This window comes from Microbacterium sp. SORGH_AS_0969, assembly GCF_030818255.1.
Classification (GTDB): domain Bacteria; phylum Actinomycetota; class Actinomycetes; order Actinomycetales; family Microbacteriaceae; genus Microbacterium.
Window position 1 is genome coordinate 1 of the sequence record NZ_JAUTAG010000001.1, and the last position, 115,057, is coordinate 115,057.

Here is a 115,057-nt window from a genome sequence, read left to right on the forward strand (position 1 = left end):
TGAAGGCCCGACAGCCGCGCGGGCGACAACTGCTTGGTGACCTCTTCGCGAGACATGAGCCCCGCCTCGACGACGAGGTCGGCGACGTTGCGGTGCGTGAGCAGGGCCGTCTTCGCGAGCGCCGCAGCCGCCGCGTAGCCGATGAACGGCGTGAGGGCGGTGACGACGCCGACCGAGGAACCGACCATCGCACCCAAGCGCTCGCGGTTCGCCGTGATTCCGTCGACGCAGTTGACGCGGAGCGTCCACATCGCCTGGCGCATCCACGTGATCGACTGGTAGATCGAGTGCGCGATGACCGGCTCGAAGGCGTTGAGCTGCAGCTGGCCACCCTCGACCGCCATCGTCACGGTCATGTCGGCGCCGACCACAGAGAACGCGACCTGATTGACGACCTCGGGGATGACGGGGTTCACCTTGCCGGGCATGATGCTCGAACCCGCCTGGCGCGGCGGGAGGTTGATCTCGCCCAGGCCCGCCTGCGGACCGCTCGAGAGCAGGCGCAGGTCGTTGCAGATCTTCGAGAGCTTGATCGCGTTGCGCTTCAGCGACGACGAGAACGACATGAAAGCGCCCGTGTCGCTCGTCGACTCGACGAGGTCGGTCGCGGTCTCGAGATCGAGGCCCGTGATCTCGCGCAGGTGCCGGAGAACGGCCTTGCCGTAGCCGGCGTGGGCGGTGATGCCCGTGCCGATGGCTGTGGCCCCCATGTTGATCTCGTAGAGCAGGTAGGCGTTCTCGGTCAGGCGGCTGTAGTCCTCGCCGAGCGTCGTGGCGAAGCCGTGGAACTCCTGCCCCAGCGTCATGGGCACGGCATCCTGCAGCTGCGTGCGGCCGACCTTGAGGACGTCGTGGAACTCGTCGGCCTTGGTGAGGAACGACTGACGCAGCAGCGCCAGCTCTTCGAGAAGGCTCTTCAGCGTGAGGGCGAGCCCGATCTTGATCGCGGTCGGGTAAACGTCGTTCGTCGACTGACTGCGGTTGGTGTCGTCGATCGGCGAGAGGAACGCGTAATCGCCCTTCTCGCGCCCCGCCATCTCGAGCGCGATGTTGGTGATGACCTCGTTCGCGTTCATATTGGTCGAGGTGCCGGCGCCGCCCTGGATGACGCCCACCGCGAACTCGTCGTGGAACTCGCCGTCGATCACTCGCTGTGCGGCGCGGTCGATGAGGTCGGCCTTCGCCGGGTCGAGCACGCCGATCTCGCGGTTGGCGCGGGCCGAGGCCTGCTTGACCATGGCGAGGGCGCGGACCAGGTCGGGGTACACCGAGATCGGCCGCTTGGCGATCGGGAAGTTCTCCAGCGCGCGGGCGGTGTGGATGCCCCAATACGCGTCGAGGGGGATCTCGAGCGTTCCCAGGGAGTCGGTCTCGGTGCGGGTACGCGTCTTTGCGTCCAGAGTCATGTGTCGTCCTTGTGGGGTCACGTGAAAGGGGATGCCACGAGCCTAACCACCGGAATCACGAGCACCCCTGGACGCGACGGCCTGTCGGCATCCTCGGACCGTCCGCGGTGTCGGTTGCGGGCGCTGCGCTCGGACATGGCGGGCGAAGCGGTCGGCTCGGTGGGCAGCGGCGGCCGGGCGCGGCGCTCGGCATCGGCGGGCGCGGCGGCGGTGTGGCGGCCGGCACGGCGCGGAACCGTGACCGGCACCGCCCTCAGCGCTTGCGCGAGAAGGCCTCGAGCCGCCCCTCGGGGGTGAGGGCAGCCATCTCCTCGACCCACGCGGGCGTGAAGTAGCCCGAGGTGTCGGCGTCGACCACCGGGACGACGGCGTGGGTGATCGTGTCGTCCCAGACGTGCACGAGGTGGAAGGACTGGCCGGCATCCATGCCGTTGACCTCGTCGGCCGGGCGGGCGAGATCCATCGTGTAGCAGGACGCGGCCGCGACACTCACGGGCACGCCCGCGAACGTTCCCGACGTCGAGTAGTGCAGGTGCCCGGCGAGGATCGTACGGACGTCGCTGCCCGCGATCGCCGCCGCGAGTCGGGGTTGGTCGCGGAGCTCCAGGATGTCGAAGAAGGGGATGTGCGTCGGGAGCGGCGGGTGGTGCAGGGCGAGGATCGTGCCGAGGGGTGCGGGGGTCGCGAGTTCGCCGCGCAACCACTCCAGCTGCTCGGCGTCGAGGTCGCCGTGGTGCCAGCCCGGCACGGTCGAGTCCAGCGCGATGATACGGAGTCCGTCGAGGTCCCACACGCCGGTCACGGGCTCGAGCGACGGCTCTCCGTCGAGGAGACCGGCGCGCAGCGCGGGGCGTTCATCGTGGTTTCCCGCGACCCAGACGACCGGCGCTCCGAGGCGCTCGGCCCACGGCTCGACCGCCGCGCGCAGCGCCCGGTACGCCTCCGGCTCGCCGAGGTCGGCGAGATCACCCGTGAACACGACGGCGTCGGGACGGACGCCGGTGGCCTCGGCGGCATCCAGGGTCCGGCGCAGGTTCGCGGCGGTGTCGTACCGCTCGCCGAGCAGGCGATCGCCGCCCAGCAGATGGGTGTCGCTGAGGTGGAGGATCACACGCCGCGCGGGCGCGTGCTGACCGAACTGCACGGATGCCATGGGCTCAGCCTAGAAGAGGCCTCCGACACGCGATCCGCGAGCGCACCGTCAGTGGTTGAAGAGGATCAGCAGCAGGGCGCCGAGGACGGCCGCGGCGCACACCCCGAAACACAGGTACGCACCGACGAGAGCAATGCGCTTCTGCCCGTCGCTAAGCGGATTGCGCGCCGCCGCCTTGGCCGCCGCCTTCTCGGCGCGGCGCCGCTGCTTGTCGGTGAGCACGGTGATGGCATCCGTGAACTCGACCGGCGCGACCAGGGGCGGGCGCCCGCCGCGCACGAGCAGGCGCAGCCCGAGGGCGTAGAAGGTCACCACGATCGAGGCGCCGATGATGGCGGCGACGAAGACGTGGAGGAAGGCTTCCCAGTCGATGGTCACGCGTCGTCCTTCCCGGAGCGCTCGAGACGGCGTTGGCGACGCGTCGGGCCGGGCTTGCGCGGCACCTTGACGGCGGCTCCCGAGTCGGCGACCTCGCTCATCGCGTTGGCCGAGGTGACCGAGTCGCGGCGCGAGCGGAGGAAGAGGCCGAGGATGATCGCGACGGCGATCACCGCGTCGACCGCGACACCCCAGCCGCCCAGCCACACCACGATGAGCGCGGCCGCGGCGCCCACCGCACCCGCGGCGGGGAGCGTCAGGACCCAGCCGATCATGATGCGGCCGACGGTGTTCCAGCGCACCGTCGATCCGCGGCGCCCGAGGCCGGAGCCGATGACCGAGCCGGACGCGACCTGCGTGGTCGAGAGGGCGAAGCCGAGGGCGCTGGATGCCAGGATGGTCGCCGCCGTCGACGTCTCGGCCGAGAAGCCCTGGGCCGGCTTGACGTCGGTGAGCCCCTTGCCGAGGGTGCGGATGATGCGCCAACCGCCCATGTAGGTGCCGAGGGCGATCGTGATGGCGCACGCGAACACGACCCAGATGTGCGGATCCGGATCGGATGCCGACTGCCACCCGACCGTGATGAGGGCGAGGGTGATGACGCCCATCGTCTTCTGCGCGTCGTTGGTGCCGTGCGCCAGCGCCACGAGCGACGAGGTGAAGATCTGCCCCCAGCGGAAGCCGTCGCGGCCGTCGGCCTTCGTGTCGTACCGGCGGGTGACGCCGTACGCGATCTTGGTGACCGTGAACGCGATGATGCCGGCCGTGAGCGGCGCGATGAGGGCGGGGAGGATGACCTTGCTGAGCACGACGCCCGTGTCGATGGCCGAGACGCCGACGCCCACGAGGGTCGCGCCGATGAGACCGCCGAACAGCGCGTGCGAGGAGCTGGAGGGAAGCCCCAGCAGCCACGTCAGCATGTTCCAGGTGATCGCGCCGATCAGGCCCGCGAAGATGATCGGCGGGAAGATCTCGGGCGAGAGCTGATCCTCGCGGATCATGCCTCCCGAGATGGTCTTCGCCACCTCGGTCGACAGGAAAGCGCCGACCAGGTTCAGACAGGCCGCGAGGAGGACGGCGACCTTCGGTTTCAGCGCACCGGTGGCGATGGGCGTGGCCATCGCGTTCGCGGTGTCGTGGAATCCGTTGGTGAAATCGAAGAACAGTGCCAGGCCGATGACCAGCACGATGACGAGGGCTGCGCTCTCCACCGTTCGCTTTCCGTGAGGAGGAAGAAGGGATGCCGACGGGATCGGCGCGACGAACGAAGAGTTCACCTGGAGTTCGACACCCGTTCACCGAGGTCGCGTGGAAATCATGTCACCGGCGACCACGACGGTCAAACCGGGCGGCCCGAGGCCGCGGCATCCGCAGGTTCTTCCCGGCTGGGGAACGCCCAGGCGGAGTGTCGGTGCGGCCGACTACCGTAAAGGGGTGACCGATATCGACGTTTCGTCCGTTCCGCCCGTCGCCGCCCGTCGTCCCGTCCCCCGCTCGCACCATGGTGACACGTTCGACGATCCCTACGAATGGCTGCGCGCGAAGGACGACGCCGAGGTCGTGGCGCACCTCGAGGCCGAGAACGCCTACACCGACGCGCGCACCGCGCACCTGGCATCCCTCCGCGACGAGATCTTCGGCGAGATCAAGGGACGCACGCTCGAGACCGACCTGTCCGTCCCCGTTCGTCGCGGCGACTGGTGGTACTACGGACGCACGGTGGCCGGTGCCCAGTACGGCATCCAGTGCCGCGCTCCCCTGACCGCGCCCGACGACTGGACCCCGCCGCAGCTCTCGCCCGACGAACCCGTCGCCGGCGAGCAGGTCCTCTTCGACGGCAACGTCGAGGCCGAGGGCACCGACTTCTTCTCGCTCGGCAGCTTCGAGATCTCGAACGACGGCACGCGCATGCTCTACGGCATCGACGTCGCCGGCGACGAACGGTACACCGTGCGTGTGCGCGACCTGATCACGGGCGAGACGCTCCCCGACGAGATCCCCGGCACGTTCTCGGGGGCGACGTTCTCCCCCGATGGACGCTTCATCGTCTACACCACCGTCGACGACGCGTGGCGTCCCGACACCGTCTGGCTGCACGAGATCGGCACGGCGGTGGATGCCGACGTGCAGCTGTTCCACGAACCCGACGAGCGGTACTGGGTCGGCGCCGACTTCACGCGCAGCGACCGGTATCTCGTCATCGGCGTCGGATCGTCGATCACCTCGGAGGATCGCCTGATCGATGCTGACGACCTGCGCGGCGAAGCCCGCGTCGTCTGGCCGCGGCGCGAGGGCGTCGAGTACTCGGTCGACCACGCGGTCGTCGACGGCGAAGACGTGCTGTACATCCTCCACAACGACGGAGCTCTCGATTTCGAGCTGGTCCGGGTCTCGGCATCCGATCCCGAGGGACCGCGCGAGGTCGTGATCCCGCATCGCGTGGGCCAGCGCCTGCTCGGTGTCGACACCTTCCGCGACTGGGGTGTCGTCGCCTACCGGCGCGACGGTCTCGCCCGCCTCGGCCTGCTCTCGTACGCCGACGGAGCGGTCGACGAGATCGCGTTCGATGAGCCTCTCTACAGCGTCGGGACCGGCGGCAACCCCGAGTGGGCACCGCCCGTCCTGCGCCTGGGCTACGGCTCGTTCGTGACCCCCGGCACCGTGTACGACTACGTCATCGCGACCGGCGAGCTGCTCCTGCGCAAGCGACAGCCTGTCCTCGGCGGCTTCGACCCCGCCGACTACGGGCAGGCCCGCGTCTGGGCACCCGCCGACGACGGCACGCGAGTGCCCGTGTCGCTCGTGTGGAAGCGCTCGTTCGGCGAGCCCGGCTCGACACCGCGACCGGTGCACCTCTACGGGTACGGCTCGTACGAGCACTCCATCGAGCCCGGATTCTCGGTGCCGCGCCTGTCACTGCTGGACCGTGGCGTGATCTTCGCGGTGGCGCACGTGCGCGGCGGCGGAGAGATGGGGCGCCAGTGGTACGAGGACGGCAAGCTCCTCGCCAAGCGCAACACGTTCACCGACTTCGTCGCCGCGGGGCGCCATCTGGTGTCCGAGGGCTACACGACCCCCGATCGCATCGTCGCCGAGGGCGGCAGCGCCGGCGGCCTGCTCATGGGCGCCGTGGCGAACCTCGCGCCGGAGCTGTTCGCCGGCATCCTCGCCGACGTGCCGTTCGTGGACGCGCTGACCACGATCCTCGACCCGTCGCTCCCCCTCACCGTCATCGAGTGGGACGAGTGGGGCGACCCGCTGCACGACGCCGACGTGTACGCGTACATGAAGTCGTACTCGCCGTACGAGAACGTGCGCGAGGGCGTGGAGTACCCGCGCATCCTCGCGGTCACATCGCTCAACGACACGCGCGTGCTGTACGTCGAGCCCGCGAAGTGGGTCCAGCGCCTGCGCGAGGTCGGCGCCGACGCCCTGCTGAAGTGCGAGATGGTCGCCGGCCACGGCGGCGTCAGCGGCCGCTACAACGCGTGGCGCGAGCGCTCGTTCGAGCTGGCCTGGCTGCTGGACGTGCTGGGGCTGGCCGAGTAAGCGGGGCGACCGCTGCGACCGCGTCCGGCGGCTGCATGTCCCACTTTGTGCAGATCTGGAGCCTCCTTCCCGCACAAAATGGGACATGGTTTTGACAGTGCGCTCAGCGTGTCCCCATTTGTGCAGATACGGAGCCTCCTTTCTGCACAAAGTGGGACATGAGCCGTCGGAACCGCTGTTCCTCCCCCGCGCGGCGATAGAAGAGGTCATCCACGGATAACGCGATCGGGTGAGCAGCGGCACGCGCAACACCGCCATGCTCGGCGGATGGTCGACGAACCTCGCATCTTCTCCGTTCGGGATGCCGTGGCCTCGGGCCGCTCCCGCTTCGCGCTGCGTCACGTCGGTGTCAGGGCGCCGTACAGTGGCGTCCGCTCATCCGCTGCACCGCCCGCAGTGGACGACCTCGAGGCACGCGCGGCGGAGTACGTCCCTCTGCTCCGGAGCGGGCAGTTCTTCAGCCACGAGACGGCGCTGGGGCTGCTTGGCGTGCCGCTTCCGCCTTTCCCTTTCGTCCCCGGCATCCACGTGTCGGCTCATCGTCCAGTTCGCGAGCCCCGCGTGAACGGCATCCTCGGACACCGTCTGCAGGCACGGGATGCCGCGACGCTCCTGACGCGGCGTGGCTGGCCGGTCGAGCATCCCGTGCGTGCGTGGCGGCAATGCGGGACGCTGTGGAGAATCGACGACCTCGTCGCAGCCGCGGATTTCCTCCTCACGGACGCCGTGCCACGAATCGAGGCGGACGAACTCGCCGCGGAGATCGCGCGCATGGGCGACACGCGGAAGCTCCTCCTCACGCGGGCCCTCAGCCTCAGTCGCTTCGGTCCGCGCTCCGCCTCTGAGACACGGCTACGGTTGCTGCTGATCCGTCACTCTCTCCCGGAACCCGAGATCTCCGTGGTTCTCCGTGATGCGAGCGGGACCTTCGTCGCCGAGCTCGATCTCGCGTATCCCTCGTGGAGGGTGGCCGTCGAGTACGACGGGCGCGTCCATGCCGAGGACATGCGCCAGTTCGCTCGGGACGCCGACCGCTGGGATGCCATTCGGGAGTGCGGTTGGGAGCACGTCCGCATCCTGTTCCACCACACGCGAGGAGATGGCGCAGTGGCGGTCCGAAAGGTGCGCGAGGCGCTCCGGCGTGCGGGCTGGCAGCCCTGACGCGAATCGTGTCCCACTTTGTGCAGAAAGTCGCGCCGGAACCGGCACAAAGTGGGACATGCCCGGCGCGAGGAAGGCATCGGCACTCCCCAGGCGAGGGCGATGTCCCACTTTGTGCAGAAATCTGCTGCCGGATCAGCACAAAGTGGGACACGCGCAGGCAGTGATGTCGCAAGAGCGGCGGGGCCGGACGTGCCAACGGCGACGCCCCGCCCCGCGCCAAGCGGGACGGGGCATCGAAGCGAAAGGCTCAGCCGAACAGCGCCGCGGCCTCTTCGTATCGGTACAGAGGAACGCTGTTGAGCTCACCCAGCGCGTCGGCGAACGGCACGCGAACGATGTCGGTGCCGCGCATCGCGACCATCTGGCCCCAAGCGCCCTCGTGCAGGGCGTCGGCGGCGTGCAGGCCGAGACGCGTCGCGAGCACGCGGTCGAACGCCGAGGGCGAGCCGCCGCGCTGAATGTGTCCGAGGACCGTCGCGCGGGTCTCGATTCCGGTGAGACGCTCGATCTCGGGGGCGAGCAGCTCGCCGATGCCGCCGAGGCGGGGGCGGTTGAAGGCGTCGAGGCCCTTGTCGCTGAAGGCCTCGTCCATACCCTTGAGCTTGAAGCCCTCCGACACGACGACGAGGGGCGCGCGGCCGCGATCGTGCGCGCGGGTGACCTGCTCGACGATCTCTTCGATCGACATCGGAACCTCGGGGATGCAGATCACGTGGGCGCCCGCCGCGATACCGGCGTGCAGCGCGATCCAGCCGACGTGACGCCCCATGACCTCGGCCACCATGCACCGCTGGTGCGAGTCACCGGTGGTGCGGAGGCGGTCCATGGCATCCGTCGCGATGTTCACGGCCGTGTCGAAGCCGAACGAATAGTCGGTGGCGCGAAGGTCGTTGTCGATCGTCTTGGGAACACCCAGCACGTTGATGCCGTCCTTCGACAGACGGTCGGCCGCGGCGAGGGTCCCCTCGCCACCGATGGCCAGGATGCCGTCGAGCCGGTGCCCGTACATCGTCTTGGAGATGTTCTCGGCACCGCCGCGCACGCCCTCGTAGGGGTTCGTACGGCTGGTGCCGAGGATCGTGCCGCCGACCTTCGACAGACCCTTCACCTCGTGGCGGGTCAGCGGGAAGAAGTCGCCGTCGACCACGCCTCGCCATCCGTCACGGATGCCGACGAACTCGATGTCGTAGTTGGTCGTGCCCTTCAGCACGACGCCACGGATGACCGCGTTGAGACCGGGGCAGTCGCCGCCGCTGGTCAGGATGCCGATCTTCATGGGCAGAGTCCTCTGGTGCTGTGGTTCGGGTGGAGGGAGGCGCCATTGCCGTCTTCGACCCTATCGCCGCGGGCGGGAACGGTGCCACACGGCGACCCGGATGCCGACACCCCGGCCCGACCGCCCTGTTCGAGCCGGCACGCGGCCACCGTCACGCGCGGTTCCAGCTGTCACCGTCGCGAACCCACTCCTGCTCGGGTGCCGACTGTTCGACTGGTGAGAACCAGAAGGTCTCGTCGGGTCCCCACCCGGCCACGGTGCTCGCACCGAGGTCGCCGAGGCCGACGACCCGACCGGCCGTGGCGAGGTACCCGCTCACGCTCAGGTGCACCCCCGCGGCTTCACCGGCGACGGCCGCCCAGTCGGGCTGCACCCACATGCCTTCGCGCCCCGTCGTCCACCCCCACACATTGCGTCGGCTCGCGGTGACCGGGAACGGATGCCGCCGACACAGCGCCGCCCACGCTTCGGGGCCGTCGATCTCGATGACCTCGCCGTCCGGTGCGGCGAGAGGTCGAACGCGTGCGGAGGTCCACCCCCAGGAGTCTTCGACGAGCGTGAGGCCGACCGGCCCCGCCGTGCCGCGCACACGCGTGGAGCGCGGAAGGGCGAACGCGGGGGTCGACCACCACGAGCCGGAGAGACGGACGTCGTCAATCTGTCGGGCGAAGGACACCTCTTCTTCGACCTGCTCGCTTCGCCACCGGGCCGAGAGCTCTTCGGGGGCCTCCATCGACGCGGGAGAGTTCTCCCAGCGCACCATCGCCTGCGTGTCCCGCTCGACCCCGCTCCCCCACCACGAGGTTCCGGGAGCTCCGGCGACCGCCGCGGCGACACGCTCGAGCACGGGCCGCAGGTCCTCGGTCGCGGCCAGGACGTCCTCACCGGAGGGCGGCTGCCAGTACGCGGCGTGGTCCACAGCGAGAGACAGGGCCGTGAAGAGGAGCGCGTCGGTGAGCTCGGGGATCGCGACCCGTGCCAGCGCGGCGGCGGCCTCGGCGGGCGACACCTCGGGTTCGGTGAACGACGAGGCGTCTCCGGCGATCGCGACGACCGTCCCCGGATTCTCGTCGAGGGCCTGCGCGGCCCACGACACGGCCCAGGCCGCATCGCGTGCCTCCGGCCCGTCGGGGGCGAGCCGCAAGACTTCTAGACACAGCCGGCGTCCGCGTGGTCCCGCGAGCAGGGTGTCGGCGGTGAGGGTCATCTGCCGACCTTAGCGAGGGCGTCGGACATCGAACGGACTCGCGCCCGAGCGCAGCGGGGCAATGGCGGCGCGATGGCGGCCACGCCGAATGCGCGGATGCCCCGGGGCCGAAGCCCCGGGGCGTCCGTCGAAGCGGGCTCAGGCCGCGCCGAGCGCCTGACGCAGCAGGTGCATGAGGGCCGAGAGCTGCACCGAGTCGCTGGAGCCGGGCTCGATCGCCTGGCCGTCGAGGGCGCGCGCCGCGAGCCCCTCCTTCGAATCGATGAGCTCGGCGATCTTCGTGTCGATCGTGTGCGCGGCGATGATGCGCCACGCGGTGACGGGCTCCTCCTGGCCGATGCGGTGCACGCGGTCGATCGCCTGCGTCTGCTCGGCGGCGGTCCACGACAGCTCCGCGAGCACGACGTTCGAGGCGGCCTGCATGTTCAGGCCGACGCCCGCGGCGGTCAGCGAGCACACCGCGATCCCGACGTCGGGATCGCTGTTGAACGCGTCGATCGCAGCCTGGCGCGCGGTCGAGGTCTGCTCGCCCCGCACCGACACCGCCTTCAGCCCGGATGCCTTGAAGTGGGCCTCCGCGGCATCCATCACGTCGATGTGCTTGGCGAAGAACACGACCTTGCCGACCGAGCGCTGCAGCTGCACGGCGTAGTCGGCCGCGAGGTGCGCCTTGGCCTGACCGATGCGGCGGACCATCGTGAACACGTTCTCGCTGCCCGAGCCGGCGGCCTTGCTCTCTTCGAGCTCGCCGTGCGCCACGAGACGGACGATGTCGTCGTCGATCTCGCCGGGGGCGAGGCCGCGGTCGCCACGCGCCTCGAGGATACGGCGGTACTTCGCCGCGAGGCGGGCGCCGAGTTCGCGCTCGGCCTGCCGGATCGAACGGCCGTACTCGTCGTCGAGCTCGACGGGGAGGTCGGCGACGAGCTTGTCGGGCAGATCGGCGGCGACGTCCTTCTTCTTGCGCCGCACGATTCCCATCGAGATGACGGCCTCGCGCGCCTCGGGGTAGAACGCCTTGTCGGCGGGGGTCAGGCCCGTGGCATCCAGTTTCTCCATCAGCTCGGGACCGGGCTTCTCGCCGTTGGTCCACCCGAGGAAGCGCCAGATCGCGTCGAAGTCCTCGACGTCGTTGATCAGCGGGGTGCCGGTGAGGGCCAGCATGAGCGGGTCGCGGGTCTGCTGACGGACACGGGATGCCAGAGCCAGCACGTTCTGCGAACGCTGCGACGTGAGGTTCTTGATGAAGTGCGCCTCGTCGACGACGACGCCCTTGAGACCGATCGACGAGAGCCACGACAGGTGCCGGTCGAGGATCTCGTAGTTGACGATGAAGACATCGGCGAAGGCGTCGATGTCGGCACCGCCGCCCGAGATCACCGTGGCGCGGCGCTGCGGCGTCCAGCGCTGCACCTCGCGGGCCCAGTTCATCTTGACGACGTTCGGCACCACGACCAGCAGCGGGTACGCGTCGGCGACCGAGGCCGCGAGCACCGACTCGGCGGTCTTGCCGAGGCCCGGCTCGTCGGCGAGCAGGAAGGAACGGTGCCCCAGGCGCACGGCCTCGAGGAAGCGCGACTGGTGCGGCATGACCTCGAGCCCGCGGGGAGAGACGCGATCGAACTCGGGGACGGGCGGGAGGTCCATACTGGCGGCCGACCCACCGGCGCCCGTCTCGAACGCCTTGTAGAGCGGGCCCATGAGCTCCCACCCGTCGAGGCGGCGGCGCGGGGCGTCACCGGTCGAGCGCGGGGTGAGGTCGGGCGCGAGGAAGGGGTTCGCCATCTGCCGCGCCTCGATGGACGGCGGGATGACCTGCTTCTCGGCGAGGGCCGCGGGCACGACGGGCGCCACCTGGGGAGCGGTGTCGGTGATGATCAGCTCGTCGGGCGGCAGCTCTGCGCCGGACTCGAGCAGCCAATCCCGGCGCATGCGTCGAGCGACGGGCGAGGTGGCCGCATCGACTTCGAGCAACTGGATGAGCGAGGTGTCGCGCGCGGCGGTCTTCGCGAGGATCGTCGCGACCCCGTCGAGGCGCTTGAGCAGCTCGGCGCGCGCGGCGTCGGTGATCTCGGTGTCGGCCTTCACGCGCGCGCGTTCCTCGCGGACGAGGAAGGCGATCACCTGGAACTTCACCCGGTTGGTCGGGCCGAGCTTGCCCCGTTGGGCCTTGGCCTCGACCTCGCGCACCTTGCGCGCCAGGATCGGGATGACGGGGGCTTCGTCGTCGCGTCGCGAGGACGTGGTCTTCCTGCGCCGCTGGCTCGAGCCTCGGGACGCGGTTGCCGTGGTCGGCATGCTCCTCCTGAGCGTGTCGTCCGGACACCTGTCCGGGACGTTCCGGCGCGAGGCCGGCGGATCGGTGACCCCGGAGAATGTCGCTCGGCACGCCGCCTGAGCGGCGGTACCGGCGACCCGCGACGCGTCTACACCGGAACGGCTCGCGAGACAGCGGGTGACGGGGTCGCCATCATTCTAGCGCGCGCAGAGCCGAAGCGCGTGAGCTGAGCCGGTCGCGACGTGGTTCGGGGCGCGTTCTGCCGTTCGGGGCGCGAAATACCCCGCCCCAAATGCCGGAACGCGCCCCAAACCGGACAGCAGACCCGCCGCGACCCCCGCTCAGGACGCGCGACGTAGGCGCAGGCTGTTCAGCACGACGAACACGCTCGAGAACGCCATCGCCGCCCCCGCGATCATCGGGTTCAGCAGCCCCAGGGCGGCCAGCGGCAGCGCCGCGACGTTGTACGCGAACGCCCAGAACAGGTTGCCGCGGATGATCCGCATCGTGCGCCGGCTCAACGCCACCGCGGTGACGATGCCGCGCGGATCGTCGCGCATCAGCGCGATGTCGCTCGCGTGGAGCGCGGCATCCGTTCCCCCGCCCATGGCGATCCCGAGATCCGCGGATGCCAGGGCGGCGGCGTCGTTGACCCCGTCACCGACCATGGCGACGGTGCGCCCCTCGGCCCGCAGAGCCGCGATCTCGTCGACCTTCCCCTCGGGGAGGACCCCCGCGCGGACCCTCTCGATGCCGAGTTCCGCCGCGACGGACTGCGCGATGCGCGCGTTGTCACCCGTCAGCAGAACGGGTTCGAGACCCATCTCCCGCAGACGGGCGACCGCCTCCGCGCTCTGAGAACGGACGGTGTCGGCGATCTCGATCACGGCGCGGGCCTGGAGGGCGCCGTCGGCTTCCGCCCACCCCACGACCACGACCGTGCCGCGCTCCTCGGCGGCGTCGACCGCCGTCTCCAGCTCGGGGGTCAGCAACCCTCCACGTTCGACGATCCAGGCGGGACGCCCCGCGAACACGCGGACTCCGTCCACTGTGCCGATCACCCCGCGTCCGGCGATCGCCTCGAGATCGGTCGCGGTCCGCCCCTCCCCCGCGGCGGCGACGATCGCCGCGGCCACCGGGTGCTCCGAGCCGCGTTCGACGGCGGCTGCGCGAGCGATCGCGTCCGTGGCATCCTCCCCCTCCGCGGGGACGACGTTCGCGACGCTCATGCGGCCGCTCGTCAGGGTACCGGTCTTGTCGAGCACGATCGTGTCGATGCGCTCGGCGGACTCGAGGGCTTCGGGTCCGGTGACGAGGACACCCAGCTGCGCTCCCCGCCCGGTGCCGACGAGGATCGCGATGGGCGTGGCGAGACCCAGCGCGCACGGGCAGGCGATGATGAGCACGGCCACCGCAGCGGTGAAGCCGGCGGCGAGCGGTTGCCCCGCGAGGATCCACGCGACGAGAGTCAGCACGGCGAGCACGATGACGACCGGCACGAAGATGCCCGAGATGCGGTCGGCCAGCCGCTGCACGCGACTCTTTCCAAGCTGCGCGTCCTCGACGAGTCGCGCGATGCGGGCGAGCCGCGTCTCTTCGCCGACCCCGGTCGCCCGGACGGTGAGTCGGCCACCGGCGGTGATCGTCCCGCCGGTCACCGTGGATCCCGCGGCCGCCTCGACCGGCAGGGACTCACCGGTGAGCATGCTCTCGTCGACCGAGGCCCGCCCGTCGACGACCACACCGTCGGTGGCGATCACGGCACCCGGACGCACGACGAACACGTCGCCCACGCTGAGCTCGTCCACCGGGATGCGGCGGCCGTCCGCGAGTTCGGCCTCGCGCGCGCCGAGGTCGAGGAGCGCGCGCAGCGCCGCGCCCGCCCGCCGGGTCGAGCGCTGCTCGATGAAGCGACCGAGCAGCAGGAGCACCGTCACCGCCGCGGCGACCTCGAAGTAGACGACCGCGCTGGCGTCGTGCACGGGCCCGAAGAGCATGACCTCGTGACGGATGCCGATCCGCCCGGCGTTTCCGAAGACGAGCGCCCAGACGCTCCACAGGTAGGCCGCGAAGGTCCCGAGCGTGATGAGGGTGTCCATCGTCGCGGCACCGTGGCGAGCGTTCCGCAGGGTCGCGCGGTGGAACGGCCACCCGCCCCACAGCACCACGGGCGTGGTCAACGCGAGCGAGACCCACTGCCAGCCGGGGAACTGCCACGCCGGCACCATGCCCAGCGCGACCACCGGGATAGCCATCGCCGCCGACGCGAGCAGACGCGTCCGCAGCGGTGTGGACCCGGGCGCGTCGGAGGTGTCGTGGACGTGGCCCCCGTGATCGGAGCCGTGGTCGTGGGCGCCGTGGTCGTGCGCGCCGTGGTCGTGGACGGGACCAGCGCCGTCGGCGCCGTGGGCATCGTGCGGGAGCGCACCGGTGCCGTGGTCGGGTGCATCGAGGCTCTGCGCCGTCACGGCGTCGATCTCTCCGCCGGGCGCGGGCACCGGAACGGATGCCACGGGCTCGCCGGTCGCTCGGGAGGCGGCCCGCGTCCGCACGGTGGCGTCGTACCCCGCGGCACGCACGGCCTCGACGAGCGCCGTGGTGTCGAGCCCGGCCGGGTACTGCACCCGCGCCGTCTCCGTCGCGAGATTGACCGCCGCTCGCACTCCCTCGACGCGTCCGAGACGCTTCTCGACCCGCGCAACGCAGCTCGCACAGGTCATGCCCTCGATGTCGAGCACCGCCTCCGCGACATCGGCGCCCGACGTCGCGGCATCCCTCGATCCGTCCATGGTTCCTCCCGGGGTTCTCCCCCACAGAACAGGATACCCCCTGGGGGTATTCCAGGATCGGGACGAAAATCGGACGCTCCCGCGGGGCACGACCCTACGCTGGACGGATGAGCGACACGATGACGAAGCAGCAACGGGTCGTGCTGACGATCGCGGTGCTCGCGTCGTTCGTGTCGTTCCTCGACGGCACCGTCGTCAATGTCGCCCTGCCCGCTATCGCTCGCGACCTCGGCGGTGGGCTGAGCACCCAGCAATGGGTCGTGGACGCGTACCTCGTGACCCTCGGCGCGTTCATCCTGGTCGCGGGCTCGCTGAGCGACGTCCTGGGACGGGTGGTCGTCCTGCGGATCGGCCTGATCGGATTCGGGATCACCTCCGTCGCGATCGCAGCCGCACCGACCGCCGAGTTCCTCATCGTCGCGCGCGCCCTGCAGGGGGTCGCCGGCGCTCTCCTCGTGCCGAGCTCTCTCGCGCTGATCACCTCGACGTTCCGCGGCACCGCGCAGGCCCGGGCGATCGGCATCTGGACCGGTGCCACCACGATCGCGATGCTCGCAGGTCCGCTCGTGGGGGGCCTCTTCGTCGACACGCTGTCGTGGCGATTGGTGTTCCTCGTGAACGTGCTGCCGATCGCGGTCACGCTGTGGTTGCTGCTTCGCCTCGGTCACGCCGACCACCGGCGCCCGGACGCACGCGTCGACATCCTCGGCGCGGTGCTCTGCGCCGCCGGCCTGGGCGGGATCGTCTTCGCGCTCATCGAGCAGCCCGACCTCGGGTGGTCCTCCCCCGTGATCTGGATGCCGGGCGCCCTCGGCATCCTGTCGTTCTCCGGGTTCCTCGTGCGCCAGCGCTTCGCTCGGCAACCGATGATGCCGCTGGGCCTGTTCCGCTCCCGCAACTTCTGGGCCGGTAATCTCGCCACCGTCTTCGTCTACGCCGCGCTCTCGCTCAACGGCTTCGTCGTCAGCGTCTACCTGCAGCAGGGAGCGGGGCTGCCCGCGACGCTCGCCGGTCTCGCATCCCTCCCGAGCACGGTGCTGATGATCCTGCTGAGCTCGCGGATGGGCGCCCTCGCCGGGAAGTACGGCCCGCGTCTCTTCATGACGTTCGGGCCGCTCGTGATGGCGGCGGGAGCGCTCTTGCTGCTGAACGTGCGCACGGACTTCGACTACTGGACGCAGGTGCTTCCGGGCATCGTCCTGTTCGGTCTCGGTCTCACCGCGACCGTGTCACCGCTCACCGCCGCGGTCCTCGGCGCGATCGAGACCGAGCGCTCCGGTATCGCCTCCGCGGTGAACAACGCCGTGTCGCGCGTCGCGGGACTGCTCGCGATCGCCGCGGTCTCGGCCGTCGTCAGCGGCTCGCTCGACCTCGACGGATTCCACCGGGCCGCGGTGTTCACCGCCGTGCTGATGCTGCTCGGGGCCGCGGCGTCGTTTCTCGGCATCCGGAATCACCTGTCGCGTCGCGACTGACGCCCGCGCGGCCCGTCAGGGCGCGTCGCGTCAGCGCAGAATCGCCCGCGTGCGCTCCACGTCGTCGGCCATCTGCACGAGCAGGGCGTCGATGCCGTCGAATGCGACCATCCCGCGCACGCGCTCCACGAAACGCACCTCGACGTGATGGCCGTAGAGGTCGAGGCCGGTCTCGTCGAGGACGTACGCCTCGACCTGGCGCGCGTGCACGTCATCGAAGGTGGGATTGGTGCCGACGCTGATCGCGGCGGGATAGCTGATGCGGCGTCCCCCCTCGACGTCGACGAGCCACCCGGCGTAGACGCCGTCCGCGGGGACGAATCCCTCGAGGTCAGGTGAGAGGTTCGCCGTGGGGTAGCCGAGTTCGCGTCCCCGCTTGAGCCCGTGCACGACCTCGCCCCAGACGGAGGGGGCGCGGCCGAGCAAGCGCGCGGCCGTGGTGACGTCGCCAGCCGAGAGAGCCTCGCGTATCCACGTCGACGACACGCGCCGGTCGGCGTGCACCGCACGGACATCGTCGACCACGTCGACACGGAAGCCGTGCTCCGCTCCCATACGGGTCAGAAGGTCCGGGTCGCCCGCACCCCCCGCGCCGAAGCGGAAGTCCCGGCCGACGAGCACCGTCCGCGCCTGCAGCGCGTCGACGATCACGCGGCGCGCGAACTCTTCAGCCGGGATCGCCGCGAGGGCTTCGTCGAAGGTCAGCAAGAGTGTGGCATCCACTCCGGCCCGGTCGAGTAGGTCGAGCTTCTGGTGCGGGCCGATCACATCCGGCGGGCAGCGGTCGGGCCGAAGCACGCTGAGCGGATTGCGGTCGAACGTCACCGCGACGACCTTCGCGCCGTCGGAGGCGTCGACACGGGCGCGATCGATCACCGCGCGGTGACCGGTGTGCACGCCGTCGAACTTGCCGATCGCGACGACCGACGGTCCGAAATCCGCGGGGACCTCGGCCGCGTCGCGGAAGACGATCACGACGCCGCCCGGCGATGGCGTATGAGCCACCAGAGCCCGAGGAAGGGCAGGACGAGCGGGATGAAGAGGTAACCGTAGCCGTAGACCGACCAGACGGTCGGATGCTGGAACAGAGCGGGGTCGACGAGGCTCAGCGTCCCCACGACGAGCACGCCGACGAGTTCGAAGCCGATCGCGATCCACGCCACGCGGTACCACGCCGGCCGCGCCGAAAAGACGAGCGCGAGGGTCGCGAGGATGTACACGACGGCCGCGAGCGCCGACAGCGAGTACGCCAGCGGGGCGTCGTCGAACTCGCGCGCGATCTGCACGAAAGAACGGCCGGTGGCGGCGAGCGCCATGATGCCGTAGACGACGACGAGGACACGGCCGATGCCGGTCATCCCCCGGGTGCGGGTGGGAGTGGTGGATGCCATGACTCGACGATTCTAGTTGGCCCGCGCGGTCCGCGCCCGGCGGGGCCTCGACGACGCATGTCGAACCTCACGAACGATGGCTTCGACGAGCTCGGCCACCTTCGCCCCAGGTCCCTGAGCCTGTCGGGCCCCAGGTCCCTGAGCCTGTCGAGCCCCAGGTCCCTGAGCCTGTCGAAGGGACCGATACCGGCATGCCGCCTCGGGCCGCGGCATCCGGAGTCCTCAGGCCACCTGCACCGTCCAGATCACGTGCATGCGCCAGACCATCACGGCGACCGCCAGGGCGGCGACCCCCATGATCACGGTGCTCCACCGGCTGCGTTCGATGAGCGCCCACGCGGCGCCCGCAACCGGCACGAGGGCGGCCGAGACGAGGTACGTCCAGAACTCGAGCAGGCTGCCGGAGGGTGGGTTCCCCGCGAACGGCGCGATGATCGCGACCACGATCTGCACGATGAGCAGCAGTTCGATGAGAGCGAGCGAGCCGACGGTGACGTCTCCCGGGCGGCGCCCGATGAGCCCCGCGACGATCGCGACGATCCCGGCGAGGACGGCGATGCCCACCTGCGCGAGCGTGAACCACAGGATCATCGGGCGACCTCCTCGGGCATGTTCATGACGCTCTTCAGCTGTGCGCCCCGCTTCTCGACGATGCCGACGAGCTGCCCGTCGGGGTCGATCGCGGCGGCCACAGGGCCGGTGAGGCGCCCGCCTCCGTCGATGCGCTTACCGTGACGCAGGTCGCGGGCCTCGTCTTCGCCGACGGCGATCGCGCCCACGACGACCGAGGCGGCCGTCGCCGGATTCACGAGCCGCTCCTCGGCGATGTCGTCGACGGATGCCGCGGCGGCCACGTCGAACGCGCCGATGCGCGTGCGGCGCAACCTGGTCAAGTGTCCGCCCACGCCGAGGGAGCGGCCGAGATCGCGGGCGAGAGCGCGGATGTAGGTGCCGCTCGTGCAGTCGACGACGACGTCGAGCTCGATGGTTGCCTCTCCCCGGCGAGTGGCACGGACGTCGAACCGCGACACCGTCACGCGACGTGCCTTCAGCTCGACCTCCTCGCCCGCGCGAGCGAGGTCGTAGGCACGGCGCCCCGCCACCTTGATCGCCGACACGGTGCTCGGCACCTGCTCGATCTCGCCGGTGAGGTCGGCGATGCCCGCGGCGATCGCGTCGTCGGTGACGGCCGTGGCATCCGTCCGCGACGTCTCGACCCCGTCGGCGTCGTCACTGTCGGTCGAAACGCCCAGCAGGATCGTCGCCTCGTACGTCTTGTCAGCGCCGACGATGTAGGTCAGCAGCCGGGTCGCGCCCTCGACACCGAGCACGAGCAGCCCCGTCGCCATGGGGTCGAGGGTGCCGGCGTGCCCGATCTTGCGGGTCCCGAGCGCGCGTCGGGCGCGCGACACGACGTCATGGCTGGTGATGCCCCCGGGCTTGTCGACCAGGAGGATGCCGGGTCGCACCATCAGCAGAAGTCCCCGAAAACCTGCACGGGGTGCGCCGGGTCGGAGTTCTCGACGATCGCCGAGGCGGCCGCCTTGGGCCGCGCGGTCGCGAGGTAGCGCTTCTCGGCGTCGGGGAGCTCGGGGCGCGGCGAGCCGATCGGCGGATTGCTCTCGAGCCAGACCGAGTAGTTCCACAGTCCCCGGCGCTCGGGCGCGTGGAGGAAACGTCCGTCGACCACGAGGACGGCGTCGCCCTCGCCCGCGCGGAAGGGCGCGACGACTCTCTCGCGGACGTCGGGCTCGGAGTCCCCGACGCTCGCGCGCTGGACGGGTGTGCCGTCTTCGCCGAGCACCGCGGCGAACCCGTCGGCGAAAGCCCGCGTCCGGTCGGCATCCAGTCCGTCGACGGCCACCACGACGCGACCCGCGCGGGCGTTCTGCCGCATCAGGTCGCGCAGGCTCCGCTGCAGAGTCTGGACGGGATTCTCGGGCGACGACATGCTCCCAGCCTACTTTCGGCCACCGACACCGGTCCGCCCGACCGCCGGGATCACACACATAAACGCGATCCACGCACAGAAACGCGCTGTCCCCGTGTTTCTGTGCGCGGATGCCGTTTATGCGTACCGGGCGAGGCCCATGCGCGCCCGTAGGCTGGACGGATGCCAGGACTCGCCGCCCCGCTCATCGCGTGGTACCGCGACGCGGCGCGCGACCTCCCCTGGCGCCGCGAAGGGTTCGGCGCGTGGGGCACCCTCGTCAGCGAGTTCATGCTGCAGCAGACACCGGTGAATCGCGTCATCCCGCACCTTGAGGCGTGGCTCGAACGGTGGCCCACGCCGTCCGATCTCGCCGCTTCCCCGCCCGCGGAAGCGGTGACCCGGTGGGCGAATCTCGGCTACCCCCGGCGGGCGCTGTGGCTGCACCGCGCGGCCGTCGAGATCCGCGACCGCCACGACGGCGTCGTCCCGCGGGACGTCGACGCCCTCCTCGCGCTGACCGGCATCGGCGACTACACCGCGCGCGCTGTCGCGGTCTTCGCGTACGGCGATCGGCATCCGGTCGTCGACACCAACACCCGGCGCGTGCTCGCCCGCGCCGTCGAAGGTCGCGCGCAACCGGGCCCGCCGCACCGGCGCGATCTCGAACGAATGGATGCCGAACTCCCCGCCGACATCGCGGAAGCGGCGGTCGTGAACGCCGCCGCGATGGAGCTCGGGGCGATCGTCTGCACGGCCCGATCGCCGAAGTGCGATGTCTGCCCGCTGGCCGCGCAGTGCGCGTGGCGCGCGGCCGGCTACCCCGCGTCCGAGGACCGCCGCCGTAAGCAGGCCACCTACGAGGGCAGCGACCGGCAGGCGCGCGGAGCGGTGCTCAAGACCCTGCGGGAGGCGGCGCCGACTCCCGTGCCGCTGTTCGCGGTGCTGCCCGACTGGCCGGACGCGACCCAACGCGACCGCGCGATCGACTCGCTGATCTCGGACGGTCTCGTCGAGGCCGAGGACGACCTGCTCCATCTGCCGCGCTGACGTCCCGCCGCTCCCCGCCCGGCGTCCGGCCGCAGCCGCGGGGGCGGGGCCGCAGCCGCGCTGTACCGTCGCGCGGAGTCCGTCGCCGACACGCCGTGACCGGGCCCTGCCCCGCGGCGTGTCGTCCCCCGACTCCGCCTGACGGCCCGGCCCGGCCCGGCCCGGCGACTCAGGATGCCGTCGACGAGATCCCCGCGGTCGCCCGCCCACGGTCGGGGCCGAGCTCGGCCGCCAGGCGCGCGGGACGGAACTGCCCGAGCACCACCAGCACGGCGATGACGACCGCGAAGACACCCCACATGACCATGCCGAGGGGCGACATCACCATCAACGGGGGCGTGGGCGCGCCCGCGGCGAGGAAGAGCGCGACCATTCCCGCCGAGGCGTTGAAGGCCCCGTGCGCGAACACCGCCGGCCACACCGAGGCGGTGCGCAGACGCGTCCACCCGAGCAGGATCCCGAACAACACGCAGCCGACGATCATCAGCAGCACGCCCAGCGCGTTCGGCTCGGCGAAGTTGTAGCCGAGCAGAATCAGCGGCGCGTGCCACAGTCCCCAGAACGCGCCCGAGATGAGAAGCGCGGGCCAGGTTCCGAGCGGGCGCAGGGCGGGCAGCAGCCAGCCGCGCCAGCCGAGTTCTTCGCCGAAGGCCAGCGGGGCATTGAACAGCGCCCCGAGCGGGATGGTCGCCAGCTGCACCACGACGAGAACGCCCATGGGCGGGAGGGGCGTCCCGGCGGGGACGGCAGCCTGGAGGGTTTGCGCGAACCCCGAGAACCCCACGAGATCGAGACGCAGGATGCCGGTCACCGACATCACGAAGAGCCCGAGCGCCACGAGGACGGGAGCGGCGACGATGACCGCGACGCACGTCCAGATCGTCCGTGCGGCGGGACGCAGCGGCCACATCCCGAGTTCGCGCAGGACGACGCGCGCGCCTCGCCGTCCGCGCGTGCGCCGCTGCACGAGAAGAGCCGCACCGGTCGCGAGCGCCGGGGTGAACATCATCCCCGCCGCGACCAGCCCGAAGAAGGGATCGTGAAGCCCCTCACCTCCCAGCCACAGGGGAAGAGCGATCAGCCAGGACAGAACCAGCGAGGTCACCGCGAACACGGCGATCGCCGGCCAATCGGGTCGAGTCTGCACGTGCATACCTCGACCGTAGGACGGGGGTTCGTCCGGCGCCTCCCCCCTGAGGAGGAGGTCGCCCCCGGACGAACGACGACGGCCGGATGCCATCCCCTCGGGATGTGGCATCCGGCCGTCGTCTCAGCGGGTTCAGGCGCGGTCGCCGCGCTCCTCCTCGCCCTGCTCGTCGTCCTCGTCTTCGTCGAGGTCGCCGTGCTCGCGCGGCTTCACGTACGGATCGGCTTCACCGGCATAGCTGGCGGAAGCCGCGAGACCCGCGACGGACTCGTCACGCTCACGCGCCTCGCGCAGCAGCGCCGAGATGTGGTCGGCGTTCTCGGGGATCGCGTCGAGGATGAACTCGAGCGTCGGGGTGAGTCGCGTGTTGAGGTTCTTCCCCACCTCGCTGCGGAGCATGCCGGTCGCCGACTTCAGCGCCGCCGCGGTGTCGTTGCGGTGCGCCTCGTCGCCCATGACGGTGTAGAACACCGACGCATGCTGGAGGTCGCCCGTGACGCGCACGTCGGTGATCGTCACGAATCCGAGGCGCGGGTCGCGCAGCCCCTTCTCGAGGCGCTCCGCGAGCACCACGCGGATGCGGTCGGCCACACGGGCCTGTCGTTCCCCTGCCACAGCCTTCTCCTTCTTTTCATACCGCCGCGAGTACGAGTGCCCCCGTGGCTCATCGCCGGGCGGGAGTCCCGTCACGGGCAGCCGCACCAGCGTAGGCCGGAGGGGGTGTGCATCTCCACGAGCATCGGGGTAGGGGCCCCGCTCTGCTCGGGGAGATGCACACCCCCGCAGGCCGAAGCGGGAGCCGCGCACAGTGGCGCGACTCCCGCACGACGATCAGCCTCGCGGCTTCTCGACGAGTTCCGTCGTCTCGATCTCGTCGCCGATCTGGATGTCGTTGAACTTGCCCAGACCGATACCGGCCTCGAAGTCCGTACGCACCTCGGTGACGTCGTCCTTGAAGCGACGCAGCGACTCGATCTGCAGGCCGTCGGCCAGCACGACACCGTCGCGGATGACGCGAGCCTTGGCGTTGCGCGTGATCGTTCCCGACCGCACGATGACACCGGCGATGTTGCCGAACTTCGAGGAGCGGAACACCTCGCGGATCTCGGCGACACCCGACTGCACCTCTTCGAACTCCGGCTTGAGCAGGCCCTTGAGCGACTGCTCGACGTCGTCGATCGCGTTGTAGATGACCGAGTAGAACCGCACGTCGACACCCTCGCGGGCGGCACGCTCACGGGCCTTCGTGTCGGGACGGACGTTGAAGCCGATCACGATCGCGTTGTCGATCGTGGCCAGGTTGATGTCCGACTCGGTGATCGCACCCACACCGCGGTGGATGATGCGCAGCTGAACGCTGTCGTCGACCTCGATTTTGAGCAGCGACTCTTCGAGGGCCTCGACGGCACCCGACACGTCACCCTTGATGATGAGGTTGAGCGACTCGACCTTGCCCTCTTCGAGAGCACGGGTGAAGTCCTCGAGCGAGATGCGCTTGCGGGCCTTGGCCAGCTGGGCGTTGCGCTCGGCGGCTTCGCGCTTCTCGGCGATCTGGCGCGCGGTCCGGTCTTCTTCGGTGACGATGAAGACGTCGCCGGCGCGGGGAACCGAGTTGAGACCCTGCACCTGCACGGGACGCGACGGGTAGGCCTCTTCGACCGCTTCGCCGTTCTCGTCCATCATCGCGCGGACACGGCCGTACGCCGTTCCGGCGACGATCGCGTCGCCGACGCGCAGCGTTCCGGACTGGATGAGCACCGTGGCAACCGAACCGCGGCCCTTGTCGAGCTTCGCTTCGATCGCGACACCACGAGCGGCCTTATTCGGGTTGGCCGTGAGGTCGAGGCCGGCGTCGGCGGTCAGGAGCACGGCGTCCAGGAGCTCCTGGATGTTCGTGCCCTGGCGAGCCGAGACGTCGACGAACATGACGTCGCCGCCGTACTCCTCGGCGACCAGACCGTACTCGGTGAGCTGCTGGCGCACCTTGGCCGGGTTGGCGTCGGGCTTGTCGACCTTGTTCACCGCGACCACGATCGGCACGTTCGCCGCCTGGGCGTGGTTCAGCGCCTCGACCGTCTGGGGCATGATGCCGTCGTCGGCCGCGACCACGAGGATCGCGATGTCGGTCACCTGCGCACCACGGGCACGCATGGCGGTAAATGCCTCGTGACCCGGGGTGTCGATGAAGGTGATCGCGCGCTCGATGCCCTCGTGCTCGGTCCAGATCTGGTACGCACCGATGTGCTGCGTGATGCCGCCGGCCTCGCCCGCGACCACGTTGGTCTGGCGGATGGCGTCGAGCAGTCGCGTCTTACCGTGGTCGACGTGGCCCATGACGGTGACCACGGGAGGACGGATCTCGAGGTCGTCCTCGCTCTCGGCCTCCAGCTCGGCGTCGAGGTCGAGACCGAAGCCCTCGAGGAGTTCTTTGTCTTCGTCCTCGGGCGAGACCATCTGGATCTTGTAGCCGAGCTCGGCGCCGAGAACCTCGAAGGTCGCCTCGTCGAGCGACTCGGTCGCGGTGGCCATCTCGCCCAGGTTGAACAGAATGGTCACGAGCGTGCCGGGCTGCACGGTGTAGCCGCGCAGCGCCTCGAGCTTGTCCGCGAAGTCTGCGATGGACGCACCGCGACGCAGGCGGATGATCTCGCCGTTACCCTTCGAGACGTTGACGCCGCCGACGACCGGCGCCGACCGCATCTCGAATTCCTGCCGCTTCGCCCGACGCGACTTACGCTGCTTGGACTTGCCGCCGCCCTTGCCGAAGGCACCCGCGGTGCCACCGCCGGGACCACGGCCACGGCCACCGCCGCCACCGGGACGACCGGCGAAACCGCCGCCGCCGGGAGCACCGCCACCGGGGCGCTGGAAACCGCCGCCGGCACCGCCGGGACGACCGGGACCGCCGGGACGCTGCTGGAACGGAGCGCCGGGACGACCGCCGCCACCGGGACGACCGGCGCCACCGGGACGCGGGGCGCCGGGACGCGGAGCACCGGGACGCGGCGCCTGCGGACGCGGGATGTTGCCGGGGGTCGGACGCTGGCCCATGCCCTGCGCCGAGGCGAAGGGGTTGTTGCCCGGACGGGGGCCGGCGGGACGCTGGCCCATTCCCTGCGAGGAGGCGAAGGGGTTGTTGCCGGGGCGCGGGGCACCGCCGCCCGGGCGCGGAGCCTGGGGGGTGTTGCCGGCGGGACCGGGCTTCGGCGCGGTGGAGCCGGGGCTCGGCGGCGAGGACGGCGTCTTCGCTGCGGGAGCCGCGGTCTTCTCGGCCGGAGCCGAAGGCGCGGGAGTGGATGCCGCGGGAGCGGCCGCTGCGGGAGCGGCCGGGGCGGCGGGCTTCGCGGGTCCGGGCGTCGGGCCCGAGGGACGCGCGCCGGGGGTCGCCGCGGGACGCGCGGGACCGGGGCGGGCACCGGAGCCGGGGCGCGCCGCGGGCGCGGCGGGCTTGGCGTCCGAGGAACCGGAAGAGCCCTCGGCCGCCAGGGCGGCGCGGAGCTTACGAGCCACGGGGGGCTCGATGGTGGATGAGGGGCTCTTGACGAACTCGCCGAGCTCCTTCAGCTTCGCAAGCGCGACCTTGCTGTCGACGCCGAGCTCGGAAGCGATCTCGTGCACGCGTGGTTTTGCCACAATTCTCCTGTCTGAGGGCCTACCCCGGACAGGGCAGACCGTTAGTTGCGGACGGGTCTCATTTCGAGCCGTTCACTTCGTGTCCATAGCCGTTCAGCCTTTTCGCTGGAGGGTTGATTCGAAGGTCTGCGTGTCAAGCGGGCCTGACACACGCAATGCTCGTACGAAGGCGCGACGCGCGAGAGCTTTTCCCACGCAGGCGTCCGTCTCGTGCACCCACGCTCCCCGCCCGGGCAGGACCGCTCTCTCGTCTCTGACGAGGACCGACCCGTCCGCGACCACACGCAGAAGCGAAGATCGGGGGGCGCGTGCGCGGCATCCGACGCACGTTCGTACAGGTTCCATCGTACACCTCGCCGTCGCGCAGCGACGGCGGCTCAGTTGTCTTCGAGGATGCTGTCGGGCTGGATGTCGATCTTGGCGCCGGTGAGCTTGGCGGCGAGGCGCGCGTTCTGCCCTTCCTTGCCGATCGCCAGCGACAGCTGGTAGTCGGGGACGAGAGCGCGCACGGCCTTGGTCGACGCGTCGAGGACGAACGACGAGGTGACCTTGGCCGGCGACAGCGCGTTCGCGACGAAGCGGGGCAGTTCGGCGTCGTAGTCGATGATGTCGATCTTCTCGCCCGCGAGCTCTTCGGTGACCGCGCGCACGCGGCGTCCGAGCTCGCCGATGCAGGCACCCTTGGCGTTGACCGTCGGGTCGTTCGCCTTGACGGCGATCTTCGAGCGGTGACCGGCCTCGCGGGCCAGCGACACGATCTCGACCAGGCCTGCGGCGATCTCGGGCACCTCGAGGGCGAAGAGCTTGCGGACGAGCCCGGGGTGGGTGCGCGACACGGTGATCTGCGGACCCTTGTTTCCCTTGGCGACCGAGGTCACGTAGACGCGCAGGCGCGAGCCGTGCGCGTAGGTCTCGCCGGGAACCTGCTCCTCGGGCGGGAGGATCGCCTCGACCGTGCCGAGGTCGACGTGCACCATGCGGGGGTTGGGACCCTGCTGGACGACACCCGCGACGATGTCGCCCTCTTTGCCACGGAACTCGCCCAGAACGGCGTCGTCGGCGATGTCGCGCAGACGCTGGCTGATGACCTGCTTCGCGGCGAAAGCGGCGATGCGGCCGAAGTCGTCGGGAGCCTGCTCCTCTTCGCCGATGACGGCGCCCTCTTCGTCGGTGACGGGCGTGAAGATGCCCACGTGACCGGTCTTGCGGTCGAGCGAGGCGCGTGCGCCGGCGGGGATCTCGCCGCTGGGCGAGATGTGCTTGGCGTAGGCGGTGAGGATCGCCTGCTCGATGATGCGCGCGAGTTCGTCGAAGGGGATCTCCTTCTCGCGTTCGATCGTCTTCAGAAGTGCGAGATCGATGTCCACAAGGCCCTCCGTTGTTCAGCTTTCGTCGGCGCGACCGGCGCCGACAACCCTCCTACGATACCCGGGATGCCATGCACCTCGCGAGCGCATCGGACCTACGGATGCCATCGCACAGGTGTTTCGGAGGCGACTCCCTTGCCCGGCGGACGCATATGGGATCACAATGGTATCGTTTTCCCATGGAGCTCACGATCGACAGCGGGGGACGCATCGTCCTCCCGAAGGCGCTTCGGGATGTGTACGGACTCCTTCCCGGCACGGTGGTCGATGTGTCGGCATACGGCAGTGGCCTGCAGATCACCCCCGGAGGCCGCACCGCGCACCTCGAGCGCGACGACGATGGCCGGCTCGTTTCACGCGGCAACACCCCGGTGACCGACGAGGTTGTGTCGGCGCTGCTCGACAGCGGCCGTCGATGAGGCCGTCGGATCGGTCGACATCCCCGATCGCCGTCGACACGAGCGTCGCGGTCCCCCTCCTCGTCCGCTCGCACGAAAACCATGAGCGCGTGCGCGCGTGGGCGCGCGGTCGAGAGCTTCGCCTGAGCGGCCACGCCGCGATCGAGACGTACTCCGTCCTCACGCGCCTGCCGGGCGACGCCCGTGTCGACGGAGCCGACGCCATCACCGTCATGGATGACAATTTCGGCGATCCGCTCACGCTCTCCCCCGGCGAGGCGGCGTCAGCCCACCGCGATCTCTCCGGCTGCGGCATCGCCGGCGGAGCAACGTATGACGGTCTCGTCGCTCTCGCCGCACGTGTGCACACGATCCCCCTTGCAACGCGCGACGCCCGCGCGCGCGGCACCTACGAAGCGGTGGGCGTAACAGTCGAGCTCGTCGTCTGACCCCCGGGGCCGCGGCATCCGGAACCCTTCAGCTGACCGGCGTCGCGTGCCAGATGCGGTCGAGGTAGTCGCGCATCGCGCGGTCGGACGAGAAGTATCCGCTGCGCGCGACGTTGAGGATCGCGGAGCGCACCCAGCCGTCCTGATCGGCGTAGGCCGCGTCGACCCGGTCCTGCGCGTCGAGGTACGAGCGGAAGTCCGCGAGCGCCATGAACCGGTCGTCGTAGAGGAGGTTGGACACGAGCGGCTCGAATACCGAGCGGTCTCCGTCCGAGAACGCCCCCGACGCGATCAGGTCGATCGCACGGCGCAGCTCGTCGTCTTCCTGGTAAAAGTCGGCGGGACGATACCCCTCGGCCCACAGCGCCTCGACCTCGGGCTCGCTCATGCCGAAGAGGAAGAAGTTGTCGTCGCCCACGAGCTGGCGGATCTCGACGTTCGCACCGTCGTCGGTGCCGATGGTGAGCGCGCCGTTGAGGGCGAGCTTCATGTTGCCGGTGCCGGACGCCTCTTTGCCGGCGAGCGAGATCTGCTCCGACAGGTCGGCGGCCGGGATGATGCTCTCGGCGAGGGTGACGTTGTAGTTCGCCGGGTAGAGCACCTTCAGCTTGCCCTGCACGCGCTCGTCGGCGCTCACGACGTCGCCGACGGCGTTGATGAGGTGGATGATGCGCTTGGCCATGCCGTAGCCCGGAGCCGCCTTGGCACCGAAGAGGAAGGTGCGCGGCTGCACGGCATCCACATCCAGGCGACCCGAGACGATGCCCTCGTAGGTGCTGACGATGTGCAGCACCTTGAGCGTCTGGCGCTTGTACTCGTGCAGGCGCTTGATCATGACGTCGAGCAGGTGACCGTCGTCGAGCGGAGCTTCGCCGCGCGCCTCGAGCACACGGCTCAGGCGCCGCTTGTTCGACGCCTTCACGGCCGCGAAGCGCTCGCGGAAGTCGGCGTCGTCGGCGAGGGCCTCCAGACCCCGCAGGCGCTCGAGGTCGACGGTCCAGCCGGCGCCGAGCGCCTCGGTGATGAGCGCCGACAGCTCGGGGTTCGCAAGACGCAGGAAGCGGCGGGGAGTGACGCCGTTGGTGACGTTGGTGAACTTGTCGGGCCACATCGCGGCGAAGTCCTTCAGGACGTTGTCGCGCAGGAGCTGCGAGTGCAGCTCGGCGACGCCGTTGACCTTCGAGCCCGCGACCGTGGCGAGGTACGCCATGCGCACCGAGCGCGAGGGGTGCTCGCCGATGATCGACATGTTGCGGATGAGCATCTCGTCGTCGCCGAAGCGCTCGCGCACCTCGAGCAGGAACTCGTCGTTGATGCGGTAGATGATCTCGAGGTGCCGGGGCAGCAGGCGGCCGAGCAGGTCGACCGGCCAGACCTCCAGCGCCTCGGGCAGCAGCGTGTGGCAGGTGTAGGCGAAACACTTCTGGGTGATGGCCCACGCGGCATCCCACTCGAGCTTCTTCTCGTCGACGAGCACGCGCATCAGCTCGGGCACACCGATCACGGGGTGCGTGTCGTTGAGCTGGAAGATCACGCGCTCGGGGAGCTTCTCGAGGTCGAAGTCGGCGGGGAGCACGTTCTCGATGAAGTCGGCGATGGATGCCGCGACGAAGAAGTACTGCTGCTGCAGACGCAGCTCCTTCCCCTGGGGCGTGGAGTCCTCGGGGTAGAGCACCTTGGAGATGTTCTCGGCGAAGGTCTGCGCGCGCACGGACTCGACGTAGTCGCCCGAGTTGAAGGTATGGAGGTCGAAGGCGTTCGTGGCGACCGCGCGCCACAGGCGCAGGGTGTTCACGCGGCCGTTGTGGTACCCGGGGACCATCATGTTGTACGGCACGGCGAGCACGTTCCACTCGGGAACCCAGCGGCTGCGCGTGACCCCCTCGTCGTCGTAGGTCTCGGTGTGGCCGGCGAACGAGATGGTCTGCGCGGCCTCGGGGTGGGCGAAATCCCACGGCGAGCCCATGCGCGTCCACGCGTCGGGCTGCTCGATCTGCTGGCCGTCCGCGAAGCTCTGCCGGAAGATGCCGTACTCGTACCGGATCCCGTACCCGATGGTGGGAACGCTCATGGTCGCGAGCGAGTCGATGAAGCAGGCAGCCAGGCGGCCCAGTCCGCCGTTGCCCAGACCCGGCTCGATCTCGACGGCGCGCACGGCGTCGATGTCGATACCGCACTGCGCGAGAGCCTCGGTGGCGATGTCGGTCAGACGGGCGGCCAGGAGGTTGTTGTCGAGCTGACGCCCGAGCAGATACTCCGCCGACAGGTAGCAGACGGTCTTCGCCTGCTGCGTCTTCTGCTTCGCCCGGTCGTCGAACCAGCGCGCCATCAGGTAGTCGCGCACCGTGTAGGCGAGAGCGAGGTACTGGTCGTTCACGTCGGAGGTCGACAGCGTCACGCCCTGGTCGAAATTCAGATTCTGGAGGAACTGCTTCGTGAAGCCGTCGACGGACGCCGCGGGGGCGACGACGGGCGCGATGGCGAGCGGGTGGGTCGGGCGGAGCTCTGACGTGTTCTCGGGCACCCCTCGACCGTAATCAGTCGCGCGCTGCCCTGCCAAGACGGCAATGGCTCTGACACATGATCTTCACCCGGACGCCGTATTGCGCGCCCCGGGTCAACGCAGGCCGCACCCGTCGACGACCTGCGGCTTGCGTTCGATGAGGTTCTTGGTCCAGTCGTAGAGCACGGGCAGGAAGCGCGACTTCGGCTGGATCGGACGCAGGTGGCCATAGCCCGCGTAGCTCGCCCATCTCACGGGCTGTCCCTCGGCGCAGAGCTTCTCGATGTACTCGCGCTGGAGTCTCGGCGCGATGACCTCATCGTCCGCTCCCCACGCCACGAGCATCGGCGTGCCCAGCGGCTCGGTCATGGCGTTCTCCTCGAGGCGCCGACCCAGAGCGCCGTCGGTGAGATCGGCGTTGTAGAGCGGCCGGTCCTCCGAGACGCCCAGGGCCGTGAGGACGGACACGACCACACCCGGTTCGGTGGGGCACCGCTGCGTCATCTCGAGCACGATCGAGCGCGAGCCCTCGGCGATGTAGTCGTCGAGGTGGACGTCGGCGTAGGTCTCGGAGTACGGCACCAGCACCCACGACGTGATGACCGAGAGCATCGCGTTCGGCGGACCCGAGAGCAGTTCGCGCGCGAGGGCGGGCGGGTCGGCGACCGGTGCGACGACCGCGGTTCCGAGCACGTCGATGCCGGGGGCGTAGTCGTCGGCGATCGCGGTGGTCCACAGAGCCGCGTGCCCGCCCTGGGAGTGCCCCCAGACCACGGTGTCGGGCGAGAGGGTCAGGTCGCTGCGGAGTTCGGCCGTGGCCAGCACCGCGTCGAGCGACGAGCGGGCCTCACCCTTGCCGATGAGGTACGGATAGGCGCCGGGGGCGCCCTGTCCCGAGAAGTCCGACGCGACGACGACCCATCCGGCCTTCAATGCCTGCTCGAGTGCGGGGATCGCCCAGCGGGTGGCCGTCGAGTCGCGCAGGCTCGGCGCGCAGCCCTGAGCGACCCCGGTCGTGCCGTGATTCCAGATGATCACGGGGCGCGGTCCCAGCGGAGGATCCTTGGGGGTGATGACCATGGCGCTCGCCACGGCGGGGCGGCTCACGGCATCCCGTGTCGTGTAGAGGATCCGCGTGACGTCGCCGTTCTGCGGGGCGCGCCAGGGCGAGGCGGCGGAACGGATCAACCGTCCGTGGCCGCTCGGCACCTCGGCGGGCGGGTTGTAGAACGCGTCGACCACGGGGGCACCGTCGTGCAGCCAGTCGTTGAGCCACCACCCTCCGGCGGCGGTCGCCACGAGGACGAGCGAGAGCGCGTAGCGGCCGACGGCGGTCCAGCGGGCGCGGCGCCGACGGCGACGGACGGCCTGGTCGGCGTCGAACGGCGTCGCTCGCGGACGACGACGGATGCCGGCCACCCCGCGCCCGAAGACCCCGACTCCGAACACGATGGTGCGCACACCGAACACGACGGCCAGCACCAGCACGGTGACATCCGGCCAGGTGAACGACAGCACTCCGAAAGCGATCTGCGCGATGCCCCACGCGAGCGACAGCACCCGAGCGCTGACCGCGCCGCCCGTGACGGCCCGGCCGACCGAGGCCAGCCCACCGATCACCAGGAGAACGGCGAGGACTGACGGCAACAGTTCGAGGCTGCGCCCCAACCACACCAGGACGGCGACGCCCGCCACGATCCAGGCCACGGCGACGGCCCGCGCCCACCACCTCGTCGACCGGCCGAACAGTTCGAACACGCCCATGACCACGGCGCTCGCGCCGACGTACACCCCGAGCAGCACGATCGAGGTGAGGGGTCGCGAGACGATGAGCGCGCCGAGCAGCACCACCACGGCACCGACGACGAGCAGGACACGCGGCGGCGCGTTGCGCGTGAGCGCGGGAAGGGCGTTCCACCGACGCACGAACGGTCGGCGGGAAGCGGGCATCAGGCCATGATAAACAGCGCCTCGGACGCCACGCGCAACCGGCTGTCTTTCCAGACGCGGAGCGCATACGGTTCCGGGATGCCGTCCTCCGCCCGCTCCGCCGCTCGCGAGGCCGAGGCAAACCCCGCGTTGCGCGTCGCCGCTCGGGCGGGCTACGTGGCCAACGGCATCCTGCACCTGCTCGTGGGCGGCCTCGTTCTCGCCGTGGGCTTCGGTGCGGCCGAAGACACGGACCAGACCGGTGCCTTTCGTGCGGTGGCTGCCCTGCCGCTGGGCGCCGTCGCGCTCTGGGGTCTCGCGGCGGGACTGGTCTCGCTGGGCGGGTGGCACCTGCTGCAGGCGATCGCGCCGCGCGGGCTGTCCGGGCGCAAACGTATCGCGCGCATCGCGGCCGAGGCACCGCAGGGCATCGTCTTCGTCGTGATCGGCGTGATCTCGGCGGCGGTCGCACTCGGTGCCCGACCGCACGCGGAACAGACCACGGAAGACCTCAGCCAGAGCGTGCTCACGCTCCCGATCGGCGGGTTCGTGCTGGGAACGGCGGGGCTGATCGTCGCGGGAGTCGGTGTCGGCTTCGTGTGGATGGGCGTGCGACGCTCCTTCCACGACAAGGTCCGCATCCCCGAGGGCGCGGCGGGACACGCGCTGAGCGCCCTCGGCGCCGTGGGATTCGTGGCGAAGGGCATCGCCCTCGGCGTGGTCGGCGTGCTGGTCACGATCGCGGCCATCCGCGTCGAACCCGACACGGCCGGAGGGCTGGACGGAGCCGTGTCGGCGCTCATGGCCCTGCCCGCGGGGCCTCTGCTCGCGGCCCTCGTGGGCCTCGGCTTCCTCGCCTACGGCGTCTTCACCGTCTTCCGCGCGCGCTACGCGCGCCTCGACGTCTGACCGGCCTCAGTCCAGCGACGGATCGCGGCCCGTGCGCTCACCGGTGTCGAGAGCGGCGATCGCGGCGTGGTCGTCGGCATCGAGGGTGAAGTCGAAGACGTCGCCGTTCTCGCGGATCCGCTCCAGCGCCACCGACTTCGGGAAGACCACGAGTCCGCGATCGAGGTGCCAGCGCACGACGACCTGCGCGGGGGTCTTGCCGTAGCGCGCGGCGATCCGCGCGAGGGCGGGTTCACCGAGCAGACCACCCCGGGCGAGCGGGGCCCATGACTCGGTGACGATCCCGTTCGCGGCATCCCAGTCGACGAGCTCGTTCTGCGGGAAGCGGGGGTGCAGCTCGATCTGGTTGACGGCCGGGAGGACGCCGGTCTCGTCGCGCAGGCGCTCGAGGTGCGGGATTGCGAAGTTGCTCACGCCGATCGAGGTCGCCCGCCCCTCCTGCTGCAGGCGGATGAGAGCGCGCCAGGTGTCGACGTAGCGGCCGGCGCTGGGGATCGGCCAGTGGATGAGGTACAGGTCGACACGGTCGAGGCCGAGGCGTCGCGCACTCGCGTCGAAGGCGCGCAGCGTCTCGTCGAAGCCCTGGTCGTCGTTCCACACCTTCGTCGTCACGAAGACGTCGTCCCGGTCGAGACCCGACGCGCGCAGTCCCTCCCCCACCTCGGTCTCGTTGCCGTACAGGGCGGCCGTATCGATATGGCGGTAGCCGGCGGCGAGCGCGCCCTCGACGAGGCCGGCGGTGAGATCCGCGGGCACCTTGTACGTGCCGATACCGAGCTGAGGGATCGTGGAGCCGTCGCGGAGCGACAGGCGAGGGGCCGAGATCATGGCATCTACGCTACCGATGCCGAGCACCGCGGGGACGACGAAACGGCACCCCTCCCGGCGGATGCGGGACGGATGCCGTCTCGGTGAACGTCAGCGCGTGAACGTCGGCGCGTGAACGTCAGCGCGTGAGCGCCGCCAGGGCATCGGCGACCGGAAGGGTCTCGCGCTCGCCCGTGCGGCGGTCCCACAGCTCGACCTGACCCTCGGCGGCGCCGCGGCCCACGATGAGGATGCGCGGGATGCCGACGAGCTCGGCGTCGCCGAACTTCACGCCGGGCGAGACCTTGGGGCGGTCGTCGTAGAGGACGTCGAGGCCGGCGGACTCGAGCTGGTCGGAGACGGATGCCGCGAGCTCGAACGCCGCGGCATCGCGCCCGGTGGCCACGACGTGCACGTCGAACGGCGCGACCGACGCCGGCCAGATGAGGCCCTTCTCGTCGTTGTTGAGCTCGGCGATGATCGCGAGGATGCGGGTGACGCCGATGCCGTACGAACCCATCGTGACGGTCGCGAGCTTGCCGTTCTCGTCGAGCACCTTCAGGCCCAGGGCCTCGGCGTACTTGCGACCGAGCTGGAAGACGTGGCCGATCTCCATGCCGCGTGCGAGTTCCACGGGGCCCGAGCCGTCGGGGGCCGGGTCGCCCGCGCGCACGGTCGAGATCTCGACGAAACCGTCGCCGACGAAGTCGCGGCCGGCGACGAGCGAGTGCACGTGCTTCTGGTCGATGTTCGCACCCGTGATCCACGCGGTGCCGTCGACCACGCGGGGGTCGAGCACGTAGCGGATGTTCGTCGCCGACTTCTCGCCCAGCACGGGACCGGTGGGCGACCAGGGGCCGATGTAGCCCTTGACCAGCAGCGGGTTCTTCGCGAAGTCGGCCTCGGTCGCGGCCTCGACCTCGGCGGGAGCGAAGGCGACCTCGACGCGCTTGTCGTCGACGTCGCGGTCGCCGGGGAGGCCCACGACGACCAGCTCTCGCGTGCCGTCGAGGTGCGTGAGGGCGAGGACGACGTTCTTCAGCGTGTGCGCGGCGGTCCACTCGGTGGCCTCGGCGGTGGCCGGGCCGGCGATGCCGGGGGCCGGGGCGTCGAGGTGCGCGTTCGCGTGATCGACGAGGGTCGCGATCGTCGGGGTGTTCGGCGAGTCGAAGACGACCGGCGCGGGCTGCCCCTCGACGGCGAGCGGTTCCGGGGCGACGGTGGTGAACGCCTCGACGTTGGCCGCGTATCCGCCGGCCGAGCGCACGAACGTGTCCTCGCCGATGGGGGTCGGGTGCAGGAACTCCTCCGACTTCGAGCCGCCCATCGCGCCGGCGTCGGCGGCGACGATGACGTACTCGAGGCCCAGGCGCTGGAAGATGCGCTCGTAGGCATCGCGCTGCGCCTGGTACGAGGCATCCAATCCGGCATCCGTCGCGTCGAACGAGTACGCGTCCTTCATCGTGAACTCGCGGCCGCGCAGGAGGCCGGCGCGGGGGCGCGCCTCGTCGCGGTACTTGTCCTGGATCTGGTAGATCGTCAGGGGGAGGTCCTTGTACGACGAGTACAGGTCCTTCACCAGGAGCGTGAACATCTCCTCGTGGGTGGGCGCGAGCAGGTAGTCGGCGCCCTTGCGGTCCTGCAGGCGGAACAGCGCGTCGCCGTACTCTTCCCAGCGTCCGGTGACCTCGTAGGGCTCGCGGGGCAGCAACGCCGGGAAGTGCACCTCGAAGGCACCGGCGTTGGCCATCTCTTCCCGCACGACGGTCTCGATCTTCGCCTTGACTCTCAGACCGAGAGGCAGCCACGCGAAGATGCCCGGGGCGTTACGACGGATGTAGCCGGCGCGCACGAGCAGGCGGTGGCTCGTGACCTCGGCATCCGAGGGGTCTTCGCGAAGCGTGCGGAGGAAGTAGCTGGAGAGACGGGTGACCACGATCATCGAGTCTAGAGCGCCCCGTCTCACCGAGGTGCGGCGAGCACCACCGCTGCCGCCGCGCGCCGCTGGGCACCCGTCATGCCCCGGCCACGAGCTTCACCCTCGTGCGAGCACCTTGTATCCGCCCCGCCTGCCCCTATGGTGAGGGCGTGCAACCCCGTTGGATCGCCCTCATCGCCAGCGGCGTCGCCCTTGTTCTCGGCCTGTTCTTCTGGGGGACGACCGGCATCGTCGTCTGGTCCATCAACCAGGCGCAGAACACCACGGCAGGACTCACGCAGCACGACGCTCCCCCGCCGGACACCGACGACGACTTCGCCATCGCCGAGGTCTACGAGGTGGCTGCCGACGGCACGCTCTCGCCCGAGCCGACGCCCGACGCCGCCGCGGTCTGGGCGGAGATCGAGCGCGTGTTCACACCGCGGGTCGCCGCGACCCGGATCAGTCAGTTCAAGGTCGGCGACGACGCCTCCAGCGACACGATGGCCTGGGTCTCACGCGAAGACGTCCCCGAGTACTGGACGTTCGCGGCGAACCTCGCCTACGCGGGCGACGACGAGTCCTGGCTCGCGACCCTCGTGCACGAGTACGCCCACGTGCTGAGCCTCGGGCCCGAATCGGTCGACTCCTTCGCCGAGACGTGCGACACGATGTGGACCGGTCAAGGGTGCCTCCTGCCCGAGACGGCGCTTTCCGCCTTCTCCGACCGGTTCTGGAGCGCCTATGCCGACGCACCCGCGGCCGACAACGACGACGCCGACGTCGCCGATGAGTTCTACGCCGCCCACGAGGACGACTTCGTCGACGCCTACGCCGCCACCAACGTCACGGAGGACTTCGCCGAGAGCTTCATGACGTACGTGATGGAGGACGAACCGGCCGGCGGTGGAGTCGTGTCCGACAAGCTCCGCTTCTTCCGCGAGTACCCGCCCTACATGCTCGTCCGTGAACGGCTGCGAGCCGAGTTCGACTTGGGCTGACCGCCGCCGTCACCCCCGCGAGACACCGAGGGCTCGCGCACAGGCGCCGTCGCTCGAGCCGGGGTCAGCAGCGCGACGTAGCCTGGACCGATGACCACCGTCCTCCTCACCGGATTCGAGCCGTTCGCAGGCGACACCAGCAACCCGTCCGGTGATGCCGTCCGGATGGTCGAGAAGCGCTGGACAGGCGACGAACGGCTGGTCGTCGAGGTCTTGCCGGTCGCGTTCGAAGAGTCGGCGGCTCGGCTCCGGCACCTCATCGACGAGCATCATCCCGATGTCGTGATCGCCACGGGCCTCGCGGGGGGACGCGCGCAGGTCACCCCCGAGCGCGTGGCGATCAACCTCGCCGACGCCCGCATTCCCGACAACGACGGTGCGCAGCCGGTCGACCCTCCCCGTGGTCGAGGGCGGTCCGACCGCCTACTTCGCGACCCTGCCCGTCAAGGCGATCGCGGCGGCGCTGAGCGACGCCGGCATTCCGGCCGCGGTGTCGCACTCGGCGGGGACCTTCGTGTGCAACCACGTGATGTTCACCGCCCTGGATGCCGCCGAACCCCACGTGCGCGCCGGCTTCGTACACGTGCCCTCTGCGCGCGAGAGCGCCCCCGAGGGCGTGGCATCCCTGCCTTTCGACGACATCGTGCGCGCCGTCGAGCTCACCGTGCGCACCGCCCTCGACGTGCGCGACGACCTCGCCTCCCCGGCCGGCACCCTGCACTGACGGCGGGGGCTCAGGCCGCGCGCCGCCCGAGGTGCAGGACCGTCCGCACGATCAGCCCCGCCACCAGCGCCCAGAAGGCCGCGCTGACGCCCGCGATGGCGATTCCGGATGCCGCGATGAGGAACGTCACGACCGCCGGGGTCCGCTCGCCCGGATCGTCGATCGCCTGCTGCACGGCGGAGCCGAAGGCCGCGAAGAGCGCCACGCCCGCGACGGCCGGGATGACCCCCGCGGGGGCGAGCAGCACGATTGCGGCGAACGCGGCCGACAGCGCGCCGAGCACGAGGTAGGTGCTCCCGGCCGAGACTCCCGCCACCCAGCGTCGCTTCGGATCGGGGTGCGCGTCGGGGCCTGCGGCGATAGCCGCGCTGATCGCGCCCAGGTTGATCGCGTGTCCCCCCGCGGTGGCCGCCAGCATCGAGCCCGCACCGGTCACGAGCATCGCCGGACGCCACGGGATCGTGTAGCCGAGGCTGCGCATGACCGCGACCCCGGGCACGTTCTGCGACGCCATCGTCACCACGAAAAGTGGCAGGGCGACCCCGACGACAGAGCCCACCGTGAGCGTCGGGGCGGTGAAGGCGAACTGCGGCACGAGGGTCGCGGCATCCAGGTCCGCTCCGGTGCGCGCCAACGAGACGGCGACCACGACGATCGCCGCGACGAACGCGAGAGGCACCGCCCAGCGCGGGAGCAGACGGGATGCCACGAGCCACACGATGAGCACGGGCGCCACGCCCCACGGGTCGGCGACGAGACCGAGGAACGGCTGGATGCAGAGGGGGAACAGGACGCCCGCGAGCATCGCCTGCGCGATCGACGGCGGAATGCGCGCGATCAGCGCCCCCAGCGGCGGGAAGAGGGCGGTGCACAGGATCAGCGCACCCGAGACGAGGAAGCCGCCGACGACCGCGGGCCACCCGCCCTCGACGGCACCGGTAGCCGCGAGCAGCGCGACACCGGGGGTCGACCAGGCGATCGTGATCGGCATCCGGTAGCGCCAGGCGAGGAGGATGCACCCGACCCCGACCATGAGCGTGACGGCGAGCAGTCCGCTCGCCGCCTGCTCGGGCGTGGCCCCGACGGAGCGAAGACCCGTGAGCACCACGGCGAACGTGCTGGTGAAGCCGACCAGGGCGGTCACCACACCAGCGATGAGGGGACGGGCGAGGGAGGCGTGCGAAGTCTCGATCATGAGACTCCCGACGCTAGCGGAACGGCAGTGGTCCACTCGCGCTCGCGCGGACCACGCGATGCCTCGATCAGGCCGTGATGACCTGCGCCGTGCCGGGAGCCGCGTCGGGACCCATCTCGTCGGCGAGGCGGTTGGCCTCTTCGATGAGCGTGCGGACGATCTCGGCCTCGGGCACGGTTTTGATGACCTCGCCCTTGACGAAGATCTGGCCCTTGCCGTTGCCCGACGCGACACCGAGGTCCGCGTCGCGCGCCTCACCGGGGCCGTTGACGACGCAGCCCATGACGGCCACGCGCAGCGGCACCGTCATGTCCTTCAGGCCTTCGGTGACGTCGTCGGCGAGCGTGTAGACGTCGACCTGCGCACGACCGCACGAGGGGCACGACACGATCTCGAGCTTGCGTTCGCGCAGGTTGAGCGACTGCAGGATCTGGTGGCCGACCTTGACCTCTTCGGCCGGGGGTGCCGACAGCGAGACGCGGATGGTGTCGCCGATGCCCTCGGAGAGCAGGATGCCGAAGGCCGTCGCGCTCTTGATCGTGCCCTGGAACGCCGGTCCCGCCTCGGTCACGCCGAGGTGAAGCGGCCAGTCGCCCCGTTCGGCGAGCAGGCGGTAGGCCTTGACCATGACGATCGGGTCGTTGTGCTTGACCGAGATCTTGAAGTCGTGGAAGTCGTGCTCCTCGAACAGCGACGCCTCCCAGACGGCGCTCTCCACAAGCGCCTCGGGCGTGGCTTTGCCGTACTTCTCGAGCAGGCGGCGGTCGAGCGATCCGGCGTTCACGCCGATGCGCAGCGACACACCCGCAGCCTTCGCGGCGGCGGCGATCGCGCCGACCTGATCGTCGAACTTGCGGATGTTGCCGGGGTTCACGCGCACCGCACCGCAGCCGGCGTCGATCGCCTGGAAGACGTACTTCGGCTGGAAGTGGATGTCGGCGATGACCGGGATCTGGCTCTTCTTCGCGATGATGTGCAGCACATCCGCGTCGTCCTGCGACGGAACGGCCACGCGCACGATCTCGCAGCCGGATGCCGTGAGTTCGGCGATCTGCTGGAGAGTGGCGTTGATGTTCGTCGTGGGGGTCGTCGTCATCGACTGGACGCTCACGGGGGCGTCGCCGCCGACGAGCACCTTGCCGACCTTGATCTGACGGGTCTTGCGACGAGGCGCGAGGACCTCCGGCACGCGGGGCATCCCGATGTTCACTGCAGGCACGCGACCAGCCTACGCCGCCACACCTCCTCGGGGGCTGAGGGCGCTCTGTGATAGGTTCGGCGCCATGCGCGCGTATACCGGCTGGTGGCCCACCGTCTAGGCGGTGAGCACGCGTGCGACAGACCGCCCTCCCTCGGGATCGGGGCGGTCTTCGTGTTTTCCGGCGGCCGTTCCGGACCCTCGATCACAGACGGAAGTACTTCGATGACCGGGCCCGACCCCTCTTCCCTGATCCACGACCTCCTCAGCGGCACCGCCCCGTTCGCCCTGATCGCGCGCGACGGCGCGACCGTCGAGGTCCTCACCGGTGACGTCGTCGACGTCGATCTGCTGGGCGACATCCCCCTGACGGATGCCACCGGCACCGCGCGCGAAGTCCTCGCCCTCGTGCCGTTCCGGCAGGTGCGCGAGCGCGGGTTCGTCTGCCATGACGACGGGGCGCCGCTGCGGTGCCTCGTCGTGGACGAGCGCGTCTCGCTCGATCGCGCCGAGACCGTGGCATCCCTCCCCTCCTCCCCCGTCCCGCTCGCGGACGCGGGCTTCGACATCGCCGACGAGGAGTACGCCGACATCGTGCGGCGGGTGATCGCCGACGAGATCGGCCGGGGCGAGGGGGCGAACTTCGTCATCCGTCGTGACTTCGTCGCCGGGGTCGACGTCGATCCGCGCGTCGCGGCGCTGACGTGGTTCCGCGCGCTGCTCGAACACGAGATGGGCGCGTACTGGACCTTCGCGGTGGTCACCGAGGGGCACATCGCGGTCGGCGCGAGCCCCGAGGCGCACGTGAGCGCCAAGGCGGGCATCGTGACGATGAACCCCATCTCGGGCACCTTCCGTCACCCCGCGGGCGGTGCGACGGCCGAGACCCTTGCCGAGTTCCTCCGCTCGACCAAAGAGACCGAGGAGCTCTTCATGGTCGTCGACGAGGAGCTGAAGATGATGAGCGCCGTGTGCAGCGACGGCGGACGCATCACCGGCCCGCACCTCAAGGTGATGTCGCGCCTGACGCACACCGAGTACATGCTCCGCGGGCGCAGCGACCTCGACCCGCGCGACATCCTGCGCGAGACGATGTTCGCGCCCACGGTGACCGGCTCCCCCATGCAGAACGCCTGTACGGTCATCGCCCGGCACGAGACGACGCCCCGCGGCTACTACTCGGGCGTGGCCGCGTTGTTCACCCCGACCGGAGCCACCGAGGGCCCGACGCATGATCTCGACGCGCCGATCCTCATCCGCACGGCCTACCTCGTCGACGGTCGCCTGCGCGTCCCCGTGGGTGCCACGCTGGTGCGTCACTCCGATCCGTACGGCGAGGTCGGCGAGACCCACGGCAAGGCCGCAGGTGTCCTCGGGGCGATCGGGGCGATCCCCCGCGACAGCGCGCCGGCTGCTCCCCCGTCCGCCGATCCCGACGCCCCGACGGCCCCGCTCCTCCCACTCGCCGAGGATCCCGCGATCGCCGAGCTGCTGGCATCCCGAAACGACCGTCTCGCGCCGTTCTGGATGAACCCGCAGGATCCCGACGGCTCGGGTCCGTTCGCGGGACGCACGGCTCTCGTCGTGGATGCCGAGGACCGCTTCACCACGATGCTCGCGCACCAGCTGCGCCACCTCGGGCTCGACACCCGGATCGTGCACTGGTCCGAGGTGACCGACGCCGAGCTCGACGCGGCCGACCTCGTCGTCTCGGGCCCGGGCCCGGGTGACCCGCGCGACGACAGCCCGCGGATGGCGGCGATGCGCCACGTCGTCGGCCGCCGACGCGCGGCCGGTGCGCCGCTGCTCGCGGTGTGCCTGAGCCACCAGATCCTCGCCGACTCGCTCGGGATCGACCTGCGGCCCCTGGCCCGGCCGCACCAGGGCCTGCAGAAGACCGTCGACGTGTTCGGCGAGCCCGCCTCGATCGGCTTCTACAACACCTTCACCGCCCGCGCGCCGGAAGCGACTCCCGAGGAGGTCGAGATCGCCGCGGATGCCGAGACGGGCGACGTCTACGCCCTGCGGGGCCCCGGATACGCGAGCGTGCAGGGGCACCTCGAGTCGATCCTGTCGCGCGACGGCATGCGCACGCTGGAGCGGTTGATCGCTCACGTCCTCTGACGTTCCGGTCCCTTCGACAGGCTCAGGGACCACCCGGGCAGGGGTGCCTGAGCCCGTCGACGCCCCTCGACCCGCGCGGCCCAGGTGGCTGAGCCCGTCGAAGCCACCGGGACCACGCGACGCTAGAGCAGCTTCACCGGATTGAAGATGTCGGCGAGGAACAGCACGCTGCCCACGCCCACCAGCAGGATGACGACGACGAAGGTCACGGGCACCAGGCGCGTGGCATCCACGGGCTTGGCAATCCGCCCGCGGGCGCGCGCGACGAGCTTCTTCAGCCCGTCCCAGAGCGCCACGACGACATGCCCGCCGTCCAGGGGCAGCAGCGGGATCAAGTTGAACGCGAACAGGGCGATGTTCAGTCCGCCGAGGAGCAGGACGATCTGCTGCACGCGTTCGAGGATCGGAGCGTTCACCGCGGCGATCTCGCCCGCCATCCGGCCGGCGCCGATGACGCTCATCGGGCTGTCGGCGTCTCGCGGCTGACCAGTGATCGTGTCGACGGCGACGTCGTAGACACGCACCGGCAGCTGCGACATGATCGTCGCGACCTGTCCGATGTACTGACCCGTCGCCTCGACTCCGGTCCAGATCGGCTGCGGCTCGAACGCGATCTGCGGGCTGAGGCCGGCGAACCCGATCGTCTCGTACTCGGGGGCGCCAGAGGTATCGGTCACCGGCTGGCCCTGCGCGTTCGTCACCGCCCGGTCGGTCGGCTGCGGGGTGAACTGTACGGTCTGCTCCGCGCCGTCTCTCTCGATGACCATCGACAGGGGCTTGCCGGGAGACGCCTGGATGATCGCCGCCGCCTCGTTGAAGGTCGAGACGGGGGTGCCGTCGATCGAGATCATCGTGTCGCCCGGCTGCATCCCCGCCGCCTTGGCGGGCGCGACCGGGTCGGACGGCTCGCAGTCCTGCCGCTGCTGGCTCGCGGGAATGACGCACTCCGAGACCGACACGACGGTCGTCGTCCCCTGTTGGATGCCGATGCCGCTCAGCGCGATCGTGAACAGCACGACCGCGAGGACGAGGTTCATCGCCGGCCCGCCGAGCATGATGATGATGCGCTTCCACACGGGCAGCCGGTAGAAGGCGCGATCGTCGCCCCCGATGAGCGTCTCGGCGTTGGCATCCCGGGCGTCCTGCACCATCGTGGCGAAGAACCGCGACCGCCGTTTCGACGGCTCCTCACCCTCGGGAGCGGGCGGATACATGCCTGCCATCGAGATGAAGCCGCCGAGGGGCAGAGCCTTGAACCCGTACTCGGTCTCGCCGATCCGGCGCGACCACAGCGTCGGCCCGAAGCCGATCATGTACTGCCCGACCCGGACGCCGAAGATCTTCGCCGGCAGAAGGTGACCCATCTCGTGCAGCGCGATCGAAACGGCCAGTCCCACCACGAGCACGAGGACGCCGATGAGGAACGCGATGACAATCACCCGCCGACGATACCGCCGCGCTCCTTTGAAGCGCCCGTGCGGCGGCGATGCCCTGTCTGTGCGAGACCGGATGAGACAATGGACGGGATGCCGACCGACGCTGCCCCGAACCTCCCGCCCGTGCTCCGGCCCGAGCGTCCGCCCCAGCGCGACCTCGCCGAGCTCGCCCGCCGATTCGGCGTCCGCACCGTCGGGGAGGTCGAGGGGACGACCCTCACGGGCATCACGCTCGCGACCGCCGATCTGCGCGCGGGCGAGGCCTTCGTCGCGATCCGCGGCGTGAACCGGCACGGGGCGGAGTTCGCCGCGACCGCCGCCGAGCGCGGAGCCGTCGCCGTGATCACCGACGCCGACGGCGCTGACATCGCGGCATCCACGGGTCTTCCGACCGTCGTCGTCGACGATCCGCGTGCGCTGCTGGGCGACCTGTCCGCGTGGGTGTACGGCACCGGCCCTGACGACGCACTCCCGCAGCTGTTGGCCACGACCGGCACCAACGGCAAGACGAGCGTCTCGCACCTGCTCGAGGGGATCCTCGGTCAGCTCGGCGTCGTCACGGGCCTGTCGTCGACGGCGGAGCGCCACATCGCGGGCGAGGTGATCGTCTCGCGGCTCACTACCCCCGAGGCATCCGAGTTCCACGCCCTTCTCGCCCTCATGCGCGAACGCGGCGTCGAGGCGGTCGCCGTCGAGGTGAGCGCGCAGGCGCTCACGGCGGCACCGCGTCGACGGACTCGTGTTCGACGTCGCGGGTTTCACCAACCTCACGCACGACCACCTCGACGACTACGCCGACATGCGCGAGTACTTCGAGGCGAAGCTGCCGCTCTTCCGGGCCGACCGCGCGCGCCGCGGCGTCGTCTGCCTGGATTCCCCCGCCGGTGCCGAGATCGCCGCGCGCGCCGAGATCCCCGTCGTCACGATCGTCACCCCGGCCATCGCCTCGGATCCCGCCGCCGACGCCGACTGGACGGTCGACATCGTCGACGAGCGGCAGGAGGGCACCGAGTTCACCCTCCGCGCCCGTGACGGTCGGACGCTCACCACCGTCGTTCCGGTGATCGGTCGGCACATGGCCGCCAACGCCGGCCTGGCGATCGTGATGCTGCTCGAGACCGGCTACGCGTGGGAACGCCTCGTCGACGCCCTCGACGGCGGCCGCATCGATGCCTCACTCCCGGGGCGCACGCAGCTCGTCTCCGGCCCCGAGGGCCCGGCGGTCTACGTCGACTTCGGTCACTCCCCCGACGCGTTCGAGAAGACCCTTGCGGCGGTCCGCCGGGTGACCCCCGGCAAGGTCGTCATGCTCTTCGGCGCCGACGGCGACCGCGACGCCACCAAGCGCCACGACATGGGGCGCACGGCTGTGCTCGGCAGCGACATCCTCGTCGTCACCGACCACCACCCCCGGCACGAGAATCCGGATGCCATCCGCGAGGTCCTGATCGAGGGTGCGCGCCGCGCGCGGCCTGACGCCGAGATCCTCGAGTTCACCCCGCCTGAGCGCGCGATCCTCGAGGCCGTGAGGCTCGTGGGCGAGGGCGACGCGATCCTGTGGGCCGGCCCCGGACACCAGGACTACCGGGACATCCGTGGGGTCCGCACGCCCTACTCGGCGCGCGAGCTCTCCCGGCGCGCGCTGCGCGCCGCCGGGTGGGCGGTGCCAGAGCCGCAGTGGCCCGTGCCCTACCCGACGGACCGCACGCCGTCGTCCGACCCCGGGCGCCCGGTCGACTTCCCCGCCTGAGACGGCAGCGCCGCGTCACGCCTCAGCCACCCGTCGCGAGGTGGCTGAGCCCGTCGAAGCCACCGGAACCCACGTCCGCCCGGTCCCTCCGACAGGCTCAGGGTCCCCCGCACGCGGCTCGAGGCGGTCAGCGCGCCGCGATCACGGCATCCGCCGTCCGACGAGCCCAGACCTCGGCGTCGGCAAGCGATTCGCGCGTGAGCGTCGCGGGTGCCTCGTGACGGTCGACGACCTCTTCGATGATCTCGAGGATGCCGAGGAAGCTCAGACGCCCCTCGTGGAACGCATCGACGGCCTGCTCGTTCGCGGCGTTGAAGACGGCGGGGTAGGTCGCCCCGGCCTGACCGACCTTCTTGGCGAGCGCCACCGACCCGAAGGCCTCCTCGTCGAGTGGCTCGAAAGTCCACTGGCTCGCGGTCGTCCAGTCGAGCGGCGCCCCGACGCCGGCCACGCGGCGCGGCCAGTCGAGGCCGAGGGAGATCGGCAGACGCATGTCGGGCGGCGAGGCCTGCGCGATCGTCGATCCGTCGACGAACTCGACCATCGAGTGCACGATCGACTGCGGATGGACGGTGACATCGATGCGGTCGTACGGCACGTCGAAGAGCAGATGCGCCTCGATGACCTCGAGCCCCTTGTTGACCAGCGTCGCCGAGTTGGTCGTCACGACGCGTCCCATGTCCCACGTGGGGTGCGCGAGCGCCTCGGCGGGCGTGACGCCCCGCAACTGCTCGCGCGAACGACCGCGGAAAGGGCCTCCGGATGCCGTGAGCACCAGCCGGCGCACCTCGTGCGCCTCTCCGGATCGCAGCGCCTGCGCGATCGCCGAGTGCTCGGAGTCGACCGGCACGATCTGGCCCGGGGCGGCGAGCGCGGTGACGAGGTCGCCGCCGACGATCAGCGACTCCTTGTTCGCCAGGGCGAGGGTGCGCCCCGCTTCGAGAGCGGCGATGGTGGGACCGAGTCCCACCGAGCCCGTGATGCCGTTGACGACCACGTCGGCTTCGACGTCGCGGATGAGCTGCTCCGCCTCGATCGCGCCGAGGGCGACGTGCTCAACACCGAACGCCTGCGCCTGCGCCTCGACCCCCGCGCGATCGGAACCGGCGGCGAGGCCGACGACCTCGAAGCGGTCCGCGTTCGCGCGGATGACGTCGAGCGCCTGCGTGCCGATCGAACCGGTGGAACCGAGGAGGAGGACGCGGCGCATCCCGCCAGCCTACTGAGCGGCGGGAGTCGCGTGCTGGACGCCGAGGATGTCGACGACGAAGACGAGGGTCGAGTTGGCCGGGATGGAGCCCTTGGCCTGGTCGCCGTAGCCGTCGGCGGGAGGAATCACGGCGACGACCTGCGAGCCGACCGTCTGCCCCTCGAGCGCCTGCTTGAAGCCCGGAACGACGTCGGTCGTCGCGAACTGCGTCGGCGCGCCCTTGTCCCAGCTCGAATCGAACACGGTGCCGCCGTCGTAGAGGACGCCGGTGTACTGAACGATCACGGTGTCGCCGGGGTTCACGACGTCGCCCGTTCCCTGACGGAGGTTCTCGATGCGGGTTTCGGTGGGCGCCGGCGTGGTCGGCACGGTGATCGTGGGTGCACCGTTGTCGGCGAAGGTCACGGTCGGCATGCCCTCGACGGGTGCCACCTCGGTGCCCTCGGCACGCGTGGGCAGCTCGGAGATCGAGTCGGCGACGAGGATGTAGGCCGGCGAGCCCTCGCCGAGCGTTCCCGCGGGGAATGTCGAGACGGTGCGCGAGCCGATCGGCACGCACGACACCGCGGCACCGAAGATCTGCTGGGCGTTGACGATCATGTCCATGCCCGAGGGATCGCTCTTGAGCGAGTCGAGCGCGACCTCGCCGGTGGACGCGTCGATCACGGTGTAGTTCGCCTTGACGAGATCGCCGGCCTTCACCTCGTCGCCGGTGCCCTCGATGAGAGTGCTGCGCTGGATCGCGCTCGGCGCGAATCCGTCGGGCCGGGTCACCGTGACCTCGCCCTTGAAGTCGCCGGACACCTCGAGGCCCGCGGGAACGTCGCCCGTGAACGGCGTCTGGCACTGTCCGGCGTCGGGGCTCGCACTGGCGTCCGGCGTCTGGCTGTCATCGGACGAACCGGCGCACCCGGCCAGAAGCAGCACCGCGACGGCGGCGACGGACAGGGAAGCGATCGGGCGGAAGCGCACGGAGAACCTCTCGAGAGAAGACAGGGAACCCCCATCCTCGCGCATCCGTCTTAGGCGCGGCTGGGAGTCCCCATGCGCGACCCGGCATGCGGCGGCGAGTAATCTCGACGGGTGAGTTCCGACGTGCCCGCCGAGACCCCCGCCGCCGTGCCGCAGCAGATGGGTGCGACGTACGTCCTCGGGCGTTCGCTCATCGCCCCCCTCGCCCGCGCCGTGTACCGCCCGCGCGTCGAAGGACGCGAGAACGTCCCGCGCACGGGCCCCGTCATCTTTGCGAGCAACCACCTGTCGTTCATCGACTCCATCGCGATCCCCGTCGCGGCTCCTCGCCCCGTTCACTTCATGGCGAAGTCGGCGTACTTCGAGAAATGGGCCTCGCGGCAGTTCTTCACCGCGATCGGCGCGATCCCCGTCGAACGCGGCGCCGGGCAGAAAGCCCTCGACGCCCTCGAGCAGCAGCGCGCGCTGCTCGAGGACGGTCGCGCGGTCGCGCTCTACCCCGAGGGCACGCGTTCCCTCGACGGCCGCCTCTACAAGGGACGCACCGGAGTCGCCTTCCTGGCCCTGCAGACGGGCGCTCCGGTCGTCCCGGTCGGCCTCATCGGCACAGACAAGGTCATGCCGGTCGGCGCGAAGATCCCGACGACGAAAGAGCGCATCACGGTCCGTTTCGGCGAGTCCATCGACCTCTCCCCCCACGGGCCCGCCACCTCGGGCCGGGCGCGTCGCGGCGCGACCGACGAGATCATGGCCGCGATCCACGCCCTCAGCGAGCAGGAGCTCGCGAACGCGTACAACGAGGCCCCCGCGCAGAACCCCCTCGAGCGCATCAAGCAGGTGCTCCCGCACGAGCGCCTCTGACGCTCTCCTCCTCGACTTGCTGCTTGACGCGGCGACGCGGGGCGAGCAGGGTCGGGAGTGACGGCCCCGAACCGTCACCGCCACGACGAGGAGGCACCGTGAAGAAGTTCGTCAACGACCCGGCCGACGTGCTGGCCGAGGCCCTGCGCGGCATCGAAGCCGCTTACCCCGAGCTCCGCGTCGACGCGGAGAATCGCGTGATCCTGCGGGCGGAGCCGATCCGCGCCGGCAAGGTCGCCCTCGTCTCGGGTGGAGGCTCGGGCCACGAGCCACTGCACGGAGGCTTCGTCGGACGCGGAATGCTCGACGCGGCGGCGGCGGGCGAGGTCTTCACCTCCCCCACGCCGGATCAGGTGCTCGCAGCGACGCAGGCCGTCGATGCGGGTGCGGGTGTGCTGCACATTGTGAAGAACTACACCGGCGACGTCTTGAACTTCGAGATGGCGGCCGAGCTGGCGGCGGCCGAGGGTGTGCAGGTCGAGGCGGTCGTCGTGGCTGACGACGTCGCGGTCCAGGACTCGACGTGGACCGCGGGCCGCCGTGGCACCGGCACCACGGTCATCCTCGAGAAGATCGTCGGCGCCCTGGCCGAAGAGGGAGCCGACCTCGCCACCGTCGCCGAGCTCGCGCGCCGCGTGTCCGCGGCCGGCCGCTCGATGGGAGTGGCGCTGACCAGCTGCACGGTCCCCGCTGCGGGCCGACCCACCTTCGAGCTGCCCGACGACGAGATGGAGGTCGGGGTCGGCATCCACGGCGAACCCGGTCGGTCGCGCGTGAAGCTGGCATCCGCTCACGAGATCGCGAAGCTCATGGTCGACCCGATCGTCCACGACTTCGGCGACCCGGTCGGGCCGGCCATCGTGCTGCTGTCCGGGCTCGGCGGAACGCCGCTGATCGAGCAATACCTGCTCTACGGCGAGATCGCTCCCCTGCTGGCCGACGCGGGCGTCGTCGTGCAGCGCGTGCTCATCGGCGACTACATCACCAGCCTCGACATGGCGGGAGCGTCGCTCACGGTGGTGAAGGCCGACGATGAGATGCTGCGCCTGTGGGACGCGCCGGTCGTGACCCCGGGACTGCGGTGGGGCGCATGAGCGGCGCCGTCTCGATCGACGATCTCGTCGCCTGGATCCATGCGTTCCGCGACGCCGTCCAGCAGCACAAGGACGAGCTCACGCGCCTGGACTCCGAGATCGGTGACGCCGATCACGGTTCGAACATGGCGCGGGGGCTCGACGCCGTGGTGGCCAAGCTCGACCCCGCACCGGCGACGCCTGCCGAGCTCTTCAAGACCGTCGGGATGACGCTCGTGTCGTCGGTGGGCGGCGCGAGCGGCCCGCTCTACGGCACGTTCTTCCTGCGGATGGGTCCCGCCCTGACGTCGGACGATGCGGATGCCACGGCCCTGGGCGCCGCCCTCCGCGCCGGCGTCGACGGAGTCGTGGCTCGCGGCAAAGCGGAACTCGGCGACAAGACGATGATCGACGCCCTGGCTCCCGCGCTCGACGCGTGGGACACGGCCGTCGCCGACGGCGCCGACCCTGCCGGAGCCGCGCGCGCGGCAGCCGAGGCCGGCGCCCGCGGCCGCGACTCCACCGAGCCGCTCGTCGCGCGCAAGGGCCGCGCGAGCTATCTCGGCGAGCGCAGCGCCGGGCACCTCGACCCGGGCGCCACGTCGGCGACGCTCCTGCTCGAAGCCCTGCGGGACACGCTGGCGGACGCCGCATGATCGGCCTCGTCGTCGTCTCGCACTCGCGCGCCCTGGCCGACGCCGCGATCGAACTGGCCCTGCAGATGGGTGGGGAGAATCCGCCCACGGTGCGCGTCGCAGCGGGCGGGCCCGACGGCGACCTCGGGACGGATGCCGTGGCCATCGCTTCCGCGATCGACGAGGCCGACGGCGGCGACGGGGTGCTCGTTCTGATGGATCTCGGCTCCGCGATCCTCAGTGCCGAGACGGCGTTGGAGTTCGTCGCCGAACCGGATCGTGTCCGCCTCAGCGCGGCACCCTTCGTCGAGGGTCTCGTGGCGGCGGTCGTGACGGCCGCGGGCGGAGCAGGACTCGACGCGGTCGCGACGGAATGCGCGACGGCGGGCGACGCGAAGCGCCGACAGCTGGGGGCGGACACGGACAGCGCCGGTGCGGGTGCGGCATCCGAAACCGCGAAGGCCGCGGAAGGCGCGGCTTTCGAGGCGATGATCACGAACCCGTCGGGCCTCCACGCTCGGCCGGCCGCGACCTTCGTCAAGACCGCGTCGCGGTACGACGCCGACGTGCGTCTCATCGATCTCGACACGGGTTCGGAAGAGATCTCGGCGCGCAGCCTGTTGGCGCTGATGGCGCTGGGCGTGCGTCAGGGATCACGCGTCCGCGTCAGCGCGACCGGCCCCGAGGCGCGAGAGGCCCTGGACGACCTCCGGGCTCTGATCGAGGACGGCTTCGGCGAGCGCTGAGTCTCAGCGCGTGAGGCTCAGCGCGTGACGCTCAGCAGGCGACGGGCGAGGGCCTCTTCGACGACGAGTTCGGTGACGAGTCCCGCCGCGAGGGCGCCGCGCAGGGCGTCGAGCTTCGACAGACTCGACACCACGCAGAACCGCCGCGGGATGCGCCGGACGGTGTCGAGGTCGGGGCCACTCGAGCGGGCGTTCAGCTCGGGGATGTCGCTGGACCCATCGACGCGGTAGAACACCGTCGCGCAGTCGCCGACCACGCCCTCGCGCTCGATCACCGCCCGATCACGCTCGTCGAAGTAGTCGCTGCTGTAGACGTGCGAGGGCACGTCGGCCTGCGGCGAACCCAGGCCGAACACGAAGAGCCCGACGCGGTCCTGGATCTCGAGGACGGAACGCACCGAGCGCTCCCGCCACATCGCACGCTTCGTCTGGGGATCGTCGAAGAGCGCGGGAACCGGGAATTGGTGCACCGACGACGACCAGGCGGTCCCGAACCGCGACAGGATCTCTCCCGCGTACGGGATGCCGCTGGTGCGGACGTTGGCGGCACCGTTCATCTGCACGATGTGGGTGTCGTGCACGTCCTTGGCGGGGACGTGGCGGGCGATCGCCGAGAGCGTCGACCCCCACGCGATCCCCACCGTCATCGAGGACTCGACCCGCTCGGTGAGGATGCGCGCGGCGGTCAGGGCCGTGCGTTCGAGGCGATCGGCCTCCGTCGTGCGTGCGGGCGTGGGCACCACGTGCGCGGCGATGCCGAAGCGGTCGGCGATGCGCTGCGCCATCTGCCCGCGGGCGTCGTCGGGCGGGCTGATCGAGATCGTCACCAGCCCGACGTCGCGGGCGTGCTGCAGCAGGCGCGACACCGAGGAGCGCGAGACGCGCATCTCATGGGCGATGGCGTCCATCGTCAGATCTTGCATGTAATACAGCTGCGCGGCGCGGAGAGCATCCCGGCTGCGGGCTTCTGCCTGGGTCACCATGGGCCCTCCCGTCCGCCCCCATTGTGCACGTTTTTTCAAGGGGCTTGCAACAACGTGCAGACGGGCGCATTCTGTCGGCGTACCAACTACGAAAGGTCGCAGTCGACATGTCGTCCCCCGCAACTTCGCTCCGCGCCGACGTTCAGGCGCTTCGTGACGCCGAAGACATCGACGTCCTCATCATCGGCGGGGGCATCAACGGCCTCGCCACTCTCCGTGACCTCTCCCTGCAGGGTGTGAGCGTCGCCCTCGTCGAGCGCGGCGACTTCGTCTCGGGCGCCTCGTCGGCCTCCAGCCACATGGTGCACGGCGGGATCCGCTACCTCGAGAACGGCGAGTTCCGTCTCGTCAAGGAAGCGGTGACCGAGCGCAACGATCTGCTCAAGACCGCGCCGCACTACGTGAAGCCCCTCGAGACAACGATCCCGATCTACAAGACGTTCTCCGGCATCCTGTCGGCGCCGTTCCGCCTCCTCGTGACCCACGGTCGCGGCAAGCCCAATGAGCGCGGCGCCCTGCTGATCAAGGTCGGCCTGATCATGTACGACACCTTCTCGCGAGACGGTGGCTCGGTTCCCCGCCACACCTTCCTCGGGAAGAAGAAGTCGCTGCAGGCTCTGCCCAAGCTCAACCCCGACCTCGCCTACACCGCGACGTACTTCGACGCGTCGATGCACGACCCCGAGCGCATCGCGCTCGACGTGCTCCACGACGGCATCGTCGCCGGAGCCGGCCGCACGCAGGCCGTCAACTACGTCTCCGCCATCGGCGCAGACGCGAACGGCGTGCGCGTCCGCGACGAGGTCTCGGGCGAGGAGTTCTCGGTCAAGGCCAAGGTCATCCTGAACACGGCCGGCCCCTGGACCGACCTCGCGAACGCCGCCATGGGGCTCAAGACCCAGTTCATGGGCGGCACCAAGGGCTCGCACATCGTCCTCGACAACCCCGAGTTGCTCGCCGCTACGGGTGGACGCGAAATCTTCTTCGAGCACTCCGACGGCCGCATCGTGCTGATCTACCCGCTCAAGGACCGCGTCCTCGTCGGCACGACCGACATCGACGCCGACCCGTCGAAGCCCGTGGTGTGCACCGACGACGAGATCGACTACTTCTTCGACCTCGTCGGGCACGTCTTCCCGAGCATCGCGGTGGACCGCTCGCAGATCGTCTACACCTTCTCCGGCATCCGTCCCCTCCCGCGTCACGACGACACCGCTCCCGGTTTCGTTTCGCGTGACTACCGCATCGTCGAGGACGAGATCGCGGGCGTTCCCGCGATGAGCCTGGTCGGCGGCAAGTGGACCACGTTCCGCGCGCTGGCCGAGCACCTCAGCATGAAGACGCTGCAGAAGCTGCGTCGTCCGCACCGCGTGAGCACGCAGGGACTGCCGATCGGCGGCGGCGCGGGCTTCCCGGCGACCCCCGAGGCGCGCCGTCGGTGGGTAGCCGCACGCACGAATGCTCACTCCCGCGAGCTCGTCGAAGCCCTCCTCACGCGCTACGGCACCCGTGCCGACCTGCTTCTCGAAGCGCTCCCGGCCGAGCCCACTCCGATCGAGCACGCCCCCGGCTACTACGTCGAGGAACTCGAGTGGATCGCCCGCAACGAGCAGGTCGTGCACCTGATCGACGTGCTCCTGCGCCGGACGCACCTCGCGTTCGTCGGCGGAATGACCGAGCGCACGCTGGTCGAGGTCGCCGAGGCGGTCGCCGGTCCCCTCGGCTGGGACACCGACCGTGTCCACGACGAGGTGGAGCGCACCCGCGAGATTCTCCTCACCGCGCACCGCGTCGATCTGGCCGGGGCCGGAGTCGCCGCAATCTGAGAGAACGTGCGGGCGCGTCACCTGTTGCGCGCCCGCACGGCGGTCTTAGGTTCGGATCACCGAGCCGCAACGACGCCCGAGCCGAAGGTGGACGGGCGACAACAGAAAGGTCGATGACGACATGCAAGAAGTCAATCTGGGGCTGTACTTCCTCTCGGAGGTGGTCGGCACCGCGATGCTCATCCTGCTGGGCTGCGGCGTGGTCGCCAACGTCGCCCTGGCCAAGACCAAGGGCAACGCCGGTGGCACCCTGATGGTGAACTGGGGATGGGGACTCGCGGTCTTCGCCGGTGTCATCGTGTCCGCCTACTCGGGTGCCCAGCTGAACCCCGCCGTGTCGCTCGGCCTGCTGGTCGCCGGCAAGATCTCCTTCGTCCAGTTCCTCGTCGCGGTCGCCGCGCAGATGGTCGGTGCGATCATCGGTGCCGTGCTGGCGTGGGCCTCGTACAAGCAGCACTTCGACGACGAACCCGACCCGGCGAACAAGCTCGGCGTCTTCTCCACCGGCCCCGCCATCCGCTCGTACGGCTTCAACTTCCTCACCGAGGTCATCGCGACCTTCGTCCTGGTCTTCGTGATCTTCGGGTTCGCCGACTACGGCGTCGCCGACATCGGCGTCCCCGGTGGCATCGGTGGCCTCGCCGCCGTCCCCGTGGCCCTGCTGGTGGTCGGTATCGGCGCCTCGCTCGGTGGCCCGACCGGCTACGCGATCAACCCGGCCCGTGACCTCGGCCCGCGTATCGCCCACGCGATCCTCCCCATCAGGGGGAAGGGCTCCAGCGACTGGAGCTACGCCTGGGTTCCGGTTGCCGGTCCCCTCGTCGGCGGTCTGCTCGCGGGTCTGCTCGCGCCCGTGCTGCTCCACCTCGGCAAGTAACACCTCAGGGGGACGGTGCGAACCACCCGGCCTGCGCCGCCCCCGCGCTCCGCTTCACCACTTCCTCACCTCTACTAGACAAAGGAGTCCATCCATGGCCGACTACGTCCTCGCCATCGACCAGGGCACGACCTCGACGCGCGCGATGATCTTCGACAAGTCCGGGGGCGTCGTCGCCGTCGGACAGAAGGAGCACGAGCAGATCTTCCCGCGCGCGGGGTGGGTCGAGCACGACCCGCTCGAGATCTGGCGCAACACCCAGGAGGTGATCGGCCTGGCCCTCAGCCGCGCCGACATCACCCGTCACGACATCGCCGCCGTCGGCATCACGAACCAGCGCGAGACCGCCGTCGTGTGGGACAAGAACACCGGCAAGCCCGTCTACAACGCCATCGTCTGGCAGGACACGCGCACGCAGTCGATCGTCGACCGCCTCGCCGACGGCGACACCGAACGCTACAAGAGCATCGTCGGTCTGCCCCTGGCCACCTACTTCTCGGGGACGAAGATCGTCTGGATCCTCGAGAACGTCGAGGGAGCACGCGAGAAGGCGGAGGCCGGCGACCTGATCTTCGGCACCACCGACACGTGGGTGCTGTGGAACCTCACCGGCGGCATCGACGGCGGCGTGCACGCCACCGACGTCACCAACGCCAGCCGCACGCTGTTCATGGACCTCGAGACGCTCGAATGGCGCGACGACATCCTGGCCGACTTCGGCGTTCCGCGCTCGATGATGCCCGAGATCCGCTCGTCGTCCGAGGTGTACGGCACCGTCGAGTCGTCGTCGCTCCTGCGCGAGACCCCCGTCGCCGGCATCCTGGGCGACCAGCAGGCCGCGACCTTCGGCCAGGCCGCTTTCAACCCGGGTGAGAGCAAGAACACCTACGGCACGGGCAACTTCCTGATCTTCCAGACCGGCGAGGAGATCGTCCACTCGAAGAACGGCCTGCTGACCACCCTCGGCTACAAGCTCGGCGACCAGCCCGCGCGCTACGCGCTCGAGGGATCGATCGCCGTCACCGGTTCGCTCATCCAGTGGCTGCGCGACCAGCTCGGCATCATCTCCTCCGCCCCCGAGGTCGAGGCGCTGGCGAGCTCCGTCGACGACAACGGCGGCGTGTACTTCGTGCCCGCGTTCTCGGGCCTGTTCGCGCCGTACTGGCGTCCCGATGCCCGCGGCGCGATCGTCGGCATGACCCGCTACGTCAACAAGGGCCACATCGCCCGTGCCGCCCTGGAGGCCACCGCCTTCCAGACGCGCGAGGTGCTCGACGCGGTCAACGCCGACTCGGGCGTCGACCTCACCGAGCTCAAGGTCGACGGCGGCATGACCGCCAACGACGCGCTCATGCAGTTCCAGGCCGACATCCTCGGCGTACCCGTGGTGCGCCCCGTCGTCGCCGAGACCACCGCGCTCGGTGCGGCTTACGCCGCCGGGCTGGCGGTGGGCTTCTGGGACAACCTCGACGACCTGCGCGCCAACTGGCAGGAGGACAAGCGCTGGGAGCCCGACATGGACTCCGACGAGCGCGACCGCGAGCTGCGTCTGTGGAAGAAGGCCGTCACCAAGTCGATGGACTGGGTCGACGACGACGTGCGCTGAGCGCCCCCGTCAGAACGGAACCCCGTCGGCCTCGCGCCGGCGGGGTTCCGTCGTTTCGTCGAGATCTCGGGGTCCGGATGCCGAGGCGTCCGAGCCTCGGCATCCACCGGCGCCGCGCTGTGCCCGAAGCCTGGGATCAACCCGAGTCGAGGAGCGTCCGATATCCCGACGGTCTCAGTGGCCGGTCCTGGACCGAGGCGGAGGAGTCCGAGAGGTCAGCGCGAGATCCACGCTCCCGGTGATCTTCCCCGCTGTGACGGTGATCGTCCCGGTGCGACAGGCAGGTTGAAGACCCGCGTACTCGCTCGTCTCCGGCAGTGACGCACAGATCTTGTAGGTGCCCGGCCGAACCGAGAGGGCATACCCGCCGGGGGCGCCCCCGCCGGCGTTGGTCCGCACGACGAGCTGGTCCCGCAGGGTGTAAACGGACACCGTCGCATCCTTGAGCCACACCGTCGAACCGGATGCCGTCTTCCCGCTGACCCGACCGGTGACCGTCGCGCCCTGCTCGACCTTGCCCGCCTTCGCTGCTGTTCTCCCCCCGGCGGTCACCGTGACCGCGGTCGCACCCTCGCGAGTGCCGGAGTTGTCCAGCCATTCCGGGGCGTAGTACGGCATCGTGGACGCACCGTATCCACTGATCCCGGTCGGCATGGCGTAGCCGCTGCTGTACGCACCGAATTGGACGCGATAGGTGCCGGCACGGAGCCCGGTGAAGTCGTATCCGCCCGCGGCATCCGTGAGCGTGCTGTACCCCTCACCGTCATCGCCGTCCCGCACAGCGCGGACGGGGATGTTGGCGACGGCCTTCCCGGTGCCGCGGTCACTCACCAGACCGCTCAACTGACCCAGAGCGTCCAGCGCGAGGTTCTTCGTGATGGCCCCGCTCGATGCGGTGAAAGTGATCGACTTCTCTGCGGCCCCCAATGCCCACACGGTGATCCGGTACGTCCGCCCCGACTTCAGCACACTGCCGAAAGAGTAGGACCCATCGGGCGCGGCCGTCGCGTACGAAATCTGTCCGGTCTGCGTGCTCGAGACGACCTCGAGCAACTGCACCCCGGCACCTGAGGCAGCGGCACCGGCCTTGGTGACCTTGCCGGAGAGCGAGGCGTCCGCGCGCGTGGCCGCGATGTTCGCCGTGCTGTTCGCCCCCTTCGTCACCGAGACGGTCGCCGCTTTGCGCCCCCCGTACCAGGCCGTCGGGTACCCCGTGATCTGCGCCGCCACGGTGTACGTGCCGACCGGGAGATTCGCGATGGTGTAGGTCATCCCCGATCCGGACGACGTGGTGTACGAGGAGAAAGCCTGTCCCTTCGCGTCGTAGGCGGTGATGGACGCGAAAGTCGCGTCGGGTGCCGTGACTCGACCCGAGATCGACCCGCCGTCCTTCGGTGCGGTGTCGACCAGTCCGAGGCTCTTCGTCTTACCCGACGACACCGTGAAGTGCGACGCCGCCGCGTCATCGGTCACGCCCCCGAGGTAGTACCTGCCGATGAGCACCGTGTACTCGCCCGGCACGAGGCCGTCGGCCGTGAAGGTGGATCCCGCGGACACGTAATCGCTCTTGACGTACGTCGTCCCGGCCGACGACCAGCGATACAGCCCGACGTAGCCGGCATTCGCGACAGTGAACGTCACCTTCCCCGAGCGGATGACGGACAGATCCTTCTTCACGCTCGAGGCGGACACGGCGAAGTAATCGGCGTAGTCCTTCGAGGCCGCGCTGTCCGACCACGTCGGCACGTACGAAGGCGAGGTGGGCGTCACGAGGGCGACGTACTTGCCCGCCGTCACTCCGCGGATCGTGTAGGAGCCGTCCGCCGCGATGGCGACGGCCGCACCCTGCGGCCCGGACGCCCCGGTGAGCGTGACGGTGCCTGAGGTCAAGGGCGTCGACGTTCCGGCGACCGTGACCTTCCCGCTCACCGTCACCCCAGCGACACCGATATCGACGCTGACCCGTGCACCGGCCTTGACGGCGATGAAGGTCGCGCCCGTGAGCGATGAGGTTCCGCCGGAGAAGACCATCCCGCCAGGAGCCGACGCACCCACGGCGATCGATCCGCCGCCCAGGCCCTGGATCGTGTAACGGCCGGACGCGTCCGTGGACCCTCTGCCGACCACGTTGCCGGAACGATCGTAGGCGGTGACCGCAATACCGGTCACGGGAGTCTTGTCCGCATACGCCACGGTGCCGGTCACCGTGCCGGCCGTCGCCAGCTGCGCTTTCAGGCCGCTGACGGCCTGACCCTTCGCGACGGAAATCGACGTGGCTGCGGCGAGCGTCGACTTGTCGTTCCACCATTCGCCGATCAGGTTCTGACCGTCGGGGCTGCGGAAGGCCAACGTGTACTCACCGGGCAGGAGTCGGGAGAGAGAGAACGAGCCGTTGCTGTCGGTCCCCGTCGAGTTCTGCCACATCCACGAGCCGTCGGACTTTCGATAGACCTCGACTCTCGCAGAGGTCACCGCTGCGCCAGACGTCGTGGTCACCGTCCCCGAGAGCTCGCCGCCCTTGGCCAGCACGACGTTCACGTCCGACTTGGTCTGGCCCGCAGTGACGGTGACGGGCGTCGCTGCCGAGAAGTCGCCGTTCCCCCCGTACCACTGGTCGAGCACGTTGCGTCCGTACGACTGGAACTGGATGTAGTAGGTGCCCGCGGGCAATCCCGAGAACGCATACGATCCGTCGTTCCCCACCGTTGCGGAGTACCAGTTGTCCGACGCCCGGATCGACGCATACGTCGTTCCGCCCGCGAGGTTCACGCCCTGCGGGTATGTCACCTTCCCGGAGATCACCGCCGTCGCAACGGGGACCAAGGAAGGCGGCGGAGCGAGGGTCGGTGAGGGCGACGCAGACGGCTTCGGCGTCGCGGATGCCGACGGCTTCGGCGACCCGGAGGGCCTCGGCGATGCGGATGCCGAAGGCTTCGGCGTCGCTGACGGGGAGGGTGTCGCCGACGGGGAAGGCGACGCGGAGGGCCTCGGCGACGCGGACGCCGACGGGCGAGGAGTCGCAGAGGGCGAAGCGGAAGGGCTCGCCGACGCCGAAGGACGAGGACCCGAGGCGGTGGGACTCGGGCTCGCCGAGACGGACGTCGTGGGACTCGCGGCGACCGACGAGCTTGCCGAGGGCGACGGCGGTGTTTGCGCGTAGGCGCTGGTCGGAGCAATCACCGCCCCGGCGACGAAGAGGGCCATCACCGTGACACGGGCGATGGCACGAAAGGTGCGCGAAACGACTGCAGTGGCCACGTCTTCTCCAGCGACGGGCGTTTCGCCCGTCTCCCCCGGATGCGGCTTGCCGCACCATTCCCCCAAGGCGACACTCGTGTAGCCGCGGTCAAGTAATACCACAGCTCAAGGCCGGAAAACGAAACAGGTGACGCGACCGTTATCCCGTGGCTGCGGGGCAGCTTTCACGGGGGCGATCCGCGCAGATCTGCGTGATCAGAATTCGGGCGTTGGCGAAGTCGGGTCTCTCCTCGAGGATGGCGGAGGCGACCTGCACCGCTCTGTCGAGGTCGCCTGCCATTGCGAGGTCGATCGCGAGATCCTGCCGAGCCGGGATGTCGTGCGGGGCGACTTCGGCCATCCGCTCTCTCACCGCTGCCGCCGCCGTCCAGTCCTGCGCGAGTTCGAGGGTGACGGCCCGCGCGTCGAGAACGGCGAGCGTGTGAGGGAAAGATGCAGCCGCTCGGGCCGTCCACACCCGCGCCGCGTCTGCGGCGTCGGCGTCGCCGGCATCCGACCTGGCTGTCAGCACCTGAGCCGCCAGCGCCACGAGCTCTTTGTCCCATGGTCGTAAGGCCACCGCTGTGGCGAAGCCCGCGTCGGGCGACGCGCCCGCATCGACCCGGGCCGCCGCCGTGGCCATTGGGATCTCGGCCACGGTGGCCAGCGCGAGAGCCACGACGACCGCGGCGCCGACCACGCGCGCCGCGATCATCCGCGGCACGGCGCGGAGTTCCTCGCGCACGGACGCGGGCTCCGCCACGACGATCCCGAGAAGGATCGCCACGAGCAGGAACGCCGCGGGGCCCGTCGGGTGAGCGAGCAGCGCCACAATCGCGACGATCAGTCCCGCGATGCTCCCCAGGAAAACGCCGTTCACATCGTGGCCTCGTCGAAGTCTGCGTGTCACGGTCCGGACGGCCAAGCCCAGGCCGACGGCCATGACCGCCACCAGCACGAGTCCCCCGTCGGACGCGGCATCGAGGATCCAACTGTGTGACGACTCGAGCACCGTGTTGAGGGGGCGGTCGAGGTACCACGACGCGTCCTGAAAGGACGGGACGCGGTCGATGAAGCTCCCGGATCCTGCCCCGACGACGGGGGATGTCGAGAAGACCTGCAGCCCCCACTGCCACAGCGTCCAGCGCTCACCGACGGTCGCCGCAGCCACGGCGTCCGCACCGGTGAGGCGGTCAAGGGCACCGGGCGCCGAGAGCACGACGAACGTCAGGGCGAGGCCCGTCGAGGCTGCTCCGATCGCAATGGTGCGGCCCCGCAGGACGCCCGTGCGCCAGAGAAGCGGAGCCAGCACGATCAGACCGAGGACGGCGGCGAGATAGGCACCGCGCGACGCGGACGTGCCGAGGCCGATCAGCGCACCGATACCGCCCACCGCGACGACGATCCTCAGCACGGTGTCATCGCGGACCCATCTCGCTGCGGCCGCACCGGCGAGCACCATCAGCATCATCGCGCACACGATGCCCTGGTCCGTCGCATTTCCGAAGAGCGATCCCGGTCTCTCCAGATCGCTCGAAAACGGACGCAGTCCGAACGCCTCGAGGACACCGACGAAGGCGACCGCCGTCGCGGCGCCCGACAGGGAGATGAGGAAGGCCCGCACACACGTCCCGTCGGCACGCGATCCGAGCAGAGAAGCCGCGAGCCAAGCGACGCCCAGACCGACGGGCAGCGCGACCAGCGGACCGAGGTAGCGGGGCCACCGGCCGATCAGGCCGACCCACACGTCCGTGCCGTAAAGGACGGAGCCCGCGATGGCCGCGACGACGAGAGCGGCGAAGGCCGAAGCCGCGACGACCCATGCCCAGGTCGGGAGCCTCCCGGTCCTCCTCGCGAAGAGAGCCACGCCCACGGCGACGGCCACGACGAGGTACTTGGGGAACGTCCATCGCAGCATCCCGTCGGGCAGGACCGCGATGATCCCCGCCACGGCGATGCTGACGGCAGCGATCGACGCTCGACTCGACGTCATTCTCATGAGGCAGGTCCCCCGGCTCGCGCGCGCAACGGTGAAGCTCGCATCATCGCCGAGTCGGATGTGTGTCTCCGCGTCGGCAGGGGATCTCTCATCGCTGCGGCTTGGGATAGGCCGCGCGAACCACGTCGGACTGCAGATAGTCCGACACCCCGATGAGCAGGATCGCGAAGAGGATCTGCTCGGTCACCACCCAGAACGGGTAGAGGCCGGGGATCGCTGCGAGCACGAGCGCGACGATCGGGAAGATCCGGCTGAACAGCTGCAACCGCCGGAACGCCCAGTACCACCCGGCTCGCGCACGCCAGAGGAAGTAGAACAGCGTCGTCGTGATCGCGAGCACCACGAGGCACCGCATCCACACCGCGAACCCGACATCGGCACCGTTCAGCGTCATCACCAGAGCGACGACGACCGTGGCGACACCCAGTACGAACCCGAGTCCGAGGAGAAGGGTGATCGCGCGGAACGCCCGATGCACTCTCGGGTCCTCGGGGACATCCACGCGGTGGTCCGCCTGGCGTCCACCCGCGATCCGATCGAGGCGACGGAGGGCCGGTTCGAGCTGCATGCGCTCACTGTACGACGCCGGACCCCGACCGCGCGCCAGGATCAGCCGACGGTGATCTCGGGCTCGTGTCGGACCGGGAAGTTCACCGAGTTCGCGATGAAGCACCACTCGCGCGCCTGCTTGTGGGCGGTCCGGGCCGCTTCGACCATCGACTCGTCAGCGACCCGGACGCGCGGACGCAGGACCACCTCCGTGAAGGCTCCGCCGCTGTTGCCGTCCTCCTGCATGGTCCCCGACGCGTCGTCCTCGTACGCCGTGACCACGACTCCGGTCGTGACGCACGCGTGCAGGTACGACAGCAGGTGGCACTCGCTGAGGGCCGCGAGCAGCAGCTCTTCCGGGTTCCATTTGGCGGGATCGCCCCGGAAGGGCTTGTCAGCGGATGCCGCGATCGCGGGCTTGCCGTCGACCTCCAGCGTGACCGCGCGGTCGTAGTCGCGGTATCCGCTGGTGCCGCTCCCCCGGTCCCCGGTCCAGGTCGAGCGCAGGCGGTAGTGGTGCTCTCCGTTCATGGTCCCAGTCTGCCGTGCTGCCCGCGTGGGAGGGCGACTTCCGGCCCGTGGAGCGCCGACGTCGACGCCAGGGGACGAAGGTCCCGTCGCCATAGAATGGACGGATGCCCGCCACGCCCCCCGCCTCCGTCGAACTCGCTGTCGTCGAACGGAACGGCTTCATCGAATCCCGTCATCACGGCGTCGCTGTCGTGCTCGCTCCCGACGGATCCGAGAAGCTCACGCTCGGCGAGGCGACAGCCCCGTTCCTCCCCCGCTCGAGCATGAAGCCTCTGCAGGCGCTGGCGTGCCTTTCCGCGGGCGCCGACCTCGCCGAGGAGCGCCTGGCGATCGCGATGGCGAGCCACTGCGGCACCGAGCGCCACGTCGAGACGGCCCGTGGCATCCTGCAGTCCGCCGGCCTGACCGAAGACGATCTGGGGTGCCCCGCAGCGTGGCCGAGCGACACCGCCGCGCGCGATGAACTCGTGCGCGATCACGGGTCGCCCTCGCCCCTGCGCATGAACTGCTCGGGCAAGCACGCGGCGATGCTGCTGACGTGCGTCGCGAACGGCTGGTCCACGGCGGACTACCTCGACCCGGAGCACCCGCTGCAGGTACACATCCGCGAGGTGCTCGAGCGCCTCGTCGGCGAGCGCATGACGACGACCGCGATCGACGGCTGCGGCGCCCCCGTGTACGCCATGAGCCTCGTCGGTCTCGCTCGCGCCATCCAGCGCATCGCGACCTCGTCGGAGCGCTCTCCGTTCGCCCTGCACCGCAGCGCCGGGACGCTCGTTCGCGCAGTGAAAGAGCACCCGTGGACGATCGACGGCCCGGGTCGCCCCGACACCGTCGTCATCGAGCGCCTCGGCGTCTTCTCGAAGCTCGGTGCCGAGGGCGTCCAGGTCATGACGGCGCCCGACGGCACGACGGTCGCGCTGAAGATGCTCGACGGCTCCAATCGCGCCGGGCACGCGGTGGCACTGCGTCTGCTCGAGCGCACCGGAGCCCTCGCCCCCGAGGCGGTCGCCGATACCCTCGCCCTGCTGCCCCTGACGATCTCGGGCGGTGGCCGCGAGGTCGGTCTCATCCGCGCGACGGTCTGACGGGCCGCCCCGCACGAGAGCGGCCCGGGTGGTCAGATACCGCCGTCGACCGAACGCGGGTACGTGATGGGCTCGTCGGGAACGAGCACCTCGGTGTCCCGGTTCAGGCTCTCGCCCCGGAAGAACGGCTTGGACGCCGGGACGAGGTACCACACGACCATCAGCACGACGCCGAAGGCCAGCGCGCCGATGCCGACGACGAACGTGCCGCCGATGCCGAGCAGCTCGGAATTGCCGTAGTCGACGTCGTACATGTCGATCGCCGACTGGACGAAGGCGTACGTGAGCATCAGCGCCCCGAGCAGGGGGAGGATGCCACGGTAGACGAGGTTCTTGCCGGACGTGAAGAGCTCGCGTCGGAAGTACCAGACGCACGCGTACCCCGTCATCGCGTAGTAGAACGCGATCGCGAGACCGAGCGACAGGATGGAGTCCTGGAGGATGTTGTCGCTGATGACGGTCATGCCCACGTAGTACACGCTCGCGACGATCCCCATGACGAGCGTCGAGAACGACGGCGTGTGGAACCGCGGGTGCACCGTCTGGAAGCGGGCGGGGAGGGCCTTGTATGCCGCCATCGCCAGCGTGCCGCGTGCCGTCGGCAGGATCGTGGTCTGCGTCGATGACACCGCGGAGATGAGCACCGCGACCACCAGCACCCACGCGAACGGGCCGAACAGCCCGTCCTTCATCGCCAGGAAGACGTCGTCGGCGTTATCTGCGTTGGCGAGGCCGGCGCCGTCCTCTCCCACGCCGGCGTACATCATCGCCGCGACGGTGACCGTGACGTACGTGCCGAGCAGGATCACCGTGGTGAGCAGGGCCGCGCGTCCGGGGATGCGCTTCGGATCCTTGGTCTCCTCGTTCAGCGCGAGGCACGTGTCCCATCCCCAGTAGATGAAGAGCGCGAGCAGGACGGCCTCGGTGAAGCCGCTCCAGTCGGTGAAGCCGAGCGGGTTGAACCACGCGAGGTCGAACGGGGTCGGGTTCGGGGCCGTGCCGTCGAAGAACTTCCACAGCGCGACGACGACGAAGAGCGCGAGGGCGACGTACTGGACGGCGAGCAGGATGTTCTGGATGCGCTCGCCGATCTCGACGCCCCGGTAGCTCACGTAGGTCATCGCCGCGATGAACGCGACGCCGGTAGCGGTCACGAGAGGCACGTTCTCGGCGAGCGATCCGTCACCGACCAGCGACCACAGGTAGATGCCGGCGATCTGCGACAGGTTGGCGAGGACGACCATGCCCGCGACGGCGACTCCCCACCCGCCCATCCAGCCGACCCACGGTCCGAACGCCTTCGTCCCCCAGGTGAACGTCGTCCCGCAATCCGGCACCTCGTTGTTCAGCTCACGGTAGGCGAAGGCGATGAAGAGCATCGGGATGAACGCCAGGACGAACGCGATCGGCGCTTGGGCACCCACCGCGACGACGACGAAGCCGAGGGTGGCGACGAGGGAGTAGACGGGGGCGGTGGATGCCAGTCCGATGACGGTCGAACCCCAGAGTCCGAGGGTCCCGGCGGCCAGTCCTTTGCCCGACGTCCGTTCGCGAGCGGAAGTCATATGCCGAACGTAGAATCCGCGGGCAACCGCGGTCAAGGGTGAATTCTCAGGAAGAGCGGCGGTTGACGTCGAGCACGATGATCGTGATGTTGTCGCGGCCGCCGTTCTCGAGGGCCGCCGCCATCATCGCGTCGACGGCTGCGGCCGGGTCGGCGTTCGCCTCGAGGAAGTGCTTGATACCGAAGTCGGTGAGCTCTTTGGTAAGCCCGTCCGAGCACACGACGAACCGATCGCCGTCGACGACTTCGAGGCGGAGGTAGTCCGGCTTGACGCTGTCGCTCGGTCCGACGGCACGTGTGATGACGTTTCCGTAAGGGTGGTTCTCCGCCTCTTCGGGGCTCAGCCGCCCCGCGGCGATCAACTCCTGCACCACCGAGTGATCGGTCGTCACCTGGACGATGTCGTCGTCGCGCAGGAGGTACACCCGCGAATCGCCGATGTTCAGGGTGACCCAGTGGGGCTCGTCCGTCGTCGTCTCGAGATACAGCCCGGTCAGCGTCGTCCCGGTGCCCTCATCGGTGGTCTCGGGGTGCGAGACGATGTCCTTGACCGCGCGGGACAGGGCCTTCTCGATGTGCCGGGGCGACACCGTCCCCCCGTCGACGACGGCGCGCAGTCGGTCGACCGTGCTCGCGCTCGCGATCTCCCCACCGAGATGTCCGCCCATTCCGTCTGCGACCACGAACAACGGGTACTCCGCGAGGACCGCGTCCTGATTGACCTCACGGCGCTTCCCGGTGTCGGTGCCCGCAGCCCACGCCAGCTCGAGCGTCGCCCCCGTGAGTGGAACGGTACGCGTTTGCGTGGTCACCTCGGGCACGAGAGATCCTCCGGTTGGCCGACAGCTTCGCCGGCGAGAGCGCGCGGCCCTGCCATCCTAATGGACGCCCGCGCACGGACTCGGGCAGCGCCGCGCCCAGCCGCGGCAGACGGCCGGGTCATCCGGCCGCCGGGTCGGCGGGAAGACTCAGGATGCCGTCGATCTCCGCGATCTCCTCCGCGGTGGGCGTCCACGCGGTCGCCGCTTCGGCGTTCGCGCGCACCTGCTCCGGGCTCGTGGCTCCCGCGATGACACTCGACACCAGCGGGTTGGCGAGGAACCACGCGAACGTCGCCTGGAGCATGGTGATGCCGCGCTCCTCGCAGAACGTCTGATACCGCTCGAGGGCATCCCACGGCGCGTCCCGCCACAGGTGAGGGCGCTGGCGCATGATGCGGCTTCCCTCGGGCCCTCCCTCCCGTGAGAACTTTCCCGTCAGCAGGCCGTTGTGGAGGGGGAAGAACGGCAGAAGACCCAGGCCGAACCGTCCCACCGCCGGCAGCACCTCCCGCTCTGCCGCACGAGCGAGCAGGCTGTACTGGTTCTGCGACGAGATGAACCTCACTCCGCGTGCCGCGAACTCCGCCTCGGCGATCTGCCATCCGGCGAAGTTGGAGTGGCCCACGTACCGGACCTTGCCCTCGCGGACGAGATCAGCGAGCGTGTCGAGTGTCTCTTCGATGGGGGTCGAGGGGTCGGGCGTGTGCAGCTGGTAGAGGTCGATCCAGTCGGTCCGCAGTCGGCGGAGCGATCCCTCCACCGATCGACGGATCGATGTCCGTGACGCCTTCGCTCCCCCGAGCACGCCGGGCGCGAGATCGGCGTGGCCGAACTTCGTCGCGAGCACGACCTCGTCACGACGCCCCAGGAGCGCCTCGCCCATCAGCGTCTCCGACAGCCCGTACTCGCGGCCGTACACGTCGGCCGTGTCGAGGAAAGTGACGCCCGCATCGAGTGCGGCGTCCAGAACCGCACGGGTCCCCTCGAGCGTCTCGGTGGGGGTCCCCGACCGGCCGAAGTTGTTGCATCCGAGCCCGACCGCGGAGACCCGGAGTCCGGAGCGTCCAACGGGTCGTTGAGGAAGAAGGGAAGTCGTCATCCCTCCACGCTAACCCCGGGGCGGCACGGAGGGATGATCGCCGCACGACCGCGCGAACGACGATGGGCTCCTCACCGGGGTGAGGAGCCCATCGAACGATCAGACCAGGGGGCCGGCCGGCGGTGCGGGCGGCGGCGGGGTCGTTCCCGTCGCGGGCGGGGCCGGCGGCGGCGGGGTGGCGCCCGCGGCGGGCGGGGTCGAGCCGGTCGGCGGCGCCGAGTAGCCCTGGGGCGCGCCGTACCCCTGCGGGGCGGCGTTCGCACCGACGCCCTGCTGCGCGGGCTGCACGGGCACGCCGTTCCAGACCGTCTTGTCGGCGAGGAACGAGTTGCCCCACGGCGACGGGGAGGCAGCGGCGGGGTTCCACCGGTTGCTGCTGAAGCCGAGGATGCCGAGCCAGATCCAGACGCCGAGCCCGTTCAGGAGGAACAGCAGCAGGATCGGCCACTCGCGGCCGAACTTCGCGTTGACGCGCACGGAAGCCATGATGAGCACGACGATGCCGGCGAGCAGCGCGAGGAAGTTGAGGATCGGAATCACCCCGGCGATCACGATTCCGAGGATGACCCAGGGCGAGACGTCACCGAGCTTGGCGAAGACCATGTAGTTGTACACCGGCACCCAGGCACGCCACTTGCCCTCGACTCCCGCACGCTCGAAGACCTTCATGGCAAGGAAAGCGGTGATGGCGTAGCCGATGAGACCGAGGACGGCCGAGAAGGCGTACAGGGCGCCCAGGGCTGCCAGCCCGGCGGCATCCGACGCCCCGTAGGGGTCGCTGTATGCGAGGTGAAGGGTGTCCACGTCGATCCTTTCGGACGATGATGGCGCAGACGCGCGCCAGCGGGAGTTTCCCGGTGGGTGACATGGTAGCGAACCTGAGTGTTTCCTGACACCCACCGCGCGGGTGTGCTAGACGAATAGGGCGAGCTCTCCGTCCGCGGCCTCGCGGATGTCCCAGCCGGCCCGACGTCCCCACGCCACGAAATCGTTCCTCGACCCGATCGTCGGGGCCGTGAGCGCCAGTGACCGGACCAGGTCGCCCTTCGCGTGTTTGTTGAAGTGGTTCAACGCGCGAACCGGCGCCTCTCCCCCACCGGTCACAACGCGGACGTAGGCGCTCGCGACATCCGCGGGCACAGGCCCGAGCGCCGCGTACGCCTCGGATCGCAGATCGAGGATGAACGGCGTCGAGAGAGCGGACAGTGCGGAGGTGACGGCATCCGCCCACACCCGACGCAAAGACGGGAGTCCGGGTATCGAGATTCCCGCCGCCAGGCGATATGCGGGGATGCCGTCGAGCGCACCGACCGGGCCGAACGGCGCCGAATGGATCAGCACGTGGTCCGCGACCCACGACCGCGCCGCGGTGTCGAGGCCGGCGGCATCCAGAGCATCGAACAGAACGCCGGTGTAGCGGTCGATCGCGGGCATCGTCGGTGCGTCGCGCAGAGCCGCGTTGTCGGCGACCTCGTGACGACGTTTCGCACTGAGCTTGAGCACCCGCGCCGCTTCGTCCTGGTCGGCGGACAGAGCGACGAGCGCGTCGATGACCGCTTCACGCTGCGGACGCAGCGCCGGAAGCGAGAGGGCCTCGAGACGCATGGCCTCGCCATCGCCGCCGGGCCGTTTGGTTTCAGAGGGAGGCAGGAGAACGAGCATGCGACCTTCCACGAAAGGAGCGACGCGCGCCGCCCGGCGAACCGGGCGACGCGCGTCGTGAGGAATCAGGCGTCAGGAGACGAGCGCAGCGTTTCCGGCCACGATCGTGAGCTCATCGTTCGCCATCGACAGGAAGCCGTCCTCAGCGTTGGCGAGGATCTTCGAGCCGTCGGTGCGGGTGATGCGCACCTCGCCCTGGGCGAGGATCGCGAGCACCGGCTCATGCCCCTGCATGAAGCCGATCTCACCCTCGACGGTCTTGGCCACGACGAGCGAGGCCTCTCCCGTCCACACCTCGGCGTCGGCCGACACCAGGCTCACGCGCAACGACATGTCAGCCGTTCTCCTTCTGGATCTGCGCCCACTTGGCTTCGACGTCGGAGATGCCACCGACGTTGAAGAACGCCTGCTCGGCCACGTGGTCGAAGTCGCCCTTGACGATCGCGTCGAACGACTCGATGGTCTCCTTGATCGGGACCGTGGAGCCCTCGACACCGGTGAACTTCTTCGCCATGTAGGTGTTCTGAGAAAGGAACTGCTGGATGCGACGTGCACGCGACACGACGATCTTGTCTTCCTCGGAGAGCTCGTCGACACCGAGGATCGCGATGATCTCCTGCAGTTCCTTGTTCTTCTGCAGGATCTGCTTCACGGCGGTCGCCACGCGGTAGTGGTCGGCACCGATGTAGCGCGGGTCGAGGATGCGGCTCGTCGACGTCAGCGGGTCGATGGCCGGGTACAGACCCTTCGACGCGATCTCACGCGAGAGCTCGGTGGTGGCGTCGAGGTGCGCGAAGGTGGTCGCGGGAGCCGGGTCGGTGTAGTCGTCGGCCGGGACGTAGATCGCCTGGAGCGAGGTGATCGAGTGACCGCGCGTCGAGGTGATGCGCTCCTGGAGCACACCCATCTCGTCGGCGAGGTTCGGCTGGTAACCCACCGCGGAAGGCATGCGACCGAGTAGCGTCGAAACCTCGGAACCCGCCTGCGTGAAGCGGAAGATGTTGTCGATGAACAACAGCACGTCCTGCTTCTGGACGTCGCGGAAGTACTCCGCCATCGTCAGGGCCGAGAGTGCGACGCGCAGACGCGTCCCCGGCGGCTCGTCCATCTGGCCGAACACGAGGGCGGTCTTGTCGAAGACACCCGCCTCTTCCATCTCGCCGATGAGGTCGTTGCCCTCACGGGTGCGCTCGCCGACGCCGGCGAACACCGAGACACCACCGTGGTCCTGCGCGACGCGCTGGATCATCTCCTGGATGAGGACGGTCTTACCGACACCGGCACCACCGAAGAGGCCGATCTTTCCACCCTGCACATACGGGGTGAGGAGGTCGATCGACTTGATGCCGGTCTCGAACATCTCGGTCTTGGACTCGAGCTGGTCGAAGCTCGGCGCCTTGCGGTGGATGCCCCAGCGCTCGGTGACCTCGATGGTCTCGCCGGGAGCGGCGTTGAGCACCTCACCCGTCACGTCGAAGACCTTGCCCTTGGTGACGTCGCCGACGGGCACCGAGATGGGGCCGCCGGTGTCGCGCACCTCCTGGCCGCGGACGATGCCGTCGGTCGGCTTGAGGGCGATGGCGCGGACGAGGTCGTCGCCGAGGTGCTGCGCGACCTCGAGGGTGATCTCGGTCGACTCGTCACCGATGGTGATCGTGGTCTTCAGCGCGTTGTAGATGTCGGGGATCGCGTCATGCGGGAACTCGATGTCGACGACCGGGCCGGTGACGCGCGCGACGCGTCCGACGACGGCCGCGTCGGTCTTCTCGGCGGTGAGGCTCATGGCTTCTTCTCTCCTTGGGAACTTACTTGCCGGATGCCAGGGCATCGGCGCCGCCGACGATCTCGGCGATCTGCTGCGTGATCTCCGCCTGACGCGCGTTGTTGCGCAGGCGGGTGTAGTCGGTGATGAGTTTGTCGGCGTTGTCACTGGCCGACTTCATGGCCTTCTGCGTCGCGGCGTGCTTGGCGGCCGAAGACTGCAGAAGAGCGTTGAAGATGCGGCTCTGGACGTAGACCGGCAGGAGCGCGTCGAGAACCGTCTCGGCGTCGGGCTCGAACTCGTAGAGCGGGTAGATCTCGGACTGCGCCGGTGCCTCATCGGCCTCGATGACCTCGAGCGGGAGAAGGCGGACCGACTCCGGCGACTGCGTCATCATGCTGACGAAGCGGTTGTAGACGAGGTGGATCTCATCGACGCCGTCGTTGTCGCCGCCCGCGCGGTAGGCCTTGAGGACCGACTCGGAGATCTCCTCCGCCGTCGAGAACTGCGGAGTGTCGGTGTCGCCGACCCACTGCTCGATGCTCGGCATGCGACGGAACTGGAAGTATCCGACGGCCTTGCGCCCGACGAGGTAGAAGACGACCTCTTTGCCCTGCGACCGCAGCAGCTCGGCCAGCTCGAGACCCTCACGAAGGATCTGCGAGTTGAACGCGCCGGCAAGACCACGGTCCGACGTGAAGATGACCACGGCCGAGCGGCGGATGTTCTCGCGCTCGGTCGTCAGCGGGTGGTCGACGGACGAGTACGTGGCCACCGCGGAGACGGCGCTCGTCACGGCACGCGCGAAGGGGGATGCCGCGCGCACACGCGCCATCGCCTTCTGAATGCGCGAGGCCGCGATGAGCTCCATCGCCTTGGTGATCTTCTTGGTCGTCTGAGCAGAACTGATCTTCTGCTTGTAGACCCGCAGTTGTGCGCCCATGATTCCGTTCTCGTGTCGCCGCTCTTAGCGACGGCCCTTGACGATCCGCTCCTGGTTGACGTCTTCCGCCTCGGCCGCGTCGACCTTCTCGGCGCCCACGACGCTCTGGTCGCCACCGGGCTGGAACTCGAGGGCGAACGCGTCGACCTTCTTCTCCAGCTCGGCGAGCGTGTCGTCGTCGAGCACGTTGGTCTCGCGCAGCGTGTCGAGCACGGTCGAGTTGCGACGCAGGTAGTCGAGCAGCTCGCGCTCGAAGCGGAGCACGTCCGAGACCTCGACGCTGTCGAGCTTGCCGTTGGTACCGGCCCAGATCGAGACGACCTGCTCCTCGACGGGGTACGGCGAGTACTGGGGCTGCTTGAGCAGCTCGGTCAGGCGCGCACCGCGGGCGAGCTGACGACGCGAAGCCGCGTCGAGGTCGCTCGCGAACATCGCGAAGGCCTCGAGCGAACGGTACTGCGCGAGCTCGAGCTTGAGCGTTCCGGAGACCTTCTTGATCGACTTCACCTGGGCGTCACCACCGACGCGCGAGACCGAGATACCCACGTCGACCGCGGGACGCTGGTTGGCGTTGAAGAGGTCGGACTGCAGGAAGATCTGGCCGTCGGTGATCGAGATCACGTTGGTGGGGATGTAGGCCGAGACGTCGTTGGCCTTGGTCTCGATGATCGGCAGACCCGTCATCGAACCGGCGCCGAGCTCGTCGGACAGCTTCGCGCAACGCTCGAGCAGACGCGAGTGCAGGTAGAAGACGTCGCCGGGGTACGCCTCGCGGCCCGGCGGGCGGCGGAGGAGAAGCGAAACGGCACGGTAGGCCTCGGCCTGCTTCGACAGATCGTCGAAGATGATCAGGACGTGCTTGCCCTCGTACATCCAGTGCTGGCCGATGGCCGAGCCGGTGTAGGGGGCGAGGTACTTGAAGCCCGCGGGGTCGGAGGCGGGAGCCGCGACGATGGTGGTGTACTCCATCGCGCCGGCGTCCTCGAGCGCGCCCTTCACCGAAGCGATGGTCGAGCCCTTCTGGCCGATGGCGACGTAGATGCAGCGCACCTGCTTGTTGACGTCGCCCGACTCCCAGTTGGCCTTCTGGTTGATGATCGTGTCGATCGCGATGGCCGTCTTGCCGGTCTGGCGGTCGCCGATGATGAGCTGGCGCTGTCCGCGACCGACGGGGATCATGGCGTCGATGGCCTTGATACCGGTCTGGAGCGGCTCGTGAACGCTCTTGCGCTGCATGACGCCGGGAGCCTGGAGCTCGAGGGCACGGCGACCCGTCGTCGCGATCTCGCCGAGACCGTCGATGGGGTTGCCCAGCGGGTCGACGACGCGGCCGAGGTAGCCCTCGCCGACGCCGACCGAGAGGACCTCGCCCGTGCGGGTGACGCTCTGGCCCTCTTCGATGCCGGCGAAGTCGCCGAGGACGACGACACCGACCTCGTTCTCGTCGAGGTTCTGCGCGAGGCCCAGCGTGCCGTCCGCGAAGCGGATGAGCTCGTTGGCCATGACGCCGGGAAGGCCCTCGACGTGAGCGATGCCGTCGGCCGCGTCGACGACGGCGCCGACCTCGGTCGCCGCAGCGCCGGTGGGCTCGTAGGCGGTGACGAAGTCCTTCAGCGCGTCACGAATGACGTCGGGGCTGATAGAGAGATCTGCCATTGTCTTCCTTCGTTCGTGGGGCTGCGAGGCCCCCAGATCCACGCCCGTTCGGGCGGAAAGTCTTTAGCCTGCGATCCGCTGGCGGAGGTCAGCGAGACGTGCGGACACGCTCGCGTCGATGACGTCGTCCGCGATCTGCACGCGCAGACCGCCGACCACCGTCGGGTCGATCACGGTGTTCAGCGTGACCGCCGAACCGTAGCGAGCGCTGAGAGCGTTCTGCAGACGGGTCTGCTGCTCGGCGCTCAGAGGCGCTGCCGCGTAGAACGGTCGCGACGATGCGCGTCCGCTGGTCGGCGACGATGCTCTCCGCGCGGCGGAGGAGTGCGCGCACCCGACGACCGCGGGCGTTCTGCACGAGCGACGACACGATCAGGGTCGTACCGGCGCTGACGCGTCCGTCGAGGAGCTTCGTGACGAGCGCGCCCTTTGCGGAGGCGTCTCCGAGACGCCCGCCCAGTGCGAGCTCGAGCTCTCCGTTGGCGGCGACCGTACGCGAGAACGAGAACAGCTCGGGCTCGATGTCGGCCGACTCCGCCACGGCTGTGGCGCGAACGGCGAGCTCCTCGATGCCCTCGACGAACTCGGCGGAGGTGGACCAGCGCTGCTGAGCGGCACTGCTGAGCAGCGCCACCGTCGCGGGACGGTAGGAAGAGCCGAAGACGGCCGACACCAGTCCCGCGCGAGCGGGAGCCGGCACCGACGAGTCGGACAGCGCGCCGCTCAGCTGAGCCGACCCGCTCACGGTGCCGACGGCAGCGAACAGTTCGCGCGCGACGTCGAGATCGACGCCCGAGGTGGAAGCCAGGGCCTCCGCCGTCGCGGTCCGCGCCTGAGTGGTCGCGCTGCCCATCAGTTACTCACCGGTCCCTGAGCCTGTCGAAGGGTCTCGGATGCCTCGAGCTCGGCGAGGAAGCGGTCGACGACGGCGTTCGCACGGGCGTCGTCCGACAGGGTCTCTCCGATCACGTTGCCCGCGAGGTCGACGGCAAGGGTGCCGACCTCGGAGCGCAGCTGGACGAGAGCGGTCTGGCGCTCGGCCTCGATCTGGTTGTGAGCGGCGGCGGTGATGCGCGCGGCCTCGACCGCGGCGGTCTCCTTCGCCTCGGCGACGATCTTGCGGCCGTCCTGGGTCGCGGTCTCGCGGATCTCACCGGCCTCACGGCGCGCCTCGGCGAGCTGGGCGGTGTACTGCTCGAGGGCGGCCTCGGCCTGTCGCTGAGCCTCGTCGGCCTTCGCGATGTTGCCCTCGATGGCAGCACTGCGCTCGTCGAGCAGCTTCGCCATGCGCGGCAGAGCGACGCGCCACACCACGAAGACGATGACGACGAAGCACACGGCCGACCATATGATGTCGTAGACCGCGGGAATGAGCGGGTTGTGCGCTTCCCCCGCGGGCTCCGCGGCGAGTGTGACAAGAGCGTTCAGCATCCTGTCTCCTTACAGTGAGTCGAGAGCGGCCGGATCAGGTGAAGATGAAGCCGGTCGCGATGCCGATGAAGGCGAGCGCCTCGGTGAAGGCGATACCGATGAACATCAGCACCTGCAGGCGACCCGCGAGCTCGGGCTGACGGGCGACACCCTCGATCGTCTTGCCGACGACGATACCCACGCCGATGGCGGGGCCGATCGCGGCGAGGCCGTAGCCGATCGTGGCGACGTTACCGGTGACCTGGGCGAGAACCGTAGTTGCGTCCACGGATTTTTCCTTTCGGTTGGGTGGCTCGGCGTGCGCCGGGCCGCTCAGTGCTCTTCTGCGACCGCGAGCTGGATGTAGACCGCGGTGAGGATCGCGAAGACGTACGCCTGGAGGAAGGCGACGAAGATTTCGAACAGGGTGAAGGCGAAGCCGAAGGCGAGGGAACCCGCGCCGAGAGCCGTCCACCAGCCGCTGAGGTCGACCACGAAGAACTGCGTGGCCGAGAAGAACAGCACCAGCATGAGGTGGCCGACGACCATGTTCATCAGGAGTCGCAGCGTCAGCGTGACGGGACGGATGATGAAGGTCGAGAGGAACTCGAGCGGGACGATGATGATGTAGAGCGGCCACGGGACGCCGGAGGGCAGCAGAGCGTTCTTGAAGAAGCCGCCGGGGCTCTTCTTGATACCGGCGTAGATGAACGTCACGTAGGCGACGATCGCCAGCAGCATGGGCACGGCGATGACGCTCGTGCCGGCGATGTTCAGACCGGGGATGACACCCGTGATGTTCATGAACAACACCATGAAGAAGATGGTGGTCAGGATCGGCAGGAAGCGCTTGCCGTCCTTGCGCCCGAGGATGTCTTCGGCGATGTTGACGCGGACGAAGTCCAGGCCCATCTCGACGACGCTCTGGAACCGGCCGGGGACGACCGTCATGCGCCGGGTTCCGATGACCAGGAACAGCACGAGCACGAGCGTGGCCAGCATCTGCGTCAGGTTGATGCGGGTGATCGCGAAGATCGTGCCCTCGAAGAGCACCGCGTCGGGGAAGAACTCGCCGATGGACGGCGGGTGGAACTCCGCACCCGCGGACGCGAGGTTCGTGATCAGGGTCGCAGCTTGAGTAGTCAGCGCTGGCTCCAGCTTCGGGGCATCGGTGTGAACCGTTGCGACGATGGTCGGTGAGAGCACCCAGAATGCAGACCTGGAGGGATAACCCTGGTGCGGGCGGGTACTTACCCCACCCTATCAAACTCCCAGCGGATCCATGTGGCGCGTGCGACGGATCCTCTCGGCACCGGGGTATCCGGCTTGCACAACGGGCGACGGGACGATAGGCGGGTGGGCGTCGTCGTCAGGACCGGCGGTCGCCCTCGTCGGGATCCGTGGGCAGGGATACGTCGCTCGCGCTGGGGATGCGCATGCGCAGGAGCACGACGACGTCGACGACCAGGGACGCCACCACGCTGACCACCAGCGCGACGTAGAAGATCACCGGGCTCACCCACGCCTGTTCCCGGAGCACGACGATGGCGACGATGAACAGCACGAGCTTCAGCAGCCAGCCTCCGAGCACGATGCCGAAGAAGAGCGGGACGTACAGCGGGTCACCGAACCACCGATTGGCGATGAGGATGCTCGCGGCGGTCACCGCGAGGAAGACCGCGCTCACCGCGACTCCGGACAGAGCGCTGCCGAGACCTCCCGCTCCCCCGACCGCGAAGCCGACGACCGCGCCGACGACGAGCAGGACGACGGTGACGATGCCTCCCCAGACCAGGGCGGTTCTCAGCACCGGGGTGCTGGACGGGCGACGGGCGGGAGTGATGCTGGTCATGAGTGGGGCTCCGGTGGGGTGGGACGCGGACGCCGCGACGCGAGTCGCCAGCGATGCGGGGAGGGAAGAACGGTCAGCACCGCGCAGGCGACGACGCCGACCGCGCCGAACAGGATGCCGAACAGATAGTCGCCGGGCCAGCTCTGCTGGGTTCCGATGTACATGAGCAGGAAGGCCAGGCTCACCACGGCCGTCCAGGAGTAGAAGATGAGGACCGCACTGGTGTCGGTGTGCCCCATGTCGAGCATGCGGTGGTGCAGGTGCTTGCGATCGGGCGAGAAGGGCGACCGGCCCGCCCACTGGCGGCGAGCCACGGCGAGGCCGAAGTCCAGCAGCGGAAGGAGGACGATCACCACCGGGAGCAGGATCGGGATGAACGCGCCCAGCAGCTGCGAACGGCCGATCTTCTCGGGGTCCAGGACGGCCGGGTCGAGCTGCCCCGTGATGGCGATCGCGGAGCTGGCCATGAGCAGACCCAGCATCAGGGCGCCAGCATCGCCCATGAACAGCTTCGCCGGCGTCCAGTTCATGGGGAGGAAGCCGAGACACGCGCCGACCAGCACGGCCGCGATGAAGGAGGCCAGGTTGAAGTAGGTGCTGGCGCCGGTGTCCCGCACGAGCAGGTATGAGTAGGCGAAGAAGACCCCGTTCGCGATCAGGCACACGCCCGCCACGAGACCGTTCAACCCGTCGATGAAGTTGACGGCGTTCATCACCACGACGAGCGCGAAGACCGTGAGAAGGAAGCTGACCCAGCTCGACCCCACCGTGAGGGCGCCGATCGGCAGCGACAGGATCTGCAGCTGACCGAACCACGCGATCATCCCGGCCGCGACGAACTGCGCGCCGAGCTTGATCATCCAGTCCAGGTCCCACAGGTCGTCGGCGACCCCGACGAGCACGATGAGCAGAACAGCGCCGAGCAACCAGAGAACGGGGGCCGGGTCGACCCAGAAGATCGAGAAGTACGGGTTACGGCTCGACAGGGCGAAGGCGGCGACGACGCCCCAGGAACATCGCGACGCCACCCAGGCGAGGCGTCGGGGTCTTGTGGACATCCCGATCCCGGATGCCGGGATAGAGCTTGAAGCGCAGGGCGAGCTTCCACACCACCCACGACAGCGCGAGCGTGACCGCCGCCGTGAAGAGGATGGTGAGGAGGTACTGGGTCACGGACCCGGCGCCTCGGCATCCGTGTCCGACGCCGCACGCGCGGGCTCGCCGTTCGACGCGTCGACGCTGGACGCATCGGCAGAAGCCGCGGCGGGGGTCGGCACGGGAGCATCGGGGTCGGGATCCGGCTCGAGAAGATCCCCGAGCACCTCTCGCAGACGTTCGCGGGAGACGGCGCCCTCTCTGAGGACACGCACGCGAGGCTCGGCACCGCCGACGAGGGTGGTGGCATCGACGATCGTGGACGCGATCCCCGTCTCGCTCGGGCCGGAGTCGAGGTAGGCGGCGACGCTGTCGCCGAGCATGTCGCGCGCGGCGTCGATGTTCACGGCCGCAGCCATGCCGGTGCGGTTCGCGCTGGAGACGGCGAGAGGGCCCGTCTCTTCGAGGAGCTCGAGGGTGAGGTGGTGAGCCGGCATGCGTACGGCGACGGTGCCGTGGGTGTCGCCGAGGTCCCATGACAGGGAGGGCTGAGCGGGGAGCACGATGGTGAGCCCGCCCGGCCAGAACTCGCGCACGAGGTCGTCGACGGCGGGAGGGATCTCGGCCACGAGCGCCCGCAGGGTGCCGACCCCGGCGACCAGGACCGGCGGCGGCTGCTGGCGACCGCGACCCTTGGCCTCGAGGAGACCGGCCACGGCGCGGGCGTTGAACGCGTCGGCGGCGACGCCGTAGACGGTGTCGGTGGGAAGCACGACGAGCTCGCCGCGGCCGATCGCCTGGCGTGCATGGCGCATGCCCGAGAGCAGCTGCGACTCGTCTCGGCAGTCGTAGACAGGTGACATATCGCGCGCCAGTCTACTTGCGCGTCGGAGGCTCTTCACTCCCGACGGCGCGTGTCAGGGGTGCACCGCCGTCGTCGCCCGGTCGCGCGAGGTCAGGTCCGGGTGCGTCGCGGCAGCGCGCCACCCGTCCGCCGTCAGGAGATCGCGGATCGCGGGGCCCTGCCACTCGCCGTGTTCGATGACGAGGGTCGCCCCGGGGTGGCCGAGCCGCAATCCGACTCGCGAGAGGTGGCGCACGGCATCCAGCCCGTCCGGTCCGCCGTACAGCGCGGCCGGAGGGTCGTACAGCCGCACCTCCGGATCGCGGGGGATGGCGTCGTCGGGCACGTACGGCGGGTTGGATGCCACGACCGACACGGTTCCGTCGAGCTCGGGGAACGCGTCGGCGAGGTCGACGAAGGCGAGGGTGACGTTCTCCGCTCCGATCCGGGCGACGTTCTCTTTCGTCCAGATGAACGCGTCGACGCTGTTCTCGGCGGCGAACACCCGCGCGTGCGGAACCTCGGTGGCCATCGCCAGGGCGATCGCGCCGCTGCCGGTTCCGAGATCGACGGCGATCGGCGACTCGGATGCGACGGCGCCGAGCGCGTTGATCGCCAGCTGCGCGACCATCTCGGTCTCGGGCCTCGGGACGAACACGCCCGGACCGACGGCCAGCTCGAGCGAACGGAACGGGGCGACGCCGGTGAGGTGCTGGAGGGGTTCGCGGGCGCAGCGACGATCGGCGAGCGGAAGCAGCTCGGCGGTGGCGGCGGGCGGCATCCGGTCTCCGCGGATCGCGGCGGCCTGCACTCCCCCGCGCGAGAGGTGCAGCACGTGCCCGGCGAGGAGCTCGGCGTCGACCCGCGGGTCGGGGATACCCGCGACCGCGAAACGGGTCTCGAGGTCGCGGACGACGTCGGCGACGGGAACGGCCGTGGGGGCGGGGGGTGGTGCGGTCTCACGCATGACGGGGTCCGAGCCTAGTCGTCCGGCGTCACACACGCCTGCGTGTCGGAGGACTCGCCTAGGATGATCGCGTTCTCATCGACGGCGAAAGGCGACCCATGCCCGGCATCCACTCCGACATCACCTCTGCGTTCGGCGACACTCCGCTGGTGCGCTTGAACCGCGTTGCGGAGGGGACCGAGGCGCAGATCCTGGCGAAGCTGGAGTTCTACAACCCGGCTTCCAGCGTCAAGGATCGCCTGGGCATCGCGATCGTCGACGCCGCAGAAGCGTCGGGCGAGCTGAAGCCGGGCGGCACCCTCGTCGAGTCCACGAGCGGCAACACCGGCATCGCCCTGGCGATGGTCGGCGCCGCTCGCGGCTACAAGGTCATCCTCACGATGCCCGCCTCGATGTCGAAGGAGCGCCGGATCCTGCTCAAGGCGTTCGGCGCGGAGCTCGTTCTGACCGACCCCACCAAGGGCATGTCGTACGCGGTCGACGAGGCCAAGCGCATCGTCGCCGAGACTCCGGGCGCCGTGTGGGCGCGCCAGTTCGAGAACGAGGCGAACCCGGCGATCCACCGCAAGACGACCGCAGAAGAGATCCTGCGCGACACCGACGGCAAGGTCGACTACTTCGTCGCCGGCATCGGCACGGGCGGAACGATCACCGGTGTCGGCCAGGTGCTGAAGGAGCGCGTCCCCGGCGTCAAGATCGTCGCCGTCGAGCCCGCCGACTCCCCCATCCTCACGAAGGGGCACCCGGGGCCCCACAAGATCCAGGGCATCGGTCCCAACTTCGTCCCCGCGATCCTCGACCGCGACATCCTCGACGAGGTCATCGACGTCGAGTTCGACGACGCGATCCGCGTCGCCCGCGAGACCGCGGCCAAGGACGGCATCCTGGTCGGCATGTCGTCGGGAGCGGCGATCTGGGCCGCGCTCGAGATCGCGCGCCGTCCCGAGGCCGCCGGCAAGAACATCGTCGTGATCATCCCGTCGTACGGCGAGCGCTACCTCTCGACCGCCCTCTACGAGCACCTGCGCGAAGACTGACGGTGGGGGTTCTCTCCCGCATCCGCGAAGACATCTCCTCGGCGAAGCTCCGCGATCCCGCGGCTCGAGGCGGGCTCGAGATCGCGCTGCTGTACCCGGGGCTGCACGCCGTGTGGTCGTACCGCGTCGCGAACCGCCTGTGGCGACGGGGGCTGCGCTTCCCGGCGCGGGCCCTGTCCCAGGCGACGCGCTGGCTCACCGGCATCGAGATCCACCCCGGCGCCACGATCGGACGCCGCTTCTTCATCGACCACGGCATGGGCGTCGTCATCGGTGAGACGGCCGAGGTCGGCGACGACGTCATGCTCTACCACGGCGTGACCCTCGGCGGTCGGCAGCGCGAGGGCGGCAAGCGCCACCCCACGCTTCACGATGGAGTCGCCGTCGGAGCCGGGGCGAAGGTCCTGGGGCCCGTCACCATCGGAGCGCGAGCAGTGATCGGGGCGAATGCGGTGGTCACGCGCGATGCGCCCGCGGACAGCGTGCTCGTGGGCGTGCCGGCGAAGGCGCGCTCGCGACGGGCCGGTGAAGACACACGGGCCCTGCTGATGGCACCCGAGTACTCGATCTGACGCGCCGCCGCCTGCGCGCGGAAGAGCCCCGTGTGGAACCGCCATCGCCGCGGTTCCACACGGGGCGGTTTTGTCAGACCGACAGGCGATTCTCCGCCGCGGCCAAGTGGTCGTATCCGGGGGTGCGCAGCATCTCGTGCAGGTGGCGACGCCGCACGCCCATGTTGCCGCCGTCGTACACGGGCAGGCACAGCACGTCCTGCATGATGTCGCCGAGCGGGGCGCGATCACCGTACGAGTCGACGCCGACGAGCCGCATCGCGTCGTACACGGTCTGCACGGCCAGCTCGGAGTTGTAGATCTTCGACATGTTCGACAGCTCGCGGTCGAGTCCACCGGTCTTGTCGAAGTGGTCGGCGGCCTTCCACGCGAAGTAGCGCCCCACCTCGATGCGCGTCTTGATGTCGGCCAGCATGTAGCCGGCGTTCTGGTGGTCGATGACCGGGACACTCCCCGATCGCTTCTCGGTCGACACGAAGTCGTAGGCGATCTCGAACGCTCGGCGCATTTTCCCCACGGCGGCTGCGGCGATGCTCGAGCACGTCCAGGAGAACGCACCCTTGGTGAGGTTCAACCCGTCGCCCGGAACGCCGATGAGGTTTTCCAACGGTACCCGCACATCGACGAAGTCCACATACGGGGAGTTCGTGGCGAGGTGACCGATCGTGTCGATGATCCCCGAGAAGGTCACACCGGGCGTGCCCTTCTCGACGACGATGATCGCGAGGGATTCCGCCGGCGGCTTGGTCTCGTCGATGCGGCACACGACGCTGATGATGTCGGCGCCCTGGTCGTCCCAGCCCGACGCGTTGGTGGTGTAGGCCTTGCGGCCGTTGATGACCCATTCGTCGCCGTCGCGGACGGCGAAGGTCTGCACGCCGTACTTGGGGTCCGGGTGGTCGAAGTTCGCTCCTCCCGCGGCCTCGGTGAAAGCGATCGCCCCCAGGGCCGGGCTGCCGTCGGTGAAAGGCGCGAGGAAGCGTTCCTTCTGCTCAGGAGTGCCTGCCGTGATGATCGGGAACACCCCCAGCCCGGTGCCGAGGATCGCGGTCGGGGTGTTGATCTCGACCCGTGCGAGCTCCTCGCAGGCGAGGGCGAACTGGAGGTTGCTGAAGCGGTGTCCGCCGTTCTCGGCGGGGATGAGTCCCTTGACGAAGCCGGCGTCGACCATCTGCTGATAGAAGGGCTTCAGGGCACGGAACCGGTCGAGCGGATCGGGGATCGGCGCGATGACGTCGGGGACCTGGCTCAGCACGTTGTCAGCGAATTCGCGCGCCTGAAGGCGGAGACCGAGCTGCTCGTCGGAGAGGGTGAAGTCGATGGCCACGGGTGTGCTCCTCGTTCGTTCGGGTGAAGGTCCAGGTAGCGTCGCAGCGCCGTGATCGGCGCAGATTGGACGCCCGTGCACGCCGGCGAGGACCATCGTGCACGGTCCGCCGCGGTGAGCAGTTCGTTACCGGGCTGACATGCGGCAGGTCGCCTCGGGAAACAGGACGTTGCTCTGCTGAGTCCGTCGACATCCGTGCACCGTCGAGGAGAAGCACATGCATCGCTGGGACACGCGCGAGAAGCGCCCGTCTGAGCAGTACGCCTACTGGCGCGAGGTGGTGTGCGCGGCCTTCACCCCGCTCAGACCCGCGGCGCGCGGCACCCGTGACGACTGGACGCACGCGGGACTCGAGGGTCACGTCGAGAGTCAGCCCTTCGGCCAGGTCAACGGCGCCGAGATCGCCACGTGCTCCCAGGTCATCCACCACGGCCCCGACGAGGTACGCCGGGTCGACGAGGAGGTCGTCTTCGTCAACCTGATGCTCGACGGGCGCTGCATCGTCTCGCAGGACGGCCGGCGCAGCATGTCGGGCCCCGGAACCTTCTCGATCGTCGATGTCACCCGACCTTTCTCCCTGGACTACCTCGACCCCTGGCGCACGGTGTCGTTCCGCGTGCCGGCGCGAGACATCCCCGACGGGCTGCGCGCGAACGCCACGGCACGCACGTTCTCCGCCGCCGGCGGGCTGGGGGCGGTCATCGCCGACACGGTGCGCTCCTCCTGGATGCAGGCGTCTCGCATGAGCGCGGGCGAAGCGGATGCCGTGGGCATCGCCGTCGCGTCGCTGACCAGGGCTCTGAGCCTTGCGTCGCCGACGACGACCCTCGCCGAAGAGGACGGCGGCGATGCGGTGTTGCGGCGGAGCATCGAGCACCATCTCGAGCGCCACATCCGCTTCGTTGACACCTCCCCCGCCGCGATCGCGCGGCACTTCGCCATCTCGGTCCGCAAACTCCACCAGGTGTACGAGAGCGCCCCGCTCACGTACGGGCAGACGGTGATGCGCGTGCGCGTCCTCGCCTGCGCGGACGATCTGCGCGCTGAACGCGGACGCGTCACCCTGACGCACCTGGCCGCCAAGTGGGGCTTCAGCGACCTCTCGCACCTGCATCGGGCATTCCGCCACCACCTCGGTCAGACTCCTCGCGAGGTGCTCGCCCAGCTGGACGCCACCGAGGCCGCGTGGGAACGCGCGAGCTGACACGGCTCGGCAGCCTCTCTCGATCCACGCCGTAGGCTCGGAGCATGACGCGCCTGCACGACCTGCCGCTCGTCGCGCAGGTGGCGGCGCTCCGCCACGGCACGCTCGAGCCACGAGACATCGCGGGGCATTATCTCGATCGCGCCCAGCGCTTCGCCGATCTCGGTGCCTTCGCAGAGGTGACCCCGGATGCCGCCCTCCGCCGGGCCGCGGACCTCGCTCGACCCGCGCGGGGTTCCCTGTGGGGCGTCCCCCTTGCCGACAAGGACCTCGTCGCCCGTGCGGGTGTCCCGACACGCTACGGCTCGCGCTCCCGCGCGCATCTCGTGCCCACGGCATCCGATCCTCTCGCCCTCGCTCTCGATGCCGCGGGTGCCGTGAACCTCGGCAAGACGAGCACCTCGGAGTTCGGTCTCACCGGATTCACCGAACCGCTCATCCACGCTCCCGCACGCGATCCGTGGCGGCTCTCGGCCGGGGCCGGCGGCTCCAGCGGTGGTGCCGCCGTCGCCGTTGCGGCGGGCCTTCTGCCTGCGGCTGTGGGCTCGGACGGCGGCGGCTCCATCCGCATCCCCTCGGCCACGGTCGGCGTCGTCGGGCTGAAACCGTCGCGCGGCAGGCTGCCGATCGGTTCGGGATTCGACTCCCCCGACGGCCTGTCGGTCACCGGGCCGATCGCTCGGTCAGCCGAGGACGCCGGCCTCCTCCTCGACGCGCTCGTGGGGCTCGCTCCGTTCGCTTACGCCACGCAGGCCCCCGGTGCGGGCCCGTTCGTCGATGCGGCGCGGCGCTCACCCGGAACCCTCCGCATCGGCGTCACGACCGTTTCGCCGTGGGACGACGACGAGGACATCGTGCTCGATCCCGACGCACGCACGGCGTTCGAGACGGCCACCGCCTGGCTCGCGGATGCGGACCATGACGTGACGGATGCCGACTGGCATCCGTTCGGGTATGCCTCACTCTTCCACGTCCTCTGGCGCGCGAGCGCCGCCCGCATCCCGTTGAGCGACGACGACATGACCCTCGTCGAACCGCTGACCGCGTGGCTCGTGCAGGAGGGGCGACGACTGTCGGCGCTCGAACTGCTGGGCGGCCTGGCCTCGGCACGCGCTTTCGAACGTCGGACGATCGCAGACTTCTCGCCCTTCGACGCGGTGCTGACCCCCGCGCTGGCGCAGGGGCCGCAGCCCGTGGGGTCGTATGCGGGGCACAGTCCGGAGCGCACGTTCGCGATGCAGGTCGAGTACGCACCGTACTCGAGTTTCGTCAACGTCGCGGGACTGCCCGCACTCACCCAGCCCGTCACGACCGATGCGACCGGCCACCCGGTCTCGGTGCAGCTCATCGGCCGCCCCGGCGGAGAGGCAACCCTGCTCTCACTGGCGGCGCAACTCGAGCACCGTCGCGGCCCGCTCCCCCACCCCCCGGTGTGGGACGCCTGATCGTCGACGTCTCTCGCTGAGATCAGGGGTCCGCGAGAAGGTCAGTCGCCGGCGAGAGCGGCCAGACGCGCCTCTTCGTCGGCCGCGATGGCCGACTCGATGAGGGGGCCGAGGGCGCCGTCCATGACCTGATCGAGGTTGTAGGCCTTGTATCCGGTGCGGTGATCGGCGATGCGGTTCTCGGGGAAGTTGTACGTCCGGATGCGCTCCGAACGATCCATGCCGCGGATCTGCGACCGACGCGCGTCCGCGGCCACGGCGTCGCGCTCCTCCTGCTGCTTGGCGAGCAGCCGGGCGCGCAGCACGCGCATGCCCGCCTCGCGGTTCTGCAGCTGCGACTTCTCGTTCTGCATCGACACGACGATCCCGGTCGGGACGTGGGTGATGCGCACGGCGGAGTCCGTCGTGTTGACCGACTGGCCTCCGGGGCCGGACGAGCGGAACACGTCGATCTTGAGGTCGTTCGGGTCGATCGCGACCTCTTCGGGCTCGTCGACCTCGGGGAAGACGAGCACGCCCGTCGTGGACGTGTGAATACGCCCCTGCGACTCGGTCGCGGGCACCCGCTGCACACGGTGCACGCCGCCCTCGTACTTCAGGTGGGCCCACACCCCCTGAGCGGGGTCGCTCGAGGAGCCCTTGATCGCGACCTGGACGTCTTTGTAGCCGCCGAGGTCGGACTCCGTGCGCTCGAGGAGCTCGGTCTTCCAGCCCATCGAGGCGGCGTACTGCAGGTACATGCGCAGCAGATCGGCCGCGAACAGCGCGCTCTCGGCCCCGCCCTCGCCGCCCTTGATCTCCATGATCACGTCGCGCGCGTCATCGGGGTCGCGCGGAATGAGCAGGCGCCGCAGACGCTCCTGCGTCTCGGCGACCCGCTCCTCCAGCGTCGGGACCTCAGCCGCGAACGCCTCGTCTTCTCGCGCGAGTTCGCGTGCCGCTTCGAGGTCATCGGATGCCGAGACCCAGGCCTCGTGAGCCGTGACGATCCGCGACAGCTCCGCGTATCGCCGATTGACGCGCTTGGCGCGCGCCGCGTCGGCGTGCACGGCCGGGTCGGAGAGCTCCTCCTGGACGGCCTTGTGCTCCTCGATCAGTCCACGGACCGACTCGAACATCGCGGGCACCGACATCGCGTCTGCCGCCCGGATCAGCGGATACTGTTGTCGTCACCGCCGCGCGAGGGCGCCGGGATGGACTTCTGCATCTGCACGAGGAACTCGACGTTCGACTGCGTCTCCTTGAGCTTGCCGAGCACGACCTCGAGGGCCTGCTGGGGCTCGAGACCGGCCAGGGCACGGCGGAGCTTCCACGTGATCTTCACCTCGTCGGGCGAGAGCAGCATCTCTTCACGGCGGGTGCTCGACGCGTTCACGTCGACGGCCGGGAAGATGCGCTTGTCGGCGAGCTGGCGGCTCAGGCGCAGCTCGCTGTTGCCCGTGCCCTTGAACTCCTCGAAGATCACGTCATCCATCTTCGAGCCGGTCTCCACCAGTGCGGTGGCGAGGATCGTGAGCGATCCGCCGTTCTCGATGTTGCGCGCGGCGCCGAAGAAGCGCTTGGGCGGGTACAGCGCCGACGCATCGACGCCACCGGTGAGCACGCGACCCGAGGTGGGCGCCGACAGGTTGTAGGCGCGGCCCAGGCGGGTGATCGAGTCGAGGAGCACGACCACGTCGCGGCCGAGCTCGACCAGGCGCTTGGCACGCTCGATGGCCAGTTCGGCAACCGTGGTGTGGTCTTCGGCAGGACGGTCGAAGGTCGAGGCGATGACCTCGCCCTTGACGGTGCGCTGCATGTCGGTGACCTCTTCGGGGCGCTCGTCGACGAGCACGACCATGAGGTGGACCTCGGGGTTGTTGTGCGCGATGGCGTTGGCGATCTGCTGCAGCACGATCGTCTTGCCCGCCTTGGGGGGCGCGACGATGAGGCCGCGCTGGCCCTTGCCGACGGGCGCCACGAGGTCGATGATGCGCTGGGTCAGCTTCTCGGGTGCCGTCTCGAGACGCAGGCGCTCCTGCGGGTAGAGGGGCGTGAGCTTGCCGAAGTCGACGCGCGCGGCGGCGTCGTCGACCGACAGACCGTTGATCGAGTCGACCTTGACCAGCGCGTTGTACTTCTGGCGGCTGGACTGCTCGTTCTCACGCGGCTGCTTGATCGAGCCCACCACGGCGTCGCCCTTGCGCAGGTTGTACTTCTTCACCTGGCCCAGCGAGACGTAGACGTCGCTCGGCCCGGGCAGGTAGCCGGTGGTGCGCACGAAGGCGTAGTTGTCGAGCACGTCGAGGATGCCGGCGATCGGCACGAGGACGTCGTCCTCGCCGATCTCGGAATCGAACTCGTCGCCCGTCGCGTTCTGGCCGCGGCGCTTGTTGCGCTGACGGCTGCGGTTGCTGGTGCCGCCCTGCTGCTGCTGAGCCTGCTGACCGTTCTGGGCGCCGCCGTCGCGCTGGCCGCCCTGCGGAGCTGTCTCGGACTCGTCGCCCGCGGCGGGCTGCGCCTCGGCGGTCTCGGTGGTCTCTGCGCGGTTGCGGTTCCGGTTGCGGGAGCGGTTCCGACCGCGACCCCGCGCGGGGGTCTGGTCGGCGGCGTCGTCCGAAGAAGCGGTGTCGGCAGCCTCGCTCGAAGAGGGGTGGCCCTCAACCGGCGCGTCGGTCGCGCCGGCCTCGTCGACCGTCGGGGTCTGCTCGGCGGCGTCGTCGGCGACATCGGCAGCGGTGGTCACGGGGGTTGCCGCGTCGACCTCCGCCTCGGGGGCGACGTCGGCGGCGGGCGCCTCTGCGGCGACCGTGTCAGTCGCAGCCGTGTCAGCCGCGGCGGCCTCCGCAGCGGCGGTTTCGGCCGCGGCAGCTTCTGCGGCGGCGGCCTCGGCGGCCGCCTTCTCCTTCGCGGAGGCGGTCGTCGCGCGACGCGGCGCCCGCTTGCGCGGAGCCTTTGCCGGCTTCTCCACCGGAGCGGGCTCTTCGGCAGGGGCCTCCGCGGCCGCAGCCGCCGGCTCCTCGGCCGCGGCGGCGGGCTCGGCAGCAGCGGGCTCGGCAGCGGCGGGCTCGGCAGCGGGCTCAGCGACGGCCTCGGCCGGAGCGTCCGCGGTGGGCGCCTCGGCGGCGAGCGCGTCATCGGTGAACAGCGCCTCGGGCTCCGCGGCATCGGCGGGCGCCGCGTCGGCGGCGGCCTCGTCGATGGTCGCGTCGTCAGCAGCGACCTCGGCGGCCGAGGCGTCTGCGCCCTCGGCATCCGGGGTCTCGGCAGCCGTGTCGGCCTGGTCGTTGTCGGTGCCCTGCGCCTCGGCCGAAGGCTGTTCCTCGGCGGGGATCTCAGCGCCCTCGGGCGCGTCGACGGGCTGGGTCTCGGAGATGGACTCCACGAGTGCTCCTCAGAAAATGAAACGTGATCAGATCGCGCTTCGCCATGCAGAACGCAGACGAAGAGACACCAGCGGTTCGGGAGATTGCAGCCGAGACCGGGTTCGCGATGTGTTGCGGATTTCGCAGGTGGTGCAGAGGCTCAGATTCGCGACTTACGCGGAACCCTCTGCGATTTTCACTGTACCACCCTTGACGTCGACGGCGAGCATGAGCGCCTGCCACGGGGTGTCGACCACCGATGCCATAAGATCCGCCGCGGCGAGTCGCTGCCCCGGTCCATCGGCGAGAACCAGCACGCTCGGTCCCGCGCCCGACACGACGGCTGCATACCCCTCGGCGCGGAGGGCGCGAACGAGCCGGTCGGTCTCGGGCATCGCCTGGGCGCGATAGTTCTGGTGCAGCTTGTCTTCGGTCGCGGCCATGAGCAGCTCGGGACTCTGCGTCATCGCGGCGATCAACAGGGCCGAACGCGACACGTTGAACACGGCGTCCTCGCGCGGCACCTGCAGCGGCTGCAGGCTTCGTGCGACGGCGGTCGACATCGTGAAGCTCGGCACGAAGACCAGCGGCGACACACCGCGGTGCACGATGAGCTGCTTGTGCTGGGGGCCCTCGGCATCCATCCACGCGATCGTCAGACCGCCGAACAGGCCCGGCGCGACGTTGTCGGGGTGACCCTCCATCTCGGTCGCGAGGCGCAGAAGGTCGACGTCGCTGAAGGTCACCTCGCCCTCGAGCAGGCCCTTGGCGGCGAGGATGCCGGCCACCACCGCGGCTCCGGACGAGCCCATGCCGCGGCCGTGCGGGATGACATTGTGCGCGGTCAGCCGCAACCCGGGAAGGGCGCGTCCGACCGACGCGTACGTGTGCGCCATCGCGCGGACGACGAGGTGCGACGCATCGCGGGGGACGTCGGCCGTGCCCTCGCCCTCGACGTCGATCTCGAGGAGGCCGTCGTCGAGCTGCTCGACGACGAGTTCGTCGTAGACGCTCAGGGCGAGACCGAGGGTGTCGAAGCCGGGCCCGAGGTTCGCGCTCGTCGCGGGAACACGGACCGCGACCCGACGGCCGGGGCCTGTGGTCACGCGGTCACCGGCTGCAGGTCGAGCACGGAGGCGACCTCCGAGGTGGCCGCGTCGACGACGGTGGGCTGCACGTCGGTGCCGTCGGCCTTGCGCAGGGCCCACTGCGGGTCCTTGAGGCCGTGGCCGGTGACGGTGAGCACGACCTTGGCGCCGGCGGGGACGATCCCCGCCTCGGCGCGGTCGAGGAGCCCCGCGACGCTGATCGCCGAGGCGGGCTCGACGAAGATGCCGACCTCGCCGGCGAGGATCTTCTGCGCCTCGAGGATGCCGGCGTCGTCGATCGCGCCGAACCAGCCGTCGGTCGCGTCGCGCGCCTCGAGGGCGAGGTCCCACGACGCGGGGTTGCCGATGCGGATGGCGCTGGCGATCGTCTCGGGCTGCTTGACGACCTCGCCGCGCACGAGCGGGGCGGAACCCGCGGCCTGGAGGCCGAACATGCGGGGAACGCGCGTCGCGACGCCGCGAGCGGCCTCTTCGCGGTAGCCGCGCGAGTACGCGGTGTAGTTGCCCGCGTTGCCGACCGGGATGAAGTGGAAGTCGGGAGCGTCGCCCAGGACCTCGACGACCTCGTACGCCGCGGTCTTCTGCCCCTCGATGCGGTCGGGGTTCACCGAGTTGACCAGGTGCACCGGGTAGTGATCGGCGAGCTCGCGCGCGATCTCGAGGCAGTCGTCGAAGTTGCCGCGGATCTGGATGAGGCGGCCGTTGTGCGCGACGGCCTGGCTGAGCTTGCCCATGGCGATCTTGCCCTCGGGGACGAGCACCGCGGCCGTGATCCCGGCGTGCGCGGCGTAGGCCGCGGCCGAAGCCGAGGTGTTGCCCGTCGAGGCGCAGATGACGGCCTTGGCGCCGTGCTCGACGGCGCGCGAGAGCGCGACGGTCATGCCGCGGTCCTTGAACGAACCGGTGGGGTTCATGCCCTCGTACTTGACCCACACGTCGGCACCGGTGCGGCGCGAGAGAGCGGGGGCGGGCAGCAGCGGCGTACCGCCCTCGCCGAGGGTGACGACGGTGGAGGCGTCGGTGACGCCCAGCCGGTCGGCGTATTCGCGGAGGACTCCGCGCCAGAGGTGTGCCATGTTCAGTTCCCTTCCACGCGCAGCACGGAGACCACGCGCTCGACGACGCCGCTCGCGGCGAGACGCTCGACGGTCTCGCTCAGGTCCTGCTCGCGGGCTTTGTGTGTTCCGATGACCAGGCGAGCGGAGCCGCCGGTGTGAGTGTTCTCGTCCGCCTCGATGACGGTCTGCTCGACGGTCGCGATCGACACGCGCCCCTCGCTCAGGATGCCGGCGACCGTGGCCAGCACGCCCGGTTTGTCGTCGACCTCGAGGGTGATCTGGTAGCGCGTGATGACGTGCCCGATCGGCACGGCGGGGAGGTTGGCGCGGGTCGATTCGCCGACCCCCACTCCCCCGGCGATGTGTCGGCGCGCGGCCGACACGACATCGCCGAGCACGGCCGAGGCGGTCTGCACTCCGCCGGCACCGGCGCCGTAGAACATGAGGTCACCCGCCGCCTCTGCCTGCACGAACACGGCGTTGTTCGCGCCGTGGACGCTCGCGAGGGGGTGCGACCGGTCGACGAGAGCCGGGTAGACGCGGACCGAGATCGACTCCGCGCCGTCGGCGGCCGTCAGGCGCTCGCACACCGCGAGCAGCTTGATGACGTAACCGGCGTGGCGTGCGGACTCGATCATCGCGGCGTCGACCGAGGTGATGCCCTCGCGGTGCACGGCATCCAGGGGAACCGTCGTGTGGAACGCGAGACTGGCGAGGATCGCGGCCTTCTGCGCGGCGTCGTATCCCTCCACATCGGCCGTCGGGTCGGCCTCGGCGTAGCCGAGCGCCTGCGCCTGCGCGAGGACGTCGGCGAAGTCGGCGCCCTCGGTGTCCATGCGGTCGAGGATGTAGTTCGTCGTGCCGTTGACGATGCCCATGATGCGCACGACGCGGTCGCCGGCGAGCGAATCGCGCAGGGGTCGGATGATCGGGATCGCGCCGGCCGCGGCGGCCTCGTAATAGACCTCCGCACCGACCTGGTCGGCGGCTTCGAACACCTCGGAGCCGTGGGTGGCAAGGAGCGCCTTGTTGGCCGTGACGACGTCAGCGCCCGAGGCGATCGCGTGCAGGACCTGCGTGCGGGCGGGCTCGATGCCGCCCATCAGCTCGATCACGATGTCGCTGCCGACGATGAGGGTCTCGGCATCCGTCGTGAAGAGCTCGCGCGGCAGGTCGGCGTCGCGCTTGGAATCGAGGTTGCGCACGGCGATGCCGGCGAGCTCGAGCTTCGCGCCCGCGCGGTCGGCGAGCTCGTCGCCGTGCTTGAGAAGCAGGTCGGCGACCTGCGAGCCGACGGCGCCGGCGCCGAGGAGCGCCACGCGAAGCGTGCGGTAGTCGGTCATTCGGTGTCTCCGTGGGGTGTTGCGGTGGGGGCGGATGCCGGGATGCCGGCGTCGCGTGAGAGCAGATCGTCGATGGTCTCGCCGCGGACGATGACGCGGGCCTGACCGTCACGGACGGCGACGACCGGCGGACGGGGGGTGTAGTTGTAGTTGCTCGCGAGCGAGAAGCAGTACGCACCGGTGGCGGGCACCGCGAGCAGATCGCCCGGGGTCACATCGCGTGGGAGGTACTCGGCATCCACGACGATGTCGCCCGACTCGCAGTGCCGGCCGACCACGCGCGACAGTGCGGGGGTCTCGGAGCTCGTGCGCGAGACGATCCGCGCCGAGAAGTCGGCGCCGTAGAGGGCCGGGCGGGCGTTGTCGCTCATCCCGCCGTCGACGCTGACGTAGGTGCGCTCGAGGTTCTCGGCGGCCGTGACGGTCTTGACGGTCCCGACCTCGTACAGGGTGACACCGGCCTGGCCGACGATGACACGGCCGGGCTCGGTGGCGACGTCGGGCATCGGTATGCCGCGTACCGCGCACTCGTCGGCGATGGCATCCAGGATGCCGTCGGCGATCTCTTCGATGGGCTTCGGGTCGTCGACCGAGGTGTACGAGATGCCGAAGCCTCCGCCGACGTTGAGCACGGGGATCTCTCCCCCGGCGAGCAGATCGGCGTGCAGGTCGACCAGGCGCGCCGCCGACTCGCGGAAGCCCGCGGAGTCGAAGATCTGCGAGCCGATGTGCGCGTGCAGACCGATGAAGCGCAGGCTCGGCAGCTCCCGGATACGAGCGACCGCCTCAGCAGCGCCCTCGAGCGAGAAGCCGAACTTCTGGTCTTCGTGCGCGGTCGCGAGGAACGCGTGGGTCTCGGCGTGGACGCCGGTGCGCACGCGGACGAGCACCGACTGGACGGCGCCGCGACGATCCGCGATCGCGGCGAGACGCTCGATCTCGATCGGGCTGTCGACGACGACGGAGCCGATGCCGACCTCGACGGCACGCTCCAGCTCGGCGACGCTCTTGTTGTTGCCGTGGAAGCCGAGGCGCGCGGGGTCCGCACCGCCCGCGAGGGCGACCTCGAGCTCGCCGCGGGTGCACACGTCGACGGCGAGGCCCTCGTCGACGACCCACCGGACGACTTCGGTCGAGAGGAAGGCCTTGCCCGCGTAGTACACGCGGGAGCGGATGCCATGACGAGCCGCCGCGGATTCGAACGCGGCGCGGGCGCGGCGGGCGTGCGCGCGCACCTCGTCTTCGTCGAGGACGTAGAGCGGGGTGCCGAAACGATCACGGAGGTCGAACACCGAGACGCCGCCGACCTCGACGGAACCATCGTCGCGGCGACGGGCGGACGCGGGCCAGACGGGAGCGATGAGCTCGTTCGCATCGGCCGGGGCGGTGAGCCACTCGGGCACGAGCGCGGAGTGCGAGGCGGACACAGAGGGACCAATCGGGTTTTGCGGCGACGCGACGGCCGCGGATCACGGCTGCCGCCCCCGCGGAGAGTCACGCGGCGGGCAGCCCTAGCAGTCTAGGGCACGGCGTATGCCGCTCCCTTCCCGCGCCCTATCCGCAGGAGCCGTCTCGCTGGAGTGCCGGATCGTTCAGCACCCCACCGTCGATGTCGAACGACGCGACGAGGTTCTGACCCTGGACGGTCGCCGAGTTCAGGGTGAGCGCCGCGGGGAGGCGGTCAGCGAAGCAGAGGCTCTGCGAGCGAAGCACGACATCGGCCACTCCCCCGAACTGCGCCCGGAGGGTGTCGGCGTCGATACTGTTCCCGCCGAGCTGGAAACCCGTCGGGGTGAGCGTGAGGTCGCCGTTCGACGCACCCGGCGTCACGGACACCCCGACCGGGATGCCCACGCCGAACACCGACAGCTCGTTCGTGAATGTCAGATCGGGGGCGGCCATGGCGACGGTCCCGGAGGGGAAGTCGGGGATCTGCGCGAGCAGCGTGCGCAGCTGCTGCTCGTCGAGGCGGATCGACGCGGTCCCCCCGTCGGCGGCGCCGCCGCCCGACACCGGGACTCCCTTCATCTCGGCGCGCACGTCACCGGTGATGGGGCCCAGGGTCACATCGTCCGAGGTGATCGTCACATCGTCGAGGCGGCCGGCGAGAAGCTGCGGCAGGATGACCCCACTCAGCTCCACGTCGACGTCCTGGTCGTCGGGGAGACCGATCTTCTCCACGACGAGCGAACGGACGGTGTTCGAGACGACGGACCGGGCGATGAACTCGGCCGCCACCACGGCACCCGCCACCACGACGACGACCACGATGAGAATCGCGATCCACCGGCCGTTCTTGCGCGGCGTGGGAGCCGTGGCATCCGTCATCCGTTACATCCGCTCCGGAGCCGAGACGCCGAGCAGGGTCAGTCCGTTGCGCAGGACCTGGCCGGTCGCGTCGTTCAGCCAGAGGCGCGTGCGGTGCACGGGCTCGATCGGCGCGTCGCCGAGCGGGATCACGCGGCAGTTGTCGTACCAGCGGTGGTAGAGGCCGGCGACCTCTTCGAGGTAGCGGGCGATGCGGTGCGGCTCGCGGACATCCGCGGCGTGGGCGACGACGCGCGGGTACTCCTGCAGGGCGCCGAGCAGGGCCGACTCCGTCTCGTGGTCGAGCAGCTCGGGAGCGAACTCGGAACGATCGACACCGGATGCCGCGGCGTTGCGCGCGACGTTGTGCGTCCGGGCGTGGGCGTACTGCACGTAGAAGACGGGGTTGTCGTTCGTGCGCTTCTGCAGCACGTCGAGGTCGATGTCGAGGTTCGAATCGGCCGAGCTGCGCGTGAGGGCGTAGCGGGCGGCATCCACTCCGACGATCTCGACGAGGTCCTCGAGGGTGACGACCGTTCCGGCGCGCTTGGACATGCGCATCGGCTGGCCGTCGCGCACGAGGTTGACCATCTGGCCGATGAGCACCTGCAGGTTCACGTTCGGCACGTCGCCGAAGGCGGCGCACATCGCCATCAGCCGCTGCACGTAGCCGTGGTGGTCGGCGCCGAGCATGATGATGCAACGGTTGAAGCCGCGCTCGCGCTTATCGAGGTAGTACGCCAGGTCACCCGAGATGTACGCGGGCTGTCCGTCGGACTTGATGATGACGCGGTCTTTGTCGTCGCCGAACTCGGTCGAGCGCAGCCAGGTGGCGCCGTCGGCTTCGAAGATGTGCCCGAGCTCGCGCAGGCGCGCGACGGCGCGCTCGACCGCACCGGAGTTGTGCAGATCGTTCTCGTGGAAGTAGACGTCGAAGTCGACGCCGAACTCGTGCAGCGACTGCTTGATCTCGTCGAACATGAAGTTGACGCCGAGCTCGCGAAACGCCTCTTGCTTGGCATCCTTGTCGAGGGCGTCGATGTCTCCGTCGTACGCCTCGGCGACGCGCTGGGCGATGTCGCCGATGTAGGCGCCGCCGTAGCCGTCTTCGGGAGTCGGGTCGCCCTGGTGAGCGGCGACGAGGCTGCGGGCGAACCGGTCGATCTGCGCGCCGTGGTCGTTGAAGTAGTACTCGCGGGTGACTTTCGCACCCTGCGACGAGAGGATGCGCGCGAGGGCGTCGCCGAGCGCCGCCCACCGCGTTCCGCCGAGGTGGATCGGACCCGTGGGGTTGGCGCTGACGAACTCGAGGTTGATGATCTCGTCGGCGCGACTGTTGTTCGTTCCGAACGCCGCGCCCTGCTCGACGATCGTCTTCGCGAGGGCGCCGGCGGCAGCCGCATCGAGTCGGATGTTGATGAACCCGGGGCCCGCGACCTCGACGCTCGCGACACCGTCGACGGATGCGAGGCCCTCGGCGATCTCGGCCGCGAACTCACGCGGGTTCGCGCCGACCACCTTCGCGAGCTTCATCGCGGCGTTGGAGGCCCAATCGCCGTGGTCGCGGTTCTTCGGGCGCTCGAGGGGCAGGTCGGCGGCGCTGAGCCCGGCCGAGGACCCCTCTCGTCGCGCCTCCGCGAGCGGGACGATGACGGCGAGCAGGGCAGCGGAGAGGGCAGCGGGATCCATAGCCCCCCAATTCTAGGCGGCGCGGTCGGTCCCGCATGCCGGTCCATCTGCATGACCCGTGGGGCTGATGTCGCTCCGTGGGGCTCGTGGGACGACCTCGACCGCACCGATCATACAAATGGGCCCCGGTGCGGCGGTGGCGTGCGTCAGGCGATCTGCACCAGGGCTTCGTGGTCGTCGGGGGCCGTGACATCCGGGACCTCGTTCTCGAGGACCGCATCGACGTGCATGCGCTCGAGACCGACGTATCCGCCGTGGTAGCTGAGGAAGGCGCAGTCGGCGGCGTCACGCCCCGTTGCGATCCGGACGAGCGAGCGGCGGTCGGCGAGGCGGGTCGCGTCGACGGCGTACCACGCACCGTCGAGGTACGCCTCGGCGACCGCGTGGAAGTCCATCGGCTCGAGGCCGGGGGCGAAGCACGCCGCGTAGCGCGCGGGCATGTCCATCGCGCGCAGCAGGGCGATCACGACGTGCGCGTAGTCGCGACACACTCCCTGACCGGTCATGAGCGTGGTCACCGCGCTGTCGGTACCGAGGCTGAGGCCGGGAGTGTAGGTCACCGTCGTCGCGACGAAGTTCGAGACCGCGGCGAGGAGGTCTGCCCCGGCGAGTCCGCGGAACTGCCGCCGCGCCTGCGCGAACACCTCGTCGGACTGGCAGTAGCGACTGGGGCGGAGGTAGGTGATCGTCTCGAGGTCGCTCGTGCGCGGAGTCTGCGACGGCCCCTGCACGACCGCGTCGTACCGTACCGAGAGCGGCCCCTGCTCGGCGGTGAGCCTGTGCAGACGGCTGCCGGACTGGTCGACGATCTCGGTCGGGGTATAGAGGCGATCACCCTGCGAGAAGGTCAGGTTCTCGCTCGCGAGGGGCACGCCCTGCGCGGCGGTGATCTGGAAGATGAGGTCGACGGACGCCCCCAGATCGAGGTCGAGTTCAGCGGTCACCCGGCGCGGCACCGAGCAATCCTCGCACGCCGCGGGGGTGGTTCGGTCCGCGGCGCGGGAAGACGTCGTCAGCCGTCCTTCTTGCCGGGGCCTCCCCCGTTTCCCGGGCCCTGATCGTCCTTGCCCGGGCCCTTGCCCTTGCCGTTGTCGCCCGGGCCCTGATCACCCGGGTTCGCGGGCGCCTGGTCGTCCGATGACCCGTCGTCCGAGATGCTCGGCTGCTCCTCGGGCGTCGGTTCCGTCGTGGGCTCGGGCGTGGGCTCGGGCGTAGGCGTCGGCGCCAAGGACGTCAGATCGGCGCGGACGGTCGCGATCCTGTCGAGGATCGCGGCTGCCTCCTCGGCAGACAGCTCGCCGGCATCACGACGGGCCGTCACCTCCGCCTCGAGCGCGTCGAGAGTGGCGAGGGCGGATGCGTAGTCGCCGGCCGAGGCCTGATCGGCGACGGTGCGAACGGTGCTCTGCCACGCGGTCGGCTCGGTGGCCGGCGGCGTGCATCCGGCGAGCGCGACGGTGATCGCGACAAGGACCCCGACCACGGGGAGCACACGACGCCTCACGGCCCGACCTCCGTCCAGAGGTCGCTGAGATGCTGGTCGAGCGGAGCGGGCAGCGCGGGCAGGTCGGGCGTGGCGCTCGCGGGCGAACCGTTCAGCGCGACGGCGGCGGCCGTGCCACCGCCGACGAGGAGGACGGCGATGACGGATGCCACGATCGCGGCGCGGCGCGAGATCCGCCGCCGCGGCTTGTCGAAGACACGGGTGGGCGGGGGCTCCTCCGGCAGGACACGGGTGGGCGACTCGCCCGTCGCCCCGCAAACCGCTGTCCGCGCGGCGCTGGGCACCGGCACCTCGGACAGGGAGCGGAGGGCGACGATGAGGCCGGCGGCATCCGGGCGCTCGGCGGGATCCCCCGCCGTCATCCGTTCGAGGACGTCGCGCCACGCGTCGGGGATTCGCGCGGGGATCTCCGGCGCCGCGACGAGACGGGCGGCGAGCGCTTCGTGCGGCGTCCGTCCCGCGAAGGGGCGCGCGCCGGTCAGGGCTTCCAGCAGAACGAGCCCGAGGGAGTAGACGTCGCTCGCCGGAGCAGCCGGCATCCCGCGTGCCTGTTCGGGGCTCAGGTAGGCAGCCGTCCCGACGACCGTCTCCGCCCGGGTCAGGCGCGTGGCTCCCACGAGCGACGCGATGCCGAAGTCGGCGAGCGTGGCTCGCGGTTTCTCCCCGGGGTGGGCGGCGAGACGGATGAGGATGTTCGAGGGTTTGACGTCGCGGTGCACGATCCCGCGCGCGTGGATCACCGCGAACGCCTCGGCGATCTCGACGCCGGTGCGGGCGACGTCTTCGGCTGACATCGGTCCGCGGGCGATGAGATCGGTGAGGGTGGGACCCGCGATGAGCTCCATCGACAGGTACGCGGGAGTCGTCGCCAGGCGCGCGTCGTAGAGCGTCACGAGCGAGGGGTGCGACAGCGAGGCGAGCAGGCGGATCTCGGAGCGCACGCGCGCGGCATCCGAGGGGTCTGCTCCCTCACCGTCGATGACCTTGAGGGCGACGGTCCGGCCGAGGGACGTGTCGACCGCTTCATAGACGCGCGCGTAACCACCCTGTCCGAGGACGCGCCCCAGGCGATAGCGGCCGTCGAAGAGGTTCTCGGCGGACGCGTCGTACGGCGCGGTGGGAATCGATTCGGTCATCTTGGCTCTCTCGGGGCGGGGACCCCGAGGGTCTCACACGAGGTCGTCGTTCGAGGAGCGCGTCGTCGAGCGCGTGACCTGCGCTCCCCCGACTCCTTCGGTGCGGGTCACCGTGTCGGTCTGCCGACGACGAACGAGGAGCACGATCCCGATGAGGAAGACGACGACGCCCGCCCCCATCATGATGTAGCCGATCATGCTGAGGTTCACGAAGTCGTTCGGGAGGTTGACCGCGAAAGCGAGGATGGCGCCGATGACGAACAGCGCGATGCCGGCTCCGATGCTCATGGCAGGCTCCTTTCAAGAGTTCCCCCAGCATCCCAATGCCCGGCCGAATCGCGGAGAGGTCTTGACAACGCCCACTCGCGCATTTTCACCCTCGCGCGACTTATCGCCCGGCGAGTTGGGCGCCGCGGCGGTGGGGACAGACTGACGCCCGTGCCGAGCCCTCTGACCACGTTCGACGTCGACGCGCTCGGGGTCACCGTCCGGATCGACGTCTCGAGCTTCTCGCCGACCGACCGCGATCTGCTCGCTGGAGGGTGGTCGGGCGCTCGCTCGAGCAGAGGCGCGGAGCCCGCGTCCGTCGTACGGTGCCGCGCGGATCTGCCCCTCGACGCGGCCGCCGCCGATCTCACGACACGAGTGACGCTCGCCGCCCTCTCGGCACGCCGGGGCGAGCTCTGGATGGTCCACGCCGGCGCCGTCGCCGACGAGCGCGGGAGGGTCGTGCTCTTCTCCGGCCGTTCGGGCATGGGCAAGACCACGCTCATGTCGCGCCTCGCGCGAGAGCTCGCCTACGTCACCGACGAGAGCGTCGGCGTGACCGCCGACGGAACCGTGCTGCCGTACCGGAAGCCTCTCTCGGTCATCGTCGGCGCCGGAGCCAAACACCAGCTCCCGCCGAGGAGTCTCGGCCTCCGCGACCTGCCGTCGACACCACTGCGCCTGCACGCGATCGTCGTCCTCGACCGCGACGAGGCCGCCGCCGTCCCCGGACTCGATCCGCTGGACATGACGGATGCCATCGCCGCGATCGCCCCGCAGTGCAGCTACCTCTCCGAGCTCGATGCACCGTTGGCGACGCTGCTGGGCCACATCGAGAGCGTCGGTGGGCCCCTCCGCCTGCGCTACCGCGAGGCGGAGGACGCTCTGCCTCTGATCCGCGACCTTCTCGCGTCACCCCCGCGTGACGCGATCTCGACGCTCGAGCGCACGGCGATCGTCCCGGCGTCTGCCACCCAGGGTTACGCGCGGACACCGGCTCTGGATGCCATCACCCTCGCCGACGGCCGGCTCGCCGTGCTGCGACGCAGCGGAGAGGGCGGGAGTTCCGTCCACGTCCTCGACGGCATCGGGCCCACGCTCTGGCGGGCGGCGAGCGGTGTGACGCTGGACGACCTGGTGGCCGCCGCGGTGCGTGCGCACGGCAACCCGGCCGGCGGAGACGCGCGCAGCGCCGTGCGCGCGACCCTCGACGAGCTTCGCGCCGAAGGACTCATCGAGTATCGGACCTGAGTCGATCAGGTTGGTGAGAACGGGTCGACGGACGGGTGAATCGGCCCTGACCCTCGTCTGGGCGACGTTACGCGATTACAAGGGGCTGGACGTCGTGGGTCTTGCCGTCGAGCTCGCGGGCCAGGTCGTAGTTGGTCTGCATAGCCATCCAGGCGCGTGCGGTTCCGACGCCCGCACGCTCGAGGCGGATCGCAAGGTTCGGGCTCACCCCGGAATGTCCATGGATGACACGGCTGAGGGTGACACGGGCGACACCGAGGCGCGCAGCCGCCTCGGCGACGGTGAGGTCGAGTTCGCCGAGTACGTCCTCCCCGATGATCTCTCCGGGGTGCGGCGGGTGCTTCATTATCATGCGGTCCTCCTTCAGTCCGCGGGTCGAGGCGAGCCCGACCACCTCACCCGGGTGATAGCTCAGCAGACAACGAAGGCCGCCATCAGCGACCGCGGCCTTACTTGGTGTGCCCCCGACAGGAATCGAACCTGCGACCTTTGGTACCGGAAACCAACGCTCTATCCCCTGAGCTACGGAGGCGGACGGTCAAGGTTATCACCGCGCCGCGACCGCACCCGACGCCCCGGGCCGGGCGGACCGCACCCGACCCCGCGGGGCCGGAGCGACCCGCGCGGCGCCGGGGCGCGGCATCCGAATCACTCGTCGCCGATGACGCCGATCCCGGTCGCCTGGTGGTCGACGTTCGGGTCGTCCTTCGTCGGGGCCTTCGACGCCTCGTCGGGGTCGTTCTCCTGGCTCGGCTTGACCGTGGGGTCGTCGCCGAGGTCGGCCGCGTCGTCGGCGGGTGCGGAGTTCTGGGGGTCGCTCATGGCATTCCTCTCGTCGCGTGTGCGTCCAGCCTGGCAAGGAGGCCGCGGGCGCTGCAGAGGCTTGACCGAGGGCGCGGCCGGGCCTATCGGCCGAACAGCGCCCGCACGCGACGGCCGAGAGACGGGGTGAGCACGACCGCGCGGCCGTTGACGTCGACGGTCACCGACGTCGCGCCGAACATCCCCGCGGGGACGGGGACCGCATCGCCGCGGACGTACGCCTCGGCCACGTCGACGTAGACGGCCAGGAGGCGGGCGCTCTCATCTTTCGACGAGGTGGCGTCGACGAGCTGCATACGGTGGCCGGTGTCGGTCTTGACCGAGAACCAGCGCGATCCCGGCGTCGAGACGACCGCCCAGCGCGCCCCGCGGGCGAAACGCGCATGTGCGGCCCCGTCGCGCAGGTCCGTGGTCACCTCGAGGTCGGTGTGGGCCAAGGCGAAGACCTCGAGCATGGCCAGAGCCTCGGCCGCGGTGACGTAATCGCCGCGGTCGGCGCTCAGGCCACCCCACTCAAATCTGCGCTCGCCCATGTCCCTCCCCGACTCGCGTTCCCCGAGCGTAACCCCGACGCCGGGCAGGACGGCGGGGCTCGGCATCCGGATATGAAAGCTGAGCGGAAGCTGAGAGACCTCTACGATGAGCGCATGCTGACTTCGAGCCCGTCCATCACCGACCAGACCTCGATCTTCGCGCTGAGCGCGACCAACTCGCTCATCGGCCTCGCCGTCTACGTGCTGCTCGTCGTGGCGCTGTGGCGCGTGTTCACCAAGGCCGGGTACCCGGGGTGGCTCGCGATCATCCCGATCGTGAACGTCATCTTCCTGACGAAGATCGCGGGATTCTCGGGCTGGTTCGCACTGCTGTACATCATCCCGATCGTCGGGTTCGTGTTCTACATCATCGTGTCGATCCGCATCGGCCGCGCCTTCGGCCACGGCTGGTTCTTCTCGATCGTGCTGCTGGTGCTGCTGCACATCATCGGGTACCTGATTCTCGCCTTCAGCAGCGACACATACCGCGCTGAGCGCATCTGATCCCGATCGGGATGCCGAGGCGGAGGGCCCCGACGAACGCACGCCCGCGGTCGTCGGGGCCCTCGCGGTCTCGGGCCCGCGTCAGGCGTGACGCAGGCGATCGTCGGGGTGCAGGCTGCGCAAGCGGACCGACCCCTCGACGATCGCCCGCAGCGCCCGCGGGCTGAGCTCGAGCTCGGCCGAGACACGATCGAGCCCCGCCCCCGACGACACGGCCGACCGCAGCGCCGCCTCGGCATCTCGCGCGGCGTCGTCGACGTCGGCGGACGTACTCGCGACGAACGCGGCGAGCCGCGCCTGGGCGGCGCGGATCGCCGCGCGCTGGCGCTCGAGCGCACTCGCAGCGCTCACGGAGACACCTCGGCGGTCTCTCGAGCAGCAGGGCGCAGCCGTGCGCCGAGGCGCGCGGCGCCCGCGAGCGTCAGTCCGGGTACGTAACAGCGCAACAGGGCCAGGCCGATGGCCGGCAGGTGCGTGGCGTCGGGATAGATCATCCACATCGGCGCGAACTCCGGCTGGAATTTCTTCTTGAAGTTCGCGAGGGAGCGGAACCCGTACGCCGGCTCGAGCAGAGCGCTGAGCTGTTCGAGCACACGGTCGACGGCGGGGAGGTCGGCGGCATCCCCCTCTCGATGGGATGCCAACGGCGAGCCGGACAGACTGAGGACCGAGCACCCCTCGCCCCGGGTCTGCTCCACCACGGCTCCGATGACGAACTCCATGACACCGTTCATCGCGTCGTCGCGGCGGCGCATGACGTCAAGCGCGTAGCCGACGACGCCGTCCGATCCGCGCACGGGCAGCCAGCTCGTCACCGCGACGATGCGCCCCTCACGATCACGCGCGAGCATGAGACGCACCGCCGGATCCGCCGTCTCGTCGAGACCGCCGAGCGTGAAGCCCATCTCCGGGATCGTCTTGTCGGCGACCCACCCTTCGGAGATCTCGCGCAGCTGCGCGCGGTCGAGGAAGGTGAGGTCCATCCAGCGCGTCCATTGGGCTGTCACGCCCTCGCGAGCCGCGCGGTTCGTGGCGGTCCGGACGTCCTGACGCTTCTTCCCCGCCGGTGTCCACGTACGCGGGTCGAGCAGGGCCTCATCGGCGACGCTCGTGTGCTGCCATCCGAGATCCGCGAGGGCGTCGCGCGACTCGTCGTCGACGCTGTAGAACACCGGGGTCCAGCCGTGCTCCCCGCAGAAGTCGACGAACGCGCGTCCGATATCGGGCCGCGCGCGGTCGGCACCGAACGCTCCCCCGAGCGTCACCGCGACGCCCCCGGAGACGCGATACGCGAACGCTGCATCGGCATCCGGGGCGAACCAGTAGGCATTGCCCGGCCAGGTCGTCATCCACGCGAGCGTTCCGCCGCCCCCGCGCTCGAGCACCGCGCGCGCCCGCACGCGATCACCCGCGGCATGGGCCCCGCTCGAACGGACCACGAGGCGGAGGGCCGCCACGAGGCACACGGCCCAGAAGGCCGCCGGCGGGAGGTACCAGATCGCCTGTGCCCACGGCGTCAGCGGAACGAACTGCACCGACTCGACGGGGAGCAGGGTGGGCGGGAGCAACCGCAGCGGCAGCGTCTGCACGAGGAAAGCCGCGTCCGGGCGGGGGCTGAACTGGTCGGCGAATCCCAGCGTCCCCGCGAGCGTGAACGCCAGGGTCGCCGACGCCGCGATCGCGACGGTCAGCATGAAAGACGAACGCGCGCCGGCGACGGACGGCACGGGCGCGGCTCGACGGAACACGAAGAGCGTCAGTGCGACGATGAGAGGAACCGAAGCGCTGACAGCGAGACCGACCAGGGTCTGCCACACCGAGATCGCGTCCGTCGGACGCACAGCGGCCAGGTCGGCGAGCGTGGAAGGCTCCGTGACCACGAAGAGGTATGCCACCCCGGCGAACACCAGCAGGTTCATCGCGATGGCGAGACCGAGAGCGCCGCGGCGTCCGCGCAGGATCCCCCACGATGCGACGAGGAGGATCGCCAGCGGCAGGATGGCGATCCATCCCGCGAGCGGTTGCAGTTCCGCATAGTTCTCGGCGGACGGGCACGGCAGGGCGGATGAGCCCACGCACACGAACCCGTCGGCCGATGTCAGGGGGTCCATCGACAGCCAGCCGTAGACCGAGAGCAGACCGGCACCGCTCCCCCACACCGTGGCGATGACGGGTCCGATCGCCGTCACCGCGGTGAGGGCCGAGAGAAGGACCCGCGTCTCATGGTGGGAGCTCCGCTGGACGCGGAGCCGCGCGCGCCGACCGCCCGCGAGCATGCCGACCGCGAGCCCGACGGGCAGAGCGACGAGGGCGTACAGGTCGCTCGCCGACGCGGAGTAGAGGAACAGGGTCAGGGCGACGAAGACGCTCGCCAGCCGCACACGGCGGCGCCACAGCGCGCCGGCGAAACAGCTGGAGGCCATGGTCACCGCGAGGAGCGCGGCGATCGGCGGTGCACCCTCGAACGGCGGAGAGTTCAGCGGCAACGCGGGCAGGAACGACGTCTCGACCACGCCGATCGCGAGCCCCAGGACCGAGATGGCGACCCCGCCTCCGATATACGCGAGGAGCACGCGCCGAGCCCCCATCACGCGCTCGGCACCGGCCCCGATGAGCAGAATCGCCGCCACGATGAACGGGAGCAGCCGGAGGTCGTCGACCCGGAACAGAGCGACGAGGACGGCACGGAGGTCGAGCGGGGCGTCGAGGAACGCGGCCGCGCCCAGGGGCGAGAGGCTCACCGTCGTCACGACGGCGGCGAGCGCCAGCGCCGCGAACGGCATCGTGAACCGACGAGCGCGGTGAGAATCCACCACAACGTCGATCGAGGGGTCGGTAAGGGGAGGCGGTGCCGAGGCGACGGTCGAGGGCATGAAACAGTGCTCCGAAGCGGTTCGTCGCACGCGCGGAGCGGCGGCGACACTTCATGCTCTCCGACCGAGGTGAACGAAGGCATCCACCTCAGGGTGTATTCGTCTCCGCTGGTCGGCGGGGCTCGCCTCGCTACACCGGGCGATACACGTCGACGCTGTCGGGGCGCTCCGACGCCGCCGCGACGAGCGCGACGACACCCAATCCGAGGGTCGGGGCGAGAAGCGACAGCACCCCGATCATGTTGGCCGCGACCAGGACGTCCTGCCCCGCCCCGGCACCGAAGAGAATGGCAACGAGCGCGTACTGCAACGCCGCCGCGCCGACGCTCACGCAGAGAGCCCACATCGGCATCAACCGCCAGCGGCGCGGCACGCCACCCAGCCGCGCGATCTGCACCGCGGCGACGAGTCCGGCCGCCAGAGAGACGATGGTCCCACCCCAGGAGACGACGGATGCCGCGACGGCCGCGGGATCGTCCGGCGAACGCACCTCCGGCAGGGCGAGGACCACTCCGTCCGAGACCAGCGGGGTCACCGCGACGATGATGAGCGCCGTCATCCCGAGCGGGCGCCGGACGACGACACTCGCATCGCGGGAAAGACCCACCGCGAAGACGAGCACACCGGAGGCCCAGACGAGGTCGATCACGACTCGCAGGGCGAACGCGCTCAGCATGTACTGCCCCGCGAGGAGCGTCAACACTCCCGCGACTCCGAGCAGGATGCCCCCGATCCGCCACGTCCTCTTTCTCGCGCGCATCTCCTCAGGATATGAGGCCGGGCCGAGAACGACGGATGCCACGGACGCGCGGTCGCATCCGTGGCATCCGGTTCAGTCGCCCTTCACGTTGACGATCTGCCGCAGCGTGTGGCGCACGGTCACCAGGTCGGCGGCATCCGCCATCACCCGGTCGATCGGCTTGTACGCCTGCGGGATCTCGTCGATGAACGCGTCGGTGTCGCGGTACTCGATACCCGCCATCGCCTCACGCAGCTGCTCGTGCGTGAAGGTCTTGCGAGCGGCGGAGCGGGAGTATTCCCGGCCCGCGCCGTGCGGCGACGAGTTGAGAGAGAGGGGGTTGCCCTTCCCCTCGACGACGTACGAGGCGGTGCCCATCGAGCCGGGGATCAGCCCCGGGCGACCGGCATCCGCCATGATCGCGCCCTTGCGCGACACCCACACCTGCTTGCCGAAGTGCCTCTCGGACTCCGTGAAGTTGTGGTGGCAGTTGATCCGCTCGCGCTCCTCGACAGGCGTGTCGAGGAAGCGGCCGAGCTGGTTCGCGACGCGGTCCATCATCTCCTCCCGGTTGAGCAGGGCGAAGTGCTGGGCCCACCGCAGCTCGCGGATGTACCGGGTGAACTCCGGCGTCCCCTCGACCAGGTAGGCCAGGTCGGGGTGCGGAAGCTCGATCCACCACTGCTTCGCCAGGCGCTGCGCGACCTTGATGTGGTGCTGCGCGATGCGGTTGCCGACGCCCCGGGAGCCGGAGTGCAGGAACATCCACACGTCGTCGTTCTCGTCGAGCGAGATCTCGATGAAGTGGTTGCCGCTGCCGAGCGAGCCGAGCTGGTTCCGCCAGTGCCCCGCGTAGGCCGCCGGGTCGAACTCGGCCTTCTCGGCGAGCGCTTCCAACTCGGCGACACGCGGCTCGGCGGTGGCGACGATCTTGCGGTTGTCACGACCGGCCGAGAGCGGGATGGCGCGTTCGATCTGCTGCCGCAGCTCCGCGAGGTCCCGGCCCTCGAGGTCGGAGGCGTGGAACTGCGTCTTGACGGCGATCATGCCGCAGCCGATGTCGACGCCGACGGCCGCGGGCATGATGGCGCCGAGCGTCGGGATGACCGAGCCGACCGTCGCGCCCAGGCCCAGGTGGGCGTCGGGCATGAGGGCGAGGTGGGGGTGGATGAACGGCATGGTCGACGAGGTGCGGGCCTGCTCGATGGTCTTGTCATCGATCAGGCTCGCCCACGACACCAGTCGTTCGGTGAGCTTCTGCATGGATCCTTTCCTTCTTGTGGTGCGCGGATGCGCGGTGAGTGAGCCTCGGATCGGGGCACGCTCCCACTCGCGTGGAAAGAGAAACGCCCCGACCTGACGGTGCGGGGCGTTGTGAAGACGGGTGTCTAGACGACCGGCGCCGGAGGGTACGACGGGAGGAGGAACGGCAGGTACTGCTGCTCCGTGCGGCGATCGCGCTTCGCGGTCATCGTCTCGTCTTTTCTCGGCTCTCCGCGCCGGCTGGCACGGACTTGCGAACATAACGGATGCCGCGGACTCAGCGCAAGAGTCGCGGCATCCTGGTCACCCCTCGATCGATCGGGTGCAGCCGTCAGGCCTGGGTGGGCTGATCGAAATCCCAGTCGATGGCCCCTTCGCCGTCGGCATCCGAATCGGGCTCCACCATGCGCAGCTGCGTGTGCGGGAAGAAGCGGTGGTCACGGAGTTCCTTGGCCGCGTGCGAGAAGTCGGGTTCCTCGTCATCCCATTCGACCGGCGCGGAGAGAACGTCGTTCCCGACGCCGATGACGAGTTCGGCCTGAGCAACCTTGTTGTCGCTCGTGACGATGGGGATGCTCACCGCCTCGGCCTGCCCCTCTTTCGCCACCGCCGCCGTCAACTCGATGAGTGACGAGGCGACGTCGTCGGTCGTCATAACGGTCTCTCCGGCATATGTCACGCAGCGCATGAATTCACCCTGAGGGGATGACACGCACACGGGGGGGGTGGGTTGCCGAGATGGGTACCGTACGGTACGGATCAGTCGCGACGCTGCGTGGAACGGAACATCGCCTGGTCGAGTTCGAACCACACCGCGCGGACCGTCTCGAACTCGTCGAACGGTTCGGGAGGCGGGTCGGCGAGCGAGAGGCGGTAGCCGCGAGGGAGATCGTCGACGTGCTGTCCGTCGCGCGGGCCGCCGACGAGCACATAGATCACGAGGACTCGACCGCCGCGTCCTCGATGGCGCCGTGCTCGCCGGAGCCGCCCTCGACGGCGACGCCGTCGACGGCGTCGCTCATCCGGCGGAGAAAGGCCACCACCACGGCGGACTCTTCGGGCGTCATGTCGATGACCGCCGCGAGCATGCGCTCGTGCATCTTGCCCAGCGTCTGGCGTACCTCGGCCTCGGCTCGCGGGGTCGAACGGATGAAGATGCTGCGCCGGTCGCCGGGATTGGCGACTCGGACGATGTGCCCGGAGCGCTCCAGTCGGTCCAGCAGCGCCGTCGTGGAGGCCGTTGACAGGCCGAGGTAGCGCGTCAGCTCTCCGGGCCGGACCTCCCGCGAAGAGTCACGCAGGAGGTACCGCAGGACCAGGAGCTCGTTCTCACCCATCGACATCGAGTCGCGCGTACGGCGACGCATGGCCACCTCGGCGGCACGGTAGACCCGGAGGGCCTCGAGCACCGCCTTGTGACGCTGCCGACGGTCGGAGGGCGTGTCGCCGTACCAATAGCTCGGCTCGGCGGCGGTCGTGCCACGGTTCGCGACATCGACATCCGTCATGGCAGACCTCCCCTCAGTTTGGGGCGACTATACCTCAGAATAATAGTTAGGCGAACTAGTTACTAAGCGAGTATGTTCTTAGAAGAGCTAACCGCTGAGGAAGGAGCAACACATGGGCAACATGTTCTACGCCACGTCGACCGAATCGATCGAGATTCCCGACCGCCTGCTTTCGCACGTCAAGGTGGTCGTGACGACCAAGCTCCGCCGTAGCGAGAGCTTCACCCTCAGCTGGACCCACGTCGACGGCACCCCCGGCCGCTCCACCCTCTGGCTGCAGCCCTCGATTCCTCTCCGGTTCGTCTTCGACACGGCCGAACCCGAGACGCTGAACGCGACCGTGTTGAAGAACATGGCCGAGATGGCGAACTCATCGGCCGGGCTCATGGTGGACCTCTCCGCGGAGATCCCAGCGCACGACGCCGAGAAGCGCGTCTCCCCCTCGCGCCCGACCCCCGTCTCCTCGCGACGTTCGTCGCTGACCGCGGCGGCCTGACATGACGATCACGTCCCCACAGGTACCCGCCCCCGCTCGCACGGCGCTCTCTCGCACGGCCCCCGCGCGCACGATGTGGGCGAAGGTCGACACCGGGTTCTGGGTCGCTCACCACGGCGGTGAGTACTTCGGATCCGTCGACGAGGTCGCGGGCGGGTACGTCTCCCGCGACGCGCACGGCATCCCGATCGGCCGGTACGACGATCTCGACGCCGCGAAGGCCTCTCTCCGCTCCACCGCGCATCCCGTGAACGCCGCCCGTCGACGCCGCACCGAACGCCTCTCGCTCGCCGCGGCCACCGCCCTCGGCGCGACCGCCCTCGGCTTCGCCCTGACCGCCGGCGCTCTCGCGCCGCTCCTGTGATGACCGTGGACGGCAGCGACATGCGCCACGTCGACCTTCGCGACGCCGATCTGCGTGACGAGGCGGACGACTTCGAAGACGCCGCGGCTGCGGCCTTCACGGCGCGCTACGGGGTCGTGCCTCTCTAGCGGTGTCGACCCCCTGGACACACCCACCGGGGCATGCCAGCGTCGCTCGCGGGCCACCGAAGCGGCCCGCGACGAGAAGGAGAAGACATGACGAACCACGACGGTCGCGCCGACGACGCCCCCGACGAGAACTCCAACGGGGCCGGAAGCGAGTCACCCGATGAAGGCGCTGCCGCGCAGAAGGATGCCGACGAGGCGGCCACCACGTCGGACTCGCCGGCGGGTGACATCTCGTAGCGGCGCTCAGAACGCGTAACGAACGCGGCAGTACGGCAGCCTCTCGGCGATGAGTCCCGTCAGCGCGGCGACGCTCTGCGCTTTCAGCGGATGGCGGTACCGGACGTTGACGGCACCGTTCTGCGATCGCTTCTCTTCTTGCAGCCGCGGCGTCCACAGAAGCTCTTCACCTCTCGGATGCCAGCCGAGGTTGACCTGGTGCAGGCCCTCGTTGTGTGTGAGGAAGATCACCTCGCACGCGAGCTGCGCCTTGGCGCGCGGGTGCAGAGTGGCATCGATCTCGTCGAGGAGTTCTCGCCAATCGGTGAGCCACGTCGGGGTGAGGATCACCGGCGAGAAGTTCACGTGGACCTCGAACCCCGCGTCGACGAAATCGTTGATCGCGGCGATGCGCTCCGAGATCGGCGACGTGCGGAGGTCGGTGACCTTCGCCGTCGCCGTCGGCATGAGCGAGAAACGGATTCGCGTGCGTCCCGCCGGATCCCACTCGAGGAGGTCACGGTTGACGAACTTGGTCGCAAAGGACGCCTTCGCCGTGGGCATCATGCGGAACAGATCGCACACGTCGCGGACGTTCTCGCTGATCATCGCGTCGACGGAGCAATCGCCGTTCTCTCCGATGTCGTAGACCCACGCCTCGGGGTCGCACTGGTTGGGATCCGTCTTGGGTCCGCGCGCAGCGACATGGCGGGCGAGGTGCTTCGTGATCTGCTCGATGTTCGCGAAGACGGTGATCGGGTTGCTGTAACCCTTCCGTCGCGGCACGTAGCAGTAGCTGCAGGCCATGGCGCAGCCGTTCGACAGAGATGGAGCGATGAAGTCGGCCGACCGGCCGTTGACCCGGGTGGCCACGCTCTTCTTCACCCCCAGGACGAGCGCCTCGGTCTTGATACGCACCCACCGAGCGACGTTCGTCTCGTCGCCGTGGACCTCGGGGATCTGCCAGTGCGAGGCGATCGGAACGATGTCGGCGTCGGGCCACCGCGCGACGATCTCGCGCCCGCGTTCGAGCTCGAGCGCCGCGTCTTCCGCGTAGATGCGGGTGACGCGCAGCAGATCCTCTCGAGCGACGGCCATCGTCCCGTTCTACTCCGGGGTTCCGACATCGGTGCCCGACGGCATCGGCTGGCAGCGCGGGCACCACCAGGTGCGGCGCTGCTCGGGGTCGCCCGCGACCTCCTCGCGCACGTGCACGCGCGTCCCGCAACGCAGACGCGGTCGACCCGCGCGGCCCACCACCCAGTGCGACCGTCCCTTGCCCCGGTCTCCCGTCGTCACCTGGTACATCCCCGGGATCGTCGCCGAGATCCGCAGACACCGCGCGGCCAGAGCGACCAGGGCGTCCAGATCCGTCGCCCCGATGGGAGCGAGGGGATGGATGCCACGCAGGAAGGCGAGCTCGTTGACCCACAGGTTGCCGAGGCCGGCGATCCGCGTCTGATCGAGCAGCGCGGCGACGAAAGGCCGAGCGGGCGAGAGCGACAACCGTCGCACCGCTTCGACGGCATCCCAGTCCTCTCGCAGCGGATCGGGACCGAGATACCCCACGGCGTCGGCCTCTCGCGCGGTCGGGAGGAGTTCGACCACGGGAAGATCGAGCCCCCAGAGCTCACGGCCGTCGTCGAGGCGGAGGCGTACACGGGCCTTGTCCCGCACGGCGGTGGGGAGAGCACGCCCCGCGCGGGTCAGCGTCCAGCTGCCCTGCATCCGCAGGTGCGTGTGCAGGGTGGTGCCGTCGTCGAACCGGGTCAGCAGGTGCTTGCCGTGCGTGTCGTACCCCTGGATCCGTCGGCCCGCGAGCGAGGTGCCGGCGGCAGGGCCCGAACGCAGTTCGCCGTCGCGCACGCGCTCCCCCGTCGTGGCCGCGTCGAAGCGCTGCCGTAGGCGATAGACGCTGTCGCCCTCCGGCACGTCTACGCGGCCGAGACGATCTGGTCGTCGCGCGGCGCGAGATCCGGTCGCAACCGCGTGCCGAACTCGTGCCGCAGGGCGCTGAGCGCCGCCTGCCAGCCCGCGAGCCCGTGCACTCCCGGTCCGGGGACTCGTCGACGAGGAGCACAGGTACACCCCTCTGATCGGGGTGCGCCAGGGGTCGGGGCTGTAGACGGGGCGCCCGAGCAGCTGAGTGAACGTGGGGGCTCCGGCGGAGATGTCACCACCGGGGAAGTTGGGATTCCACGCCTCGATGTCTTCCGCGGTCCGCGAGGCCGACGCGAGGACGACGTCACGGAACCCGGGCGCGAATCGCTCGATCTGACGGACGATCGCCTCTTCGCGGTCGGCGGTGCTGCCCGACGGCACGTGCGTGTAGGCCCACAGGACGTGCTTTCCCTCCGGGGCGCGGCTGCGGTCGAACAGCGTCGGCTGGGCGGCGAGCACGTACGGCGCGTCGGGGAGACTCCCGCGGACCACCGCGTTCTCGGCCGCCGCGATCTCGGCCCGGGTGCCGCCGATGTGCACCGTACCCGCGCGGGCGATGTCGGCGTTCGCCCACGGCACGGGCTCGCTCAGCGCGAAGTCGACCTTGGCGACGCCGCCGCCGTAGCGGAACCTTTCGAGGGCACGACGGTAGGCCGCCGGCATCCGATCCCCCGCGAGGCGGACGAGCGCACGCGGCGTGGTGTCGAGCAGGACGGCACGGGAGGGTGGGAGCTCGTCAAGCGAGGTGACCTCGACGTCGGCGTGCAGCATGCCGCCGTGCGCGCGGATGTCGGCGATCATCGCGTCGGCGATCGCCTGGCTGCCGCCGATCGGAATCGGCCACCCGCGACCGTGTCCGTAGGTCGCGAGCACAAGACCCGCCCCGCCCGCAGCCAGGCTCGGCTGCGAGAGGATCGTGTGCGCCGAGACGCCCGTGATGAGCGCCGGAGCGACCTCTTCGCGGAACCGTGTGTTCCACCAGGGGCCGCCCTGTTCGAGCGAGCGGATGCCGAAGAAGAACGCCGCGAGAGGGTCTCCGGGAATGCGCAACAGGGCATTGCCGGTGAAGTCGGCCACGCCGCGGAGATGATCGACCAGTGGACGCATCAGGCGCTCGTACGCCGCTCCATCGACGCCGAGGGCGTCGGCTGCCCGCTCGAGGTCGCGGAAGGCGAGGCCGGCACGGCCCCCGTCGAGCGGGTGGGCGTACGACACCTCCGGCACGACCAGCGGCACCCGGCGATCGAGCCCGAACTCACGGAAGAACCACGACTCCAACGCGAGCGGGTGCACGGCCGAACCGACATCGTGGTGGAAGCCGGGGAGCGTCAGCTCGGCGGTGGAAGCCGCTCCCCCGAAGGTCGCAGAGCGCTCGTACACCGCCACCGACAGTCCCGCGCGGGCGAGGGTCACGGCGGCGGCGAGACCGTTCGGCCCCGAGCCGACGATGATCGCGTCGTAGTTCTCGCTCATCGGTCGATCGGCTCCCGTTCGGCGGTCGACTCGTGACCGCGCGCCGCCGAACCACCGCTCGTCCCGGGCGCACCACCCTCGGCGAGGTAGGCGAGACGGTGAAGCGTCTCGGCGTTGCGCCATCGGGTGATGGCGTCGAAGACGACGTCCGGAAGCAGCGTGGTCGGACCGGTGACGGGTTCCTCTTGCAGGCGGACGACGCACATGTCGCCGCGCGCCTTGACGTCGACCGCCACACGCGCGATGCCGATCGGGCCCCCGTGCGGCTCGAGCACGGCACGCCGGGGCGGATCCCACACCCGCATGATGGTCGTGTCGTTGACCAGAGCGGGCCAGGATCCGAAGGAGTGATGAAGCGTCGACCCCTCGGCGGGCCACTCCTCCGCCACGTCGCGCATGCGCGAGGCGCCGACGACCCACAGCGGGTAGAGCCATCCGTTGGAGAGCACGCGGAAGACGTCCTCGGGAGCACAGCGCATCAGACGCACATTGCGGGCCACGGTCGCTCCTCCTCGTCGGTGGGATGTCCGTCCACGCTACGGCCCGGTCACGAGGCTCGTCGCGACGGTTGCGCTCAGGCGGATCGCCCGGTAACCGTCACGCCGCCGCCGGGAGCACGAACCACGCGCGCGTCCCGCCCTCCGGAGACGCGTCGAGGCCGATCGAGCCGTTATGCGCGTCGACGATGCGTTGGCAGGTCGCAAGCCCGATGCCGATTCCCGGCACGTCGGCACCGTGTCCACGCTGCATGGGCTCGAAGACGCGGTCGCGCATCTCGGGTTCGAGCGCCTCACCGTTGTCGTCCACGTTGATCCTCCACCCGTCGGGCAGTGTCTCGACCGTGACGCGGATCCGCGGAACCCGCTCGGCGGCGACCGTGAACTTCACCGCGTTCGCGATGAGATTCTGCAGCAGTACCCGCAGGAGGGTGTCGTCGGCGCGGACGAGGGTGGACGCGTCCACCGTCACCTCGGCCCCCGCGCTGACGAGGCTTCCGTCGAGGTCCTCCAGCACGGCGTCGACGGTGTCGGCCACGTCGACCTCGGTCACGCGAGGTCGCGTCCCACCCATTCGAGCGAAATCGAGCAGGTCGGTGACCATTGCGGTCATTCGTCCGGCGGCAGCCTCCGCGCGCGCGAGAGACTGCGCCGCCCGGGGCGCCTCCGCCATCTCGGGGCTGTCGGCGGCGAGTTCGATGAAGCCGGTCAGCGCCGTGAGCGGGTTGCGAAGGTCGTGGCTGACCTGGACCGCGAACTGCTCGAGCTGCGCGTTGGACTCCACCAGCTCACGCTGGATACGCCGCAGTTCGAGGACATCGATCACCTGGTGGGCGAGCAGGTCGAGGGCTCGGCTGCTGGCATCCGAAAGCTCTCCGACGACGTCGTCGAACACGCACAGCGTGCCGATCGCGACGCCCGCGGGCGTGATCAGCGGACTGGAGGCGTAGAACCGGACGTGGGCGATCTCGCCGGTGACGAAGGGATTCTGGGCGAAACGCCTGTCGAGCTGGGCGTCGGGGACGACCACGCGTCCCGGAGAGCTGATCACGGCCGCGCACATCGAGTCCTCGCGGGAGCAGACAGCCGCCTGGATGCCGACAGCCGCGATCTGGTGCTGCATCCGGTCGTCGATGATGTTGATCACCGCGGTGGGAACGCCGCACATCGTGGCCGCGAGCTCGACGAGCCCCTGGAGATCGGGCTCCGACGGCTCCCCGATGAGCCGGTACTGCGCGATCGCCTCGCGTCGCGTCACATCATGCGCTGTGGACACGTCGTCCCCTCTTTGTGGTACTCCCCTCCCCCGAGCCTAGTGCGGTTACACCCCCTGCGGCCGGGGTGGAAGGGGGTCGCATCCGCCCCGACTCACGCGAAGAGTGACGACATGAGCACTCCGACCCCCTCCCCTCAGACGCCCACCGAACCCGGCACCCCGACAGCGCCCGAGCCCCTCGCTCCGAACCCCGCAGAGCCCACGGTGCCGCTCCCGCCCGAGACCGCCCCGGCTCCTTCCGGAGTCACGCGATGAGCGGCGGGAAGAGCGACGAGTCAGCCGGCGCTTTCGCCGAGGACGAGGCCGAAGCCGTCGGCACCGCGGAGATGGATGCCGACAACCCGGTCGAGGAAGACATGATCGAGGCCGTGGACCCCGGCGGCAGCCCCGACTGACCTCGCGGAACGAACACCCCGCGGAACGACGAGG

At 69.8% G+C, this 115,057-nt stretch carries 105 protein-coding genes, 1 tRNA gene and 4 pseudogenes; 32 read left to right on the top strand and 78 right to left on the bottom strand.

From position 1 onward, the window contains the following. From QE388_RS00005 to QE388_RS00020, 4 genes are all read right to left on the bottom strand, one after another. Positions 1–1,406, bottom strand: a 1,406-nt coding sequence (locus QE388_RS00005; protein WP_307381937.1) for an aspartate ammonia-lyase, incomplete at its 3' end; no start/stop codon positions are given. 253 nt (positions 1,407–1,659) lie between these two features. Then, the gene (locus QE388_RS00010; protein ID WP_307381938.1) at positions 1,660–2,559 is read right to left on the bottom strand and encodes a phosphodiesterase; all 900 of its coding nucleotides are present in this window, start codon (positions 2,557–2,559) and stop codon (positions 1,660–1,662) included. 48 nt (positions 2,560–2,607) lie between these two features. Beyond that, on the bottom strand, positions 2,608–2,937 hold the full coding sequence (locus tag QE388_RS00015; RefSeq protein WP_275800051.1) for a peptidase: 330 nt from the start codon (positions 2,935–2,937) through the stop codon (positions 2,608–2,610). Then, a complete protein-coding gene (locus tag QE388_RS00020; RefSeq protein ID WP_058597707.1) occupies positions 2,934–4,148 on the bottom strand; it encodes an inorganic phosphate transporter in 1,215 nt (404 codons plus the stop codon). The genes QE388_RS00015 and QE388_RS00020 overlap by 4 nt, the downstream gene beginning before the upstream one ends. 223 nt (positions 4,149–4,371) lie before the next feature. On the opposite strand from QE388_RS00020, the gene QE388_RS00025 reads away from it, so the two are divergent. Together QE388_RS00025 and QE388_RS00030 are read left to right on the top strand one after the other, a co-directional pair. Next, on the top strand, positions 4,372–6,486 hold the full coding sequence (locus tag QE388_RS00025) for a S9 family peptidase (RefSeq protein ID WP_307381939.1): 2,115 nt from the start codon (positions 4,372–4,374) through the stop codon (positions 6,484–6,486). Positions 6,487–6,753: 267 nt separating this feature from the next. Beyond that, on the top strand, positions 6,754–7,647 hold the full coding sequence (locus QE388_RS00030) for a hypothetical protein (RefSeq protein WP_307381941.1): 894 nt from the start codon (positions 6,754–6,756) through the stop codon (positions 7,645–7,647). A 250-nt stretch (positions 7,648–7,897) separates the two neighbouring features. On the opposite strand, the gene QE388_RS00035 is transcribed toward QE388_RS00030, so the two are convergent. The 4 genes from QE388_RS00035 to QE388_RS00050 form a co-directional block, all read right to left on the bottom strand. Then, a complete protein-coding gene (locus tag QE388_RS00035) occupies positions 7,898–8,926 on the bottom strand; it encodes a 6-phosphofructokinase (RefSeq protein ID WP_275800055.1) in 1,029 nt (342 codons plus the stop codon). Between the two features lie 151 nt (positions 8,927–9,077). Further along, entirely contained in the window at positions 9,078–10,133 is a 1,056-nt protein-coding gene (locus QE388_RS00040; RefSeq protein ID WP_307381944.1) for a hypothetical protein, read from the bottom strand. Between the two features lie 138 nt (positions 10,134–10,271). Then, positions 10,272–12,431 carry a DEAD/DEAH box helicase gene (locus QE388_RS00045; RefSeq protein WP_307381946.1) on the bottom strand — a complete coding sequence of 720 codons (2,160 nt, stop codon included), beginning with the start codon at positions 12,429–12,431 and terminating at the stop codon, positions 10,272–10,274. 321 nt (positions 12,432–12,752) lie between these two features. Then, positions 12,753–15,200: a heavy metal translocating P-type ATPase gene (locus QE388_RS00050; RefSeq protein ID WP_307381949.1), complete on the bottom strand. Its 2,448-nt coding sequence runs from the start codon at positions 15,198–15,200 to the stop codon at positions 12,753–12,755. 107 nt (positions 15,201–15,307) lie between these two features. Between QE388_RS00050 and QE388_RS00055 the strand changes: the two genes are divergently transcribed. Further along, a complete protein-coding gene (locus QE388_RS00055; RefSeq protein WP_307381952.1) occupies positions 15,308–16,675 on the top strand; it encodes an MFS transporter in 1,368 nt (455 codons plus the stop codon). 30 nt (positions 16,676–16,705) lie between these two features. Here QE388_RS00055 and QE388_RS00060 read toward each other — a convergent pair whose 3' ends face one another. From QE388_RS00060 to QE388_RS00080, 5 genes are all read right to left on the bottom strand, one after another. Then, positions 16,706–17,650: a bifunctional riboflavin kinase/FAD synthetase gene (locus QE388_RS00060; protein WP_058597695.1), complete on the bottom strand. Its 945-nt coding sequence runs from the start codon at positions 17,648–17,650 to the stop codon at positions 16,706–16,708. Beyond that, entirely contained in the window at positions 17,647–18,066 is a 420-nt protein-coding gene (locus QE388_RS00065; protein ID WP_307381955.1) for a hypothetical protein, read from the bottom strand. The genes QE388_RS00060 and QE388_RS00065 overlap by 4 nt, the downstream gene beginning before the upstream one ends. Positions 18,067–18,288: 222 nt before the next feature. Continuing rightward, on the bottom strand, positions 18,289–18,657 hold the full coding sequence (locus tag QE388_RS00070; RefSeq protein ID WP_307381957.1) for a hypothetical protein: 369 nt from the start codon (positions 18,655–18,657) through the stop codon (positions 18,289–18,291). Continuing rightward, positions 18,654–19,538 carry a tRNA pseudouridine(55) synthase TruB gene (gene truB / locus QE388_RS00075; RefSeq protein WP_307381960.1) on the bottom strand — a complete coding sequence of 295 codons (885 nt, stop codon included), beginning with the start codon at positions 19,536–19,538 and terminating at the stop codon, positions 18,654–18,656. The genes QE388_RS00070 and truB overlap by 4 nt, the downstream gene beginning before the upstream one ends. Next, complete coding sequence (locus tag QE388_RS00080; RefSeq protein ID WP_307381962.1) at positions 19,538–20,017, bottom strand: hypothetical protein; 480 nt, start codon at positions 20,015–20,017, stop codon at positions 19,538–19,540. The genes truB and QE388_RS00080 overlap by 1 nt, the downstream gene beginning before the upstream one ends. 162 nt (positions 20,018–20,179) lie before the next feature. On the opposite strand from QE388_RS00080, the gene QE388_RS00085 reads away from it, so the two are divergent. Further along, on the top strand, positions 20,180–21,046 hold the full coding sequence (locus QE388_RS00085) for an A/G-specific adenine glycosylase (RefSeq protein WP_307381964.1): 867 nt from the start codon (positions 20,180–20,182) through the stop codon (positions 21,044–21,046). 169 nt (positions 21,047–21,215) lie between these two features. Here QE388_RS00085 and QE388_RS00090 read toward each other — a convergent pair whose 3' ends face one another. The 5 genes from QE388_RS00090 to nusA form a co-directional block, all read right to left on the bottom strand. Next, a complete protein-coding gene (locus tag QE388_RS00090; protein WP_307381966.1) occupies positions 21,216–22,199 on the bottom strand; it encodes a CPBP family intramembrane glutamic endopeptidase in 984 nt (327 codons plus the stop codon). Positions 22,200–22,325: 126 nt separating this feature from the next. Then, positions 22,326–22,808, bottom strand: coding sequence for a 30S ribosome-binding factor RbfA (gene rbfA / locus QE388_RS00095; protein WP_307381968.1), 483 nt, complete (start codon positions 22,806–22,808; stop codon positions 22,326–22,328). 216 nt (positions 22,809–23,024) lie between these two features. After that, on the bottom strand, positions 23,025–25,826 hold the full coding sequence (gene infB, locus QE388_RS00100; protein ID WP_307381970.1) for a translation initiation factor IF-2: 2,802 nt from the start codon (positions 25,824–25,826) through the stop codon (positions 23,025–23,027). 93 nt (positions 25,827–25,919) lie between these two features. Next, entirely contained in the window at positions 25,920–26,171 is a 252-nt protein-coding gene (locus tag QE388_RS00105; protein ID WP_275796524.1) for a YlxR family protein, read from the bottom strand. Between the two features lie 32 nt (positions 26,172–26,203). After that, positions 26,204–27,193, bottom strand: coding sequence for a transcription termination factor NusA (gene nusA / locus QE388_RS00110; RefSeq protein ID WP_058597057.1), 990 nt, complete (start codon positions 27,191–27,193; stop codon positions 26,204–26,206). Between the two features lie 179 nt (positions 27,194–27,372). On the opposite strand from nusA, the gene QE388_RS00115 reads away from it, so the two are divergent. After that, the gene (locus QE388_RS00115; RefSeq protein WP_275796520.1) at positions 27,373–27,612 is read left to right on the top strand and encodes an AbrB/MazE/SpoVT family DNA-binding domain-containing protein; all 240 of its coding nucleotides are present in this window, start codon (positions 27,373–27,375) and stop codon (positions 27,610–27,612) included. Then, on the top strand, positions 27,609–28,040 hold the full coding sequence (locus QE388_RS00120) for a type II toxin-antitoxin system VapC family toxin (protein WP_275796518.1): 432 nt from the start codon (positions 27,609–27,611) through the stop codon (positions 28,038–28,040). The genes QE388_RS00115 and QE388_RS00120 overlap by 4 nt, the downstream gene beginning before the upstream one ends. A 28-nt stretch (positions 28,041–28,068) precedes the next feature. Here the strand turns inward: QE388_RS00120 and QE388_RS00125 are convergent, their stop codons facing one another. Then, positions 28,069–30,564 (bottom strand): glycogen/starch/alpha-glucan phosphorylase, encoded by a 2,496-nt coding sequence (locus QE388_RS00125; protein ID WP_307381975.1) that lies wholly within the window; start codon positions 30,562–30,564, stop codon positions 28,069–28,071. A 93-nt stretch (positions 30,565–30,657) separates the two neighbouring features. Further along, positions 30,658–32,493: an alpha/beta fold hydrolase gene (locus QE388_RS00130; RefSeq protein WP_307381977.1), complete on the bottom strand. Its 1,836-nt coding sequence runs from the start codon at positions 32,491–32,493 to the stop codon at positions 30,658–30,660. Between the two features lie 78 nt (positions 32,494–32,571). Between QE388_RS00130 and QE388_RS00135 the strand changes: the two genes are divergently transcribed. Beyond that, positions 32,572–33,381, top strand: a complete 810-nt coding sequence (locus tag QE388_RS00135) for a DUF1206 domain-containing protein (protein ID WP_275796512.1) — start codon at positions 32,572–32,574, stop codon at positions 33,379–33,381. A 6-nt stretch (positions 33,382–33,387) separates the two neighbouring features. Here the strand turns inward: QE388_RS00135 and QE388_RS00140 are convergent, their stop codons facing one another. Next, positions 33,388–34,209: an aldo/keto reductase gene (locus tag QE388_RS00140; RefSeq protein ID WP_275796511.1), complete on the bottom strand. Its 822-nt coding sequence runs from the start codon at positions 34,207–34,209 to the stop codon at positions 33,388–33,390. A 118-nt stretch (positions 34,210–34,327) separates the two neighbouring features. Beyond that, a complete protein-coding gene (locus tag QE388_RS00145) occupies positions 34,328–36,124 on the bottom strand; it encodes a proline--tRNA ligase (protein ID WP_307381979.1) in 1,797 nt (598 codons plus the stop codon). A gap of 152 nt (positions 36,125–36,276) precedes the next feature. On the opposite strand from QE388_RS00145, the gene QE388_RS00150 reads away from it, so the two are divergent. Further along, a complete protein-coding gene (locus QE388_RS00150; RefSeq protein ID WP_307381982.1) occupies positions 36,277–37,107 on the top strand; it encodes an NADH:ubiquinone oxidoreductase subunit 4 (chain M) in 831 nt (276 codons plus the stop codon). 90 nt (positions 37,108–37,197) lie between these two features. Next, positions 37,198–37,831 (top strand): annotated as a pseudogene (gene pcp / locus QE388_RS18500) (pyroglutamyl-peptidase I). A gap of 10 nt (positions 37,832–37,841) precedes the next feature. Here pcp and QE388_RS00165 read toward each other — a convergent pair. Then, positions 37,842–39,026, bottom strand: coding sequence for a benzoate/H(+) symporter BenE family transporter (locus tag QE388_RS00165; protein ID WP_307381987.1), 1,185 nt, complete (start codon positions 39,024–39,026; stop codon positions 37,842–37,844). A 67-nt stretch (positions 39,027–39,093) separates the two neighbouring features. Beyond that, positions 39,094–40,245: a flavodoxin-dependent (E)-4-hydroxy-3-methylbut-2-enyl-diphosphate synthase gene (gene ispG, locus QE388_RS00170; RefSeq protein WP_275799337.1), complete on the bottom strand. Its 1,152-nt coding sequence runs from the start codon at positions 40,243–40,245 to the stop codon at positions 39,094–39,096. Positions 40,246–40,449: 204 nt separating this feature from the next. Between ispG and QE388_RS00175 the strand changes: the two genes are divergently transcribed. After that, the gene (locus QE388_RS00175) at positions 40,450–42,348 is read left to right on the top strand and encodes an anthranilate synthase family protein (protein WP_307381989.1); all 1,899 of its coding nucleotides are present in this window, start codon (positions 40,450–40,452) and stop codon (positions 42,346–42,348) included. Positions 42,349–42,470: 122 nt separating this feature from the next. Here QE388_RS00175 and QE388_RS00180 read toward each other — a convergent pair whose 3' ends face one another. Continuing rightward, positions 42,471–43,787: an RIP metalloprotease gene (locus QE388_RS00180; RefSeq protein ID WP_307381991.1), complete on the bottom strand. Its 1,317-nt coding sequence runs from the start codon at positions 43,785–43,787 to the stop codon at positions 42,471–42,473. Positions 43,788–43,874: 87 nt separating this feature from the next. On the opposite strand from QE388_RS00180, the pseudogene QE388_RS00185 reads away from it, so the two are divergent. Next, positions 43,875–45,534, top strand: a pseudogene (locus tag QE388_RS00185) (Mur ligase family protein). Between the two features lie 127 nt (positions 45,535–45,661). Here QE388_RS00185 and dxr read toward each other — a convergent pair. Further along, positions 45,662–46,744, bottom strand: a complete 1,083-nt coding sequence (dxr, locus tag QE388_RS00190; RefSeq protein ID WP_307381994.1) for a 1-deoxy-D-xylulose-5-phosphate reductoisomerase — start codon at positions 46,742–46,744, stop codon at positions 45,662–45,664. A gap of 9 nt (positions 46,745–46,753) precedes the next feature. Then, positions 46,754–47,716: an FKBP-type peptidyl-prolyl cis-trans isomerase gene (locus tag QE388_RS00195; protein WP_058597038.1), complete on the bottom strand. Its 963-nt coding sequence runs from the start codon at positions 47,714–47,716 to the stop codon at positions 46,754–46,756. Between the two features lie 159 nt (positions 47,717–47,875). Between QE388_RS00195 and QE388_RS00200 the strand changes: the two genes are divergently transcribed. From QE388_RS00200 to dhaM, 4 genes are all read left to right on the top strand, one after another. Beyond that, entirely contained in the window at positions 47,876–48,577 is a 702-nt protein-coding gene (locus QE388_RS00200) for a 1-acyl-sn-glycerol-3-phosphate acyltransferase (protein WP_307387020.1), read from the top strand. A 98-nt stretch (positions 48,578–48,675) separates the two neighbouring features. Next, positions 48,676–49,671: a dihydroxyacetone kinase subunit DhaK gene (gene dhaK, locus QE388_RS00205; RefSeq protein ID WP_307381999.1), complete on the top strand. Its 996-nt coding sequence runs from the start codon at positions 48,676–48,678 to the stop codon at positions 49,669–49,671. Then, positions 49,668–50,306, top strand: coding sequence for a dihydroxyacetone kinase subunit DhaL (dhaL, locus tag QE388_RS00210; RefSeq protein WP_275799328.1), 639 nt, complete (start codon positions 49,668–49,670; stop codon positions 50,304–50,306). The genes dhaK and dhaL overlap by 4 nt, the downstream gene beginning before the upstream one ends. Further along, a complete protein-coding gene (dhaM, locus tag QE388_RS00215) occupies positions 50,303–51,031 on the top strand; it encodes a dihydroxyacetone kinase phosphoryl donor subunit DhaM (protein ID WP_275799327.1) in 729 nt (242 codons plus the stop codon). Before dhaL ends, dhaM begins: the two co-directional genes overlap by 4 nt. Before the next feature lie 17 nt (positions 51,032–51,048). Here dhaM and QE388_RS00220 read toward each other — a convergent pair whose 3' ends face one another. Beyond that, positions 51,049–52,014 (bottom strand): sugar-binding transcriptional regulator, encoded by a 966-nt coding sequence (locus tag QE388_RS00220; RefSeq protein ID WP_275799326.1) that lies wholly within the window; start codon positions 52,012–52,014, stop codon positions 51,049–51,051. Positions 52,015–52,121: 107 nt separating this feature from the next. Between QE388_RS00220 and QE388_RS00225 the strand changes: the two genes are divergently transcribed. From QE388_RS00225 to glpK, 3 genes are all read left to right on the top strand, one after another. Further along, positions 52,122–53,840: a glycerol-3-phosphate dehydrogenase/oxidase gene (locus QE388_RS00225; protein WP_307382003.1), complete on the top strand. Its 1,719-nt coding sequence runs from the start codon at positions 52,122–52,124 to the stop codon at positions 53,838–53,840. Between the two features lie 121 nt (positions 53,841–53,961). After that, positions 53,962–54,717, top strand: a complete 756-nt coding sequence (locus QE388_RS00230; RefSeq protein WP_307382006.1) for an MIP/aquaporin family protein — start codon at positions 53,962–53,964, stop codon at positions 54,715–54,717. A 94-nt stretch (positions 54,718–54,811) separates the two neighbouring features. Further along, complete coding sequence (gene glpK / locus QE388_RS00235; RefSeq protein ID WP_275800096.1) at positions 54,812–56,323, top strand: glycerol kinase GlpK; 1,512 nt, start codon at positions 54,812–54,814, stop codon at positions 56,321–56,323. Between the two features lie 174 nt (positions 56,324–56,497). Here glpK and QE388_RS00240 read toward each other — a convergent pair whose 3' ends face one another. Continuing rightward, on the bottom strand, positions 56,498–59,125 hold the full coding sequence (locus QE388_RS00240) for a collagen binding domain-containing protein (protein ID WP_307382012.1): 2,628 nt from the start codon (positions 59,123–59,125) through the stop codon (positions 56,498–56,500). Here QE388_RS00240 and QE388_RS00245 point away from each other — a divergent pair. Next, positions 59,043–59,483 (top strand): hypothetical protein, encoded by a 441-nt coding sequence (locus QE388_RS00245; protein ID WP_307382014.1) that lies wholly within the window; start codon positions 59,043–59,045, stop codon positions 59,481–59,483. The two genes, QE388_RS00240 and QE388_RS00245, sit on opposite strands and share 83 nt — an antisense overlap. A 237-nt stretch (positions 59,484–59,720) precedes the next feature. Here QE388_RS00245 and QE388_RS00250 read toward each other — a convergent pair whose 3' ends face one another. The 3 genes from QE388_RS00250 to QE388_RS00260 form a co-directional block, all read right to left on the bottom strand. Beyond that, positions 59,721–61,553 (bottom strand): O-antigen ligase family protein, encoded by a 1,833-nt coding sequence (locus tag QE388_RS00250; protein WP_307382017.1) that lies wholly within the window; start codon positions 61,551–61,553, stop codon positions 59,721–59,723. Between the two features lie 94 nt (positions 61,554–61,647). Next, the gene (locus QE388_RS00255) at positions 61,648–62,127 is read right to left on the bottom strand and encodes a hypothetical protein (protein ID WP_058597030.1); all 480 of its coding nucleotides are present in this window, start codon (positions 62,125–62,127) and stop codon (positions 61,648–61,650) included. A 41-nt stretch (positions 62,128–62,168) separates the two neighbouring features. After that, positions 62,169–62,639: an OsmC family protein gene (locus tag QE388_RS00260; RefSeq protein WP_307382020.1), complete on the bottom strand. Its 471-nt coding sequence runs from the start codon at positions 62,637–62,639 to the stop codon at positions 62,169–62,171. A gap of 104 nt (positions 62,640–62,743) precedes the next feature. On the opposite strand from QE388_RS00260, the gene QE388_RS00265 reads away from it, so the two are divergent. Further along, a complete protein-coding gene (locus tag QE388_RS00265; RefSeq protein ID WP_307382022.1) occupies positions 62,744–63,727 on the top strand; it encodes an asparaginase in 984 nt (327 codons plus the stop codon). A 32-nt stretch (positions 63,728–63,759) separates the two neighbouring features. On the opposite strand, the gene QE388_RS00270 is transcribed toward QE388_RS00265, so the two are convergent. The 17 genes and pseudogenes from QE388_RS00270 to prmC all read right to left on the bottom strand — a co-directional run bounded on the left by QE388_RS00270 (position 63,760) and on the right by prmC (position 79,402). Then, a complete protein-coding gene (locus QE388_RS00270; protein ID WP_307382028.1) occupies positions 63,760–65,292 on the bottom strand; it encodes an APC family permease in 1,533 nt (510 codons plus the stop codon). Positions 65,293–65,338: 46 nt separating this feature from the next. Then, the gene (locus tag QE388_RS00275; protein ID WP_307382030.1) at positions 65,339–66,112 is read right to left on the bottom strand and encodes a PP2C family serine/threonine-protein phosphatase; all 774 of its coding nucleotides are present in this window, start codon (positions 66,110–66,112) and stop codon (positions 65,339–65,341) included. 118 nt (positions 66,113–66,230) lie between these two features. Continuing rightward, positions 66,231–67,211 carry an aldo/keto reductase gene (locus QE388_RS00280; RefSeq protein WP_307382033.1) on the bottom strand — a complete coding sequence of 327 codons (981 nt, stop codon included), beginning with the start codon at positions 67,209–67,211 and terminating at the stop codon, positions 66,231–66,233. Between the two features lie 99 nt (positions 67,212–67,310). Further along, positions 67,311–68,015 (bottom strand): DUF5684 domain-containing protein, encoded by a 705-nt coding sequence (locus tag QE388_RS00285; protein WP_307382037.1) that lies wholly within the window; start codon positions 68,013–68,015, stop codon positions 67,311–67,313. 108 nt (positions 68,016–68,123) lie between these two features. Continuing rightward, positions 68,124–68,873 carry a YaaA family protein gene (locus QE388_RS00290; protein WP_307382039.1) on the bottom strand — a complete coding sequence of 250 codons (750 nt, stop codon included), beginning with the start codon at positions 68,871–68,873 and terminating at the stop codon, positions 68,124–68,126. Between the two features lie 72 nt (positions 68,874–68,945). Then, positions 68,946–69,206: a F0F1 ATP synthase subunit epsilon gene (locus QE388_RS00295; RefSeq protein WP_058597269.1), complete on the bottom strand. Its 261-nt coding sequence runs from the start codon at positions 69,204–69,206 to the stop codon at positions 68,946–68,948. A 1-nt stretch (position 69,207) separates the two neighbouring features. Further along, positions 69,208–70,656, bottom strand: coding sequence for a F0F1 ATP synthase subunit beta (atpD, locus tag QE388_RS00300; protein WP_275797264.1), 1,449 nt, complete (start codon positions 70,654–70,656; stop codon positions 69,208–69,210). Positions 70,657–70,678: 22 nt separating this feature from the next. Beyond that, a complete protein-coding gene (locus QE388_RS00305) occupies positions 70,679–71,578 on the bottom strand; it encodes a F0F1 ATP synthase subunit gamma (RefSeq protein WP_058627821.1) in 900 nt (299 codons plus the stop codon). A 24-nt stretch (positions 71,579–71,602) separates the two neighbouring features. Beyond that, the gene (gene atpA / locus QE388_RS00310; protein WP_058597266.1) at positions 71,603–73,234 is read right to left on the bottom strand and encodes a F0F1 ATP synthase subunit alpha; all 1,632 of its coding nucleotides are present in this window, start codon (positions 73,232–73,234) and stop codon (positions 71,603–71,605) included. Positions 73,235–73,297: 63 nt separating this feature from the next. After that, positions 73,298–73,483, bottom strand: coding sequence for a FoF1 ATP synthase subunit delta (locus QE388_RS00315; RefSeq protein ID WP_307387022.1), 186 nt, complete (start codon positions 73,481–73,483; stop codon positions 73,298–73,300). A 603-nt stretch (positions 73,484–74,086) separates the two neighbouring features. Beyond that, complete coding sequence (locus tag QE388_RS00320) at positions 74,087–74,665, bottom strand: F0F1 ATP synthase subunit B (protein ID WP_275797259.1); 579 nt, start codon at positions 74,663–74,665, stop codon at positions 74,087–74,089. Positions 74,666–74,699: 34 nt separating this feature from the next. Next, on the bottom strand, positions 74,700–74,933 hold the full coding sequence (gene atpE / locus QE388_RS00325) for a F0F1 ATP synthase subunit C (RefSeq protein ID WP_043360904.1): 234 nt from the start codon (positions 74,931–74,933) through the stop codon (positions 74,700–74,702). 44 nt (positions 74,934–74,977) lie between these two features. After that, entirely contained in the window at positions 74,978–75,790 is an 813-nt protein-coding gene (atpB, locus tag QE388_RS00330) for a F0F1 ATP synthase subunit A (RefSeq protein WP_373426631.1), read from the bottom strand. 223 nt (positions 75,791–76,013) lie between these two features. Beyond that, complete coding sequence (locus QE388_RS00335; protein ID WP_307382045.1) at positions 76,014–76,496, bottom strand: hypothetical protein; 483 nt, start codon at positions 76,494–76,496, stop codon at positions 76,014–76,016. Then, positions 76,493–77,669: pseudogene (locus tag QE388_RS00340) on the bottom strand (MraY family glycosyltransferase). The gene QE388_RS00335 and the pseudogene QE388_RS00340 overlap by 4 nt, the downstream one beginning before the upstream one ends. Next, positions 77,666–78,454: an L-threonylcarbamoyladenylate synthase gene (locus QE388_RS00345; protein ID WP_275797240.1), complete on the bottom strand. Its 789-nt coding sequence runs from the start codon at positions 78,452–78,454 to the stop codon at positions 77,666–77,668. The pseudogene QE388_RS00340 and the gene QE388_RS00345 overlap by 4 nt, the downstream one beginning before the upstream one ends. Before the next feature lie 54 nt (positions 78,455–78,508). Next, positions 78,509–79,402, bottom strand: a complete 894-nt coding sequence (gene prmC / locus QE388_RS00350; protein ID WP_307382049.1) for a peptide chain release factor N(5)-glutamine methyltransferase — start codon at positions 79,400–79,402, stop codon at positions 78,509–78,511. 98 nt (positions 79,403–79,500) lie between these two features. On the opposite strand from prmC, the gene cysK reads away from it, so the two are divergent. After that, positions 79,501–80,439: a cysteine synthase A gene (gene cysK, locus QE388_RS00355; RefSeq protein WP_058597259.1), complete on the top strand. Its 939-nt coding sequence runs from the start codon at positions 79,501–79,503 to the stop codon at positions 80,437–80,439. 2 nt (positions 80,440–80,441) lie between these two features. Next, positions 80,442–81,011 (top strand): serine O-acetyltransferase EpsC, encoded by a 570-nt coding sequence (gene epsC, locus QE388_RS00360; RefSeq protein ID WP_307382051.1) that lies wholly within the window; start codon positions 80,442–80,444, stop codon positions 81,009–81,011. Positions 81,012–81,084: 73 nt separating this feature from the next. Here the strand turns inward: epsC and QE388_RS00365 are convergent, their stop codons facing one another. Continuing rightward, positions 81,085–82,338 carry an acyl-CoA dehydrogenase family protein gene (locus QE388_RS00365; RefSeq protein WP_307382055.1) on the bottom strand — a complete coding sequence of 418 codons (1,254 nt, stop codon included), beginning with the start codon at positions 82,336–82,338 and terminating at the stop codon, positions 81,085–81,087. Between the two features lie 217 nt (positions 82,339–82,555). Between QE388_RS00365 and QE388_RS00370 the strand changes: the two genes are divergently transcribed. Together QE388_RS00370 and QE388_RS00375 are read left to right on the top strand one after the other, a co-directional pair. Further along, on the top strand, positions 82,556–83,542 hold the full coding sequence (locus QE388_RS00370) for a helix-turn-helix domain-containing protein (protein ID WP_307382057.1): 987 nt from the start codon (positions 82,556–82,558) through the stop codon (positions 83,540–83,542). 44 nt (positions 83,543–83,586) lie between these two features. Then, entirely contained in the window at positions 83,587–84,987 is a 1,401-nt protein-coding gene (locus tag QE388_RS00375; protein WP_307382059.1) for an amidase, read from the top strand. 41 nt (positions 84,988–85,028) lie between these two features. On the opposite strand, the gene prfA is transcribed toward QE388_RS00375, so the two are convergent. The 12 genes from prfA to QE388_RS00435 form a co-directional block, all read right to left on the bottom strand. Then, complete coding sequence (gene prfA, locus QE388_RS00380) at positions 85,029–86,105, bottom strand: peptide chain release factor 1 (RefSeq protein WP_307387023.1); 1,077 nt, start codon at positions 86,103–86,105, stop codon at positions 85,029–85,031. A 32-nt stretch (positions 86,106–86,137) separates the two neighbouring features. Further along, positions 86,138–88,351: a transcription termination factor Rho gene (gene rho, locus QE388_RS00385; RefSeq protein ID WP_307382062.1), complete on the bottom strand. Its 2,214-nt coding sequence runs from the start codon at positions 88,349–88,351 to the stop codon at positions 86,138–86,140. Positions 88,352–88,504: 153 nt separating this feature from the next. Next, a complete protein-coding gene (gene thrB, locus QE388_RS00390) occupies positions 88,505–89,437 on the bottom strand; it encodes a homoserine kinase (RefSeq protein ID WP_058627825.1) in 933 nt (310 codons plus the stop codon). Beyond that, positions 89,434–90,516, bottom strand: a complete 1,083-nt coding sequence (thrC, locus tag QE388_RS00395; RefSeq protein ID WP_275797222.1) for a threonine synthase — start codon at positions 90,514–90,516, stop codon at positions 89,434–89,436. The genes thrB and thrC overlap by 4 nt, the downstream gene beginning before the upstream one ends. A gap of 2 nt (positions 90,517–90,518) precedes the next feature. Then, complete coding sequence (locus tag QE388_RS00400; protein WP_275797220.1) at positions 90,519–91,841, bottom strand: homoserine dehydrogenase; 1,323 nt, start codon at positions 91,839–91,841, stop codon at positions 90,519–90,521. Next, positions 91,838–93,268 (bottom strand): diaminopimelate decarboxylase, encoded by a 1,431-nt coding sequence (lysA, locus tag QE388_RS00405; protein ID WP_307382069.1) that lies wholly within the window; start codon positions 93,266–93,268, stop codon positions 91,838–91,840. The genes QE388_RS00400 and lysA overlap by 4 nt, the downstream gene beginning before the upstream one ends. A 127-nt stretch (positions 93,269–93,395) precedes the next feature. Beyond that, positions 93,396–94,169: a DUF2993 domain-containing protein gene (locus tag QE388_RS00410; RefSeq protein WP_307382072.1), complete on the bottom strand. Its 774-nt coding sequence runs from the start codon at positions 94,167–94,169 to the stop codon at positions 93,396–93,398. Positions 94,170–94,172: 3 nt separating this feature from the next. After that, positions 94,173–95,837, bottom strand: coding sequence for an arginine--tRNA ligase (gene argS, locus QE388_RS00415; protein ID WP_307382074.1), 1,665 nt, complete (start codon positions 95,835–95,837; stop codon positions 94,173–94,175). A gap of 146 nt (positions 95,838–95,983) precedes the next feature. Then, positions 95,984–96,793: a transglutaminase family protein gene (locus tag QE388_RS00420; RefSeq protein ID WP_307382077.1), complete on the bottom strand. Its 810-nt coding sequence runs from the start codon at positions 96,791–96,793 to the stop codon at positions 95,984–95,986. 56 nt (positions 96,794–96,849) lie between these two features. After that, positions 96,850–97,341, bottom strand: coding sequence for a hypothetical protein (locus QE388_RS00425; RefSeq protein ID WP_307382078.1), 492 nt, complete (start codon positions 97,339–97,341; stop codon positions 96,850–96,852). After that, on the bottom strand, positions 97,338–98,477 hold the full coding sequence (locus tag QE388_RS00430; RefSeq protein WP_307382081.1) for a serine/threonine-protein kinase: 1,140 nt from the start codon (positions 98,475–98,477) through the stop codon (positions 97,338–97,340). The genes QE388_RS00425 and QE388_RS00430 overlap by 4 nt, the downstream gene beginning before the upstream one ends. Positions 98,478–98,510: 33 nt before the next feature. Then, positions 98,511–98,765, bottom strand: a complete 255-nt coding sequence (locus QE388_RS00435; RefSeq protein ID WP_058597247.1) for a DUF6458 family protein — start codon at positions 98,763–98,765, stop codon at positions 98,511–98,513. 150 nt (positions 98,766–98,915) lie between these two features. Between QE388_RS00435 and QE388_RS00440 the strand changes: the two genes are divergently transcribed. Further along, a complete protein-coding gene (locus tag QE388_RS00440) occupies positions 98,916–99,995 on the top strand; it encodes a PqqD family peptide modification chaperone (RefSeq protein ID WP_307382084.1) in 1,080 nt (359 codons plus the stop codon). Between the two features lie 67 nt (positions 99,996–100,062). Here the strand turns inward: QE388_RS00440 and QE388_RS00445 are convergent, their stop codons facing one another. The 4 genes from QE388_RS00445 to QE388_RS00460 all read right to left on the bottom strand — a co-directional run bounded on the left by QE388_RS00445 (position 100,063) and on the right by QE388_RS00460 (position 101,350). Then, positions 100,063–100,347 (bottom strand): HigA family addiction module antitoxin, encoded by a 285-nt coding sequence (locus QE388_RS00445; protein WP_307382087.1) that lies wholly within the window; start codon positions 100,345–100,347, stop codon positions 100,063–100,065. Between the two features lie 107 nt (positions 100,348–100,454). Next, positions 100,455–100,527 (bottom strand) — tRNA-Arg (locus QE388_RS00450). A gap of 116 nt (positions 100,528–100,643) precedes the next feature. Continuing rightward, on the bottom strand, positions 100,644–100,817 hold the full coding sequence (locus tag QE388_RS00455; RefSeq protein ID WP_193751225.1) for a hypothetical protein: 174 nt from the start codon (positions 100,815–100,817) through the stop codon (positions 100,644–100,646). An 83-nt stretch (positions 100,818–100,900) separates the two neighbouring features. Further along, complete coding sequence (locus QE388_RS00460; RefSeq protein WP_307382091.1) at positions 100,901–101,350, bottom strand: hypothetical protein; 450 nt, start codon at positions 101,348–101,350, stop codon at positions 100,901–100,903. A gap of 114 nt (positions 101,351–101,464) precedes the next feature. Between QE388_RS00460 and QE388_RS00465 the strand changes: the two genes are divergently transcribed. After that, positions 101,465–101,854 carry a DUF5684 domain-containing protein gene (locus QE388_RS00465; protein WP_275800407.1) on the top strand — a complete coding sequence of 130 codons (390 nt, stop codon included), beginning with the start codon at positions 101,465–101,467 and terminating at the stop codon, positions 101,852–101,854. Between the two features lie 81 nt (positions 101,855–101,935). Here QE388_RS00465 and QE388_RS00470 read toward each other — a convergent pair whose 3' ends face one another. The 7 genes from QE388_RS00470 to QE388_RS00500 form a co-directional block, all read right to left on the bottom strand. Then, positions 101,936–102,205 carry a hypothetical protein gene (locus QE388_RS00470; protein WP_307382093.1) on the bottom strand — a complete coding sequence of 90 codons (270 nt, stop codon included), beginning with the start codon at positions 102,203–102,205 and terminating at the stop codon, positions 101,936–101,938. After that, positions 102,202–104,727, bottom strand: coding sequence for a bifunctional lysylphosphatidylglycerol flippase/synthetase MprF (locus tag QE388_RS00475; protein WP_307382095.1), 2,526 nt, complete (start codon positions 104,725–104,727; stop codon positions 102,202–102,204). The genes QE388_RS00470 and QE388_RS00475 overlap by 4 nt, the downstream gene beginning before the upstream one ends. Before the next feature lie 130 nt (positions 104,728–104,857). After that, positions 104,858–105,487: a hypothetical protein gene (locus tag QE388_RS00480; RefSeq protein WP_275801468.1), complete on the bottom strand. Its 630-nt coding sequence runs from the start codon at positions 105,485–105,487 to the stop codon at positions 104,858–104,860. Between the two features lie 72 nt (positions 105,488–105,559). Further along, the gene (locus QE388_RS00485) at positions 105,560–106,729 is read right to left on the bottom strand and encodes an RtcB family protein (RefSeq protein WP_275801469.1); all 1,170 of its coding nucleotides are present in this window, start codon (positions 106,727–106,729) and stop codon (positions 105,560–105,562) included. A gap of 331 nt (positions 106,730–107,060) precedes the next feature. Then, complete coding sequence (locus QE388_RS00490) at positions 107,061–107,384, bottom strand: hypothetical protein (protein WP_275801470.1); 324 nt, start codon at positions 107,382–107,384, stop codon at positions 107,061–107,063. Positions 107,385–107,488: 104 nt separating this feature from the next. Then, entirely contained in the window at positions 107,489–107,668 is a 180-nt protein-coding gene (locus tag QE388_RS00495; protein WP_307382098.1) for a hypothetical protein, read from the bottom strand. Continuing rightward, positions 107,665–108,237 carry a MarR family winged helix-turn-helix transcriptional regulator gene (locus QE388_RS00500; protein ID WP_307382101.1) on the bottom strand — a complete coding sequence of 191 codons (573 nt, stop codon included), beginning with the start codon at positions 108,235–108,237 and terminating at the stop codon, positions 107,665–107,667. Before QE388_RS00500 ends, QE388_RS00495 begins: the two co-directional genes overlap by 4 nt. A gap of 112 nt (positions 108,238–108,349) precedes the next feature. Here QE388_RS00500 and QE388_RS00505 point away from each other — a divergent pair, with 112 nt between their 5' ends. The 4 genes from QE388_RS00505 to QE388_RS00520 all read left to right on the top strand — a co-directional run bounded on the left by QE388_RS00505 (position 108,350) and on the right by QE388_RS00520 (position 109,462). Continuing rightward, complete coding sequence (locus tag QE388_RS00505) at positions 108,350–108,733, top strand: hypothetical protein (protein WP_307382103.1); 384 nt, start codon at positions 108,350–108,352, stop codon at positions 108,731–108,733. 1 nt (position 108,734) lies between these two features. Continuing rightward, entirely contained in the window at positions 108,735–109,097 is a 363-nt protein-coding gene (locus QE388_RS00510; RefSeq protein WP_307382106.1) for a hypothetical protein, read from the top strand. After that, positions 109,097–109,225: a hypothetical protein gene (locus QE388_RS00515; protein WP_307382107.1), complete on the top strand. Its 129-nt coding sequence runs from the start codon at positions 109,097–109,099 to the stop codon at positions 109,223–109,225. Before QE388_RS00510 ends, QE388_RS00515 begins: the two co-directional genes overlap by 1 nt. An 87-nt stretch (positions 109,226–109,312) precedes the next feature. Beyond that, a complete protein-coding gene (locus QE388_RS00520; RefSeq protein WP_307382110.1) occupies positions 109,313–109,462 on the top strand; it encodes a hypothetical protein in 150 nt (49 codons plus the stop codon). A gap of 6 nt (positions 109,463–109,468) precedes the next feature. Here QE388_RS00520 and QE388_RS00525 read toward each other — a convergent pair whose 3' ends face one another. The 5 genes and pseudogenes from QE388_RS00525 to QE388_RS00545 form a co-directional block, all read right to left on the bottom strand. Further along, positions 109,469–110,539, bottom strand: a complete 1,071-nt coding sequence (locus QE388_RS00525; RefSeq protein WP_307382112.1) for a spore photoproduct lyase family protein — start codon at positions 110,537–110,539, stop codon at positions 109,469–109,471. A gap of 9 nt (positions 110,540–110,548) precedes the next feature. Beyond that, on the bottom strand, positions 110,549–111,373 hold the full coding sequence (locus QE388_RS00530; protein WP_307382115.1) for a DNA-formamidopyrimidine glycosylase family protein: 825 nt from the start codon (positions 111,371–111,373) through the stop codon (positions 110,549–110,551). Positions 111,374–111,375: 2 nt separating this feature from the next. Beyond that, a pseudogene (locus QE388_RS00535) lies at positions 111,376–112,855 on the bottom strand (phytoene desaturase family protein). After that, a complete protein-coding gene (locus tag QE388_RS00540) occupies positions 112,852–113,355 on the bottom strand; it encodes an SRPBCC family protein (protein WP_307382118.1) in 504 nt (167 codons plus the stop codon). Before QE388_RS00540 ends, QE388_RS00535 begins: the two are co-directional and overlap by 4 nt. 97 nt (positions 113,356–113,452) lie before the next feature. Further along, a complete protein-coding gene (locus QE388_RS00545) occupies positions 113,453–114,628 on the bottom strand; it encodes a GAF domain-containing sensor histidine kinase (RefSeq protein WP_307382121.1) in 1,176 nt (391 codons plus the stop codon). Between the two features lie 111 nt (positions 114,629–114,739). Between QE388_RS00545 and QE388_RS00550 the strand changes: the two genes are divergently transcribed. Together QE388_RS00550 and QE388_RS00555 are read left to right on the top strand one after the other, a co-directional pair. Then, positions 114,740–114,883, top strand: a complete 144-nt coding sequence (locus tag QE388_RS00550; protein WP_275801482.1) for a hypothetical protein — start codon at positions 114,740–114,742, stop codon at positions 114,881–114,883. Further along, positions 114,880–115,023: a hypothetical protein gene (locus QE388_RS00555; protein ID WP_275801483.1), complete on the top strand. Its 144-nt coding sequence runs from the start codon at positions 114,880–114,882 to the stop codon at positions 115,021–115,023. Before QE388_RS00550 ends, QE388_RS00555 begins: the two co-directional genes overlap by 4 nt. Positions 115,024–115,057 lie beyond the last annotated feature (34 nt).

What these genes read in the sequence shown, in the direction of transcription:
- glpK (WP_275800096.1), top strand. Translation starts at nt 54,812, where the DNA reads ATGGCCGACTACGTCCTCGCCATCGACCAGGGCACGACCTCGACGCGC.
- dhaM (WP_275799327.1), top strand. Translation starts at nt 50,303, where the DNA reads ATGATCGGCCTCGTCGTCGTCTCGCACTCGCGCGCCCTGGCCGACGCC.
- QE388_RS00175 (WP_307381989.1), top strand. Translation starts at nt 40,450, where the DNA reads ATGACCGGGCCCGACCCCTCTTCCCTGATCCACGACCTCCTCAGCGGC.
- QE388_RS00490 (WP_275801470.1), bottom strand. Translation starts at nt 107,384, where the DNA reads ATGACGACCGACGACGTCGCCTCGTCACTCATCGAGTTGACGGCGGCG.
- QE388_RS00265 (WP_307382022.1), top strand. Translation starts at nt 62,744, where the DNA reads ATGCCCGCCACGCCCCCCGCCTCCGTCGAACTCGCTGTCGTCGAACGG.
- thrC (WP_275797222.1), bottom strand. Translation starts at nt 90,516, where the DNA reads ATGGCACACCTCTGGCGCGGAGTCCTCCGCGAATACGCCGACCGGCTG.
- QE388_RS00435 (WP_058597247.1), bottom strand. Translation starts at nt 98,765, where the DNA reads ATGAGCATCGGAGCCGGCATCGCGCTGTTCGTCATCGGCGCCATCCTC.
- QE388_RS00135 (WP_275796512.1), top strand. Translation starts at nt 32,572, where the DNA reads ATGCCGTCCTCCGCCCGCTCCGCCGCTCGCGAGGCCGAGGCAAACCCC.
- QE388_RS00230 (WP_307382006.1), top strand. Translation starts at nt 53,962, where the DNA reads ATGCAAGAAGTCAATCTGGGGCTGTACTTCCTCTCGGAGGTGGTCGGC.
- QE388_RS00115 (WP_275796520.1), top strand. Translation starts at nt 27,373, where the DNA reads ATGGAGCTCACGATCGACAGCGGGGGACGCATCGTCCTCCCGAAGGCG.
- argS (WP_307382074.1), bottom strand. Translation starts at nt 95,837, where the DNA reads ATGGATCCCGCTGCCCTCTCCGCTGCCCTGCTCGCCGTCATCGTCCCG.
- QE388_RS00520 (WP_307382110.1), top strand. Translation starts at nt 109,313, where the DNA reads ATGACGAACCACGACGGTCGCGCCGACGACGCCCCCGACGAGAACTCC.
- QE388_RS00225 (WP_307382003.1), top strand. Translation starts at nt 52,122, where the DNA reads ATGTCGTCCCCCGCAACTTCGCTCCGCGCCGACGTTCAGGCGCTTCGT.
- QE388_RS00220 (WP_275799326.1), bottom strand. Translation starts at nt 52,014, where the DNA reads ATGGTGACCCAGGCAGAAGCCCGCAGCCGGGATGCTCTCCGCGCCGCG.
- QE388_RS00485 (WP_275801469.1), bottom strand. Translation starts at nt 106,729, where the DNA reads ATGCAGAAGCTCACCGAACGACTGGTGTCGTGGGCGAGCCTGATCGAT.
- QE388_RS00030 (WP_307381941.1), top strand. Translation starts at nt 6,754, where the DNA reads ATGGTCGACGAACCTCGCATCTTCTCCGTTCGGGATGCCGTGGCCTCG.
- QE388_RS00280 (WP_307382033.1), bottom strand. Translation starts at nt 67,211, where the DNA reads ATGACGACTTCCCTTCTTCCTCAACGACCCGTTGGACGCTCCGGACTC.
- QE388_RS00200 (WP_307387020.1), top strand. Translation starts at nt 47,876, where the DNA reads ATGGGTGCGACGTACGTCCTCGGGCGTTCGCTCATCGCCCCCCTCGCC.
- QE388_RS00250 (WP_307382017.1), bottom strand. Translation starts at nt 61,553, where the DNA reads ATGACGTCGAGTCGAGCGTCGATCGCTGCCGTCAGCATCGCCGTGGCG.
- QE388_RS00305 (WP_058627821.1), bottom strand. Translation starts at nt 71,578, where the DNA reads ATGGGCGCACAACTGCGGGTCTACAAGCAGAAGATCAGTTCTGCTCAG.
- dhaL (WP_275799328.1), top strand. Translation starts at nt 49,668, where the DNA reads ATGAGCGGCGCCGTCTCGATCGACGATCTCGTCGCCTGGATCCATGCG.
- QE388_RS00050 (WP_307381949.1), bottom strand. Translation starts at nt 15,200, where the DNA reads ATGGACGGATCGAGGGATGCCGCGACGTCGGGCGCCGATGTCGCGGAG.
- QE388_RS00430 (WP_307382081.1), bottom strand. Translation starts at nt 98,477, where the DNA reads ATGACCGAATCGATTCCCACCGCGCCGTACGACGCGTCCGCCGAGAAC.
- QE388_RS00260 (WP_307382020.1), bottom strand. Translation starts at nt 62,639, where the DNA reads ATGAACGGAGAGCACCACTACCGCCTGCGCTCGACCTGGACCGGGGAC.
- QE388_RS00525 (WP_307382112.1), bottom strand. Translation starts at nt 110,539, where the DNA reads ATGGCCGTCGCTCGAGAGGATCTGCTGCGCGTCACCCGCATCTACGCG.
- QE388_RS00140 (WP_275796511.1), bottom strand. Translation starts at nt 34,209, where the DNA reads ATGATCTCGGCCCCTCGCCTGTCGCTCCGCGACGGCTCCACGATCCCT.
- QE388_RS00375 (WP_307382059.1), top strand. Translation starts at nt 83,587, where the DNA reads ATGACGCGCCTGCACGACCTGCCGCTCGTCGCGCAGGTGGCGGCGCTC.
- prfA (WP_307387023.1), bottom strand. Translation starts at nt 86,105, where the DNA reads ATGTTCGAGTCGGTCCGTGGACTGATCGAGGAGCACAAGGCCGTCCAG.
- QE388_RS00500 (WP_307382101.1), bottom strand. Translation starts at nt 108,237, where the DNA reads ATGACGGATGTCGATGTCGCGAACCGTGGCACGACCGCCGCCGAGCCG.
- truB (WP_307381960.1), bottom strand. Translation starts at nt 19,538, where the DNA reads ATGGTGCGACCCGGCATCCTCCTGGTCGACAAGCCCGGGGGCATCACC.
- QE388_RS00455 (WP_193751225.1), bottom strand. Translation starts at nt 100,817, where the DNA reads ATGAGCGACCCCCAGAACTCCGCACCCGCCGACGACGCGGCCGACCTC.
- QE388_RS00165 (WP_307381987.1), bottom strand. Translation starts at nt 39,026, where the DNA reads ATGATCGAGACTTCGCACGCCTCCCTCGCCCGTCCCCTCATCGCTGGT.
- atpA (WP_058597266.1), bottom strand. Translation starts at nt 73,234, where the DNA reads ATGGCAGATCTCTCTATCAGCCCCGACGTCATTCGTGACGCGCTGAAG.
- QE388_RS00410 (WP_307382072.1), bottom strand. Translation starts at nt 94,169, where the DNA reads ATGACGGATGCCACGGCTCCCACGCCGCGCAAGAACGGCCGGTGGATC.
- prmC (WP_307382049.1), bottom strand. Translation starts at nt 79,402, where the DNA reads ATGCGTGAGACCGCACCACCCCCCGCCCCCACGGCCGTTCCCGTCGCC.
- cysK (WP_058597259.1), top strand. Translation starts at nt 79,501, where the DNA reads ATGCCCGGCATCCACTCCGACATCACCTCTGCGTTCGGCGACACTCCG.
- QE388_RS00445 (WP_307382087.1), bottom strand. Translation starts at nt 100,347, where the DNA reads ATGATAATGAAGCACCCGCCGCACCCCGGAGAGATCATCGGGGAGGAC.
- atpD (WP_275797264.1), bottom strand. Translation starts at nt 70,656, where the DNA reads ATGAGCCTCACCGCCGAGAAGACCGACGCGGCCGTCGTCGGACGCGTC.
- QE388_RS00255 (WP_058597030.1), bottom strand. Translation starts at nt 62,127, where the DNA reads ATGCAGCTCGAACCGGCCCTCCGTCGCCTCGATCGGATCGCGGGTGGA.
- QE388_RS00345 (WP_275797240.1), bottom strand. Translation starts at nt 78,454, where the DNA reads ATGTCACCTGTCTACGACTGCCGAGACGAGTCGCAGCTGCTCTCGGGC.
- QE388_RS00475 (WP_307382095.1), bottom strand. Translation starts at nt 104,727, where the DNA reads ATGCCCTCGACCGTCGCCTCGGCACCGCCTCCCCTTACCGACCCCTCG.
- QE388_RS00555 (WP_275801483.1), top strand. Translation starts at nt 114,880, where the DNA reads ATGAGCGGCGGGAAGAGCGACGAGTCAGCCGGCGCTTTCGCCGAGGAC.
- QE388_RS00400 (WP_275797220.1), bottom strand. Translation starts at nt 91,841, where the DNA reads ATGACCGACTACCGCACGCTTCGCGTGGCGCTCCTCGGCGCCGGCGCC.
- QE388_RS00055 (WP_307381952.1), top strand. Translation starts at nt 15,308, where the DNA reads ATGAGCGACACGATGACGAAGCAGCAACGGGTCGTGCTGACGATCGCG.
- QE388_RS00335 (WP_307382045.1), bottom strand. Translation starts at nt 76,496, where the DNA reads ATGACCAGCATCACTCCCGCCCGTCGCCCGTCCAGCACCCCGGTGCTG.
- QE388_RS00465 (WP_275800407.1), top strand. Translation starts at nt 101,465, where the DNA reads ATGCTGACTTCGAGCCCGTCCATCACCGACCAGACCTCGATCTTCGCG.
- QE388_RS00010 (WP_307381938.1), bottom strand. Translation starts at nt 2,559, where the DNA reads ATGGCATCCGTGCAGTTCGGTCAGCACGCGCCCGCGCGGCGTGTGATC.
- QE388_RS00040 (WP_307381944.1), bottom strand. Translation starts at nt 10,133, where the DNA reads ATGACCCTCACCGCCGACACCCTGCTCGCGGGACCACGCGGACGCCGG.
- QE388_RS00370 (WP_307382057.1), top strand. Translation starts at nt 82,556, where the DNA reads ATGCATCGCTGGGACACGCGCGAGAAGCGCCCGTCTGAGCAGTACGCC.
- QE388_RS00120 (WP_275796518.1), top strand. Translation starts at nt 27,609, where the DNA reads ATGAGGCCGTCGGATCGGTCGACATCCCCGATCGCCGTCGACACGAGC.
- QE388_RS00090 (WP_307381966.1), bottom strand. Translation starts at nt 22,199, where the DNA reads ATGCACGTGCAGACTCGACCCGATTGGCCGGCGATCGCCGTGTTCGCG.
- QE388_RS00550 (WP_275801482.1), top strand. Translation starts at nt 114,740, where the DNA reads ATGAGCACTCCGACCCCCTCCCCTCAGACGCCCACCGAACCCGGCACC.
- QE388_RS00085 (WP_307381964.1), top strand. Translation starts at nt 20,180, where the DNA reads ATGCCAGGACTCGCCGCCCCGCTCATCGCGTGGTACCGCGACGCGGCG.
- QE388_RS00460 (WP_307382091.1), bottom strand. Translation starts at nt 101,350, where the DNA reads ATGGGCGAGCGCAGATTTGAGTGGGGTGGCCTGAGCGCCGACCGCGGC.
- QE388_RS00065 (WP_307381955.1), bottom strand. Translation starts at nt 18,066, where the DNA reads ATGGCATCCACCACTCCCACCCGCACCCGGGGGATGACCGGCATCGGC.
- QE388_RS00035 (WP_275800055.1), bottom strand. Translation starts at nt 8,926, where the DNA reads ATGAAGATCGGCATCCTGACCAGCGGCGGCGACTGCCCCGGTCTCAAC.
- dxr (WP_307381994.1), bottom strand. Translation starts at nt 46,744, where the DNA reads ATGCGCCGCGTCCTCCTCCTCGGTTCCACCGGTTCGATCGGCACGCAG.
- QE388_RS00480 (WP_275801468.1), bottom strand. Translation starts at nt 105,487, where the DNA reads ATGCGCGCGAGAAAGAGGACGTGGCGGATCGGGGGCATCCTGCTCGGA.
- QE388_RS00070 (WP_307381957.1), bottom strand. Translation starts at nt 18,657, where the DNA reads ATGATCCTGTGGTTCACGCTCGCGCAGGTGGGCATCGCCGTCCTCGCC.
- QE388_RS00320 (WP_275797259.1), bottom strand. Translation starts at nt 74,665, where the DNA reads ATGCTGAACGCTCTTGTCACACTCGCCGCGGAGCCCGCGGGGGAAGCG.
- QE388_RS00510 (WP_307382106.1), top strand. Translation starts at nt 108,735, where the DNA reads ATGACGATCACGTCCCCACAGGTACCCGCCCCCGCTCGCACGGCGCTC.
- QE388_RS00045 (WP_307381946.1), bottom strand. Translation starts at nt 12,431, where the DNA reads ATGCCGACCACGGCAACCGCGTCCCGAGGCTCGAGCCAGCGGCGCAGG.
- QE388_RS00105 (WP_275796524.1), bottom strand. Translation starts at nt 26,171, where the DNA reads ATGGAACCTGTACGAACGTGCGTCGGATGCCGCGCACGCGCCCCCCGA.
- QE388_RS00270 (WP_307382028.1), bottom strand. Translation starts at nt 65,292, where the DNA reads ATGACTTCCGCTCGCGAACGGACGTCGGGCAAAGGACTGGCCGCCGGG.
- QE388_RS00130 (WP_307381977.1), bottom strand. Translation starts at nt 32,493, where the DNA reads ATGCCCGCTTCCCGCCGACCGTTCGTGCGTCGGTGGAACGCCCTTCCC.
- QE388_RS00290 (WP_307382039.1), bottom strand. Translation starts at nt 68,873, where the DNA reads ATGCTCGTTCTCCTGCCTCCCTCTGAAACCAAACGGCCCGGCGGCGAT.
- QE388_RS00295 (WP_058597269.1), bottom strand. Translation starts at nt 69,206, where the DNA reads ATGTCGTTGCGCGTGAGCCTGGTGTCGGCCGACGCCGAGGTGTGGACG.
- QE388_RS00515 (WP_307382107.1), top strand. Translation starts at nt 109,097, where the DNA reads ATGACCGTGGACGGCAGCGACATGCGCCACGTCGACCTTCGCGACGCC.
- QE388_RS00080 (WP_307381962.1), bottom strand. Translation starts at nt 20,017, where the DNA reads ATGTCGTCGCCCGAGAATCCCGTCCAGACTCTGCAGCGGAGCCTGCGC.
- QE388_RS00505 (WP_307382103.1), top strand. Translation starts at nt 108,350, where the DNA reads ATGGGCAACATGTTCTACGCCACGTCGACCGAATCGATCGAGATTCCC.